The organism is Micromonospora sp. NPDC004336 (genome assembly GCF_053602615.1).
Map to the genome: position 1 here is coordinate 1 of NZ_JBSGDY010000003.1, position 109,177 is coordinate 109,177.

The window sequence follows — 109,177 nt, forward strand, 5'->3', positions numbered from 1 at the left end:
CCCGCGCCGCCACCGGGGCCGCCACGCCCGCCGCCGGGACCGCCGGGGCGGCCGGTGGTGGGCCGCTGGCTCGGCATGGAGGCCGGGCTGGGCCGGGGCGGCATGGAGGCCGGGCTCGGCCGCGGCGGCATGCCCGCCGGGCTGGGCCGGGGACCGCCGGCACCGGCGGCCGGCGGCCGCTGCTGCTGGCCGCCCTGGATGCCGAACGGGTTGTTGCCGGCGCCGCGCGCCGGCGGACGACCGCCCGGCCGGGCGCCCGGACCCGGCTGCGGAGCGCCGGGACGACCCGCGGCCGGGGAACCCGGACGGGGCGGCACGGCGTTCGGGCCGGGACGCGGACCCGGACGGGGACCGCCCTCGGTCGGGGGCTCCCGCCGGACGTTCTCCCGCTGCTGCTGGCGGGCGGCCTGCGCGGCCTTGACCGCGGCCTCCTGCTCAGCCTTGAGCGCGGCGGCGCGCGCCTCGGCGGCCGCCACCTCGATGTCGTGCGCGCTCGCCGGCTTGGCGACCGGGGTCGCCTGCGGCGGGCCGGGGACCGGGCCCTTGGGCTTCGGTCCGGGGGTCGGCGCGGCCGGCCGCCGGGGCGGCATCGGCTTGGCCGAGACCCGGGGGGCACCCGGGGTCGGGGACGGCGTCGGGGTCGGTGCCGGGCTCGGAGCGGCCGCCGGCGGGGCGGTCGGTGCCGAGGAACCACCGGCGGACGCGACGAATGCGCCACGCAGCCGTCGGGCGACGGGCGCCTCGACGGTGCTGGACGCGGACTTCACGAACTCGCCCATCTCCTTGAGCTTGGCGAGAACGGTCTTGCTTTCGACCCCGAGCTCTTTTGCAAGCTCGTGTACGCGGGCCTTACCTGCCACTGCACTCCTCACTCCGAGGTCGTGCGGGCAGCACCCGCAGCGACCTCACTCGTGCACTTGAAGCCTGGTCATTTCAGGGACTTCATCGTGTGCTCATGTCGGTCGTCCTACCTTGCTAGCGACCCTCGCCCGATCGGGCTGACCGGACGTAGTGGTTGGCGCATCGACGTGCTCCGCCAGCTCACCGTGGTCGAGGACCCCGGTGATGCGCAGCGCCCGCCCGAAGGCGCGCCGCCGCACCGCTTGCGCGAAGCAGGCCGGATCCGGGTGCATGTTCGCTCCCCGACCCGGCAGCCTGCGGGCCGGATCGGGCCGAAGGCTGTGACCAGCCTCGTCGCCGACCGCGACGATCCGCAGCAATTCGCTGGCCGGCGCACGACGCCGGCAACCCACACAGGTGCGCTCCGGCAGCGCGCGTCGTACCACTGGAGGAAGTCTACCCCTAGGCGCCCGAGATCGCGCCGCCCGGTTCCGGGACGTGATCAGCTGCGCCCCGGCCGGCCGCGCCAGCCTGCTCCGCGTCGGACCGGATGTCGATCCGCCAACCGGTCAACCGGGCCGCGAGTCGGGCATTCTGCCCCTCTCTGCCGATCGCGAGGGAGAGCTGGAAGTCCGGAACCGTCACCCGGGCCGTCCGGGTGGCCAGGTCGACCACCTCTACCCGCAGCGCCTTGGCCGGCGACAGGGCGTTGCCGACGAAGGTGGCCGGGTCGTCCGACCAGTCGATGATGTCGATCTTTTCGCCGTGCAGCTCGCTCATCACGGCCCGGACCCGCTGGCCCATCGGGCCGATGCAGGCCCCCTTGGCGTTCACGCCCTGGGTGGTGGAACGGACCGCGATCTTCGTACGGTGACCCGCCTCACGCGCGATGGCGCCGATCTCGACCGTGCCGTCGGCGATCTCCGGCACCTCGAGCGCGAAGAGCTTCTTGACCAGCGCCGGGTGGGAGCGGGACAGGGTGATCTGCGGGCCGCGCATGCCCTTGGCGACGTGCACCACCACGCAGCGGATCCGCTCGCCGTGGGCGTACCGCTCGCCGGGCACCTGCTCGGACTGCGGCAGGACGCCCTCCAGCTTGCCCAGGTCGACGCTGACGATGCCCTTCTCGCTGCGCGCCTCGTGCGCCTGCACCACGCCGGTGACCAGGTCGCCGTCGCGGCCCACGTACTCGCCGAAGTGCACCTCGTCGGTGGCCTCGCGCAGCCGCTGGAGGATCACCTGCTTGGCCGTCATGGCGGCGATCCGGCCGAAGTCGTGCGGGGTGTCGTCCCACTCCCGCACCACCGTGCCGTCGTCGTCCAACTCCTGCGCGTAGACCAGGGCCGCGCCCGACCTACGGTCGATCTCCACCCGGGCGTGCGGCTCCGCCCCCTCGGTGTGCCGGTAGGCGGTCAGCAGCGCGGTCTCGATCGCCGCGAGGATCGTGTCGAACGGGATCTCCCGCTCGCGCTCGAGTGCGCGCAGCGCCGCGAGGTCGATGTTCACCTCTCCTCGTCCTCCACATCATCTTCGTCGTCGAAGTCGTCGGTGTCGTCCATGTCGTCGGGTTCGTCCGTCTCCTCGATCTCGTCGAGGCGGTGGAACTCGACCTGCACCCGGCCGGGGCCGAGCTGTGCGTAGGGCCACGTGGCGGGGCCGGCGTCGGTCTCCAGCACCACGCGCTCGTCGTCGGCCTCGACCACCCGGCCGGTGACCTGCCGGTCGCCCGCGGGCTGCTCGGCGCGCTGCCCGGGCAGGGCGCCGGCGCCGCGGGCGGTCACCTTGACCAGCCGTCCGACGTTGCGCCGCCAGTGCCGCGGCAGGGTCAGCGGCCGGTCCACGCCGGGCGAGCTGACCTCGAGCTGGTATTCCCCGGCGACGATGTCGCCGCCGGCCTCCTCGGCCGTGTCGAGGGCGGCGGAGACGGCCCGGGAGACGTCGGCGACGGCGTCCAGGTTGATCCCGCCGTCGGCGTCCACGATCACCCGCACCACGTGCCGGCGGCCGGCGCGCGAGACGGAGAGGTCCTCCAGGTCGTAGCCGGCGTCGGCGACCACCGGCTCGATGACCTCACGCAGCCGGGCCCGCCGGGCGGCGAGGTCGCCGCGGGGGCCGCCGGCGCGTTCCCCGCCCCGGGGGGCCTCGGCGCGCCGCGGTCTGCCCGCCGGACCCGTCGACCTCGTGGCACGGCCACGCTGCGTCATCTCCGCACCCTTCTCGTGATCGACGGCGCCCCGGTCGGTCGCCATGCCGGCACGCCACCGGAGCTGACGCGCCGGTGGCTGCGCAGAGCGTAACGCGCCTGCCGGGCGCGGGACCGGGCGGCGCACCGACGCCGGTGACCCACGTACGGCCGGTGATGGTGTTGACTTGTCCGGTGGCGACGGGCAGAACGACGCAACGCGGCGGAGCAACCGGGCATTCCCGGCGAACAGTGCTGCGCGCCGGGTCCCTCCTGGCGCTCGGCGGGGCGGTCGCGCCGCTGACCGCCTGTGATCTTCTCGACCGCGACGACGATCCCGACCCCGGTCCCGACCCGCTCACGCCGCTGCTCGACGAGGCGCTCGGGCTCGCCGCCGGGCACCGCGACGCGGCCGCCGCGCACCCCGCGCTGGCCGGGATCCTCACCCCGATCGCCGAGGCGCACGACGCGCACGCGGCCGAGCTGGCCCGGGTGATCGGCGTGCCGCTGCCCTCGGCGTCCGCCGCGGCCACCCCGGCCCCGGCGGGTGACCCGGCGGCGGCCCGGGCCGCGCTGCGCGAGCGGGAGAACGCCGGCCGGAAGAACGCGACCAGCGCCTGCGCGGCGGCGCCGGCGGAGCGGGCCGCGCTGCTCGCCTCGATCGTCGCCGCGCGGGCCACCCACGTGGAGGCACTGAGGTGACCACTCCCACACCGTCCGGCCCGGCCGGCCCCCTCGGCGCGGCGCTCACCGCCGAGTACGCGGCGATCTGGGCCTACGGCCCCATCGGGGTGCGCCTCACCGGCGCGGCCCGCAAGGCCGCCCGGGAGGCGGAGGCCGCGCACCGGCGCCGCCGCGACGACCTGGTGCTGCGGCTGAGCACGAGCGGCGGCGTCGTCCCGGCCGACCGGGCGGGCTACGCGCTGCCGTTCCCGGTGACCGACCGGGCCAGCGCGCTGCGGCTGGCCGTCGAGGTGGAGGAGCGTACGGCCGCCTTCTGGCGCGCGGCGGTGCCGGCCAGCACCGGCGCCGACCGGGACCGGGCCCTGGCCGCCCTGGTCGACTACGCCCTGCGGGCGACCCGCTGGCGGCGGACGGCCGGGATCACCCCGTCGACCGTGCCGTTCCCCGGCCGGCCCGCCTGACGGCCGCCGCCCACCGTCACGCTCCGGTTGCGGGTCGCATACCAGGTATGCATACTCCGTTCCCATGTCCATCCGTCACGGGCTGCTCGCCCTGCTCGAGCGCGGTCAGATGTACGGCTACCAGCTCCGCGCCGCGTTCGAGGAGTCGACCGGCTCGACCTGGCCACTGAACATCGGGCAGGTCTACACCACCCTGTCCCGGCTGGAGCGGGACGGGTTGGTCCGCTCGCTTCCCGAGAGCGAGGCCGGGCAGCGCCCGTACGAGATCACCGACGCCGGGCGGGCGGACCTGACGCTGTGGTTCGCCACCCCGGTCAGCCGCACCGACCGGCCCCGCGACGAGCTGGCGATCAAGCTGGCGCTCGCGTTGACCACCCCCGGCGTCGACGTGCGGTCGGTGGTCCAGACCCAGCGCAGCGCGACCATGCGCACGCTGCAGGAGTTGACCCGGTTGAAGTACGCCAGCGACCGCCCGGAGGAGCTGCCGTGGCGGCTGGTGCTGGACGCCATGGTCTTCCAGGCCGAGGCCGAGGTGCGTTGGCTGGACCACTGCGAGACCAGCCTCGTGGGCTACCGTCCGGCCGATCCGGGTCGGCTGCCGGCGAGCCCCGCTGAGGCGGTGGACCGGGCGGACGAGGAGGCGCGACGGTGAACGCGGGGAGCCGGCCGGCGGACGAGGACCGGACCACGGCCGTGCTCGACGTGCGCGACGTGCACCGCACCCACGGCTCCGGGCCGGCGGCGGTGCACGCGTTGCGCGGGGTGAGCCTCGCCGTCCGGCCGGGGGAGCTCGTCGCGGTGATGGGACCCTCGGGCTCCGGGAAGTCCACCCTGCTCGCCCTCGCCGGCGGGCTCGACGGCCCGACGGCCGGTGAGGTGTACGTCGAGGGCGAACAGCTCGGCGCCCTGGACCGGCGCCGCCTCGCCCAGGTGCGGCGCCGCCGGATCGGCTACATCTTCCAGGACCTCAACCTGCTCGGCAGCCTCACCGCCGTGGAGAACGTCGCCCTGCCGCTGGAGCTGGACGGGACCGGTGTCCGGCGCGCCCGCCGGCTGGCGCTGGACGCGTTGGCCGAGGTGGGCCTGCCCGAGCTGGGCGACCGGTTCCCCGACCAGCTCTCCGGCGGCCAGCAGCAGCGGGTGGCCATCGCCCGCGCCCTGGTAGGCGAACGCCGGCTGGTGCTCGCCGACGAGCCGACCGGCGCACTGGACTCGCAGACCGGCGAGGCCGTGCTGCACCTGCTGCGCCGGCGGGTGGACGCGGGGGCCGCCGCCGTCCTGGTCACCCACGAGGCGCGGCACGCCGCCTGGGCCGACCGGGTGGTCTTCCTGCGCGACGGGGTGCTGGTCGACTCCACCGCCCCGCTGGGCAGCGTGGAGCAGTTGTTGAGCGGCAGCGGTCGGTGACGGCGGGCCGGGGCGGCCGGCTCGCGGGCGTCGTCGGTTCCTGGTGGGCGGCGCTGCGGATCGCCCGGCGCGAGGCCCGCCGGGCGCGGGGGCGTACGGCGCTGGTGCTCGCGATGATCACACTGCCGGTGCTGGTGCTGACCTTCACCGCGGTGAGCTGGGACATGGCCGAGCTGACCCGGGCCGAGCGGAACGACCGCCAGCTCGGCGTGGCGGACGCGGAGCTGCTCTGGGTGGCGCGGGGCCAGGTCTTCCAGGACGCCTGGGGCGAGGGCTGGGGCTCCCCGGACGGCAGCCTGGTCCCGGCCGGGCCGGTCACCGCCGCGCAGGTGACCGCCCTGCTGCCGGCCGGGAGCCGGGCCGTCCCGCTGCGCCGGTGGGTGTCGTTCGACGCCCGCGTCGGCGGCCGGGTCGTCGACGACGTCACCGGACGCGAGGTGGACCTCGCCGACCCGCTCGGCCGGGGGCTGGTGCGGTTCCACTCGGGTCGGGCGCCGGCCGGGCCGGACGAGATCGCGGCGAGCCCGGCCGCTCTGCGCCGCCTCGACGTCCGTCCCGGCGGCACCCTCACCTCCGCCGACGGCGCGCGCTCGTGGCGGGTGGTCGGGGTGGCCGAGTACCCCGACGACCTGGGGCCGGTGGTGACGCTGTATCCGGCGGCCGGGGACCCGGCGACCGGGGCGGAGTCGAGCTGGCTGGTCGACCTGCCCGACGGCGTCGACGAGGACCTGTTCCGCCGGCTCAACCGGCAGGGCGTCGTGGTGCGGGCCCGCACCCCGGCCCCGCCGTCGGGCGCCGGCTCGCTCCCCTCCCCCGCCGGCACCGGCATGGACGTCGAGGGGATGAGCGTCTCGGTGCTCGTCGGTGGGCTGGGGCTGCTGGAGGTGGTGCTGCTCGTCGGGCCGGCCTTCGCGGTCGGCGTACGCCGGCGGCGCCGGGATCTCGCGCTGGTCGCGGTGGCGGGCGGGGACGACGCCCACCTGCGCCGCATCGTGCTGGCCGACGGCGTGGTGCTGGGCGCCCTCGGGGCCGCCGCCGGGGTGACGCTGGGCGTCGCCGCCGCGTTCGCCGGCCGTCCGCTGGTCGAGCAGCACCTCTACGGCGCGCGCTTCGGCGGGTACCGATGCTGGCCGGAGGCCCTCGTGGCGATCGGGGCCGTCGCGGTGCTGACCGGGGTGCTGGCCGCGCTGGTCCCGGCCTGGACGGCCGCCCGGCAGGACGTGGTGGCGGGGCTGGCCGGCCGCCGCGTCCCGCCCACGCACCGCCGGCGCTGGCCGGTGGCGGGGCTGGCCCTGACCGTGGGCGGCGCGGCGCTCGCCGCGTTCGGCGCCGCCCGGACGGCGCCGACGGTGATCCTCGCCGGCCTGGTCCTCGGCGAGCTGGGACTGGTCCTCGCCACCCCGACGCTGGTCGGCCTGCTGGCCCGGCTCGGCCGGTCGCTGCCGCTGGCCCCGCGGATCGCCCTGCGCGACGCCAGCCGCAACCGGTCCTCCACCGCCCCGGCGATCTCGGCCGTCATGGCCGCGGTCGCCGGCAGCGTCGCCGTCGGGGTGTACCTGGCCAGCGACCAGGCCCGGTCGGACGCCATGTACGCGCCGAGCCTCCCGCCCGGCACCGTGCTGGTGACCGTGCCGGAGGACGCCGCCGACCCGGCTGCGGACCGGCGGGGCGGCCGGCCGAGCCTGGAGCAGGTCGCCGGGGCGGCCCGCGACCACCTGGGGGCCCGCGCCGTCGTGCCGGTGGCCGAGGCGAGGTGCGGCGTCGACACCGGCCCCTGTGCGGTCTCGCCGGTGCTGCCGCCCGAGCGGGCCTGCCCCTGGCCGTCGGGGGACGGCCTCAGCGGGGACGAGCAGCGGCGGGCCCGCGCCGACGCCCGCTGTCGCGGCGGCCCCGACGACCTCTTCGGCATGTTCTTCCAGGCCGTGGTGGACGACGGCACCGTGCTGCCGGCCCTCACCGGCGCCGCTCCCGCCGACGTGGCCGCCGCCACCGCCGCGCTGCGGGCCGGCGGGGTGGTGGTGACCGACCCGCGCTACGTGGTGGACGGCCGGGTCGACGTCATGGTCGCCCGTGCCGGGCCGGAGGGGCCCGTGCCGTCCCCGCCCACCACCGTCGACGGGTACGCGTTCCACACCGGCCTGGGCACCCAGCGGCTGCTGGTGTCCCCGCAGGCGGCCGACCGGCTCGGGCTGACCGCCCACCCGGTCGGTTGGGCGGTGGCGGCCGACGGGGCGCCCGACGACGACCGGCAGGAGCGGTTCCGCGCCGCCCTGCGGCCGTTCGGGGTGCGGTTGGAGTTCGAGTCGGGCGGGTCGGGCGACGGCGAGCGACCGGCGCTGCTCCTGCTGGCCGCCGCGGCCGGGGTGATCACCCTGGGGGCCGCCGGCACGGCCACCGGGCTGGCGGCGGCCGAGGGGCGCGGCGACCTGTCCACCCTGGCCGCGGTCGGCGGCGCGCCGGGCCTGCGCCGGCTGCTGTCGCTCTGCCAGGCGGGGGTGATCGCCGTGTCGGGCTCGGTGCTCGGCATCGGCGCCGGCCTCGGCTCGGCCGCGATCATCCTGACCGCGCTGAACCGCCGGTACGCCGGCATGTGGCCGGTCCAGGACCCGTACCCGGTGCTGGTCCCCTGGACCACCCTCGGCGTCCTGCTGGTGGTGCCGCTGGTCGCGATGCTCGGCGCGGGGCTGTTCACCCGGTCCCGGCTGCCGGTCGAACGACGTCTCGACTGACCGGCCCGCGACGGGCACACTGGTCTGCGTGCCCGTCCTGGGAGCCCTCACCCGCCGCGTCGGCCACCACCGCTGGTTCGGCGCCGCCGCCCGCCTGCTCGTCCCCGCCGACCGGGTGGTCGGGCGGCTCACCCGTGGCCGGGTGGTCGCGCTGGGCCTCGTCCCGTCGCTGGTCGTCACCACCACCGGCCGCCGCTCCGGCAAGCCGCGCAGCAACCCCCTGCTCTACGTGCCCGACGGCGGGGCGTACGTGGTGGTGGGCACCAACTTCGGCCAGACCCACCAGCCGGGCTGGGCGCTGAACCTGGTCGCCGACCCGACGGCCGAGGTGGCCGTGAAGGGCCGCCGCCTCCCGGTGCGCGCCGAGGTCGCCACCGGCGCCGAACGGGAGCGGCTGTGGCGGCTCCTGGTCGAGCAGTGGCCCGCCTACGAGGCGTACGTGCGGCGGGCCGGCGGCCGGGAGATCCTCGTCTTCCGGCTGGTCCCCACCGGGCGCGGCGGGCCGGGCGGGCCGGCGGGGCGCGGCTAGGGTGGTGCGGTGACCGGCGCCGACGGTGACACCGGCGGTCCGGTCTCGACGGGCGGCCCGGTGGCGAGGGCGTGAGGTGGTCGGCGTGGACGTGGACGACGGTGCCGCCGACGGCGGCGTACGCCCGGACGATCCACGGTGGGCGGTGGCCGCGCGGGTCGCCGAGGCCGCCCGCCGACGCTTCCCGGCCGACGTGCTCGCCGTGGCGGTGCACGGCCCGCTGGCGCACGGCGACGACGACGGCGGCGGGGACGGCGAGGTCGGCCTGCTGGTGGTGACCTACCGTCCCGGCGGCGGGCCGCCGCCGGCCACGCGGCGCGTCGGCGGCGTGCTGGTCGACCTGACCGTGTCCGGCGCGGACGACTACCTGCGCCAGGCCCGGGTGATCTCGCCGCTCTGGCCGCTGACGGCCGACCGTTACGTCAGCACCCGGGCGCTGCACGACCCGACCGGCTGGCTGCGCACCCTGCGCGACGCGCATCTGGGCCGGCTGGCCCGGGCCCGGCCCGCCGAGTTCAGCACGGCCGCCCGGCAGGCGTGGTACAGGGGCAGCGCGGCGCACGCGCGGGCCGCCCGCCTGGCCGAGTGGTACGAGACCGACCAGGCCCTGCTGATGCTCGGCGAGGCGCGGCTGGCGGCGGCCACCGTGCACGGGCTGCTGAGCCGCACCTACTTCCGGGACCCGGGGGACGCCGTGCGGCGCACCGGCCTGGCCGGAGCCGACATGACCGAGGTGGGCGCGGTGCTGGCCCGCCAGGCGGAGGAGTTGGCGGCGCGGGGCCGCCCGGTCGACGGCACGGTCGACGACCTCCTCGACGGCTGAACCCACGCCCCTTTCTCGGCACGGCGGTCGGCGACCGTCCTGCGGGCGGGGCGCCGGCTTGCCCGACGCATACCGAGTATGCATACTCCGTATCCATGTCCGTTTCCCATCGCCGTCCGGGACGGCCCGGCCGAGGCCCGGCGGATCCCCGCCCGTTCCCCGCGGCCTCCCACGACACCGCCCCCGTCCGCCGCGCCTCCGCCGACGCAGCCGCGGGGGCCACCCCGTGAACGTCCTGGAGATCCGCGAGGCGCGCCGGGTGCACGGCGTCGGCGACACCTCGGTCGCCGCGTTGCGCGGCGTCAGCCTCTCCGTACGCCCCGGCGAGATGGTCGCCGTCATGGGCTCGTCCGGTTCCGGCAAGTCCACCCTGCTCAACCTGGCCGGCGGCCTGGACCGGCCGACCGACGGCGAGGTGTGGGTGGAGGGCGACCGCCTCGACACGCTGGACCGTCAGCGACTCGCCGCGCTGCGCCGCCGGGCCGTGGGCTACGTGTTCCAGCACTTCAACCTGCTGCCTAGTCTCACCGCCGTGGAGAACGTCGCGCTGCCGCTGGAGCTGGACGGCACGGGCGTGCGCCGGGCGCGCCGCCAGGCGGTGGCCGCGATGGAGGAGGTCGGCGTGGCCGACCTCGGCCAACGGTTCCCCGACGAGATCTCCGGCGGGCAGCAGCAGCGGGTGGCGATCGCCCGCGCGCTGGTCGGGCACCGGCGGCTGGTGCTCGCCGACGAGCCGACGGGGGCGCTCGACTCGCAGACCGGCGAGGCGGTGCTCCGGGTGCTGCGGTCCCGGGTGGACGCGGGGGCCGCCGCGGTGCTGGTCACCCACGAGGCGCGGCACGCCGCCTGGGCCGACCGGGTGGTGTTCCTCCACGACGGAGCGGTGGTCGACACCTCCGGCCCGCTCGGCCGGCCCGAACAGCTGCTGGGGGAGATCCCGTGAGCCGATGGTCCCGCCTGTTCGCCTCCTGGCGGACGGCTCTCCGCCTCGCCCGCCGGGAGACGCGGCGGGCCAGGGGACGCAGCGCCCTGGTCGTGGCGATGATCATGCTGCCGGTGACGGCGCTCAGTTTCGCCGCCGTCGCCTACGACATGTTCCGGCTCACCCCGGCCGAGCGGGTGGAACGCGCGCTCGGTCAGGCGGACCTCAAGCTCACCTGGATGTTCCGCGATCCCCCCGGGCAGTCCGAGCTGACCGCCGTCCTGCCGCCGGGCAGCCGGGCCCTTCCCGTCGGGCGGGGACCGACGGCGTGGAAGACCGTCAACGGCGTCGGTGAGATCGAGACCCACTGGCTGGACCTGACCGACCCGCTCACCGACGGCATGGTCGCGCTGCGCCGGGGCCGGGTGCCGAGCGGCGGGACCGAGCTGGCCGCCAGCGAGGCGGCCCTGCGCCGCCTGGGCGCCGGCGTCGGTGGGACGGTGACCGCCGCCGACGGGTCCCGGCGGTACACCGTCGTGGGCGTCGTGGAGCTCCCCGACGACCTGCGGGAGGCCGTCGTGCTGCCGTCGGCGGCGCTGCCGCACCCGGCGACCACCTGGCTGGTCGACACCCCGGGCCCGGTGACCCTGGCCCAGGTGGAACAGCTCCAGTCGGGCCCGACGCCGTTCCAGGCGACGTCGCGCGCGCTCACCCTGGATCCCCCGCCGTCCATGCGGGAGCCGACCCGGGTCAACGCCGACACGATCAGCGCCGGCACCCTCGTCGCCGGGCTGGGCGCGCTGGAGGTCGTCCTGCTGGCCGGGCCGGCGTTCGCGATCGGCGCCCGGCGCCGGTCGCGCGAGCTGGGCCTGGTCGCGGCCACCGGCGGCAACCCCGCACACCTGCGTCGGATCGTCCTCGCCGACGGCGTGGTGCTGGGGCTGGCCGGCGCCGCGGCCGGCGTCGCGCTCGGCGTGACCCTGGCCGTCCTCGGACGCCCGCTGGTGGAGGAGCACCTGGCCCACGCGCGGGCGGGCGGATACCGCTTCCATCCCCTGGCCCTGCTGGCCGTCGCCGGGCTGGCCGTGCTGACGGCGACGGCCGCGGCCCTGGTCCCGGCGCACACCGCCGCGCGACGCAGCGTCGTCGCGGCGCTCACCGGGCGGCGGGGCGCGACCCGCTCCCGTCGCCGCTGGGTGGTCGCCGGGGTGGGGGTGACCCTCGCCGGGACCGGGCTCGCCGCGTACGCGGTCCCACGGGTGTCGACCGACCTGATCCTCGCCGGGCTGTTGCTGATCCAGCTCGGCCTGGTGCTCTGCACGCCCAGCGTGGTCGGTCAGGTCGCCCGGGTCGGTCGCCACCTGCCGCCCGCCCTCCGGATCGCGCTGCGCGACACCAGCCGCAACCGGGCCGCCGCCGCACCCGCGATCTCCGCCGTGATGGCCGCCGTCGCCGGCGCCGTCTGCCTCGGCGTGTACGTCGCCAGCAACGACGCCCGGCAGGCCGCCTCGATCGTGCCGGCGCTGCCCGAGGGCACGGTGTCGGTCACCCACGACGGCGGCTCGACCACCCCCGTGCCGCTGCGGCGGATCACGGACCTCGCCACCACGCTCCTCGCGACCGGCACGGTCGCCGAGGTGCGCGGGCTGACCTGCCCGGCGGGGACCAGGTCGCGGGACTCCTGCGGGGTGACGGTGGAACGGCCGGAACGACAGACGTGCCCCTACCTCGGCGGCGCCTCCCCCGACGACCAGCGCCGCGCACGGAGCGACCCGCGCTGCGACATGCGCCTGCCCAGGGTCTCCGGCCGGCACTTCGGCATCCTGGTCGACGACGGGACGGCGCTCCCGCTGCTCACCGGGGCCCACGGCGAGGACCTGGCGAAGGCGACCGCCGCGCTACGGGCCGGCGGCGTGGTCGTCACCGACCCGCTGGACGTGGCGGACGGCACCGTCACGCTGCAGCCGCTGCTGCCGCTCGGGCCGGAGGGCAAGGGGAAGGGACGGGAGACCACGCGGAAGGTCCTCCCGGCGTACGTCCTGACCACCGGGCTGGACGTGCCACGGACGATCCTGTCGCCGGCCGCGGCGGCCCGCGTCGGGCTCGGCGTACGGCAGTGGGGGTTCGTGGTGAGCCCCGGGAAGGTCCCGGACGTCGCCCGGGCGGACGCCTTCGCCGCCGCCGTCCAGGAGGTCTCGCCGCGGCTGCGCGTCGAGGTGCAACGCCCCCCGCAGGACGGGTCGAACCCGCTGCTGCTCGTCATGGCCGTCGCGGCCGGGCTGGTCACCCTCGGGGCCGCCGGGATCGCGACCGGTCTCACGGCCGCCGACAGCCGACCGGACCTGTCGACCCTGGCCGCCGTCGGCGCGAGCCCACGCATCCGGCGGGTGCTGTCGCTGAGCCAGTCCGGTGTGATCGCCGGCCTGGGCTCCCTGCTCGGCCTCCTCGCCGGCCTCGGGTCGGTCGTCGCCGTCCTCGCCGCCGTCAACCGGGGCTACGCCCGGTCCTGGCCCGTGCAGGACCCCTACCCGATCGTCGTCCCGTGGTCGGTCCTCGGCGTGCTGATCGTGGTGCCGCTGGTCGCCATGCTCGGCGCCGGGCTGCTGGTCAGGTCACGCCTGCCGGTCGAACGCCGCGCCGGCTGACCGCGCCGGCCCGGTCCGGGCGGGGTCGAAGCCGGTACGGGCGGCGGCCCCGACCGGACCGCCGACGACGGCGCGCACGCCACCTCGTGGGCGACGGTGGCTCAGCCGATCCCGCCCTGCACGCCGATGAGGGTGCCGATCAGATAGGTGGCACCGGCCGCCAACGCGCCGAGCAGGAGCTGCCGCAGGCCGCCGGTCCACCAGGGCCGGGCGGTGAACCGGGCGACCACCGCGCCGGCCGCGAAGAGCCCGAGGCCGCCGACGGCCAGCGCGAGCCAGAGGCTCGTCGCGCCGAACAGGTAGGTCAGCAGCGGCACCAGCGCCCCGACCGAGAAGAACAGGAACGACGAGATCGCGGCCGCCCACGGGCTGGGCTGGTCGTCGGGATCGACGCCCAGCTCCTCCCGGACGTGCACCCGCAGCGCCTCCTCCGGGTTGCGCCGCACGGCCTCGGCGACCTGCATGGCGAGGTCGTGCGGCAGGCCCCGGGCGACCCACGCCTGGGCCAGCTCGCGCGCCTCGGCCTCGGGGTGCCGCTCCAACTCGCGGCGCTCCTTTGCCACCTCCGCCGCGACCTGCTCGTTGGCCGAGCGGACGCTCGTGTACTCCCCCAGCCCCATCGAGATGGCCCCGGCCACCAGGCCGGCGGTGCCGGTGAGCACGATGCTGCGGGGCGACACCCCGCCGCCGCCGACGCCCGCGATCAGGGCGATGTTGGTGACCAGGCCGTCCATCGCGCCGAAGACGGCGGGCCGCAGCCAGCCGCCGGAGACGTCCGCGTGGTGTGCCTCGCGCAGCGCGGCCGGGGTGTCGGTCACGGCAGGGTGAGGATCTCGTGGCCGTCCTCGGTCACCACGATCGTGTGCTCGAACTGGGCCGTCCACCGGCGGTCCTTGGTGACCACCGTCCAGCCGTCGTCCCACATGTCGTACTGGTGGGTGCCGAGGGTGATCATCGGCTCGATCGTGAACGTCATCCCCGGCTCCATCACGTCGGTCGGGCGCGGGCTGTCGTAGTGCGGCACGTAGAGCCCGCTGTGGAAGGACTCGCCGATGCCGTGCCCGGTGAAGTCGCGCACCACGCCGTAGCCGAAGCGCTTCGCGTACGACTCGATGACCCGGCCGACGACGTTGATCTGGCGGCCCGGGGCGACCGCGCGGATGCCGCGCATCATCGCCTCGTGGGTCCGCTCGACCAGCAGCCGGGCCTCCTCGCCGACCTCACCGACGCAGAAGGTGGCGTCCGTGTCGCCGTGCACCCCGTTGATGTACGCGGTGACGTCGACGTTGATGATGTCGCCGTCCTGGAGCACCGTGGAGTCGGGGATGCCGTGGCAGATCACCTCGTTGAGGCTGGTGCAGCATGACTTGGGGAAGCCCTTGTAGCCCAGCGTCGACGGGTAGGCGCCGTGGTCGCAGAGGAACTCGTGCACGACCCGGTCGATCTCGTCGGTGGTCACGCCCGGCTTGCAGTGCTCACCGGCGAGCTGGGTGGCCTGCGCGGCGAGCCGACCGGCGATCCGCATCTTCTCGATGGTCTCCGGGGTCTGCACGTGCGAGCCGCGCCACTCCTGCGGACGCTTCTTGCCCACGTACTCCGGGCGGACGATGTGGGCGGGCACGGCCCGCAGCGGGGAGAGCGTGCCTGGGGTCAGCGGCGCACGGACGGTCATGCTTCCAAGCCTATCGCCGCGGGGGCGGGTGACCCCCGCCACCGCCCGCCCGTCCCGGTTGTTGCCGCACCGCGACCGCTGTGCCATTGTGGCTGCGTGGATCAAGGGGACGCCGCGCCTCCCGTCTTCTCCGCCAGCGCGGAGGTCGACGGTGGTCACGTCCGTGTCGTGGTGACCGGCGAGGTCGACATGGCGACCGCCGACACGATGATCCAGACGGTGCTGCGGGAGCCGGCCGAGCGCGTGACGCTCGACCTGCGCGCGGTCACCTTCTTCGACTCGGCGGCCATCCACGCCGTGGTCCGCCTGGCCCAGCAGTTCCCGGCCGCGCTCGCCGTGCTGCCGTCGCGGCAGGTCCGCCGGGTGCTGGACATCTCCGGCCTGGGCGACCAGGCCTGGCTCCACCCGGCCTGACCGGCCGCCGTCGGGCGCGCGCTCAGCCCTCCAGCCGCCGGCGCAGCGTCACCTCCGTCCCCTCGGCGGTACGCGTGACAGACAGTTCTCCCAACGCCTCGATCAGGGACAGCCCGCGCCCACGGAAGCCCGACCCGGTCGGCTCGCGCCACCGGCCGCTGTCGCGCACCGTCGCCACCACCGTGCGGTCCTCGATCGTCACCTCGACACCGATCGTCGGCTCCGCCGGGTCGACGGGGTGTTCGATGGCGTTGGCCGCCGCCTCGGAGATCGCGACGGTCAGGTCGAACAGGTCGGTCTCGTTGACCGAGTGCGCGACGAGGAAGCCCTCCAGGCGCTTGCGCAGCACGCTGAGCCGCGTCGGGTCGGCGGGCAGCCGCAGCGCGAACCGGTTCAGCTCCGCCGCCTCCAAAGCGAGCACCGCGACGTCGTCGCGCAGCGGCCGCCCGGCGACCCCCGCCACGACGGCGTCGACGAGGTCGGCCACGTGCTGGCCGGGCGTCGCCGCGTCGCGCCGGAGCCGGGTCAGCGCGGCGTCGATGCCGAGCTGACGGTCCTCGATCAGGCCGTCGGTGTAGAGCAGCAGCCGGCTGCCCGGGGCCAACTCCCCCTCCACCGTCCGGTAGGACGTCTCGGGGATGGCCCCGACGGGCGGCCCGAGCGCCCGGTCGTGCAGGAACACCACGTCGTCTCCCCGGATCAGTAGGGGCGAGGGATGACCGGCGCTCGCGTAGCGCAGCCGGCCGGTGCGGGGGCTGAACCAGAGGCAGACCACGGTGGCGAAGGAGCGGCCCTCCGTCGTGCCGACCAGCCGGTTGAGGCGGGTCAGCGACTCGCCGGGGTCGAAGCCCTCCAGCACGTACGCCCGCAGCGCGTTGCGGAGCTGCCCCATCGCCGCCGCCGCGCGGACGCCCTTGCCCACCACGTCGCCGATGGCGAGCACCAGCTCGTCGTCGCCCAGCGCGATGACGTCGTACCAGTCGCCGCCGACCTCCACGTCGGCGCTGCCGGGCAGGTAGCGGCCGGCGACCACGGCGCCCGGCAGCTGCGGCAGCGACCTGGGCAGCAGGCTGTGCTGGAGCGTCGTGGCGATGCGGTGCTCGGCCTCGTAGAGCTGCGCGTTCTCCAGCCGCACCCCGACCAGCCGGGCGAGCTGCGTGAGCGCGGCCTCGTCGGTCTCGCCGCCGTCGCCGTCGGGACGCCAGACGCGCAGCTCGCCGAGCTGCTCGCCGGCGGTGCCGGTCAGCGGCAGCACGAAGGACGGCTCGATGGAGGCGAGCCCGCCGCCGTCGGCCTCGAAGCGCATCCCGGTCGCCGAGACCACCACCCGGGCGGCCTCGGCCAGGCCCAGCGCGTGCCGCGCGGCGACCTGGAGCACGTCCGCCGTGGAGCGGGCGGTGTTGACCGCCACCGCGGCGTCGGCCAGCCCCCGCAGCCCCCGGATGATCTGGCCACGGAGCTGACCCAGCTCGACGTTGGCGCGGACCCGGGCGATCAGCTCCTGCCCGGAGAAGGGCTTCGTGAGGTAGTCGTCGGCGCCGACCGAGAGCCCGGCGACCGCCTCGGCCGAGCCGGCGCGGGCGGAGAGCAGCACGACCGGCACGTGCCGGGTACGCGGGTCCGCCCGCAGCGCGGCCACCAGCCCGAAGCCGTCCAGCCGGGGCATCATCACGTCGGTCAGCACCAGGTCGAACGAGCCGTCGACGGCCCGCCGCAGCGCCTCCACGCCGTCGGTGACCGCGACCACCTCCCACGACGGGGCGAGCAGCCGGGTGACGTGCTCGCGCAGGTCGGCGTTGTCGTCGGCGACCAGGATCCGGCCGGCGGCGCCGGAGCCGGCGACCCGCGTCGCGCCCTCGCCGACGGCGTCGGCCCAGAGCGCGGTCTCCGCGACGTAGAGGTCGGCCTGCGCCGGCTCGACCCGCACCGGCGGCCCGGCGTCGGCGACGCGTTCGGCCGGCAGGTGCCCGGCGCCGAACGGGACGGTCGCCGTGAAGGTGCTGCCCTCGTCGACGCGGCTGCTGGCGGCCACCTCGCCGCCGTGCATCTCGACCAGCTCGCGGACCAGCGCCAGCCCGATCCCGGTGCCCTCGTGGGTGCGCGAGCGCACCCCGGGGACCCGGTGGAAGCGCTCGAAGACCTGCGGCAGCTCCTCGGGCACGATGCCGACGCCGGTGTCGGAGACCTCCAGGCGGGCGGTGCCGTCGACCGCGCGGACGCGCACCCGGATCTCGCCGTCGAAGGTGAACTTCACCGCGTTGGAGACCAGGTTGAGGACGATCTTCTCCCACATGTCCCGGTCGACGAAGACCGGCGCCGGCAGCGGCGGACAGTCGACCACCAGGCGCAGCCCGGCCCGCTCGGTCGTCGAGCGGAACGTGCTGGCCAGGCGGGCGGTGTAGTCGGCCAGGTCGGTGGGCTGGTAGCGGGCGGCCAGCCGGCCGGACTCCAGCCGGGAGAAGTCGAGCACCGTGTTGACCAGCTTGAGCAGCCGCAGCGCGTTGCGGTGCATGGCGGTGAGCCGGTCGGTGTACGCCGCGGGCAGCGCCGGATCGGCGAGCAGGTCCTCCAGCGGGCCGAGCACCAGGGTCAGCGGGGTGCGGAACTCGTGGCTGATGTTGGCGAAGAAGCTGGTCTTGGCCCGGTCGAGGGCCGCCAGCTCGGCGGCCCGGGCACGCTCCTGCTCGTACGCCCGCTGCGTGCCGACGGCCCGGGAGATCTGCGCGGCGACCAGGTCGAAGAAGTCGCGGTACTCGTCGGTGGGCGACAGCCGGCGGGCGACGCCGGCGACCAGCGTCCCGACGGTCTCGTTGGCGGCGGTGACCGGCAGCACCAGCGCGCGCTCGGCCGCGTCGGCCGGGACGTGGCCGAGCAGGTCGGCCACGGCGACGGTGGTGGCGCCGCCGGCGACGACCTCGGCGAGGCGCTCCGGGGAGGGCGCGCCGGCGGCGTCGACGCCGGCGCATCCGGCCAGGGCGGGGGCGCCGTCCTCGCCGGGCAGGTAGACCAGGGCGAACGGCACGTCGGACCGGTGGCGGTCGAGCACCGCGGCGGCGGCCCGGCCGAGCTCCGCGGTGCTGCCCACATCGGTCAGTTCGCTGCCCAGCTCGGCCAGCAGCCGCAGCCGGCGCTCCCCGAGCACCCGGCCGGTGGTCTCGTTGACGATGCAGTAGATGCCGTCGACGGTGCCGTCGGCACCCAGGATCGGGTCGTACGAGACGTCGAAGTACGTCTCCTCCAGGAAGCCGTGCCGGTCGAGCGGGAAGGGGTGGTTCTCGGCGCGGTAGGACCGGCCGTCGCGCCGGACGCCCTCCAGCAGCGGACCCAGCACGTCCCACGTCTCCACCCAGTGCTCGCGGGCCGGCCGGCCCAACGCGTCCGGGTGCTTGCCGCCGATGGTCGGCCGGTAGGCGTCGTTGTAGAAGGCGAGCTCGTCCTCGCCCCAGAACATGACGATCTGGGCGCTGGAGGCGAGCATCATGCCGACCGCCGCGCAGAGCGCCGAGGGCCAGCGGTCCGGGCTGCCCAGCGAGGTGGCGCCCCAGTCGAACGCGCGCATCCGCTCGCCCATCTCACCGCCGGCGGCGAAGGCCGCGGCGAGCAGCGGGGGAAGCTCCACGTCCCGGACGCCATGGGACGGGCATCCCTCGTCCGCGCCCCCCTGGGCCGAGCCCATGCAGCCTCCCGCTCCGGCCATCCCCCACACCGACCCGATGATCCATCCGGCCGTGCCCCGCTCTGTACCCCGACGGACCAGCAACGTAACGCATTCCGCGCGTGCCGCGCTGGTTACGTCCGCCGCATCCGACCGTCGGCCGCCCGACAGCACCGTCGCCGGCGGACGGACCCGACCGGGACTGCCGCCCGAAACCCCGGGCGACAGCGCGTTCGGTCCCATTGACGGGACTACCCAGGGCCCGCCAGGGCCATCCGTCACATCCTCTGTGATATCGGCTACACCACCCCTCCACAGCGGAGGGGACGGCCTCACAACGGGGTGACGTACGCGCCCGTGATGCCGCCGTCGACCACGAACTGCGCCGCCGTCATGAAGGAGGCGTCGTCGCTGGCGAGGAAGGCCACCGCCGCCGCGATCTCCTCCGGCCGGCCGAACCGCCCCATCGGCACGTGCACCAGCCGGCGCTGCGCCCGCTCCGGGTCGGCGGCGAAGAGCTCCAGCAGCAGCGGGGTGGCGACCGGGCCGGGGCAGAGCGCGTTGACCCGGATGCCCTCCCGGGCGAACTGCACGCCCAGCTCCCGGGTCATCGCCAGCACCCCGCCCTTGCTCGCCGTGTACGCGATCTGCGAGGTGGCCGCCCCCATCAGGGCCACGAACGAGGCCGTGTTGATGATCGAGCCCCGGCCCTGCCGGCGCATGTGCGGGATGACGTACCTGCAGCAGAGGTAGACGCTCGTCGTGTTGACCCGCAGCACCCGCTCCCACGCGTCCAGCCCCGTGGCCAGGATGGAGTCGTCCTCCGGCGGGGAGATGCCGGCGTTGTTGAACGCCACGTCGATGCGCCCGTGCCGCTCGGCCACCCCGTCGAAGAGGTCCCGCACGGCCGCCTCGTCGGCGACGTCGGCCGCGACGAACTCGCCGCCGACCTCCTCGGCGGCCCGGCCGCCGGCCTCCGGGTCGATGTCCACGCAGACCACCCGCGCCCCCTCGGCGGCGAACCGCCGCACGGTGGCCAGCCCGATCCCGCTGCCCGCCCCGGTGACCACGGCCACCCGGTCCTGAAGACGACCCCGCACGCGCCTCACTCCTCCGTTGCGATGAACACGTTCTTGACGTCGGTGAACGAGTGCAGCGCGTCCGGGCCCAGCTCGCGGCCCAGCCCGGAGCGCTTCATCCCGCCGAAGGGCGTCCAGTAGCGCACGGACGAGTGCGAGTTGACGCTCAGGTTGCCGGACTCCACCGCGCGCGCCACCCGGACGGCACGCCCCACGTCCCGGGTCCAGACGGAGCCGGAGAGGCCGTACTCGGTGTCGTTGGCGAGCCGCACCGCGTCGGCCTCGTCGTCGAACGGGAGCACCGAGACGACCGGGCCGAAGATCTCCTCCCGCCAGTGCCGGTCCGCCGGGGAGTCGGCGAGCAGCACCGTCGGGGCGTGCCAGAAGCCGGGGCCGTCGGGGCGCGAGCCGGTGAAGGCGACCCGCGCCCCGTCGACGTACCCGGCCACCCGGTCCCGCCGGTCGGCGGAGATGAGCGGGCCCATCTCGGCGGTCTCCCGGGCCGGGTCCTCCACCCGGAGCGCGCGCACCGCCGGCTCGAGCAGCTCCAGGAAGCGGTCGTACGCCGGCCGCTGCACCAGGATCCGGGACCGCGCGCAGCAGTCCTGCCCCGCGTTGTCGAAGACGGCGTACGGCGCGGTGGCCGCCGCCCGCTCCAGGTCGGCGTCGGCGAAGACCAGGTTGGCGCTCTTGCCGCCCAGCTCCAGCGTCAGCCGCTTCACCTGGGCGGCGCACCCGGCCATGATCCGGGTGCCGACCTCGGTGGAGCCGGTGAAGCAGACCTTGCGGACGGCGGGATGGGTGACGAACCGCTCCCCCACCACCGAGCCGGCGCCCGGCAACACGGTGAACACGCCGTCGGGCAGCCCCGCCTCGCGGGCCAGCTCGGCCAGGCGCAGCGCGGTCAGCGGGGTCAGCTCGGCCGGCTTGAGCACCACGGTGTTGCCGGCCGCGAGCGCCGGGGCGAACCCCCACGCGGCGATCGGCATCGGGAAGTTCCACGGCACGATCACCCCGACCACGCCGAGCGGCTCGTGGAACGTCACGTCGAGCCCGCCCGGCACCGGGATCTGGTGCCCCGTCAGCCGCTCCGGGGCGCCCGCGTAGTAGTCGAGGACGTCCCGGACGTTGCCCGCCTCCCACCGCGCGTTGCCGACGGTGTGCCCGGAGTTGCGCACCTCCAGCCCGGCCAGCTCCGCCAGGTGGGCGTCCACCGCCGCGGCGAACCGGCGCAGCAGCCGCGCCCGGTCCCCCGGCGCCACCCGCCGCCACCCCTCGTACGCGACGGCGGCCCGGCCGATCGCCGCGTCCGCCTCCTCGACCGTGGTCGCCGCCACGGTCGCCACCCGCTCCCCGGTGGCCGGGTTCAGCACGTCCGTCACGACCCCGCCCCTTCCCTCGTCACGCCCGGCTCCTCCCCCGCCACGGTCCGCGCCCTCCTCGTCGCGCCCCCGCGCCCCTCCTCGTCACGACCCCGCCCCGGCCCGCCCGCGTCCTCCGTCGGCGCGGCTGCGCCGCCGTCCGGTCAGAGGCGCTCGAAGCCGCGGAACAGCTCCCAGTCCGTCACGGCCGCGTCGAAGGCGGCCAGCTCGACCCGCGCCTGGTTGGCGTAGTGCGCCACCACCTCGTCGCCGAACGCCTCCCCGGCCAGCGCCGAGGACTCCCACAGGCCGAGGGCGTCGCGCAGCGTGCCCGGGACCCGCTCGGCCCGCGGGTCGTCGTACGCGTTGCCGGCGCACTCCTCGCCCAGCTCCAGCCCGTGTTCGATGCCGTGCACCGCCCCGGCGACCAGCGCCGCGATGGCCAGGTACGGGTTCACGTCCGCCCCCGGGACCCGGTTCTCCACCCGCATGCCCTGCCCGTGCCCGACCAGGCGCAGGGCGCAGGTGCGGTTGTCGGTGCCCCAGCGCAGCGCGGTCGGGGCGAACGAGCCGGGCTGGTAGCGCTTGTAGGAGTTGACGTTCGGGGCGAACATCAGGCTGAACTCGCGCATCGTCGCCAGCAGCCCGGCCAGCACCCGCTGCCCCGTCACCGACAGGTGTGCCGGCCCGTCGCCGAGCATCGCCGACCGGCCGTCGGCGTCGCGCAGCGAGAAGTGGATGTGGCAGGAGTTGCCCTCCCGCGTGTTCGGCTTGGCCATGAAGGTGATCGACATGCCCTCCTGGGCCGCGATCTCCTTCGCCCCGTTCTTGTAGATCACGTGGTGGTCGGCGCACGCCACCGCCTCGTCGTAGCGGAAGGCGATCTCGTGCTGGCCCAGGTTGCACTCGCCCTTCGCGCTCTCCGGGGTCAGCCCCGCCCCGGCCATCTCCCGGCGGATGCGGCGCAGCAGCGGCTCCACCCGGGCGGTGCCGAGCAGGGAGTAGTCCACGTTGTACTGGTTGGCCGGGGTCAGGTCCCGGTAGCCGCGCCGCCAGGCGTCCTCGTAGGAGTCGCGGAACAGCACGAACTCCAGCTCGGTGCCGGCGTACGCGGTCAGCCCGTGCGCCGCGAGCCGGTCGAGCTGACGGCGCAGGATCTGCCGGGGTGAGGCCACCACCGGCGAACCGTCCGGCCAGGCCAGGTCGGCCAGGAGCAGCGCGCTGCCCGGCTGCCAGGGCACCCGGCGCAGCGTGTCGAAGTCCGGCGTCATGACGAGGTCGCCGTAGCCGCGTTCCCAGCTCGACATCGCGTAGCCGTCGACGGTGTTCATGTCGACGTCGACGGCGAGCAGGTAGTCGCACCCCTCGCTGCCGTGCGCGACGACCTGGTCGAGGAAGTAGGGCGCGTGGAACCGCTTGCCCTGCAACCGGCCCTGCATGTCCACCAGGGCGAGCACCACGGTGTCGATCTCGCCCTCGGCGACGGCGACCCGCAGTCGTTCCAACGTGAGCGGAGCTTTCCTCATCGGCGGGCCTCCATCACCAAGGTCTACTGGCTAACCTGACCACCGTCAATGCCCCGCGCCGACCTCCGACAACCGCACGGAACCCGCCACGCGCGGAAGCCGCCGGGCACGGGCGGGCGGGCAGCCGCCGAGCACGGCCGCACGGGCAGCCGCCGGGCACGGCCGGGCGGGCAGCCGCCGGGCACGGCCGGGCGGGCAGCCGCCGGGCGCAGCCGGGCGGGCAGCCGCCGGGCGCGGCCGCACGGCGCTGTCGAGCTGCCGCAGCGGTGGGACCGGCGCGTCCGGAGGGCGTCGGGGGCCCGGTGCGGGGCAAATTGCGTTGCCGCGGGGGGCGGCTGCGCCGCATGCTTGAGCCCGTGACCAGGCCCGATCGCGACGGGCCACCGCCGGGCGCTCGGACCGCCACGGCACCGCGGCGGCGCGGGGCACGTCACCTCTCTCTCACCCGTACGGCGCTGCGCCGTATCCGACGCCCGCCCCGCGCCGCCGCCCCACCACCGCGTCAGGCCGCCAGGAGGCCGACCACCCAGAGCGCCGCGACGAGCAGACCGGCGAGGAACTCGACGAGCATCGACAGGCCGGCCGCCGCCACCGCCTGCTTCGTCGCCGGCCAGGCCAGCCGGGAGTCGCCCAGCCGCAGCCGCTCCGCCGCCCACACCCCGCCGACGAAGCCGAGCACCAGCCCGACCACGGGGACGACGAAGAAGCCGACCAGCCCCAGCAGCCCGCCGGCGAGCAGCGACGAGGCGGGCACCCCGGTGCGTCTGAGGTTGCGGCCCGGCCAGGCGTACTTCACGACGGTGCCGCCGGCCGCGACCACGGTGGCGGCGGCGAGCACCGCCCACCGCCCGGCCCCCGCGCCGCCGAACAACGCCCAGACCAGCACCCCGCCCCAGCACAGCGGCAGCGCCGGCAGGCCGGGCACCACCACGCCGGCCAGGCCGGCGAGGATGGCCAGCCCGGCGAGCACGGCGACCGCCGCCTCGGTGTCCGTCAGGCTCATGCCGCCGCCCCCCGCCCGCGCAACCGGTCGGTGATCTCCGCCGCCGGGGCCGGCGGGCCGAAGAACCGCCCCTGCCCGGTGTCGCAGCGCAACGCCCGCAGCCGCTCCGCTTGCACCCCGGTCTCCACCGCCTCCGCCGTGACCCACAACTCCAGCGCGTGCGCCAGCCGGACCAGCGCGTCCACGATCCGCTCGTCCCGATGGTCGGCGGTCTCCTCGGGGCCGTCGCCCCGGATCCCCTCCACGAAGGGCCCGGCCAACTTCAGGCAGTGGATCGGCAGCCGGCGCAGGTAGGCCAGGTTGGAGTAGCCGGTGCCGAAGTCGTCGATCGCCAGCCGTACGCCCAGCGCGGCCAGGCGGTGCAGCGACCGCAGCGGCTCCCCGGCGGTGCCCATCACCGCGCTCTCGGTCAGCTCCAGTTGCAGCAGGTCCGCCGGGAGCCCGGTGGCGGCCAGCACGTCCGCGACGGTCGCCACGATCCCGGGGTCGTCGGCCTGCCGGGCGGCCAGGTTGACGCTGACCACCAGCCGCGCCTCGGGGAACTCCCGCCGCCACGCCTCCGCGTCCCGGCAGGCCTGCCGCAGCACCCACTCGCCGAGCCGCACGATCAGGCCGGTCTCCTCGGCCAGCCCGATGAACCGGTCCGGCCCGATCAGCCCCAGCTCCGGGTGCTGCCAGCGGACCAGGGCCTCCACGGCCAGCATCGAGCCCTCCAGCAGGGACACGATCGGCTGGTAGTGCAGCACGAACTCGCCCCGGTCGAGGGCCGCCGGCAGCCCGGCGGCCAGCGCGGAACGGGCGATGTCCCGGGCGCCGCGCTCCGGGTCGTAGACCGCCCACCTGCCGCGGCCCTCCGCCTTGGCCCAGTAGAGCGTGGTGTCGGCGGCCTTCATCAGCTCCGACGCGGTCGTCCCGCCGACGGGGCACTCGACGATGCCGATGCTCGCCGACACCGCGAGCTGGTGCTCGCCGATGCGGACCGGGGCGGAGACCGCGGCCAGCGCCGCCTCGGCGACGGCCACCGCGTCGTCGATGCCGGTGCCGTCGTCGACCAGGATGACGAACTCGTCCCCGCCCATCCGCGCGACCAGGTGCCCGCGCCCGGCGACGCACTCGGCGAGCCGCCGGGCGATCACCACGAGGAGCCGGTCGCCGAGGTCGTGGCCGAGGCTGTCGTTGACCGCCTTGAAGCCGTCGAGGTCGAGGAAGCAGACCCCGACCCGGTGCGCCGCGCCGGCGAGGTCGAAGACCCGGCTCAGCGTCTCGAAGAACAGCGTCCGGTTGGGCAGGCCGGTGAGCGGGTCGTGCAGCGCCTGGAAGCGGAGCCGCTGCTGGAGTTCGTACCGCTCGGTGATGTCCTCGATCATCGCGACGGTGAACCGGGGCCGGCCGTCGTCGTGCCGGATCAGCGAGACCGACAGGTCGGTCCAGACCACGCTGCCGTCCTTGCGGTAGTAGCGCTTCTCGACCCGGGCGCTGTCGTGCTTGCCCTCGATCAGCTCCTGGTAGAGCTCCCACATCCCGGCCGCGTCGTCCGGGTGGAACAGCGACGCCACGTTGATCTGCCGCAGCTCCGCGATGGAGTAGCCGAGCATGTCGGCGAACGCCTGGTTGGCGTCGATGATCTGGCCGTCGACGCCGGCGATGCCGATGCCCGTGGCCGCGCCGACGAAGACCGCCCGGAACCGGGCCTCGCTGTCGCGCAGCGCCTGCTCGACCTCGTCCCGCGCCTGCCAGGCGGAGCGGGCGATCCGCTCCTGCTGCGCGAAGGTGCGGTCGCGCAGGGCGCGGGCGAACCCGGCGGCCAGTGCGCCCTGCAACGCCGCCACGCGCCGCGCCGCGTCGTCGTCGTGTGCCCGGGCGGGCAGCACCTCGGCGAGGAAGCGCTCGCCGAGGGCGTGCACCGACCAGTCGAGCACCCGCGGCTCGGTGAGGTGTTCCTCGACCAGCGCGCGCCCGACCTCCTCGCCGGGCAGGGCCGAGAAGGGCTCGGCGAGCGCGGCCTGAGCCAGCCGGACGGTGTGCAGGTGCAGCAGCCGCTCGGTTTCGGCCGCGCTGAGCGGCACGAAGCCGAGCCGGCGCACCGTCCGGGACCAGTCGGCCGCGTACCGCGACGCCCCCGACCGGCTGAGGTCGTCGCCGCCGGGCTCCGGGACGGCGGCCATGAACTCAGCCGGTGGGCCGGTCGTGCCGGGCGACGCCGCCGAAGGCGCCGAAGCGCTCCGGGTGGTCGTCCACGTCGGACGGCGAATCCGGGCGCCACAGCGGCATGTGCACCACGCCCGGCTCCAGGAGCGTCCAGTCGCCGAAGAAGCTGGTGATCTCGGCCCGGGAGCGCAGCGTGATCTCGGTGTCGGTGCGCGCCGAGAGGCGCTGCGCGTCGAGCATCTCCTGCGGCTGGTCCTCGAAGGTGGAGTGCGAGATGACCAGGTGGCTGCCCGGGGCGGCGGCCGCCCGCAGGGTGGCGAGGACGTCGCCGGGGCGGTCGGCCTCCGGAACGAAGTGCACCACCCCGGCGAGCAGGATGCCCAGCGGCCGGCTGAAGTCGAGCAGCCCCAGGTCGCGGGCCTCGGCCAGGATCCGCTCCGGCTCCCGCAGGTCGGCGTGGATCACCCCGGTCAGCTCGTTGCCGGCGAGCAGCTCGCGGCTGTGCGCCACCGCCACCGGGTCGATGTCGACGTAGACCACCCGGGCCTTCGGGTTGGCCGTCTGGGCGACCTCGTGCACGTTGCCCACGGTCGGGATGCCGGAGCCGATGTCGAGGAACTGGTCGATGCCGGCGTCGAGCAGCACCCGGACGGCCCGGCGCAGGAACTCGCGGCCGGCGCGCATGGTGGCCGCCAGGTTGGGGGTCATGCCGGCGATCTGCTCGGCGAGCTGCCGGTCGATCTCGAAGTTGTGCGCCCCGCCGAGGAAGTAGTCGTAGACCCGGGCCGCGCTCGGCCGGGAGAGGTCGATCTCGGCGGGAAGTCCGTCCGGCATCTGCACTTGCTGCACCCCATGTCGTCGCCGCGGTGCGGGAGGGAACCGGCGCCGGGGCACGTGCGGAGCACGCGGACGAGGCGACCGGCCGACCCGCGGATCGTGTGGTGCTCACCACTCTAGGCCGCCCGCTGGCGACTCCGGGAGATCCCGAGACCCACTTCGTCGGCACTTCCGGCGTGCGTCACGGAGCGGACACCCAGCGCGAAACCGGGCGTCCGCGAGACCCGCTCCCCCGCCGTCGCACCGGGGGCGACGGGCGACCCCGACGCCGAGGGGCGGACCGAGGCGCGCCGGCGGGTGCGCGGGCCGGCCCCGGCCGGCGTGCCTCGGCCGGCGGGCGGATCAGCCGGCGGACTCCAGCAGCAGCGAGATGCCCTGCCCGACGCCGACGCACATGGTGGCCAGCGCTCGCCGGCCGCCGCGCCGGCGCAGCTCCAGCGCGGCGGTCAGCGCCAGCCGGGCACCGCTCGCGCCGAGCGGGTGGCCGAGCGCGATCGCCCCGCCGTTCGGGTTCACGTGCTCGGCGTCGACGGGCAGGCCCAGCTCGCGCAGCACCGCGACGGACTGCGCCGCGAACGCCTCGTTCAGCTCGATCACGTCGACGGTGTCGAGGCCGACCCCGAGCCGGTCGAGCAGCTTCCGGGTGGCCGGCACCGGCCCGACGCCCATCACCCGGGGCGGCACGCCCGCCGCGGCGGCGCCCGCGACCCGGGCCAGCGGGGTGAGGCCGTAGCGCGCCACCGCCGCCTCCGAGGCGACCAGCAGCGCCACCGCGCCGTCGTTGACGCCCGAGGAGTTGCCGGCGGTCACCGTGCCGCCCTCCCGGAACGGGGTGGGCAGCGCGGCGAGCTTCTCCAGCGAGGTCTCCCGGGGGTGCTCGTCGACCTCGACGAGCTTCGTCTCGCGCCGCCCCGCCGGCACGGTCACCGGCACGATCTCCTCGGCGAACCGGCCGTCGGCCTGCGCCTTCGCGGCCCGCTGCTGCGACCGGTACGCGAACTCGTCCTGCTCGGCGCGGGCGACGCCGTACTCGGCGGCGACGTTCTCCGCGGTCTCCGGCATGGAGTCGATGCCCCACTGCTTCTTCATCAGCGGGTTGACCAGCCGCCAGCCGATGGTGGTGTCGTAGACCTCGGCGGCGCGGGAGAACGCGCTCGTCGCCTTGGGCATCACGAACGGCGCGCGGCTCATGCTCTCCACCCCGCCGGCCACGACGAGGTCGGCCTCGCCGGCCACGACGGACCGGGCGGCCGTGGCCAGGGCGTCCAGGCCCGAGCCGCAGAGCCGGTTGACCGTGCTGCCGGGCACCTCCTCGGGCAGCCCGCCGAGCAGCGCCGCCATCCGGGCCACGTTGCGGTTGTCCTCGCCGGCCTGGTTGGCGCAGCCCAGGACGACGTCGTCCACCCGCGCCCAGTCCACGGACGGGTGCCGGGCGACCAGTTCGCGGATCACGTGCGCGGCCAGGTCGTCGGGGCGTACGCCGGCGAGGGCGCCGCCGTAGCGGCCGATCGGGGTGCGGACACCGGCCACCAGGTATGCCACGGTCATCAGCGCGATCCTTCGGGGGGTGGGAAGGGGCGGGGCGGGCGGATCCGGGTGCCGGGGACGCCCGGCCGCCAGGATATCCGCGCGCGCAGCGGATAGGTTGACGGCATGGCCCGGGCCCAGTTCAGCGCAGAGACCAGTGGCGGTGGCGCGTTCGTCCGCCAGCCCAACCGGTTCACCGACCGGGTCACGCCGGACTCCGACTCCCCGCCCGGCGGCGGGCCGGACGCGCGGGGCCGCTGGCCGCTGGAGCCGGGCCGCTACCGGCTGATCTGGTGCCGGGCGTGCCCGTGGGCGCACCGGGCGCGGATCGTGCGGAACCTGCTCGGCCTCCAGGACGCGATCTCGCTCGGCACCGTCGACCCGATCCGCGACGAGCGGGGCTGGCGGTTCGGCCTCGACCCGGACGGGTTCGACCCGGTGCTCGGCATCGGCTTCCTCTCCGAGGCGTACCTGGCCACCGATCCCGACTACACCGGGCGGGTCACCGTGCCGGCCCTGGTCGACACGCGCACCGGACGGGTGGTCACCAACGACTACCCGCAGCTCACCCTCGACCTCTCCACCGAGTGGCGCAGCCTGCACGCGCCGGGCGCGCCGGACCTCTACCCCGTCGAACTCCGCCCGGAGATGGACGCGCTGATGGCGGAGATCCACCGGGACGTCAACAACGGCGTCTACCGGTGCGGCTTCGCCACCTCCCAGGCCGCGTACGAGGAGGCGTTCACGGCGCTCTTCGCCCGGCTCGACGCGCTGTCGCAGCGGCTGGCGGGCCGGCGCTACCTGATGGGCGACGCGATCACCGAGGCCGACGTGCGGCTGTTCACCACCCTGGTCCGCTTCGACGTGGCCTACCACGGGCACTTCAAGTGCAACCGGCACAAGCTGACCGAGCTGCCGGTGCTCTGGGCGTACGCGCGGGACCTGTTCCAGACGCCCGGCTTCGGCGAGACGGTCGACTTCGACCACATCAAGCGGCACTACTACGGCACCCACGCGGCGATCAACCCGACGGGCATCGTCCCGCTCGGCCCCGACACCTCCGGCTGGACCACGCCGCACGGGCGTGGCTGAGCGGCGCCGGGCCGGCCCGACCGCCGCCCCGGGCGGGCCGCCGCCGCGCCCGCCCCGCCCGACCGGCACGCCGCTGCGGGCCGCCGCCGCGTCGGCGGCCGCCGGCTGCGCCGCCGCCGGCACGGTCGCGGTGACCGTCGCCGTGGTCGCCGGTCCCGGGCCGGGCCTGACCGGGTACGTCAGCGAGGCGGGCGTCACCGACAGCCCCTACGCCCCGGCGTACCGGATCGGGGTCTTCGCCCTCGCCGCGGCGCTGCTGCTGCTCGCGGCGGCGCTGCCCGCCCGGTTGCGGGTCGCGGCCGGGCTGCTCGCCGCCGGCAGCGTCTGCACGCTGGTCTCCGGCGCCGTGGCGTGCAGCGAGGGCTGTCCGTTGCCGCCGTACGAGCGGGCCACGGCGGCCGACCTGGTGCACGGCGGGGCGAGCATCGTCGCGGTGGCCGCCGTCGTCCTCGCGATGCTCGCGATCGCCTTCCTCCCGGGGGCCGGCCGGGCGCTGCGCCGGCTGGCCGCCGGGGCGGCCGCGGCGGCCCTGCCGCTGGCCGGTGCGGTGGGGCTGGCGATGCTCGCGGTCGGCCGGGGCGCCCTGGTCGGGGTGCTGGAGCGGCTGCTGCTCCTGGTGGCCGTCCTCTGGGCGGCCGCCACCGCCACCACCGTCGCCCTCCGGCGCGCGGGTGCGAGCAACGACACCCGGTGACGCCTCCCGGAGCGGAAGAGTCCGCCCCCTCCCACCTCTGTAAGGAGCGTCACCGGAATCGATCCTTCCGTCGGATCGACCGGGGCGCTAACCTCGGCGGGCGATGACCAACGTCTGGCACCTCACCGTGCGCCTGTATGTCGACCTCCGACTGCAGGCCAGCGGCATCTGTCCGGCGCAGCCGCTCTCCTGACGCTGCCCCGTTCGACCTCCAGACCCTGGGACATCTCATGGCTTCCGCCCTACGCAAGATCCCCTTCTCCGTGCAGATCCTGCTCGGCCTCGTCCTCGGCGTGGCGCTGGGCTTCCTCGCCCGCGCCAACGACCTGAGCTGGCTCACCAGCACCCTCGACACCGTCGGCGGCCTCTTCGTCCAGCTGCTCAAGCTGGCCGTGCCGCCGCTGGTCTTCACCGCCATCGTGGTCAGCGTCGTCAGCCTGCGCGGGGTGGCGAACGCCGCCCGGCTCGCGCTGAAGACGCTGCTCTGGTTCGGCGTCACCGCGCTGATCGCGGTGAGCGTCGGCATCGGGCTCGGTCTGCTCACCGACCCCGGCCGCGGCGTGACCCTGGACACCGCCGGCGCCGCCGCCCCGAAGCGGACCGGCTCCTGGACCGACTTCCTCACCGGCATCGTGCCGACCAACCCGGTCGGGGCGTTCGTCGAGGGCAACGTGCTCCAGATCGTCTTCCTGGCCGTCGTCGTCGGCGCCGCCGCGCTGCTGGTCGGCGAGGCCGCGGAGCCGTTCGTGGCGCTCAACCGGGCGCTGCTGGAGATCGTCCAGAAGGCGCTCTGGTGGGTCATCCGGCTCGCCCCGATCGGCACCCTCGGCCTGATCGGCAACGCCGTCGCCTCGTACGGCTGGGACCTGGTGGCGCCGCTCGCGAAGTTCACCACGGCCGTCTACGTCGGCTGCGCGATCGTGCTGTTCGTGGTCTACCCGCTGCTGCTGGTCGCGGCCGGGCGGCTCAACCCGCTGCGCTTCTTCGCCGGCGCCTGGCCCGCGATCGAGCTGGCCTTCGTCTCCCGCTCCTCGGTGGGCACGATGCCGGTGACGCAGCGCTCGGTCGAGCGGCTCGGCGTCCCCCGCGAGTACGCCTCGTTCGCGGTGCCGTTCGGCGCCACCACGAAGATGGACGGCTGCGCCGCGATCTACCCGGCGCTCGCGGCGATCTTCGTCGCGCAGGTCTTCGGGGTGGACCTCGGCGTGACCGACTACCTGCTGATCGCCTTCGTCTCGGTGGTCGGCTCGGCGGCCACCGCCGGCCTGACCGGCGCGATCGTGATGCTCACCCTGACCCTGAGCACGCTGGGCCTGCCGCTGGCCGGCGCCGGCCTGCTGCTGGCGATCGACCCGATCCTCGACATGATCCGCACCGCCACCAACGTGGCCGGCCAGGCGCTGGTGCCCACCATCGTCGCGGCCCGCGAGGGCACGCTGGACCGGACCGCGTACGACTCGGCCGGCCGGCGCTCGCCGCTCGCCCCGGCCGACGCCGACGCCACGTCCCGCCGGCCGGAGGACCTGAGCCCCGTCCCGGCCTGATGGATCGGGGAGGGCCCCTCCCGCGAGGGGTCCTCCCCGGCACCCGGAGGATGACGACATGAGTGTCCTGTTCACGCCGCTGAGCCTGCGCGCGGCCACCCTGCCCAACCGGATCGCCCTGGCGCCGATGTGCCAGTACAGCGCCGGCCCGGACGGCCTGCCGACCGACTGGCACCTGGTGCACCTGGGCGCCCGGGCCGCCGGCGGCGTCGGCCTGGTGATGACCGAGGCCACCGCCGTGCTGCCCGAGGGGCGGATCAGCCCGCAGGACACCGGGCTCTGGTCCGGCGCCCACGTCGACGCCTGGCGGCCCGTGACCGCGTTCGTCGCGGCGCACGGCGCCGTGCCGGCGGTGCAGCTCGCGCACGCCGGGTTCAAGGCGTCGACGTACCGGCCGTGGGCGCCGCAGCGCGGCGGGGTGCCCGACGCGGAGGGCGGGTGGACGCCGGTCGGCCCCGGCTCGGCGCCGTTCGTGCCCGACTACCGGGTGCCCACCGCGCTGGACGAGGCCGGCATCGCCGGCGTGGTCGAGGCGTTCGCGGTGGCGGCCGAGCGGGCCGTCGACGCCGGATTCGCCGCCGTGGAGATCCACGCCGCGCACGGCTACCTGCTGCACGAGTTCCTCTCGCCGCTGACCAACCACCGGCGGGACGGGTGGGGCGGGGACCGGTCCCACCGGATGCGGCTGACCCTGGCGGTGGCCCGCGCGGTCCGGGCGGCGGTCGGCGAGGACGTGCCCGTGCTGGCCCGGATCTCGGCGACCGACTGGGAGCCCGGCGGCTGGACGGTCGAGGACAGCGTGGTGCTCGCCGGCGAGCTGGCCGGGGCCGGTGTCGACCTGGTCGACTGCTCCTCGGGCGGCGCTTCGCCGACCGCGTCGGTCCCCGTCGGCCCGGGCTACCAGGTGCCGCTGTCCGCCCGGGTACGCCGGGACGCGGGCGTGGCCACCGGCGCGGTCGGCCTGATCGTCGAGCCGGAGCAGGCGGAGGAGATCGTGGCGTCCGGCGACGCCGACCTGGTCCTGCTCGGGCGGGAGCTGCTGCGCGACCCGTACTGGCCGCACCGCGCCGCCGCCAAGCTCGGCGCGACCGCCTCCTGGCCCGCCCAGTACCTGCGCGCCGTCTGACCCGCCAGCCCCGTGGCGGTGGTCCCGGGGTCGGCGGGTGTCGTGCCACCGCCGACCCCGGGACCACCGCCGGAGCCGGGGGTCAGCCGGCGAGGTGGGACCAGTGGGATTCGAGGTCGCGCCAGGGACCCTGGGCGGCGACCGTGCCGGCGAGCAGGACCACGACGTGGTCGGCCCGGACCAGGGCCGCCCGCTTCGAGGTCGAGCCCACCACGGTCACCCCGTGCTCGCGCAGCGCCTGCCAGAGCGCCAGCTCCGTGGTGACGTCCAGCGCCGAGGACACGTCGTCGGCGACCAGCAGTTCGGTACGCGGCGCGAGCGCCCGGGCCAGCGCGAGGCGCTGCAACTGCCCGCCGCTGAGCCGGGTGCCCTTGTGCCCGATCAGCAGCCCCAGCCCGCCCCCGGCCGCCGCCAGGTCGTGGTCGAGCTGGGCGGTCGACACGGCGGCGGCGGCGTCCACCTGGTGGCCGAGGGTGATGTTGTCGGCCACCGTGCCGGAGAGCACCCGGGGCAGCTGGCCGACGTAGCCCACCTGGTTGGGGCGCAGGAACAGCTCCGGCTCGGTGACCGGCTCGCCGTTCCAGGTCAGCAGGCCGGTGTGCGGCGCGATGCCGGCCAGCGCCCGCAGCAGCGACGACTTGCCCGCGCCGACCGGCCCGACGACCAGCACGAGCTGGCCGCGTTCCACCGTCAGGTCGACGTCGCGGACGGCCACCGTCCCGTCGGAGTGGCGGACGCCGAAGCGGGTCAGCTCCAGTCGGCGCAGCGGCCGTCGGGGCGGTACCTCGGGCGCCGGAGCGGTGCCCGCGCCCAGGTCGACGTCCGGCACCGCCGCCGACCACGCCTTCACCCCGGTCATCGCCACGGTCCGCCGCGTCCACACCCGCGCGGAGGGGATCTGCGAGATCAGCGAGGCCGTCGTCCAGGCGAACCAGCGGGCCGCGGCCAGGGTGGCGACCACCACGAGCGTGGCGCCGGCCGACAGCTCGCCCGCCAGGTACAGCGCCCACGCGCCGATCGGCAGCAGGCCGCTGACCATCGACGGCGTCGACCGCGACCACACCTGCACCGCGATCTCCCGGCGCTGCCGGTCGCTGCGGACCACGTCGAGGTCGGCCAGGTGGGCCAGCACCGGGCGGGTGGCCCCGGCGAGTTTCACCGTACGGGCGGCCGACAGCGTGGAGACCAGCGCGGTGGCGAACGCGGCGCGGGCCGCGACGGTGGCCCGGGCGGAGCGTTCCAGCCGGGGCCCGAACAGCGTCGCGACCAGCCCGGACACCAGCATCGTCCCGGCGAAGAACAGCCCCGGCACCACGCTGCCGGTCACGGCCGTCATCGCGGCCAGCAGCACGAGGGAGATGCCCTGGTCGCTGGCGTTGTCGGCGAGCTGCACCACCCGCTCGGTGTCGCCGCCCTGGGCCACCACCTCGGCCGGGGTGTGCCCGCTGACCCGGCGCGGCCCGGTCTGCCCGTGCACCAGCCGCAGGCTGATCCGCAGCATCTGCCGGACCCACCACTGGGGGAAGCGGTAGCCGGTGAACCAGTGCACCGGCACGGTGACCAGCAGGGCGGCGACGATCCCCGTCGCCGGCAGCCAGGGCTCGCCGACGCCGTCGACCACGTCGGCCCAGAGCCAGGGCAGCACCGGGCCGTCCAGACTCAGGATCACGAGCACCACGAAGAGCGACAGCGAGGCCAGCCCGTACCGGGGGTCGTTGACGCACAGCCGCAGGACCTCGCGCAGCTCCCGCAGGCCCCGCAGCCCGCGGGGCGGCGCCGACGCCGCGGACGCCCCGCCGTCGCGCGCCGCCGACGCCCCGTCGCCGCCCCGCGCCCCGCCGCCGTCCCGTCCGGTCGACGCCCCGTCGCCGTCGCGTCCGGCCACTGCCTCGTCGCCGTCCCGCCCGGCCACTGCCACGTCGCCGTCGCGTCCGGCCGGCGGCTCGGCCCCACCCGGGCCGGCCGGCGGCTCGACCGCGTCGGGGCCGGTGGGCGGCCACGGCTCGGACGGGCCGGTCAGCAGGTCCACGCCGCCGGACCGGGTCACCGACCCGGCGTGCGCGTACGCGGTGGCGTGGCTGGTGGCGAGCAGGTCGGCGAAGCGTTCCGACTCCCGCAGCGGGCCGGCCTCGACCACCGCCCCGTCGGCCATCACCACGACCTCGTCGCAGCGGCGCACGGACGAGAGGCGGTGCGCGATGACGATCCCGATCCGGTCGCGCAGCAGCCGCTCGGTGGCCTGCTGCACCCGCGCCTCGGTGACCGGGTCGAGGCGGGCGGTGGCCTCGTCGAGGATCACCACGTGCGGGTCCCGCACCAGGATCCGGGCGAAGGCGACCAGTTGCTCCTGCCCGGCCGAGAGCACGTGCCCGCCCTCCCCGAGCCGGGTCTCCAGGCCGTCGGGCAGCTCGGCGATCCAGCCCGCCAGGCCCAGCTCGTGCAGCGCCCGGGCGGCGGCCCCGCGCAGCTCCGGCTCGAACAGCGCGACGTTCTCGACGAGGGTGCCGGCGAGGATCTCGGTGCGCTGGGGCACCACGGCGATCCACCGACGCAACTGCTCGACGTCGAGGTCCCGCAGGTCGCGGTCGGCCAGGAAGACGGTCCCGGGCGGCACGTCGACGGCTCGGGTGAGCACCTTGGCCAGGGTGGACTTGCCGGAGCCGGTCCGGCCGACCAGCGCGTACGAGCGGCCCCGGGTGAAGGTCAGGTCGACGTCGCGCAGCGCGGGGCCGCGCCCGCCGTCCGACTCCTCGCCCGGGTAGCGGAAGGTGAGGCCACGGATGCGCAGGTCGCCCTCCGTCGGGGCGGCCCCGCCCACGGGCTCCTGCGGGGAACTCGCCAGCAGCTGCACCCGGCCCCACGCGCCGAGGGCGTACTGGAGCTCGGGAACCATCCGGCTGACGTGCTCGACGGTCATCCCGAAACCGATCACGAGCAGCCAGACCGCGGTGAGCCGGGCCCCGTCGATCCGGCCGGCCGTCAGCGCCCACGCGCCGCCGAGCACCACGGCGGCGATCCCGGTGACGCTGGCGCCCGCCGCGACGGTGGTGACCCGGGCGGACATCCGCCACACGCGCACGCCCCGGTCGAGCACCTCGGCCGCCCGCCGGGCGTAGAGGCGCAGCACGTACGGCCGGGCCAGGCTGGTGCGCACGTCGTCCTGGCCGTGGACGGCCTCCTCCATGACGGCGGCGAGGTCGGACCACGCCTCCTCCTCCGCCATCCGGGCCGGGCCGATGCGGGCGGTGGGCTTGCGCAGGCCGACCGCGAGCAGCACGGCGAGCAGCAGCATCCCGACGCCGGCCGGCCACCAGACCGCGAGGGCGACCAGCGTCGAGAGCAGGCCGGCGGTCAGCCCCTGGGTGATCCGTACGCCCTGGTTGCGCACGGCGGCGGCGACCTGGTAGACGTCGCCGTCGATGCGGTCGAGCAGCTCGCCGACCGGCGTGGTCTCCAGGGTCGGCAGGTCCTGCCCGAGCGCCACCCGACACAGCCGGCGGCGCACGTCGGCGGACCAGTCGGCGGTGAGCCCGGCCATCGTCAGGCTGACCACGAGGTCGCTGAGCACGGCGACGACCAGCGCCGCCGCGAGCAGCGCGAAGAACCCGGCGGCGCGGTGCACCAGGACGGGACCGGCCAGCGCGGCGGCGGCGGCCTGACCGGCGGCGCCGAACACGATCAGGCAGGTCACGACCGCCATGCGGCGGGGCGAGGTGGCCCACAGGTCCCGGAGCAGACGCATCAGGATCCTTTCCGGACGGCGGTGGTGGGGCGTCCAGCCTGCTCGGTCGGGGTGTCCGTTTCAACGCATTTACGGCCCGCCCGCCGCCCCGGCGGGTCGGCCGGGCGGCACCGGGCGGGGTGGCCGGGCGGCACCGCGCGGGGTGGCCGGGCGGCACCGCGCGGGGTGGCCGGGCGGCACCGCGCGGGGTGGCCGGGTCAGGTCCGGGCGACCCGCCGGACGATGCCGAGCAGCGCCTCCTCGACGTCCTCGATCGACCGGTCCGGCTGGAACACCAGCCAGTCCACGGCCACCACGAGCCCGACGCCGAACAGGGCCGACGAGGCGGTCCGCACGTCGAGGTCCGCAGGCAGGTCACCGGCGGCCGCCCCGGCCCGGACCGTCTCGGCGACGACCTCGATCGCCTCACCGCGCAGCAGCCGCAGCGTCTGCTGCCACTCCCGGTTCGTCCGCCACATCTCCGAGAGCAGGAGCTGGGCGAAGGCCCGGTACCGCCGGATGTACTCCAGCTCGGCGCGCACCAGCGCCGCCAGCGCCTCGCGGGGCGGCAGCCCGGCCACGGCGGCCCGGAACTCGGCGGTGAGCAGGCCGATCCCGTGCCGGAGCAGCTCCTCGAAGAGCACCGTCTTCGACTCGAAGTTGTAGTAGACGGTCCCCTTGGCCACCCCGGCGCGGGCCGCGATGTCGTCCACGGTGGTGGCGGAGAAGCCCTGTTCGGCGATGAGCTCCACGGCCGCCTCGAAGAGGCGCTGGCGGGTGTCCTCCCGCCGCCGCGACCGTCCGTCCGTCACTGGCCCTCCCCGTCCGCGCTACCGACCCGCCAGCATCCTCACATGGACAGTTCGGGGTGCAGCGTGGCCGGGGTGAGCCGGCGCGCCCGACGGGCGGCGAGGACGGTGAGCGCGAGCGCCGCCGCCCCGAAGCCGGCGAGCACCAGCGCCCCGGTCACCACCGGGCCGGCCGCCCCGCCGTTGACGGTGTGCCGCAGGGCCGTGACCACGTAGGTCATCGGCAGCCAGGGGTGGATCGCCTGGAAGAACCCGGGCGAGGTCTGCACCGGGTAGGTGCCGCCGGACGAGGTGAGCTGGAGCATCAGCAGGGCCAGCGCGGCGAGCCGGCCGGCCGGGCCGAGCAGGGCGCCGAGCCACTGCACGATCGCGGTGAAGGCGAGCGAGGCCAGCGCGAGCAGGCCGAGGGTGGCGGCCGGGCGCGCCGGTCCCAGGTCGAGCGCCAGGGTCACCACCGTGAAGAGCACCCCGGCCTGGGCCAGGCCGATCGCCGCGGCGGGCAGCCAGCCCGCCAGCGCCACCCGCCAGGCGGGTGCGCCGGACATCACGTGCCGCCGGTTGACGGGCCGCAGCAGCATGTACGTGATCATCGCGCCGACCCAGAGGGCCAGCCCGAGGAAGTACGGGGCGAAGCCCACCCCGTACGCGCCGGCGGGGTTGCGGGCGGTGCGGTCCAGCGAGACCGGGTCGCCGAGGACGGCGGCGCGCGCCTCCGCGTCGGCGTACCCGGGGATCCGGTCCTTCCCCTCGGCGAGGCCGCCGGCCAACTCGCCGGCCCCGCCACCCAGCCTGGTCAGGCCGGCCGCTAGGTCGCCCGCGCCGCCCTCCAGGCGGGTCAGGCCGGCGGCGAGCTGTTCCCCGCCGGTGCTGAGCCGGTGCAGCCCGCCGTCGAGTTCCCGGGCGCCGGTGGCCAGCCGGAACAGCCCGCCCCGCAGCTCGTCGGCGCCGGTGGTCGCCGTGCCGAGGCCGTCGCGCAGCTTCGCGCTGCCCTGGGCGAGGGTGCCCAGGCCGGTGGCCAGCTCGTCGACCTTCGCCTTCGCGGCGGCGACGTCGTCGGCCAGGTGGGGCGCGGCGGCGGCGATCTCGCGGGCGGTGGCGGCGACGCGGATCATCCGGTTGCGCAGGGTGCTCAGGTCGGCCCCGTCCAGCGTGCCGGCCACCGCGCGGGCCGCCTCGACCGCCGCCTTGGCGGCCGTACGCGCGGCCACCACGCTGGGGTCGTCGGCGAGCTCGGGGTGCGCGGCGACCAGCGCGTCGAGGCGGTCGCGGACCTGCTCGGCCTGGGTGCGGGCCTCCTGTGCCCGCCGGGGCAGCGCGTCGAGCCCGTCGGCGAGCGACTGTGCCCCCTCGGCGATCGCCGTGGCGGATTCCTCGATCCGCTTCGCGTTGTCCCGCAGCACCGGCTCGATCCGGCCGGCCGCGCCGTTGACCCGGTCGGCGACGGCGCGGGTCTGGGTGGCCGCGCGGGCGGTGCCGTCGGCGAGCTGCACCGCCCCGGTACGCAGCTCGCCAAGCCCGGCGGCGAGCTGGTCGGCGCCCTTCGCGCTCTTGTCCAGCCCGGCCGAGAGGCCGCCCGCCCCGGTCGCGGAGGCGTCCAGCCCGTCGGCGAGCCGGCCGGCGCCGTCCTGCGACGTGCCCAGTCCGTCGGCGAGCCGGCCCGCGCCGGCCTCGGAGGTGTCGAGCCCGTCGGCGATCTTCGCGGCCCCGTCGGCGGCCCGGCCGGTCTCGGCCCTGGCGTCGGTGAAGCCGACGAGCATCTTCTCGAAGTAGTTCCCGGCGGCGCTCTGCGCGGCGGCGGCCCGGATCTCGCTGAACGCCGTGCGGGCCAGCAGGCCCGAGAGGTAGTTGGTGGCGTCGTCGTTGACCACCCGCAGCTCGCCCCGCCGGGCCGGCCGGTCGGGGTCCGGGCTGGCGGCCAGGGCGGCGGAGAAGTCCTCCGGGATGGCGAAGACGAGGTGGTAGCGGCCGCTGCGCAGGCCGGCGGCGGCGTCCCGGGCGTCGGTGACGTGCCAGCCGAAGACCCGCCGCTCGAGCAGTTCGTCGGTGAGGTCGCGGCCGGCGTGCACCTCGGTGCCGTCGCCGGCGGTCGCGGGCCGGTCGGCGTTGACGAGCGCCACCGGGATCCGGTCCATCCTGGCGTACGGGTCCCAGAAGGCGTAGAGGTAGAGCGCCCCGTAGAGCAGCGGGATGACGGTGAGCACGGCCAGCGCGGCGCGGGGCAGCCGGCCCCGGGTCAGCCGCCGCAACTCGAACCTGGCGAGCCGAAAGACGCTCATCGGGTTGCCACCTCGGCGGTCTCGGTCGGATCGGTCGCGTCACCCGGGCCGCTCCCTCTCCCCTCGGCTTCAGCGATCTTGCACTTTCGGCCCTCGGATCGCACCGTTTGACCGCTATGCCCGGGCAACAAGTGCAAGATCGCGGGAGGAGCGGCGGGAGGAGCGGCGGGGGCGGGGGCGGGGGTGGGGGCGGGGGTGGGGGTGGGGGGCGGCGGGGCGGGGAGGTCCGCCTCGAGCGCGCGGGCGCTGGCGACCACCGCGTAGCCCTGGTCGGCCAGGCGGGCGAGGGTCGCCCAGAGCCGGGCGCGTTCCGGGGCGTCGGAGCCGGCGTCCACGTCGTCGGCGACGATCAGCCGGGGCCCGGCCAGGGTGGCCAGGAGGAGGCCGAGCACCTGCCGTTGCAGCGGCGTGAGGTCGCGGCCCCGGGTGTCCGGGTCGAACGGCGGATCCCCGGTGAGCCCGGCCCCGGCCAGCGCGGCGGCGAGGGCGTCCCGCCGGTACTCCCGACGGGCCCGCAGGGCCGTGAGCGGCACCAGTTGCCGCCGGCGGCGGGGCACCGGCCCGAGCAGCAGGAGGCGTTCCCGGACGTGCTCGGCGACGGTCAGCGCGGGATCGGGCTCGTGCACCCCGGCCACCTGGCCCAGCGCGGCGGGGCCGTGCCGCGTCAGCCGTCCCTCGGTGGTCGGGAAGCGGCCCGCCAGGGCGAGCAGCAGCGAGGTGCGCCCGCTGCCCGGCGGCCCGGTCACCGCGTGCAGCTCGCCCGCCGCCACCGTCAGGTCGACGTCCCGGAAGACCCAGCCCCGGCGGGTACGCAGCCCCAGCCCGCGCGCGTCGACGACCATCATCCGCCCCGGCCCACCTTCTTTGAACTGACTGGTCAGTGCAAAAACATGCTCAGCCTAGCCCCGGTCGTCCGGTTCGTCACGCGGGGTCGGGGTGATCCGGGCCATGCCCGGCGCCTCAGAAGAGCACGGTGGCGAGCGGCTCAGAAGAGCACGGTGGCGAGCGTGCCGACCGGCCGGAAGCCGCAGCGCTCGTAGACCCGGCGGGCCGGGGCGTTGAAGTCGTTGACATAGAGGCTCACGGTCGGGGCGACCCGCAGCAGCGCGTCGCGCACCACGGCCGCCATCGCCGCCGTCGCGATGCCCCGGCCCCGCCACTCGGGCGCCACCCAGACCCCCTGCACCTGGGCGGTCCGGCGGGTCACGACGGCCAGCTCGGCCTTGAACACCACCTGGCCGTCGACGAACCGCGCGTACGCCCGGCCGGCCCGGACCAGGTCGGTGACCCGCCGCCGGTAGCCACGGCCGCCGTCGTCGGCGAGCGGCGAGACGCCCACCTCCTCGGTGTACATCGCCACCGCCGCCGGGAAGAGCCGGTCGATCTCGCTGCCGCGCGCCCGCCGCACCTGCGGGTCCGCCGGCACCGCCGGCAGCGCGTCGGTGGCCAGCAGCGGCTGGTTCGGGCGTACGTCCCGGGCCGGCCCCCAGACGTCGCAGAGCCGGTCCCAGAGGCCGAGCACGGCATCGGCCCGGCCCACGATCGACGAGCAGAGCCGCTCCTCGCCGGCGAGCAGGTCGGCGTACGCGGCGACGGCCGGCTCGGTGGCCAGCACCGGGGTGAGGTTGCCGCCGATCCAGCAGACGGACTCCAGGTTGCGGCGCGTGCCGTAGCCCAGCACCCGCCCCTCGGCGCGCCACCAGGCCAGGCCGCGCGCCGCGACCCGCTCGGCGACCTGCGCGCCAGCGAAGGGGTCGAGGTCGAGCAGCCGCTCGACAGCGCGGCGCTCCGACTCTCCGAGTTGCCGTACCGGCAGCGTCAGCACGGTTACCAGCCTGCCAGATCCGCCCCCCGCCCCGCCGGGCGAGTGACGAGAGGGGCTACGCCACCGCGACCGGCTCGGGCGCGACCGCCCCGGACCGGTTGCGGGCGGCCCAGGCGACGACTCCGGGCACCAGGGCGCCGAGCGACAGGAACAGGACGCCGAGCAGCAGCCACCCCGGCACGCCCCAGCCGACGGCCAGCGTGGTGACCACGACCGGCGCCACCATCTTGCCCAGCTCGTAGCCCATGCTGTACGCGCCCTGGTACTGCCCGTGGGCGTTCTCCGGCGCCAGCCCGAAGGAGATCCCCCAGCCGGCGGCGGAGTGCCACAGCTCCCCGACCACGTGCGTGAGCGCGCCGCCGACCAGCAGCGCGACGGCGACGCCCGTGGAGCGCCCGCCGCTGGCGGCGAAGAGGACGCAGGCCGCGGCGATGGCGAGCCCGGCGCGCCGGGCCGCCCGGGCCGCGCCGGCGAGGCTCTCGGTGCCGCGCGCGGCGCGGACCTGGAAGAGCACCACCACCAGCGTGTTGACCAGCATCAGCCCGGAGAGCACCCAGGCCGGCGCCCGAGTGTGCCCGACGATCCAGAGCGGCAGGGCGATGTTGAGCAGCCCGAAGTGCATCGACATGAGCCCGTCGAGCACGGTGAACGCCAGGAACGGCCGGTCCCGCAGCGCGATCAGCCGGGGGCCGTGCGCGGGGGCGGGCGTGGGCGGAAGGTACGGCAGCCGGGTGAAGACGGCGGCGGCGAGCAGGTAGGTCACGGCGGTGGTGAGGACCAGCGCCACGTACGCCGCCCGGGTGTCGGCGGCCAGCGCGAAGCCGGCGAGCACGGCGCCCACCGAGATCCCGACGTTCGTGGTGGCGCGCAGGTAGGCGCGGGTGCGGACGCGCTGGTCGGCCGGGACGGAGCCGGCGATGAGCGCGCCCTTGGCGCCCCGGTCGGCGGCGTCGGCGACCGCGGTGGCCGCGCCGACGGCGAGGAACGCGGGAAGGGATCCGACGGCCAGCAGCGCGGTGGTCAGCACGCTGTTCGCGACCAGCGCGACGAGCTGGGTGGCCCGGGGGCCCAGCCGGTCGGCCAGGTATCCGGCGGGGGCGCTGGCCAGCAGGCCGACCAGGGCCGAGACGGTCAGCCCGAGCGCGACGTCGGTGACGCTCAGGCCGGCCGAGCGGGTGAGGAAGAGCGCGCTGGCCACCATCCACAGGCCGCGCCCGACGGTGCGGACGAGGGTGCCGAGGGTGAGGATCCGGGCCGGACCCGGTTCGGGAAGGAGTCGCACCCCAAGACCTTAACAAGACGTACGTACGGTTTGCATCTGCGTTCCCACCATCCGGCCCCGCGCAAGACGAAGGGGTGGCCGCTCCCGGTGGAGCGGCCACCCCTTCGGTGGCCCAACCCGCCCGCCGGCGGGACGGACGGATCAGTGCACGGTTACGGTCGCCCCCGGGAGCAGGCCGCGCAGCTCCTCGGGCAACTCGGCGCCCATCTCGTCGGCGATGCGCAGCGCCTCCTCGATGAGGGTCTCCACGATCTGCGCCTCGGGCACGGTCTTGACCACCTTGCCCTTGACGAAGATCTGACCCTTGCCGTTGCCGGAGGCCACGCCCAGGTCGGCCTCGCGGGCCTCGCCCGGACCGTTCACGACGCAGCCCATCACGGCGACCCGCAGCGGCACCGGCAGCCCCTCCAGGCCGGCGGTGACCTCCTCGGCGAGCTTGTAGACGTCGACCTGCGCCCGCCCGCAGGACGGGCAGGAGACGATCTCCAGGCCCCGCTCGCGCAGCCCGAGCGACTCCAGGATCTGGTTGCCGACCTTGATCTCCTCCACCGGCGGCGCCGACAGCGAGACCCGGATGGTGTCGCCGATCCCCTCGGCCAGCAGCGCGCCGAAGGCGACCGCCGACTTGATGGTGCCCTGGAAGGCCGGGCCGGCCTCGGTGACGCCCAGGTGCAGCGGGTAGTCGCACCTCTCGGCGAGCTGGCGGTAGGCCCGGATCATCACCACCGGGTCGTTGTGCTTGACCGAGATCTTGATGTCGCGGAAGCCGTGCTCCTCGAACAGCGAGCACTCCCACAGCGCCGACTCGACGAGCGCCTCGGCGGTGGCCTTGCCGTACTTGGCGAGCAGGCGCTTGTCCAGCGAGCCCGCGTTCACGCCGATCCGGATCGGCACGCCCGCGTCGCCGGCCGCCTTGGCGATCTCCTTGACCTTGTCGTCGAACTGGCGGATGTTGCCCGGGTTGACCCGGACCGCCGCGCAGCCGGCGTCGATCGCCGCGAAGACGTACTTCGGCTGGAAGTGGATGTCGGCGATGACCGGGATCTGCGACTTCTTCGCGATCGCCGGCAGCGCCTCGACGTCGTCCTGGCTCGGCACCGCGACGCGGACGATCTGGCAGCCGGACGCGGTCAGCTCGGCGATCTGCTGGAGGGTGGCGTTGACGTCGGCGGTGAGGGTGGTGGTCATCGACTGCACCGAGACCGGCGCGCCGCCGCCGACCGGCACCGAACCGACCATGATCTGGCGGCTGGCCCGGCGCGGGGCGAGCGGCGGGGGCGGTACGGCGGGGATACCGAGACTGACAGCGGTCACTTCAGGCACTCACCTTGAGAAGAGCGTGATCGGGTTGACGACGTCCGCGGTGATGGTCAGCAGCGTGAACGCGCCGCCGATCAGGATCACCGCGTACGTGAAGGGCATGAGCTTCAGGTAGTCGACGCGGCCGGGGTCGGCGCGGCCGATCCGGGCGTAGAGCCAGGAGCGGGCCCGCTCGAACCAGGCGATGGCGATGTGGCCGCCGTCCAGCGGCAGCAGCGGCAGCAGGTTGAACACGCCGATGAAGAAGTTCAGCGAGACGAAGAGCATGAAGAACAGCAGCCACGCGTTGTTCTCCACCGCCTCGCCACCGAGCCGGCTCGCGCCGACCACGCTGATCGGGGTGTCCATGTCCCGTTCGCCGCCGGTGATCGCCGTCCACAGGGCCGGGACCTTCTGCGGGATGCGCTTCATCGCCTCGAAGGTGTTGACCGCCATGTCGCCGGTGAAGTCGGCGGTCGCGCCGAACGCGCCGACCGGCCCGTACGTCACCCGGGTCGGGGTGCTGGGGACGAGCCCGACGCCGAGCGCCGCGACCGCGCCGACCTGACCCTTCGGGTCGTCCAGCGGCGGGCGCTGGGTCTGCGCGAGCACCGCGCTGGTGCTGCCCGGCTGGCCGTCGCGCTCGTACGCGATCTGCGCCGTGTCGCCCGGCTTGAGGCCGCGCAGGGTGGTGAGCAGCTGGCCGTAGTCCGCGATCGGCGCGCCGTTGATCGCGGTGATCCGGTCGCCGTCGCGCAGCTGCGCCTGGGCGGCGGGGCTGGCCGGGTCGGTGGTGGTGCACTCGCGGAGCGTGTTCTCCGGGACCACGCACTTCGACAGCTGGATGACCGCCGGCTCCTTGCGGATCTCCGCCTCGGTGCTGGGGAAGTCCGGGTTGGGCAGGCCGGCGGTGACCGCGATGATCCAGAGAGCGATCAGGGCGAGGGCGAAGTGGGTGACGGAGCCCGCGGACATCACGATCGTCCGCTTCCACACCGGGTAGCGCCACATCGCGCGCGGCTCGTCGGCCGGGTCGACGTCGTCGTCCTGCGGCGTCATGCCGACGATCTTGCAGAAGCCGCCGAGCGGGATGCCCTTGACGCCGTACTCGGTCTCGCCCCGCCTGAACGACCAGAGCGTGGGACCGAAGCCGACGAAGTAGCGGGTGACCTTCATGCCGAAGGCCTTGGCGGTGAGCATGTGCCCCGCCTCGTGCAGGCTCACCGAGATGAGGATCGCAAGGGCGAAGAGCACCACCCCGAGCAGGTACGCCATCAAGCTCCTTCCACCGAACCCGCGATGATGATCTCCTGCGCGTGCGCGCGCGCCCACGACTCCGCCGCGAGCACGTCCTCGACGGTACCTGGTTCGTCGAAGTCGGGAGCGTCCTCCAACACCCGCCGGAGGGTGTCGACGATGCCGAGGAAGGGCAGCCGGCCGGCCACGAACGCGGCCACGCACTCCTCGTTCGCCGCGTTGTAGATCGCCGGCCGGCAGCGCCCGGCCTCGCCGGCGGCCTTGGCCAGCGCCACCGCCGGGAACGCCTCGTCGTCCAGCGGCGCGAACTCCCAGGTGTGGGCCGTCGTCCAGTCGACGGCGGCGGCGGCTACGGGCACCCGGTCGGGCCAGCCGAGGCCCAGCGCGATCGGCAGCCGCATGTCGGGCGGGCTGGCCTGGGCGAGGGTGGAGCCGTCGGTGAACTCGACCATCGAGTGGATCACCGACTGCGGGTGCACCATCACGGCGATGTCGGCGTACGGCACGTCGAACAGCTCGTGCGCCTCGATCACCTCCAGCGCCTTGTTGACCATCGTGGCGGAGTTGATCGTGACGACCGGCCCCATGTTCCAGGTCGGGTGCGCCAGCGCCTGCTCGGGCGTGACCGTGGTCAGCTCGTCGCGCCGCCGGCCCCGGAACGGGCCGCCGCTGGCGGTGACGACCAGCCGCCGCACCTCGCCCCGGGCCCCGCCGCGCAGGCACTGGGCCAGCGCCGAGTGCTCCGAGTCGACGGGGACGATCTGCTCCGGCCGCGTCACGGCGGCCTTCACCAGCGGGCCGCCGGCCACGAGCGACTCCTTGTTGGCGAGCGCGAGCGTACGCCCGGCGCGCAGCGCGGCCAGGGTCGGCGCGAGCCCGAGCGAGCCGACCACGCCGTTGAGCACGACGTCGCAGGGCCACTGCGCCAGCTCGGTCATCGCGTCCGGGCCGGCCACGATCTTGGGGAGCTTGAAGTCGCCGGTGGCCCAGCCGCGCCGGCTCGCCTCGGCGTAGAACGCGAGCTGGAGGTCCTGCGCGGCGCTGGCCCGGGCCACCCCGACCGCGTCGACGCCGAGTTCGAGCGCCTGGGCGGCGAGCAGCTCGACGTTGCCGCCGCCGGCCCCGAGCGCGACCACCCGGAACCGGTCCGGGTTGCGCCGCACGATGTCGATGGCCTGTGTCCCGATCGAACCGGTGGAGCCGAGCAGGACGAGTTCCCGGGGCGAAGTCACCCGGACATTCTTCCCCAGCGCCGCACGGCGCCCGCCGGGAGCCTCAGCCCTCCGCGTCGGCCTGCTCCCCCGGCACGTCCGCGCCCTCCTCCGGCGCCGCCTCGTCGAGAAGGTCGGCCGGGTCGACGGCGAACGGGAAGGGCTCCGTCATGGCGAAGGTGCTTCCGGCCGCCGCGGCCGCCACCGGCCGGTAGTCTCCCTCGGCGAGCTCGAACAACGCGATGGTGGGCACCCGGTTGCGCAGGTCGACCCGGAGGAAGAACGGGACACCGGCGGCGGCGTACTCGCGCGGCCGATCGATCACGTCCTTGCGCCGGTTGCCCGGGGACACGATCTCGCCCAGCAGGACGGCCTGCCCGATGTCGACGGCCGACCGCCCCCCGCCGGAGGACCGGAGGACGGCGACGTCGGGAATGAAGAGGTCCTTGCCCGAGATCACGTTGATCTCGGGATAGGCCCACAGGCCCGCCCTGCGGGCGGCCCGGTGCAGGAGATAGGGCAGCTCACGTTCCACCGACTGGTGGTCTATTCCGGCGTGTGGGGTCACGATCACGCTTCCGCTCAGGACCTCAACCTTGGGGCCGTTGGTCTCCGGCAACAGGTCGAGGGCGAGCTGAGCGGTCCACGGCTCGTCGTGCCACCGCAGCACGTCGAACGACGGCTCCGTGGGCCGCTGCGCGGGCTCGGCCTCCTGCGGCGCCGGCTCGGGCGCGAAAGCTGCCTGGGCCATCCGGGCTCACCCCCTCAGCGGACAGTCTGCTCAGGTCAGCCTAGCCGCCGCAGCCCCGGCCGGCCGGGATCGCACACGCGGTGCGACGCCGTCAGGACGAAGGTCTCCACCGACGCGCCGCCGTACCAGTCGGTGCGGCGGCCCACGTGGGTCATGCCGAGCCGGCGGGCCACCGCCATCGACGCCTCGTTGCCGGGCGCCACGACGGCGTGGACCTCCCGGGTGCCGGCGGCGAGTTCCCGCGCGACCACGGCCCGGGCCGCCTCGGTGGCGTACCCGTGGCCCCACGAGTCGGGGTGCAGGTGCCAGCCCACCTCGATGTCCTCGGTCAACACGCCCTCCTCGCGCCCCGGCAGCGGCTTCAGCAGGACGGTGCCGGCCACCACGCCCGTCCCGCGGACCTCGATCGCCCAGGTGCCGTACCGGCCGCCGTGCCCCGCGTGCCGCTCCCGCCACGTCCGGAGCCGGTCGGCGGCCTGCGCCGGGTCGGTCAGGGGCAGCCCCGGCGCGTTCAGCCACCGGGTGATCTCGGGCCGGGAGTAGATGTCGAAGATCCGGGCCAGGTCGGCCGGGTCGGCGGTCCACTCCCGCAGCACCAGGCGCTCCGTGGTCAGAACGGTCATGACGCCGATCCTATGGAAAGCTTCCCAGCGATGTTGATCTATGTAACTCTCTTACGATCATCGATCCTTGTTGGTTGAATACCTCCACCCGCCCGCCCTCGCCCCTCGGAGGCAACTCGTGAAACTCGCCACCGCCGCGCGCGCCCTGGTCGCCGGGCTGACCGCTGCGGCCATGGTGCTGCTCGGCCCGGCCGGGCCCGCGTCCGCCGCCACCACCACCGTCGACAACGCGACCGCCGGCCGCTTCACCGCCAGCGCCAACTGGGGCACGTCGTCCTGGGCCGGCCAGCGGTACGGCGCCGACTACCGCTTCGCGACGCCCTACACCGGGGGCAGCGACGCCGCCTGGTTCAGCGCGTCGGTCGCCGCCACCGGCGCGCACCTCGTCGAGGTGTGGTACCCGGCGGACGCCGGCTACAACAGCGCCACCCCGTTCATCGTGGCGACCGCCGCCGGCAACCAGACGGTCGTCGTGGACCAGCGCGCCAACGGCGGCCGCTGGGTCGCCCTCGGCACCTTCACGCTGGCGGCGGGCGACCGCCCCGTCGTCGGGGTCAGCCGCTGGACCACCGCTGCGGGCTACGTCGTCGCGGACGCCGTCCGGATCACCTCCACCACGGCCGGCAACCCCGGCTTCGCCCTGCCGCTGCCCCAGAGCGCGCTGCCGCGCGGCGAGTACGACGACCCGCACCACGACTATCCCGCCATCGACCTCCCGGTCGGCACCGGCACCAGGGCGTACGCCGTGCGGGCGGGCACGGTGACGATCATCAACGACAGCTCCTGCGGCCAGGGCGTCAACCTCACCGGCACCGACGGGGCCGTCTACACCTACTGCCACTTCTCGGCGTGGTCGGTCGCCAACGGCGCGTCGGTGGCGCCCGGGCAGCAGCTCGGCCTCACCGGCAACACCGGCAACTCCACCGGGCCGCACCTGCACTTCGGCATCCGTACCGGCAGCACCCGGCGCTGCCCGCAGAACTTCCTGCTGGCGCTCTACGACGGGGTCACCCCGCCGGCGGCGACGAGCCTGCCCACCACCGGCTGCTACTACGCCACCCTGCGCGGCGGCGAGACCGCACCGCTGGGCTGACCGCACCCGCCTCGGAGCCGCCGGACGCGCCCCCGTCCGGCGGCTCCGCCGTACGGGCACGGCGCATCCCCCGGGGCGGGTCGGGCGTCGAGCCGGTCACGGTCGGCGATGTGGTGCGTGACGCCGGGCCGTACGGGGAAAGAAGCCGCGATGGGCAGCGGATGGCAACGGGCGAAGCGGATCACCGGCGCGGCGTTCCGTCCGCTGCGCGGCCGGGACCTGTCGCTGCACGCCGCCGCCATCACCTTCTACGGGGCGATCGCCGTGGTGCCGGTGGCCCTGCTGGCCATCTGGCTCACCTCGCTGCTGGCGGGGGCCGACCGGGTACGCCGGCTCACGTCGCACGCCGTGCGGACGCTGCCGGACGAGATCGGCGCGCCGCACGCGGTGGCCGCGCTGGTCGAGGCCGGGGTGGGGTTGACCCCCGTGCTGGCGTTGGCGTCGCTGCTGCCGGCGTCGCTCTACGGCGAGGGGCTGCGCCGCGCCTTCGTCTCCGTGGCGGCCCCGCGCCGCGACGAGTCGCTGGTGGGGTGGCGCGGCCGGCTGCTGCTGCTCCCGCTGCTCGCCCCGGCCCCGGCCCTGCTGCTGTCGATCCTGCTCGCGCTGCCGACGACGACGGGGCTGGTACGCCAGGGCGGGTGGAGCGGCGCGCTGGGCGTGGTGCTGTCGTTCCTGGCGGTGTGGCTGGTGCTCACCCCGGTGCTGCTGTGGGTGTTCCGGGTGGTCGGCCCGGCGTCGCCGGACTGGCTCTCCGCGCTGGGCGTCGGGTCGTTCACGGCGGCGAACCTCTCCGGCTTCCTGCACGGCTTCGTGCTCTTCGCCTCGCTCCCCATCGACCTGGGCGTGCCGTTCGGCGGCTTCGACGAGATCGGCGCGGGGGTGGCGGTGCTGCTCTGGCTCTACCTCTTCCACGTGATCGTGCTCGCCGGTTACTCCGCCACCCTCGCCCTCTCCCGCTGGCGCACGGCCCGCGCCGCCGCGCGGGAGCCCGGCCGACCGTGAGGTCGGCGGCGGGGAGGGCGCTCCCCGACCGCCGCCAACCTGACGATCGACGCCGCCGGCCCGGCCCGGACCGCGCAGGACCTGGGACCGGGCGGGCCCTGGGACCGGGCGGGCCCCGGGACCGGGCGGGCCCGGGACCGGGCAGGACCGGGCAGGACCGGGCGGTCAGGGCCGGAAGGGGCCGCTGATCTCGTAGGTGACGCCGGCGAGGCCGGCGCGGTCGCCGGTGGTGCCGCGCTGGGAGGAGAAGTAGAGGCGGGAGCCGTCGGGCGAGAAGGCGGGGCCGGTGAGCTCCGATTCCGGGTGCCCGTGCAGGCGCAGGAACGGGGCGACCACGCCGGCGGGGGTGATGACGTTGATCTCCATGTTGCCGCCGTCCTCGGCCACGTAGAGGTCGCCGCCGGCGGTGCCGGTGATGTTGTCCACGCCGGTCAGCGGCGCCGCGCCGGCCGGCACCAGCGAGTCGTCGTACGCGAGGTCGAGGCGCTGGCGCGCCGCGTCGTACGCCCAGACCCGGTTGTCGCCCTTGGTGGTGAACCAGCAGGTGCCGTCGGCGTACCAGCAGCCCTCGCCGCCGTCGAAGTGCTTCGCCGCGCCGACCTGCCAGCGGGTCGGCACGGGGAAGCCGTCCCGGTCGGGGACGTCCCGCCACGTCACCGGGCCGGTCACCTGGTCGGCCGGGGCGCAGAGCACCTGCAACCGGCCGGTGCGCAGGTCGCCCCAGGTGTCCGGGACGAAGCGGTAGAAGCAGCCGTCGTCCTCGTCCTCGGTCAGGTAGACCACCTCGCGCTCCGGGTCGCAGGCCGCCGCCTCGTGCGTGAACCGGCCCATCCGGGTGCGCTCCTCGGCCGCCCCGCTGCCGTCCGGCCAGGTCTCGAAGACCCGCCCGAGCGGCACCTCCTCGCAGGAGAGCCAGGTGCCCCAGCCGGTGGCGCCGCCCGCGCAGTTGACGTTGGTGCCGCCGAGGATCCGGTAGGCCGCCGCGATCGAGCCGTCGGCGTGGAAGCGCACCGCCGAGGCGCCGCCGACCAGCGGCACCTCGGAGTTGGAGACGTAGATCCAGCCGGTGCCGGCCGGGAAGCACGCGCCGCCGTCGGGGGCGGGGTGCCAGAGGTAGGAGGTGCCGGCGACCCGCTGGCCGGAGCGGGCGACGACCCGGCTGGCGAAGCCGGCGGGCAGCTGGATGCCGTTGGCGTCGGCGGCGAGCAGCTCCCCGTACGGCCCGGGGCCGGGCTGGGCGGGGGCGGCCGACGCGGCGCCGGCCCAGAGGCTGCCGGAGAAGGCGACGGCGCCACCGGCGACGGTGGCACGCAGGACGGTACGACGGTCCATCGGAGACCTCCCGGAAGATGGTCGATGCCCCGTCGACGGTAGGGCCGACAGGGCATCGATGGAAGTCTCTATCTAGTGAACGTGGGGTGACGCCCGGCGGGCTCGGGCTCGGCGGCCTCCCGGATGCCGTACCGGCGGTGGAACCGGCCGAGCGGGCCGGGGGCCCACCAGTTCCACCGGCCCAGCAGCCGCATGGTGGCCGGCACCAGCAGCGCCCGGACCAGCGTGGCGTCGACCACGATCGCCACGATCATGCCGATGCCGATGAGCTTGACGTACGCCATCCCGCCCGTGGCGAAGCCGGCCACCACGACGATCAGCAGCAGCGCCGCGGCGGTGATGATGCGGCCGGTGTGCTGGAGCCCGGCGGCCACCGAGGCGGTGTTGTCCCCCGTCCGGTCCCACTCCTCGCGCACCCGGGAGAGCAGGAACACCTCGTAGTCGGTCGCTAGCCCGAAGAGCACCGCGAGCATGAGGATCGGGTTGCTGGGCTCGATGAACCCGGTCGGGGTGAAGCCGAGCAGGTCGGCCAGGTGGCCGTCCTGGAAGATCCAGACCACCACGCCGAACGAGGCGCCGATCGACACCAGGTTCATGAGCACGGCCTTGACCGGCAGCACCACGGAGCCGAAGGCGAGGAAGAGCAACACCAGGGTCGCGGCGGCCATCAGCAGGGCCATCCAGGGCAGCCGGCCGCCGAGGCTGTCCAGCAGGTCCCGGTCGGCGCCGGGGCGGCCCCCGACGAGCACCTCCGCGCCGCCCGGCGCGGGCAGGTCGCGCAGCGCCCGGACCACGTCCTGCGCCACGTCGCCGGTCGGCTCGCCCGGGTAGGTCACCGACAGCAGCGTCGACGCGCCCCGGCTGGCCGCCACCGTCACGCCGGTCACGCCGGGCACGGCGGCCACCCGGTCGGCGAACGGCCGCACCTGCTCCGGGGAGGCCCCGGACACCAGCACGTCGATCGGCGCGACCGTGCCGCCGGGAAACTCCGCGGCGATCCGCTCGGAGACGACCCGGGGCGCGGCGTCCCCGGGCAGCACCCGCTCGTCGAAGCCGCCGAAGGTGATCCGCAGGAACGGCGCCGCGAGCAGCAGGAGCAGCAGGGTCACCCCGACCAGGTAGCGCACCGGACGGCGCATCACGCTGCGCGCGATCCGGGCCCAGGCGCCGCCCGCCTCCCGCGCCGCCGGCCGCCCGCCCCGCGCCCCACGCCGCCACGGCAGCGGTACGCGCAGCGCGTTGATCCGGTGGCCGAGCACCGCCAGCAGGGCCGGCAGCACGGTCAGCGCGGCCAGCATGGCGACCAGGACGGCGGCCATCCCGCCGAGCCCCATCGACCGCAGGAACGCCTGCGGGAAGATGAGCAGGCTGGCCATGGCGAGCGCGATGGTGAGCCCGGAGACCAGCACCGTACGCCCCGCGGTGGCCATGGTGCGGCGGACGGCGGCGGGCGTGTCGTGGCCGGCGGCCAGCTCCTCGCGGAACCGGCTGACCACGAAGAGGGCGTAGTCGACCGCCATGCCCAGGCCGATCAGGGTGATGACGTTGATGGCGAAGATCGACACGTCGGTGACCAGGTTGACCAGCCGGACGGCGACGAACGCGCCGAGGATGGCCAGCCCGCCGATCAGCAGCGGCGTGGACGCGGCCACCAGCCCGCCGAAGATCAGCACGAGCAGCACCAGCAGCACCGGCATGGAGAGCAGCTCCGCCCGGGTGATGTCCTCGGTGGTCTGGCGGTTCGCCTCGTGCAGGAACGCCACCGTGCCGCCGACCTCGGTCCGCACGCCGGGCGTCGCGAGGGCCGGCCGCAGGTCGTCGTACGCGGCGGTCTTGCCGTCCTCGTCGCCGGCCCGGAGCTGGACCAGCGCGTACGTGGCCCGGCGGTCGGTCGACAGCAGCGCGGGCACCGGCGTGTCGTACCAGGTGGTGACGCTGGTGACCTCGGGGCGGGCGCGCAGCCCGGCGACGGTGGCCGCGACCGGGTCGCGGAAGGCGGGCTGCTCGACGGTGGCCCCGTCGCTGCTCCAGAGCACGATCAGGTCGGCGCCCTGCGGCCCCAGCTCGGCGGTGATCCGCTCGGCGGCGCGGCTCGACTCGCTCGCGGGGTCGTCGTAGCCGCCCCCGGTGAGCTGCCCGAAGACCCCGGCCCCCCAGGTCGAGCCGACCGCGACCACCACCAGGGCGGCGGCCAGCACCGCCCAGCGCAGTCGCACCACCGCTTGTCCCCACCAGGCGAACATTCGCCTCCCCCTCCGCCGACGGCTAAGCTGTAACCATCGCTCATTCGAGTGAACGCCGTTAACTATGGCAACGGCGTTTGCTTCGGTCAAGGGGGTTGGCCGCATGACCGCACCGTCCCGACGCGAACGCCTGCGCTCGGCGACCGTCACCGAGATCAAGGACGGGGCACGACGGCTGCTGGTGACCGGCGGGATCGAGGCGATCTCGCTGCGGGCCATCGCCCGGGACATGGGCATGACGGCACCCGCCATCTACCGCTACTTCCCCAGCCTGGAAGCGCTGGTCGCGGCCCTCGCCGGCGACCTCTACGACGAGCTGCGGGCGCGGCTGGAGGCGGCCCGGGACGACGCCGGAGCGGAGCCGGTCGACCGGCTGCTGGCCATGAGCCGCGCGTTCCGCGCCTGGTCGGTGACCCATCCCGCCGAGTTCGGGCTGATCTTCGGCGCCCGCGCCCCCGGGCTGGACGCCTTCGTCGACGACTGCGCCGACCCCGACCACCCAGGCGCCCGGTTCGGGGCGGTCTTCGTGCAGCCGATCATCGACCTCTGGCACCGGTCCCCCTTCCCCACCCCGCCCCCCGAGCTGCTCCGGGAGCGCCTGGGCGGGCGCCTGGAGCCGCTGCGGCTGAGCCACGGCGACGTGCCCATCGAGGTCGCGTACGCCTTCCTCTCCGGCTGGACCCGGCTCTACGGGCTGGTCGCCATGGAGGTCTTCGGCCAGCTCTCCTGGGCCGTCACCGAGGCCGAGCCGCTGTTCGAGCTGGAGCTGGCGACGTTCGCCGCCGCCCTGCGCGGCGAACAGCCCGGCGCGGCGTCCGCCCGGCCAGGACGGCGAACCGGCGCGGCGCCCAGCTAGCCACCGGCGGCGAAGCGGCCCGGCCCGGCGTCCGGCGGCGAAGCGGCCCAGCCCGGCGTCCGGCGGCGGCGCAGCGCCCAGCAAGCCACCGGAGGCGGAGCGGCCCGGCCAGCCACCGGCGGCGGAGCGGCCCGGCCCGGTGTCCGGCGGCGGCGCAGCGCCCAGCAAGCCACCGGAGGCGGGACGGCCCGGCGGGGCGTCCCGCCCGGCCTGCCGCGAAGGGGCTGACCGACGGCGTCGCCGGCGCTAGGCTCCCCCGGCATGGGTGACGAGCTGCCGACCCGGGCCGACGTGGTGATCGTCGGGTCCGGGCACAACGGTCTGGTGTCCGCGATCCTGCTCGCCCGCGCCGGGCTCGACGTGCTGGTGCTGGAGGCCGCCGAGGTGATCGGCGGCGCCACCCGCACCGAGCACCCCTTCCCGAAGGTGCCCGGGCTGCGCCACTCCACCGGCTCCTACCTGCTCGGGCTGATGCCGCCGGAGCTGCTCGCCACGCTCGACGTGCGCATCCCGGTGCTGCGCCGCGACCCGCACTACTTCCTGCCCACCCCCGGCCCGGAGGGCTCGCCGTACCTGCTGTTCGGCAGCGACACCGCCGCCACCCGGGCGCAGCTCGCGGAGTTCTTCTCCCCCGCCGACGTGGCCGCCGACGACGCCCTCCAGGCCGAGCTGGCCGCGCTGCGCGCCGACCTCGCGCCGGCCTGGCTGGCCGAGCCGCTGCCGGTCGAGGAGACCGCCGAACGGTACGTCCGGCCGGCACTTCGGCAGGTCCTCGTCGACCTGGTCCGCGGCTCGGTCGCCGACCACCTCGCCCGCTTCGACTTCCGCTCGGAGCTGCTGGTCAGCATGTACGCGGTCACCGACGGCCTCTCCGGGCTCAACGCCGGGCCCGACGACCCGGGCACCGGCCACAACTTCCTCGTCCACAACATGTGCCGGCTCCCCGGCTCGGACGGCACCTGGATGATCGCCGAGGGCGGGATGGGCACGGTGGCGCGCACCTTCGCCGAGGCGGCCCGGGCCGCGGGCGCGACGATCCGCACCGGCACGCCGGTACACGCGATCACTTTGGCCGGCGGCGCGGCCAGCGGCGTGGTCCTCGCCGACGGGCGGGAGGTGGCCGCCCGGGTGGTCCTCGGCGCGTGCGACCCGTACCGCCTGATGGACCTGCTGCCCGACGGCGCGCTCCCGGCGCCGCTGGCCGAGCGGATGGCGGCGGTCCGCCGGCCCGGCACCACCCTCAAGCTCAACCTGGCGCTGACCGGGCTGCCCCGCTTCGCCTGCCTGCCGGCCGACGCGCCGAGCCCGTTCGGCTCGACCATCCACCTGCTGCCCGGCTCGGAATCCCTGATCGGCTCCGGCGGCGAGTCGCCGATGGCGGCGCTGCGCGCGATGTGGGCCGACGTCCGGGCGGGGCGGCTGCCCGAGGAGCCGACCATCGAGTGGTACCTGCACACCACCGTCGACCCGTCACTCTCCGACGGTCGGGGCCACCACTCCTCGGCGCTCTTCGTCCAGTCGGTCCCCTACGAGCCGGCCGGCACCACGTGGGACGCGGTGCTGCCCGGCTACGTCGAGCGGCTGGTCGCGATCTGCGAGCGGTACGCCCCGGGCACCGGCGACCTGATCGCCGACGCCGTGGCACTGCCGCCGCCCGGCATCGAGGCGCACTTCGGCATCACCGGCGGGCACATCCACCACGTCGACAACACCGTCTCGTTCACCGACCGGATGCCGTACGCGACCGGCATCGACGGCGTCTACGCCGGCAGCGCCGGCTGCCACCCCGCCGGCAGTGTCATCGGCGCCGCCGGCCACAACGCCGCCCGCCGCATCCTCACCGACCTCACCCCCTGACCCCCTTCACGCCCCTTCACGCCCTTCACGCCCCTCGCGCCCCTCGCGCCCCTCGCGCCCCTCGCGCCCCTCGCGCCCCTCGCGCCCGCGATCTTGCACTTTCGGCCCTTCTTTTGCGGCTTGTGCCGCTTTTGCGAGGGCAGAATGTGCAAGATCGCGAGGATGGGGACGGGGCGGGGAGGGGAGTGAAGCGGGCGGGGCGGGGTTAGCTGGCGGCGTCGCCGGCGGGGGCGGGGGTGTCGGCGTCGACGCGGTGGGCGCGGATCTTGTGGCCGACGCTGGTGAGGCAGCGGCCGCTCGCGAGGTCGAACCGCCAGCCGTGCAGCTGGCAGGTGAGCTGGTCGCCGTCGACGATGCCGAAGCGGGTCAGGTCGGCCTTCAGGTGCGGGCAGCGCCGCTGCACCACCCAGTCGCCCAGGGTGATGTCCTCGGCGTCGCTGGTCCGCTCGTGCTCGTCGTACCAGCCCTCCGCGTACTGGAGCCGCTCGGTGGAGAGGCACTTGAAGAAGGCGTAGACGAACTCGTTGTACTGGCCGATCCGGGCGGCGGAGAAGCGGCAGGAGAGGAAGAGGGAGTTGACCCAGTCCACCTCGCCGATGTGCAGCAGGTGCTCGATCAGCGCCCGCTCGGTGCGGAACCGGTAGCGCACCTTCTCGTCGGCGTACGGTCGGACCTGCTTGCCCGGGAAGTCCACCACGATGGATTCGACGGTCTCGCCGCCCGAGCTGTCGGTGCCCACCAGGTCGAAGCGGACCGGGCCGCCGACCCCCTTGGCCAGGTAGATCGACTCCTCCAGCAGCGGCTCGATCCGGCGCTGCATCTCCTTGAGCACGTCGACCTCGGGGTGCCGCCAGGACGCCTTCTCCGCCTCGATGACGGGCCGCTTGCGCTCCCGCATCTCCTCCAGGTGCGCGACCTTGTTCGCGAAGAACTCCTCGACCGGCACCGGGTGGGTGGTCTCGCACGTCTCGGTGGTGATCTCGGCGACGCTGCCCGGGAGCAGCACGACACCGTTGGTGCCGCCGACCTTCGCGTACTCCGACAGGAAGACCGACTGGTCGGGGAAGATGTTGCCCTCGTCGCCGTGGATGTCGTTGAACTGCCACAGCTCGTCGTCGAGGAAGCAGGGCGGGCCGGCGATGGGGAAGACGTGGTCGGCCTTGAGGTCGTCGATGTAGCGCCAGGTGCGGTCGAACTGCCGGTCCCGCTTCTGCTTGCCGAACGCCGTCTTCGCCGCCTGCGGCAGCTCGTAGACCATCGGGTACCAGATCGCGCCGGAGAACTGGAGCATGTGCGCGTGCACGTGGCCCAGCTCGGCGAAGAGGCTCAGGTCGGTGGGGCGGGCGTCGTTCTGGTTGAGCAGCCGGACCCCGTCGTACTCCACCCACAGCGACGAGTCGCCGATCGGGCCGTCGGTCGGGCTGGTCAGCGCCTGGATCATGACCTTCAGGCCACCGTCCAGCTCGACGACCTGCTCGTTCGGCGCCTTCAGGAACTTCGTGAAGCCCAGCTCCCGCAGCTCGTCCTCCATCTCCGAGGTGGGGAACGCGGGCAGCAGCACGGTCGCGGACTTCGACACGAAGCGCTTCAGGTGCGCGGCGTCGAAGTGGTCCCGGTGCAGGTGGGAGACGTAGAGGTAGTCGACGTCGCCGAGGGTCTCCCAGTCGAGCAGGGAGTTGTCAGGGAACGGGAACCACGACGCGAAATAGGCCGGGTTGACCCACGGGTCGCACAGGATGCTGCCCGCGGCCGTGTCGATCCGCATGCTGGCGTGTCCCGTACCGGTCACTCGCACCGCAGTTCCCCCTCGAAGACAAACAAAAGGTGTACGTCCGAAACGCTACCGGAGGGAGTCTGGCGACCGCCCCGCGACGCCGGTAGTGCCGCCCGGCCCGGCGTGCCCGGGACCTTGGACCCGCGCCCCTCGCCTCGTACGCCCTGCCGGCGCCCGCCCGGCCGTCGGCGCGGGATCGTGCGTTCCGCCTCGTCCGGCCGGACCCACCGCCGGGCCTGGCACGGGGCGTGCCAGACTAACCGGAGATCCGATCGCGAGGGAAGGACCGACAGTGGCAGGAAGCGAGCCGGTAACGTCGCCAGACCAGCACAAGCCGGGGCACCGTAAGTCCGGGCGGATCGGCGCGGTGGTCACCGCGCTGGCGCTGCTGGCGATGCTCTGCGGCAACCACGAGGGCAGGGTCGAGGACATCTGGCTGGTCGGCCTGGCCGTGCTGCTGCTGGTCATCGTCATCGGCGACGTCGTGCTGCGGCGCAACGGCCTGCGGTCCTGACCGCACCCCGTCGGCCGGCGTCGCGCGCGCCGGAGGTGACACGCGCAAGGGCCCGCCCCCGACCGGGGAGCGGGCCCTCGTCGTACGCGGATCAGCGGCCGAACAGGATGTCCTGCACGTCCTTGAGCGCGGCGTCGACCTCGGCCTCGAAGTAGCCGCCCGGCACCAGCGGGAAGCGCAGCGAGTCGAGTTCCTTGGGGTTCACCGGCATCGGGTTGCGCCCCTGCATGCCCCCGAGAAGGCTGTCGAAGAGCCGGTCGACCTGGTCGGGGTCGTAGCCGCTGCCGAACCGGCGCACCTGGAAGCTGCGCCGGATCTGGTCGACGCGGTAGAGGTCGCTGCCGGGCGGGCCGGCCATGGGCGGGCCGGCCGTGGGCGGCGGGCCACCCACCGGCGGGCCACCCACCGGCGGACCAGCCATCGGCGGGCCACCTACCGGCGGACCGGCCATCGGCGGCGGACCGGCCATCGGCGGCGGACCGCCGAAGCCCTGCTGCGGCGGCGGACCGGCCGGGCCCCGACCGCGCATGTCGCGCAGCTCCCGCTCGGACATCCGGATCTCGGCCGTCATGTCGGCACGGCCGCGCCGGCCCGCCTCGAAGCCGTCGAAGCGCGGCTCGTCGCCGTACCCGCCGGGGCCGTCGCCGTAGCCGCCCCGAGGGTCGCCGTAGCCGCCCGGCCCGCCGGGACCGTCGCCGTAACCACCCGGCCCACCAGGGCCGTCACCGTAACCACCCGGGCGACCGGGACCGTCGCCGTAACCACCCGGCCCACCAGGACCGTCACCGTAACCACCGGGACCACCCGGGCCGTCACCGTAACCACCCGGGCGACCCGGGCCGTCGCCGTAGCCGCCCGGCCGGCCGGGACCGTCGCCGTAACCACCAGGCCCACCAGGGCCGTCACCGTAGCCACCGGGACCACCCGGACCGTCACCGTAAGCGCCGGGGCCGGCGGGCAGGCCACGCGGCGGCGGGCCGCCATGGCCCATCGGGGCGCCCGGACCGCCGGGGCCGCCCGGGCCGCGCGGTGGCTCGTAGCCGCCGCGGGGTCCGTCGTAGCCACCGGCGAAGGCGCCGGTCGGCTCCTCGTAGCGGCCGTAACGGTCGGCGGGCGGGGGGCCGGCCTGCGCGGGCATCGGCCGGGGCGGCATCGGCTGCGGCACGGGAGACATGCCGCGGTCGTCGCGCGCCGGCGGACCCATCCGGTCCGGCGGGCCGAGCCGGTCGCCCATCCGGGGGTCGCCGTCGCGACCGCCGACGCCACCGCGCTCCTCCAACTCGGCCAGCTGCCGCTCGACCCGGTCGAGGTGCAGGTCGACCTGCCACTCGTCGTAGCCGTTGAAGCGGACCCGGAAGACGACGTCGTGGACCTCCTGGGAGGCGACGGGGGCACCCACCGGACGGCCGTCGAGCGTAGCCTCGACCCGGTCCAGGAAGGCGTCGACCTCGTCGACCTTGTATCCCCGGCGGAGCGCCTTACGCCGGAAACGCTGACCCTGACTCGCCACTATGTCTCCTGGTCTCGTTCGCCACGCCCGGTCACGCGGTCTCCCCGGCCCGGTCGGTGTCCCTGTTGTCGACGGCGGCGGCGAGCTGCCCACACGCTCCGTCGATCTCGCGACCCCGGGTGTCCCGCACCGTCGTCGACACCCCGGCCTCGCGCAACCGCCGGACGAACTCCCGCTCCACCGGCTTCGGGCTGGCGTCCCAGCGGCTGCCCGGAGTCGGATTGAGCGGGATGAGGTTCACGTGGGCCAGCTTCCCGGCCAGCAGCCGCCCGAGCAGGTCGGCTCGCCACGGCTGGTCGTTCACGTCCTTGATCATCGCGTACTCGATCGACACGCGCCGCCCCGTCCGTGCCGCGTAGTCCCACGCCGCGTCCAGCACCTCGGACACCTTCCAGCGCTGGTTGACGGGCACCAGTTCGTCGCGCAGCTCATCATCGGGCGCGTGCAGCGACAACGCAAGGGTCACCGAGAGGTCTTCGCTGGCCAGTCGGCGGATGGCCGGCACCAGGCCGACCGTGGAGACGGTGATGTGACGCTGCGACAACCCGAGCCCCTCGGGCGCCGGGGCGACGAGCCGGCGGATCGCGGCGATCACCCGGGAGTAGTTGGCCAGCGGCTCGCCCATGCCCATGAAGACCACGTGCGACAGGCGCGGCGGCGACCCCGCCACCGCGCCGGAGGCGGCCACGCCGGCCAGGTAGACCGCCTGGTCGACGATCTCGGCGGTGGACAGGTTGCGGGTCAGGCCGGCCTGGCCGGTGGCGCAGAACGGGCAGGCCATGCCGCAGCCGGCCTGGCTGGAGATACAGACGGTGACCCGGTCCGGATAGCCCATCAGCACGCTCTCCACCAGCGAGCCGTCGTGCAGCCGCCAGAGCGCCTTGCGGGTCGCGCCGTCGTCGCAGGCCAGCTCACGGACCGGGGTGAGCAGCCGCGGCAGGAGCCGGTCGGCGAGCCTTTCGCGGGTGGCGGCCGGCAGGTCGGTCATCTGTGCCGGATCGCGCACCAGGCGACCGAAGTAGTGGGTGGAGACCTGCTTGGCGCGGAACGCCGGCTCCCCCAGCTCGGTGACCAGCGCGCGGCGGCCGGCGAGGTCGAGATCGGCGAGGTGACGGGGAGGCATCGCGGGCCGCCGCCCGGGGGCGTCGGGGTCTGCGGGGATCAGGGGCAGGCTCGTCATGGCGAGTCCAGTCTGTCACGCCGGACGGCCGACGCACCTGTCCGGAGGTGCCGAATCGCCCCCCACCGCCCGGGCGGGCCCACCGGCGTCGGGTGATTCACGCCTCACTCCAGCACCGGCACGAAGACCGCCAGCAGCAGGTACGCGGTCGGCAGCGCGAAGAGGATCGAGTCGAGCCGGTCCATGAGGCCGCCGTGCCCCGGGAGCAGGTTGCTCATGTCCTTGACGCCGAGATCCCGCTTGATCATCGATTCGGCGAGGTCGCCGAGGACCGCCGCGCAGGAGACCGCCACCCCGAAGAGCGCGCCCCACCACGGGGCCACGTCGAAGAGCAGCCAGAGCAGCAGGGCGCTGCCCAGGGCCGCGGCGACGACCGAGCCGGCGAAGCCCTCCCAGGACTTCTTCGGGCTCACCGAGGGGGCCATCGGGTGCTTGCCGAAGGAGACGCCGGCGGCGTACCCGCCGGTGTCGGAGAGCACCACCGCGACCAGGGTCACCAGCACCCGCAGGTGGCCGTCCTCCGGCACCGCCGCCAGCAGCGCGGCGAAGCCGCCGAGGAACGGCACGTACACGGCGATCAGGGTGGCGGCGGTCAGGTCGCGCTGGAAGCCGCGCGGGCCGTCGCCGAGCCGCCAGACCATCGTGCCCAGCACGGTGACCAGCAGGCCGAGGCTGAGCGCGTCGGGGCCGGCGAACCAGGCCAGCCCGACGGTGAGCACCCCGCCGGCGATCAGCGGCACCAGCGGCGGGTGGGCGCCGCTGCGGCGTACCGCGCGGGCCATCTCCCAGCTGCCGACGGCCACGGCGCCGGCCACCAGCAGCAGGAACGCGGGCCGGAAGAAGAAGAGCGGGACCACGACCAGGGCACCGAGGGTCACCCCGACGGCGACGGCGGCGGGCAGGTTGCGCCCGGCCCGGCTCGGCGCGGGCTGCTGGGTCGGGGGCCGGTCGGCGCTGGCCCGGCGTCGGCCGCGCTGCCGCCGGCCCGGGGGGCGCGCGGGCTCGGGCTCCGGCTCGACGTCCCGCACCGGTTCCAGCTGGGTCGTCGGGTGGTCGGAGGGGTCCGGGTGGTGACCGTTCGTCCCGGCCGGGCGGTCGTACGGGACGCGGTCCGCCCCGGTCGGCTCCGGACGGGCGTCGACCTGCGGGCGGGGGCGGACGTGCGGCTCGGCGTACACGTCAGGCCCGCCGCCGGGCCGGCGGTGCCACGAGCCGGGCTCGATCTCCGGCTCCGGCCAGGGCAGGGCGGGGGCGGGGGCGGGGGCGTCGGGGCGGTCCCAGCCGCGGGGCTCGGCGCTGCCGTAGGGGTCGAGGTGGGACATCACGCACCGATGGGGCCCGGCACGAGGTCCACCACATGACGCACAACCACAACCATTCCCCTACCCGCGCGACTGTTCCGTCCGGTTGGCCCGCCCGACGGCCGGCCCGATCCCCACCGTTCACCGCAGGGTGGCCGGGAATCGTGCCGAGCCTACTGCACCCACCGCTCCCCCACGTCGGACCGTGGTCGCCGAGGCCGTGCCCGTCGGGTGGTGGGCAGGCGGGCCGCCGGGTGAGCGGGCAGGCACCACGTGGGTGGATGAGCGGACCGCCGGGTGAGCGATTGGGCGGGCCGCCAGGTAGGCGGATGACCAGACCGCCGGGTGAGCGGGCAGGCGGGCCGCCAGGTGGGCGGGCGAGCGGGCCGCCGGGCCGCCTGCCCGCTCGCAGCGAGGAGCCGGAGCCCACGGCGTGCGCGGGCCGGAGCGTCGCCGGGTGCCGGACACGAACGACGGTGGCACCGGACCCCCGCCCGGGTGCGGGCGGCGGTGCCGGTGCCACGTGTCGTCGTCGCCGGTCGCCCGGCGTACGGCGTCAGACCTCGAGGAGCTCGTTCTCCTTGTGCTTGACCAGCTCGTCGACGGCGGCGACGAAGCGCTGGGTCAGGTCGTCGAGCTCCTTCTCCGCGCGCCGGCCGTCGTCCTCGCCGACCTCGCCGTCCTTGACGAGGCGGTCCAGCTCCTCCTTGCCCTTGCGGCGGATGTTGCGGATGGCGACCTTCGCCTCCTCACCCTTGTGCCGGGCGACCTTGATCATGTCGCGGCGGCGCTCCTCGGTCATCTGCGGGAGCAGGATGCGCAGCTGGTTGCCCTCGTTGTTCGGGTTCGCGCCGAGGTCGGAGTCGCGGATCGCCTTCTCCATGGCGTTGATCTGCGAGTTGTCGTACGGCTTGATGATCACCATGCGCGGCTCGGGCACGCCGATGGACGCCATCTGCGGCAGCGGGGTGGGGCTGCCGTAGTAGTCGATGATGATCTTGGAGAACATGGCGGCGTTGGCGCGACCGGTGCGGATCGCGCCGAACTCCTCCTTGGCGTGCTCGATGGCACGCTCCATCTTCTCCTCGGCCTCGAGGAGGGTGTCGTCGATCACCGGTCTCCTCGCCTCCTTCTGTGCTCGTCGTGGGCTTGTCGTGTCGGAGGAACCGCTGAGGGCGGATCAGTTCGACCGCTCAGGCGGTGATCAGGGTGCCGATCTTGTCGCCACCCACGGCCCGGATGATGGTGTCGTCGCCCTGCGCGCCGAAGACCAGCATCGGCAGGCCGTTCTCCATGCACAGGCTGAACGCGGCGGCGTCCGCGACCCGCAGGTTGCGGCGCAGCACCTCGGAGAAGGTGATCGAGTCGAACTTGCTGGCGGACGGGTCGACCCGCGGGTCGGCGGTGTAGACGCCGTCCACGCCGTTCTTGCTCATCAGCACCACGTCGGCGCGGATCTCCAGGGCGCGCTGGGCGGCCACCGTGTCGGTGGAGAAGTACGGCATGCCGGCGCCCGCGCCGAAGATCACCACGCGGCCCTTCTCGAGGTGCCGGATGGCGCGCAGCGGGATGTAGGGCTCGGCGACCTGGGCCATCGTGATCGCGCTCTGCACGCGCGTCTCGATGCCCTCCTTCTCCAGGAAGTCCTGCAGCGCGAGGCAGTTCATCACGGTGCCGAGCATGCCCATGTAGTCGGCCCGGGCCCGGTCCATGCCGCGCTTCTGCAGCTCGGCGCCGCGGAAGAAGTTGCCGCCGCCGACCACCACCGAGACCTGCACCCCACGGCGTACGACGGTGGCGATCTGCCGGGCGATGGCCTGCACGACGTCGGGGTCGACGCCGATGGCGCCCCCGCCGAACACCTCGCCGGAGAGCTTCAGCACCACCCGTCGGGCCCGGCCGGGGGGCGGCGCCGTCGGATCGTCCGCCGCCAGACTCCGGTCACTCACAACCTGCGTCATCCGCCCCGCCCTTCCCCATGCGCACGTCCCGTACGCCGCGTACCGCGAAACTGCCGTAGCCGACCCTATGTGACAAGGAGGCCGCGGTGCCTGTCACGTACACCGGCGGCCTCCTCGTCGACGTTCCCTGCCCGCGGGCGCCCAGCGCGCCCCGGGACGGCTCAGGCCTGGCCGACCTCGAACCGCACGAAGCGGGTGACCTCGATGCCGGCCTCGGCCAGCAGCTGCTTCACCGTCTTCTTGTTGTCGGCGACCGACGCCTGCTCGACGAGGACGTAGTCCTTGAAGAAGGCGTTCACCCGGCCCTCGACGATCTTCGGCAGCGCCGCCTCGGGCTTGTTCTCCTCGCGGGCGGTCTGCTCGGCGATGCGCCGCTCGGACTCGACGACGTCGGCCGGCACCTCGTCACGGGTGAGGTACTTCGGCCGCATCGCGGCGATCTGCATCGCGACGGCGCGCGCGTCGGCGTCGCCGGCCTCGTCGGTCTTGCCGGAGTACTGCACCAGCACGCCGACCGCCGGGGGCAGGTCCTGGCTCTTGCGGTGCAGGTAGACGGCGGTGGTGCCGTCGAGCTTGGCGAACCGGTTGAGGACCAGCTTCTCGCCGATCTTGGCGGACTGCTCCTGGACCAGGTCGGCGACCGTCTTGCCGTCGATCTCGGTGGCGAGCAGCTCCTCGGCGGTGCTGACGCCGCTGCGCTCGCCGTGCTCGACCAGCCGCTGGGCGAGCTCGATGAAGGCGTCGGTCTTGGCGACGAAGTCGGTCTCGCAGTTGAACTCGAGCAGCGCCTGGCCCGAGTGGGCGATCAGACCGTTGGCGGCCGTGCGGCCGGCCCGCTTGCCGACGTCCTTGGCGCCCTTGACGCGCAGGATCTCGACGGCCTTGTCGAAGTCGCCCTCGGCCTCGGTCAGCGCCTTCTTGCAGTCCATCATGCCGGCGCCGGTGAGGTCGCGGAGCTTCTTGACGTCCGCGGCGGTGAAGTTGGACATGGCTCTCTCTTCGGTGTTGAGACTGCGGGTGGGTTGGTCCTGGTGTCGGTTACCCGGATCCGGGCGCGACGTGCCCGGCGTACCTGCCGCTCCCCGCCGTCCGCCGAAACGGACGGCGGGGAAGCGGCGGCGCGGTCACTCCGCGGCGGCGGTCGCCGGCTGCTCGGCCGGCTGCTCGGCCGGCTGTCCCTGCTCGTCGGCCTTCTTCGGCTCCTCGAGCAGCTCGCGCTCCCACTCGGCCAGCGGCTCGTCCGAGGCCACACCCGGCTCGGGCTTCTCGTCGGTGCCCCGACGACGGCCGGAGCGGGCGATCAGGCCGTCGGCGACGGCGGCGGCCACGACCTTGGTCAGCAGCTCCGCCGAGCGGATCGCGTCGTCGTTGCCCGGGATCGGGAAGTCGACCTCGTCCGGGTCGCAGTTGGTGTCGAGCACCGCGATCACCGGGATGCCCAGCTTGCGGGCCTCGTCGACGGCGATGTGCTCCTTCTTGGTGTCGACCACCCAGATCGCGGCCGGGAGCTTCTGCATGTCCCGCAGGCCACCGAGGGTGCGGGTCAGCTTGACCTTCTCGCGGGAGAGCTGCAGGGTCTCCTTCTTGGTGTACCCGGCGGCCGTGCCGCTGAGGTCACCCAGGGCCTCCAGCTCCTTCATCCGCTGCAGCCGCTTGTAGACCGTCTGGAAGTTGGTCAGCATGCCACCGAGCCAGCGGTGGTTGACGTACGGCTGGCCGACCCGGGTCGCCTGCTCGGCGATGGCCTCCTGGGCCTGCTTCTTGGTGCCGACGAAGAGGATGCTGCCACCCTCGGCGACGGTCCCGCGCACGAACTCGTAGGCCTTCTCGATGTAGTCGAGGGTCTGGCGCAGGTCGATGATGTAGATACCGTTGCGCTCGGTGAAGATGAAGCGCTTCATCTTCGGGTTCCAGCGCCGGGTCTGGTGCCCGAAGTGGACACCGCTCTCCAGCAGCTGACGCATGGTCACGACGGCCATGGTGAATTACTCCTTGCGGTCCCTGGTTGTCCCGCCCGGCCGGCGGCCGGGCGTCCTGGCGCCCGGTCGCCGGCCATGAAGGGCCCGATGAGGATCGGGACCAGGGAGGCCGTCGCCCCACGACGACTCGTGGAGAGGGCGCGCGAGGTCGACCGCACGAGGCGGTCGCCAGTCGACCAGTGTACGCCCCCTCACCGCCGCCGACGCCGCGGGTGGCGGGAACGGGTCGGAACGCCCATTTCCGGCACCCGCTGGCCGGCACCCCGCTGGCCGGCACCCCGCTGGCCGGCACCCGCTGGCCGGCGGCCAACCGGCGCTGCCAGCCGGCCGCCGTCAGCCGACCGCGAGGGCTGCGGCGACGAAGAGCACCAGGCCCACGGTCAGGTAGGCCGTCGGCGGGCGCAGCCAGCCCCGGCTCCCGTCCGCCAGCGACAACCCGCCGGTGCGCAGCCCGTAGAGGCCGATGGCGAAGATCGGCAGCCCGCAGACCAGGAAGGTGCCCGCCACGACGTTGGCGGCCGACAGCGGGTCGCCGGTCACGCCGCTGAACAGCACCCGCAGCGCGGGCACCTCGAACACCACGACCAGCGCGGCGAGCAGCACGGCCAGCGCCGGCCGGCGCGTCCGGTAGACCCCGTCGCCCGCCGGCGGGCCCGCCAGCGGAGCCACCACCGGCGGGAAGGCCGGCGCCTCCCCCGGCAGGAGGTCGCCGCGAGGTGCGACCGGCGGCATCGGCCCGGTCGGCATCTCCAGCGGGTTCGGCGCCTCTGCCGCGCGGCGCGGCTCGACGACCGGCATCTGCAGCGGCTGCGCGGCCTCCGCGGCCCGCTGGGGTTCGACGATCGGGTAGCCGGCCAGCGGCGCCGGGCGGGTCGGCTCGACGGGGCCAGCCCCGCCCAGCGCGTCGGCGGCCGACGTCGAGACCGCGTCCCGGGACTCCCGCGCCTCCCGCGCCGCGCGTCGCCCCGGCCGGTCGGCGGGCAGCTCCCCCGACGCCTCCGGGTCCGCCTCCGGGCGGCGCAGGCGACTTGCCCGGTATCCCTCGGTCTCCGACCGGTCGTCCCCGAGCGGCGGCACCGCGCCGAACCGCCCCGAGTCGCTCTCCCCGCCGCCGAACCGCCCGGACGCCGGCTCCGCCGCGGCGAAGCGGCCGGAGTCCGGCTCGGTGACGGCGAACCGACCCGAGTCCGGCTCCACCGCCGCGAACCGACCCGAGTCCGGCTCGGTCACGGCGAACCGACCCGAGTCCGGCTCCACCGCCGCGAACCGACCCGAGTCCGGCTCGGTCACGGCGAACCGACCCGAGTCCTCCGGGCCGCCGAAACGTCCCCGGTCGGCGTCGAGCGCGCCGAAGCGCCCCGAGTCGGGCTCCGACGTCGCGCCGAAGCGACCGGACTCACCGCGCCGGGCGCCGGCGGGGTCGCCGTAGCGGTCGTCCTCCGCGGCGCGCCGCTGGTCGGGGGCGCTCACGTCGTCGTCCCGGTACCGGGTCTCGGCCGCACCTCGCCAGTCCCGCTCCCCGTAGCCACGGTCGCGGTCAGCCGGATACCAACCCGACTCCTGATCTTCGGCAAAGCTCCGTCGTCCGTCCACGTCCGGCACCGTATGCGACGATCTCCACGGACGCCATTCGCCCCTCGGACACCCGGCCCGACCGAGCGGCCGGGGCTCCACGGCGGGTCCGCCGGGGGCGGCGGGCAGGCGACGTCCGCGCCGGTTCGCATAGCACAACGCGGGCAAGATCGTCCGCTCGTCCACAGTCCGTCCGTCGTCCACAGGCGCGACGACGCGGGGCGGCGATGCGCGGCTCGCCCGGTGCAGGGTGCCGGGCATGACGAAGCGGAACCAGGCGGTCGGCGCGTACGGCGAGCGGTGCGCCGTCCGGCACCTGATCGGGGCGGGCCTGCGTCCCGTGGCCCGGAACTGGCGCTGCCCGGCCGGAGAGATCGACATCATCGCCTGGGACGGGCCGGTGCTCGCCTTCTGCGAGGTGAAGACCCGAAGCACGGACGGATTCGGCACACCGGCCGAGGCGGTCGTCCCGGCCAAGGCCCGCCGGCTGCGCGGGCTCGCCGCCCGGTGGCTGGCCGACACCGGCACCACCGCCGACGAGGTGCGCTTCGACGTCGTCTCGGTGCGCCTCACCGGCGCCGGGCCCGCCCACGTCGAGCACCTCAAGGGCGTGTTCTGAGGTGGGCGCGCGGAACGAGCCGACCTTCGGGCGCGACGGGCGGCGGCCGTACGCCTGGGTCGAGCGAGGGCCGACCGGCGGTGGACGGGCCGTCGGAGCCGGCGAGGCGGGGTCTTCCGCCGCCGACGCCGAACGCGGAGCCGGCGCGGCCGGGGTCGTCGGCACCGACCGTCGGCGGGTGGCGGCGTGAGCTACGCGAAGGTGCTCTGCGTGGGCCTGGTCGGCGTGACCGGGCACCTGGTGGAGGTCGAGGCCGACCTGGCTGCCGGGCTGCCGGCCGTGGTCATCTCGGGGCTGCCGGACACCGCGCTGCACGAGGCCCGGGACCGGGTCCGCGCGGCGGTGGTCAACTCGGGCCAACGGTGGCCCAACCGGCGGATCACGCTCAACCTGCTGCCGGCGGACCTCCCGAAGTTCGGTTCGGCGTTCGACCTGGCGATCGCGGCGGCCCTGCTGGGCGGCTCGGGCGAGCTGCCGCTGCTGCCGCTGGACCGCGTGGTGGTCCTGGGCGAGCTGGGCCTCGACGGCACGGTCCGGCCGGTGCGCGGCGTGCTGCCGATGGTCGCGGCGGCCGCCCGGGCCGGCGTCGAGCGGGTGATCGTCCCGGCCGGCAACGCCGCCGAGGCGGCGGTCGTCCCGGGGGTCCGGGTCCGGGCGGTCGACACGCTGCACCGGCTGGTCAGCTTCGTCCGGGAGGGCACGCCCCTGATCGAGCCGGAGGCGAGCTGCGCGGCGCCGGCCGGCGGCGGGCCGGACCTGGCGGAGGTCGCCGGGCAGGGGCTGGGCCGGCGGGCGCTGGAGGTGGCCGCGGCGGGCGGACACCACCTGGCGCTGCTCGGGCCGCCGGGCGCCGGCAAGACCATGCTCGCCGAACGCCTTCCGTCGATCCTGCCCGAGCTCGACGACGAGGCCGCGCTGGAGGTGACCGCCCTGCACTCGATCGCCGGGCTGCTCCCGCCGGGCGGCCGGCTGCTGCGCCGCCCGCCCTTCCAGGCCCCGCACCACACGGCGACGGTGCCGTCGCTGGTCGGCGGCGGCTCGGGGCTGGCCCGTCCCGGCGCGATCTCGCTCGCCCACCGGGGGGTGCTCTTCCTCGACGAGGCGCCCGAGTTCAGCCGGGGCGCCCTGGAGGCGCTGCGCCAGCCGCTGGAGCACGGCCGGGTCCGGCTGGCCCGCAGCCGTGGGGGCGCCGAATACCCCGCCCGCACCCAACTGGTGCTGGCGGCGAACCCGTGCCCGTGCGCCAAGCCGGCCGGGGACGCCTACTGCGAGTGCCCGCCGCAGGCCCGCCGGCGCTACCTGAGCCGGCTCTCCGGCCCGTTGCTGGACCGGATCGACGTGCAGGTGACGCTGCCGCCCGTCCGGGCCGCCGAGTTGCTGGAGGCGACCGTCGACAGCGAGTCGTCGGCCACCGTCGCCCGCCGGGTGGCGGCCGCCCGGGAGGCCGCCGCCGCGCGCTGGGGCGTCCTCGGCCGCCGGCTCAACGCCGAGATACCCGGTCCGTACCTGCGTCGACCGCCCTGGCGACTGCCGGGGCCCGACACGGCGGAGCTGCGGGCCCGGCTGGACTCCGGGTCGCTCTCCGCCCGGGGATTCGACCGCGTCGTCCGCCTGGCCTGGACGATCGCGGACCTCGACGGCCGGGACCGGCCCGGCCGGGACGACGTCGGGGAGGCCATTCAACTCAGAACGGGGGACGGCACATGAGCACGGAGGAGACCCTGGCCAGGGTCGCGCTGACCTGGCTCGCCGAGCCGGGCACCCGGTCGGTGTACCGGCTGGTCGACCGCCTCGGTCCGGTGCGGACACTCGACCTGCTGCTCGACGGCGGCGCGCCGGACAAGACGTTGCGGGCCACGGTCGCGGCGCGTACCGCCGCCGGCGACGCACGGGCGGTCGCAACCGAGGCGCTGGCCCGCGCCGACCGGCTCGGCGCCCGCGTCGTCGTGCCGGGCGACGACGAGTGGCCCGTCCGGGTCGAGCAGTTGCGGGATCTGCGACTGCCCGACGCGCACCGCCGGGTGGACATCGAGACCGCGCCGCCGCTCTGCTTCTGGGTGCGCGGCTCGTGGCCGCTCGCCGAGGCGTTCGACCGCTCGGTCGCGGTCGTCGGTGCCCGGGCCGCCAGCGGCTACGGCACGCACGTCGCCACCGAGCTCGGCTACGGCCTCGCCGACCGGGACTGGACCGTCGTCTCCGGCGGCGCGTACGGCATCGACGCGGCGGCCCACCGGGGCGCGCTGAACGCGGGCGGCGTCACCGTCGCCGTGCTCGCCTGTGGCGTGGACCGCCCCTACCCGATGGGCAACGCGGCGCTGTTCGACCGGATCGCCGACACCGGGCTGCTGGTCAGCGAATGGATGCCGGGGGCTGATCCGCTGCGGCCCCGGTTCCTCATCCGCAACCGGGTGATCGCGGCGGGGACCCTCGGCACCGTGCTGGTGGAGGCGGCGGCGCGCAGCGGCGCGACCCAGACCACGCACCGGGCGCTCGCCCTGCGCAAGCCCGCCATGGTGGTGCCGGGTCCGGTCACGTCCGCGATGTCGGTGGGCGCGCACGAGGTGCTGCGCGAGTACCCGAGGTCCCGGCTCGTCACCGGGGTCGCACAGGTGCTGGAGGAGGTCGGGCCGATCGGCGAGCTGGCACCGGTTCCGCGCGGCCCACAGCGGCCCGTCGACCTGCTCGACGACGACGCCAGGTCGATCGTCGAGGTGCTGCCGCGCCGGGGCGCGATGGGGGTGGACCTCCTCGCGGCCCGGGCCGGCGTCGCCGTCCGCACCGTCCTGCGGAAGCTGTCCATGCTGGAGGAGCTGGCCCTGGTGGTGCGCCGCGAGGACGGCTACGCTCTCGCGCCGCCACCGGCCGACGCCGGCCAGGCCGGTCAACGCCGGCGTGCCGATGACGGCCAGGCCGGTCAGGACCGGCGTGCCGATGGCGGCCAAACCCGGCCGGCGACCGGCCCCGATGAAACGGCCCGGTGAGGCGATGAGCGGATCGGGAAGCGCGTCGGGTCGTGGGGCGACACGTGCGGATCCCCAACGGGCAGGCCCCGGCGCACCGGAGCGGGAAGCGGCCCTGTGAGGTGGCCCCGGGAAGCTGCCCGGTGGAGCGGATCGGCAAGCGGGCACGGGAAGCGGGCCCGGAAATCGCCCGGCAAGCGGACCCGGGAAGCCGCCCGGTGGAGCGAACCTGGGGAACGCCCCTGTGAACCGCATCGCGCAGCGGGTCGACGCCGGCATGCACCGCCCGGTCAGTCCCCCTCGAAACGGATCTCCATCCCGCGGTCCTGCCGGCAGTGCCGCGCCAGCAGGTCCAGCCGGCGCACGTGCGTCGTCTCGGGTGGCGTCCGGGCCACCTCGGCGAGGCTCCGCAGCTCGGCGAGGAGCTGCGGGGCCCGGTCGGCGGGAATCACCAGCTCGCCGACCGGGTCCACCCGGTCCAGCAACGGGGTGCGTCCGCCGCCGCGTACCCGCTGGACGAGGCCCAGCAGCACGTCGTCGGGATCGGGCAGCACCTCGGCCGGCACCAGGCGACGCCGGCCGGAGCCCGTCGCGACCACCCGGTAGAGGACGACGTCGACCCCCATGTCCGGTCCCCCTTCGTCGAGCCCGGCCAGTCGAGTGGCGCCCGCGACCCGGGCTCACACCCGTTGGTACGACAAGTCTGCGCGCACCGGCCGCGGTAATCCATCACCCGGCCGGGGGCGGCGAGACCATGTCCCGGCGTCCGGCCCGGGCGGGCCGTCGAACGTAGGCTGGCGCTGTGCCAGCCGAGCATCCGCCACCGCCGGGCCCCACGGGAAGCGCGTCCGGACGAGCGCGTCACGCGTCGTCCCGTCGCCCGGTCTCGGGGAGGTCGTCGTGAGCCGGGAGTCGACCGGCAGACGTGCGATGCACGAGGCGCTCCCGGCGGCGATGCGCGAGGCGGTGGACGACTTCGCCGGGCACCTGGCCGGGGTGCGCAACCGGTCGGCGCACACCGTCCGGGCGTACGTCGGCGACGTGGTGGCGCTGCTGGACCACGCGCGCCGGATGGGTTGCGCCGAGCTGGCGGAGCTGGATCTCACCGTGCTGCGCAGTTGGCTGGCGAAGCAGCGGACGACGGGGGCCGCGCGGACGTCGCTCGCCCGCCGGGCGGCCTCGGCACGGGCGTTCAGCGCCTGGGCGCACCGCTGCGGGCTGCTCCCCACCGACGTGGCGGCCGCGCTGGCCAGTCCTCGCGCGCACCGGGACCTGCCCAGCGTGCTCCGAGCCGACCAGGCGGCCGCGCTGGTCGAGGCCCCGGGTCGCTCCACCCGGGCCGCGCCGACGGCCCCGCCCGCCGGGCACGGCGCGTCACTCGACGACGGGGCGGACGCCCTCGACCCGGCGGCCACCGGCACGGCAGAAGGTCACGCGACCGTCGGCACGACGATGGGTCACGCGACCGCCGACACGACGGATGTTCACGCGACCACCGACACGGCGGACGGTGACGCGACAGCCGGCACGGCGGACGGCACGACCGGCTCCGGTACGGCGGACGGCACCGCCGAGGCCGTGCTGCTGCGCGATCGGGCGCTGCTGGAGCTGCTCTACGGCACGGGGGTACGGATCAGTGAGGCGTGCGGCCTGGACGTCGCCGACATCGACCACGGGCGACGGGTCGTGCGGGTGTTCGGCAAGGGCGGCCGGGAGCGCGCGGTCCCGTACGGGGTGCCGGCGCAGCGGGCGCTCGACGAGTGGCTGCGCCACGGCCGGCCGAGGCTGGCCGGACCGCAGTCCCGGGACGCGCTGCTGCTCGGCGCCCGCGGCGGGCGGCTCAACCCGACGACGGCCAGGCGGATCGTGAGCGGCTACGCCGAAGCCGCCGGCCTGCCCCCGGTCAGCCCGCACGGGCTGCGGCACTCGGCGGCCACCCATCTGCTCGAGGGCGGCGCCGACCTGCGCGCGGTGCAGGAACTGCTGGGGCACTCGTCCCTCGCGAGCACGCAGATCTACACGCACGTGTCGGTGGAGCGGCTCCGCGCCGCCTACCGACAGGCCCACCCCCGCGCCTGACCGGCGCGCCGCGCCGACCGGGCCGCCACCGGTCAGACACCCAGGGCCAGTGCGGCGCCGAATCCGCCGGCTGCCACGAGCGGCCAGACGCTCAGGGGGCGGCGCAGCGCTCAAGGGCGCCATGACGCTCAGGGGCGGCGCAGCGCTCGGGGGCGCCATGACGCTCAGGGGCGACGCGGCGACGAGCCCGGGCCGTCCGGCGCGGAGCCACGGAGCACGACGTGCGGCGGCCGGCCCAGGTCCAGGCACATCCGGACGTCGTCGTAGCGTTCGTCGCCCACCTCGATGACGTTCGGCAGCCGCCCTCACTCGCGGAAGCCGAGCCGCTCGTAGAGTGCGATCGCCCCGTGGTTGTTGCCGCGGACGCCCAGCGCGAGGGTCTCGATGCCGGCACGGTGGGCGTCGTCGACCAGGGCGCCGGTGACGAGCCGGCCGATCCCCCTGCCACGGGCGGACGGATGCGCGGTGATCTTCTCCAGGTCGGCGTAGTGGGCGAAGATCGGCTTCGGGCCGCGCCGCCAGATCCCGGTGCCCACGACCCGGGAGTCCAGCACGGCGAGCGCCAGCGCGGCGTCGCCGGCCTCGACCAGGCTGAGCACGGAGTCCAGCCAGGCGTCGGTCTCGGCGCGACCGGGTGGGACCGCGTACCCGATCGCGCCGCCGCGCTCGGCCACCGCGTGCAGCACCCGGTGCACGTCGGCGCGGAGCTGCCGATCGGCGACGGTCGGCCAGCGCAGCGCGACGGGGGCGTCCATGACAGGCGATCCTGCACGATCGAGGGGCGTCGACCGCACGGGCACCGCCGGAACGCCGGCCGGAGATCCACCGGCCGCTACGATCGTCGGGTGAGCGTCCCGCAGCCGCCCGAGCCGATCGCGGCAGCCCGCCTGCTCTTCTCGCTCGACCCCACCGTGAGCCACCTCAACCACGGCTCGTTCGGCGCGGTGCCGATCGCGGTACAGCGGGCGCAGCAGCGGCTGCGTGACGAGATGGAAGCCAACCCGCTGCGCTTCTTCACGCGGGGTCTGGTCGACCGGATCACCCACGCCCGCCGCCACCTGGCCGGCTTCCTGGGCGCCGACCCGGACGGCACCGCCCTGGTGCCGAACGCCACCACCGGCGTGGCCGTGGTGCTCCAGTCGCTCGGTCTGCGCCCGGGCGACGAGGTGCTCACCACCGACCACGGCTACGGCGCGGTCGCCCTCTCCGTCGCCCGCGAGTGCCGCCGTACGGGGGCGGTCACCCGGGCGCTGCACGTGCCGCTGGCCGCCACCGACGAGGAGATCGTCGAGGTCGTCCGCGCGGGTCTGCGTCCCGGCCGGACCCGGCTGCTCGTGGTGGACCAGCTCACCTCGGCCACCGCCCGGCTCCTCCCGGTCGCCGCCGTCGTCGGGGTGGCCCGGGAGCACGGGATTCCGGTCCTGGTCGACGCCGCCCATGCCCCGGGCATGCTGGCGACCCCGGTCGGGAGCATCGGCGCCGACTTCTGGGTGGGCAACCTGCACAAGTGGGCGTACGCGCCGCGCGGCAGCGCCGTGCTGGTGGTCGCGCCGTCGTGGCGGGAACGCGTCGAGCCGCTGGTCGTCTCGTGGGAACAGGAGTCGGGGTTCCCCAGCCGGGTCGAGTGGGCGGCGACGCAGGACTACACCGGCTGGCTGGCCGCGCCGGTGGGCCTGTTCACCCTGCGCAGCCTCGGCGTCGACCGGGTACGCGGGCACAACGCCGCACTGGCGGCGTACGGCCAGCGGGTGGTGGGGGACGCCCTCGGGGTGGCCCCCAGCGACCTGCTGGACCCCGGCGGACCCGGGGTGGCCATGCGGATCGTCCCGTTGCCGGCGGGCCTGGCCACCACCCTCGACGCGGCGCGGGCGCTGCGCGAACGCATCGCCGAGCGGCTCGCCACGGAGGTGGCGGTCATGGCCTGGAACGGCCAGGGCTGGCTGCGGCTGTGCGCGCAGGTCTACAACACCGCGGACGAGTACGAGCGGCTGTCGGTGCGGCTCCCCCCGCTGCTCGCCCAGCGCTGAGCGCGTCGCCGCCCACCGGCACCGCCCGCTGACCGACACCAGCCCGCGCCGACGCCGGCCCCGGCCGACCCGAGGCGGACCCCGCCCCGGCCGACGCAGGACCGGAGCCCCACCCGACGCAGGACCGGAGCCCCGCGCGATGCAGGGTCGGGTCGCCGCGCGACGCAGGACCGGAGCCAGCGCGACGCAGGACTGGAGCGCCGCGCGACGCAGGACCGGAGCGCCGCGCGACGCAGGACCGGGGCCCGAGCCCGGCCGACGCCGCGACCGCTGCCGAGACCGGACAAGGACGGCCCGGCCGGGCAACAGAGCTCCGGGCCAGACAGCGCCCCCCGGGCCAGACAGCGAGACCGGGCCGAACGTTGATGCCGGGCCGGCTTCGCCGCCGTCGAGCGGCAGTAGCCGCACCGCACCGAGGCCGAGCAGGGTCAGTGGGTCGAGGTAGTCGACGCCACGGCGCAGTCCCCAGTGCAGGCAGGCCGGCGCGGGACAGCCGGCATGGCCGGCGAGCAGCGCGCCCAGCGGCGCGCCGGCGGCGAGGTCGGCGCCCGGCCGGACCGCCGGCGCCACGGGCTCGTAGGTGGTCCGCAGTCCCCCGGCGTGCCCGACGGTGACGACCGGTCGGCCGGCGACCATGCCGGCGAAGAGGACCGTGCCGGCGCCTGCGGTCCGGACGACCGCACCCGGCGCGGCGGCCAGGTCGACGCCCCGGTGACCGGGCAGCCACGGGCGCGGCGGCGGATCGAACCGGCGCACCGGCCGGGGCACGCCGTCGAGCGGCCACCGGAACCGCGCCACCCCGCGCGCCGGATCCTGCAACGGGCGGGGCCCGGACGCCGAAACGCCGGCACCGCCGACGGCGGCCACGGACCCGGCACGCGCAAGCACAGACCCGACGCGCACGGGCACGGACGCGGACTCCAAACGCACGGGCACGGACTCCAAACGCACGGGCGCGGACTCCACGCGCACGGGCCCGACGCGCACGGGCACGGGCACGGACCCCACGTGCTCGGGCGCGGACCCGACGGGCTCGGGCACGGACGTCGCCGCCCGGACCGGTGTCGGCACCGGCGGCGGGGCGACGGGCGCGGCGGCCGGTCCGAGGGACAGCAGCGCGGCGCAGAGCACGGCGGAGGCGGTACGGGTCGGTGGTCGCATGGGCGCAGCCTGCGCGGCGGCCGCCGTGGCCCGCCACCCCGGCACCCGCGCCTGTGGACAACGGGGCGCCCTGTGGACGGTCCTCCGACACCGAATTTGATCTGCTATGCGCCTCGACCAACGCGCCCACGGCCGACCGGCACGGCCCCGAGCGGTCCGCCGGCCGGCCGGTCAACGCCTAGGCTGGGTCGGGTGACACGGGACTGGCACGCCTGGCACGAGGACTACGAGGATCCGGGATCGGCGCTCTCCCGCCGGCTCGCCGAGGTGCGGTCGCGGATCCGGGCGGCGCTCGACGTGGCCCCGCCCGGTCGGCTGCGGGCGGTCAGCGTCTGCGCCGGGCAGGGGCGCGACCTGATCCCCGTGCTGGCGGTCCACCCCCGGCGCGACGACGTGACGGCCCGGCTGGTGGAGTTGGATCCCCGCAACGCGGAGGTGGCCCGGTCGGCCGCCCGCGCGGCGGGCCTGTCCTCCGTGGAGGTGGTGGTCGGGGACGCGGCGCGCACGGACGCGTACGCCGATCTCGTCCCGGCCGACCTCGTGCTGGTCTGCGGGGTGTTCGGCAACGTCAGCGAGGCGGACGTCCGGGCCACGGTGCGGCACTGCGCGGCACTCTGCGCGACCGGCGGCACGGTGTTCTGGACCCGGCACCGGCGGAGTCCCGACCTGGTGCCGACCATCTGTGACTGGTTCGCCGAGGAGGGCTTCACGCCGCTGGCGGTGAGCAGCCCGGCCGACGGCGTGGGCGTGGGCGTGCACCGGTTCGACGGCCGACCGCGACCCCTGCCGGCCGGGGTGACGATGTTCGAGTTCGTCGGCTGAGCTTCACCGACAAGGCGCAGAGCAAGGTCGAGCAGCAGACCGGGCCCGCCGGAAGGGACCAGAACGGGCTCCGGGAGCGGCCGGGACGGGCGCCGGGAGCGGCCGGGACGGGCTCCGGGAGCGGCCGGGACGGGCTCCGGGAGCGGCCGGGACGGGCTCCGGGAGCGGCCGGGACGGGCTCCGGGAGCGGACCGAAACAGACGCCGGGAGCGGCCGGCGGGCCGGCGGAGGCCCTAGGCTGGGGCGGGCACGGCGGAGCAGCCGCCGGCAGGCCCGGGGAGGCCACTATGACCACTGTGGACGACGTGAGCCGGCCGTCCCGGTTGGCGGAGCCGGGCGAGGGGATCACCGTCGAGGAGCTGCGGCTGGCCGCCCGCAACCACGGCATCCCGCTGGAGGCGCTGCGCTACGACGTCACCCCGGCCGGCCTGCACTACCTGCTCATCCACTACGACATCCCGGACCTCGACCCGGCGACCCACGCGGTGACCGTCGGCGGCGCGGTGGACCGGCCGCTGGCCCTGGACCTCGCCGCGCTGCGCGCCCGCCCACGGGTGACCCGGCGGGTGACGCTGGAGTGCGCCGGGAACGGGCGGGCCCTGCTGCAGCCCAGGCCGGTGAGCCAGCCGTGGCTGGTGGAGGCGGTGGGCAACGCCGAGTGGACCGGCACCCCGCTGGCTCCGCTGCTGCGCGAGGCGGGGATCGCCGCCGACGCCGTGGACGTGGTCTTCACCGGCGCCGACCACGGCGTGGAACGCGGCGTCGAGCAGGACTACCAGCGGGCGCTGCCGGTTGCCGACGCGCTGCGCGAGGAGGTGCTGCTGGCGTACGAGATGAACGGCGCTCCGCTGCTGCCGCAGCACGGCGCCCCGCTGCGGCTGATCGTGCCGGGCTGGTACGGCATGGCGCACGTCAAGTGGCTGCGCGCGATCGACGTACGCACCGACGCGTTCGACGGCTACCAGAACGCGGTCGCCTACCGGCTGCGGCGGGACGCCGACGACCCGGGCGTGCCGGTGACCCGGATCGAGCCACGGGCGCTGGTCAGGCCGCCGGGCTTCCCCGACTTCATGTCCCGCACCCGGGTGCTGCGCCCGGGGCCCTGCACGCTGGACGGCCGTGCCTGGTCGGGCCACGCCCCGGTCGTCTCGGTCGAGGTGACCACCGACGGCGGGGCCACCTGGGCACCGGCCACACTGGACGATGAGGTCGGCGGCGAGTTCGCCTGGCGCGGGTGGCGCCACGAGTGGACGGCTGAGCCGGGGCGGCACGTGCTCGGCGCCCGCGCCACCGACGCGTCGGGCCGGACCCAGCCGGTCGAGCAGCCGTGGAACCGGGGCGGCTTCGCCAACAACCTCGTCCAGCGGGTCGAGGTCGTGGTGCTGCCGGGATGACGCCGACCGCCGGGGAGGCGGGGGGACGAGGACCGCGCGGCGGTGGGGGCGCCGACAGGGCCACCGGCCCGGTGGTCACGCCACCGGGCGGAACCTGGGCGTCGGGTCAGCCGCCGAAGCCGGAGTCGGCGGGGAGGGAGATGTCGGGCTTCTCCAGCTCCTCGACGTTGACGTCCTTGAAGGTCATCACCCGGACGTTCTTGACGAAGCGGGCGGGACGATACATGTCCCACACCCAGGCGTCGTGCATCTCGACCTCGAAGTAGACCTCGCCGTCGGAGTTGCGCACGTGCAGGTCCACCTGGTTGGCCAGATAGAACCGGCGCTCGGTCTCCACCACGTAGGAGAACTGGCGGACAATGTCGCGGTACTCCCGGTAGAGCTGCAGCTCCATCTCGGTCTCGTACTTCTCGAGATCTTCCGCGCTCATCGCACTCCGCCTTCCATGACCACATCTTCCCCCACCGACGCCGGAGGCCGAGGCTGCTCGCCCAACGCCACGCCGACGGTACCCCCTGGCGCGCAAGAGCGCCCCATCGGCTCGTCCAGGCTTGCGCCCACCGGTCGGCGGGCCCGGGGCGGGGCGCCGTCCCGGCCGGACACCGCCGCCACGTTTACGTACGAGAACCGGTGCTCCCGGCACGGCCCGCGCTCGCGCAGCGCCGCGCTGTGCTCCGGCGTGATGTAACCCTTGTGCTCGGCGAAACCGTAGCCGGGGAACGTCCCGTCCAGCTCGACCATGATCCGGTCCCGGGTGACCTTGGCGAGCACGCTCGCCGCCGCCACGCAGGCGGCCACCCGGTCGCCCTTCCACACCGCCAGCCCCGGCACGTCGAGGCCGTCGACGCCGAAGCCGTCGGTCAACACGTAGTCGGGGCGGGTGGCCAGGGACGCCAGGGCGCGGCGCATCGCGGCCAGGTTGCACACGTGCAGGCCCCGCTCGTCGACCTCCTCGGCGGGGATGACCACCACCGAGTACGCCAGGGCGCGGGCGACGACCTCGTCGTGCACCCGCTCCCGGCTGGCGGGGGTGAGCAGCTTCGAGTCGGCCAGGCCGTCGATCTCGCCCCGGCGCCCCTCGGGCAGGATCGCGGCTGCGGCGACCAGCGGCCCGGCGCACGCACCGCGGCCCGCCTCGTCGGCGCCGGCGACGTGCCGGAAGCCGCGCCGCTGCAACGCGCGCTCCAGCGCGTAGAGCCCGCCCTCGCGGCGCACCACCGTGCGCGGCGGCGTCAGCACGGCACACCTCCGTCGGTCGTCGGCGCCCCGGCCAGCGCCCTGGTCAGCACGGCCGGCAGATCCGGCGGATAGTAGCGCTCGTCGGTGGCGGCCAGCTCGTCCAGCGGCCACCAGCGGTGGGCGGCGACGCTGGCCCGCTCGACCTCGCTGAAGCCGGCGGTGTCCACCTCGTGCCCGCTCACCCGCACCAGGAAGAACTCCTGCTCCTGCCGGTACCAGACGCCGTCGAACGGATACTCGGTCACGTCGCGGTGCACCGGCGCGCCGAACGCCGGGACCGGCAGCCGCAGCCCGGTCTCCTCGGCCAACTCCCGCGCCGCGCACTCGGCGTACGTCTCGCCCGGGTCCAGCCCTCCGCCCGGGGTGAACCACCAGCGACCGTGCTCGGGACGGGCCGGGTCGAAGCCGCTGAACAGCAGCACCCGACCCGCCGCGTCGACGAGCAGGACGCGCGCCGCGCGCCGGGGGGTGTAGTCGGTCACCGCACCAGCCTGCCAGACGCCGCCGACAACGCCCACGCCCGGCGGCCCCTACGGCTCGGGGATCCCCTCGAACTCCTTGGGCACGCTCAGCCAGGTGGCCCGGTTGACCGGCCAGAACACCGTGAACGCCCGCCCGACCACCTCTTCCTCGGGGATGGTGGCGGCGTTGATGTCCTGCCCGGACTGCTGCCAGTGCTCGAGCGAGTCGCCCGACGCCTCCCGGTGGTCGCCCATCACCCAGAGCCGCCCCTTCGGGACGGTGATGTCGAACTCCTCGGCCGTCTTGTCGCCCGGGAAGATGTACGGCTCGTCCAGCGGCTTGCCGTTGATCACCAGCCGCTCCTGCGGGTCGCAGCAGACCACGTGGTCGCCGCCGACGCCGATGACCCGCTTGATGAAGTCTTCTCCGTCGGGGTTGCTGCTCCACTCCAGGGGCGCCTTGAAGACGATGACCTCGCCCCGGTGCGGCGACCGGAAGTCGTAGACCAGCTTGTTGACCAGCACCCGATCGTCGATCTGGAGAGTGTTCTCCATGGACGGGGAGGGGATGAAGAAGGTCTGCAGCACGAAGGCTCGCACCAGCACCGCGACCAGGATCGCCACGCCCAGGAGGATGGGCAGCTCCTTCCAGAAGGAACTGCGCGGCTTGTCGGTCTGCTCGTCAATCACGGAAGGAGCCTACGTTGCCGGGCCGGACGCCACCGTCCGGAACGCGCGAGAACGCCGAGCGCGGCCGCGACCGGCAGGAGGAGCAGCACGCCGCCGCCCGGTGTGGCACGGACGGGAGGCGGGGCCCCGGTGGAGGCGGCCGGCGGATCGGCGACGTCGTCGAAGGTGGCCGGCACCGACAGCGCGCTCCACCGCGACGACGGCCAGACCACCGTGAAGGCGCGGCCCACCACGTTGTCGATCGGCACCGCCCCCTGGCAGCGCGCGTCCTGCGAGACCAGCCGGTGGTCGCCCATCACGAAGATCTGGCCGGGCGGGACGATGACCTCGTCGAAGCGCCGGGACCGGCACTCGTCGGGGTTGGGCGGGACGTCGAGCGGCGAGTCCCGGATCACGTACGACGACTCGTCGAGCGGCGTGCCGTTGACCAGCACCCGTCCCTGGGCGTCGCAGCACCGCACCCGGTCGCCCGGCAGCGCGATGACCCGCTTGATGAAGTCCTTCTCGCCGGGGCGGCTGACCCCGACCAGGTCGCCGACCGTCCGGCTGAGCTTGCCCACGAAGCCGGGCTCCGGTTCGGCGTCGACCTGCGGGGCCCACCGGTCGGTGCCGCGGAAGACGACCACCTCGCCCCGCACCGGGTCACGTACGTCGTAGACGACCTTGTTGACCAGGACCCGGTCGCCGACGAGGAGGGTGTCCTCCATCGAGCCGGAGGGGATGAAGAACGCCTGGAGCAGGAAGGTGCGGATCAGCACCGCGAGGCAGAACGCGACGACCAGCAGCAGCGGCAGCTCCTGCCAGAGCGGCATCTGCCGGCGGGGCCGCCGCGCGCGTCGGCGCCACGGGTCGACGGCGCCGTCCTCGTCCAGCGTCTGCACCACGCACTCTCCGGTCAGCAGATGAGACAACTACCGCCCGGGAGCCTCGTCGAGGCCCCCCGGGCGGTAGTGGACGTCTCCCGGCCCCCGAGGGGGCGGGACGCCGGCCGGCTGCGCCCGTACGACCAGGGTAGTGCGGTCCGGCCGGTACGACACACGCGCAGCTCAGGCGGCGTGGCGAGCGAGAGGTCAGCTCGGCTGCTTCTCGCGCTTCTCCTTGATCTTGGCCTTCTTGCCCCGCAGCTCGCGCAGGTAGTAGAGCTTGGCGCGACGGACGTCACCGCGGGTCACGACCTCGATCCGGTCGATGGCCGGGCTGTTGATCGGGTAGGTGCGCTCGACACCGACACCGAAGCTGATCTTGCGGACCGAGAAGGTCTCGCGCAGACCGTCACCCTGGCGGCGGATGACGACGCCCTGGAAGATCTGGACACGGGACCGGTTGCCCTCGACGACCCGGGCGTGCACCTTGACGGTGTCACCGGCACGGAAGTCGGGGAGGTCGGTCCGCTTCGACTGGGCGTCAAGGGCGTCCAGGATGTTCATCGCTGCGTCCTCGTGAGGCTCACGGCGCACCGTCAGTCGGTGCGCGGGTGGGTGATTCTGATCCCCGGGTGGTGGTCGGCGACCGACCCCGGTCGAGGATCCTCGCAGCCGGCCGCGGCGCGGCCGGTTGCGGCAACCCCCCTACTTTGCCACATCTCCCGGCGGCACCTGAAATCCGGCCCGCTCCAGCGCCGCGACGTCCCGTTTGTCCAGGCGCTGCGGGTCGAGCGCGGCGAGCAGGTCCGGGCGGCGCAGGGCGGTGCGGGTCAGCGCCTCGTCGCGCCGCCAGCGCGCGATCCGGCCGTGGTCGCCGGAGCGGAGCACCTCCGGCACGTCCAGCCCCCGCCAGCTGGCCGGCTTGGTGTACATGGGGGCCTCCAGCAGCCCGTGGGCGTGCGACTCCTCGTCCAGGGAGCCGGCGTTGCCGAGCACCCCCGGCAGCAGCCGGGTGACCGCCTCCAGGATCACCAGGACGGCGACCTCGCCGCCGAAGAGGACGTAGTCGCCGAGGGAGACCTCGGTCACCGGCATCCTGGTGGCGGCGTGGTCGAGCACCCGCTGGTCGATGCCCTCGTAGCGGCCGCAGGCGAAGAGCAGGTGCGGCTCGGCGGCCAGCTCGTGCGCCATCGCCTGGGTGAAGGGGGCGCCGGTCGGGGCCGGCACCACCAGCCGGGGCGGGGTCGCCTCCGCCGGCGCGAGGGCGTCGAGCGCCTCACCCCACGGCTCGGGCCGCATCACCATGCCGGGCCCGCCGCCGTAGGGCGTGTCGTCGACCGTGCGGTGCACGTCGTGGGTCCAGATCCGCAGATCGTGTACGGCCAGCCGCAGGGTGCCGTTCGACCGTGCCTTGCCGATCAACGACAGGTCCAGCGGGGCGAGGTACTCCGGGAAGATCGACACGATGTCGACGCGCATGCGGGGGTGCTCCAGCGGCTCTACAGGTCGAGCAGACCGGCCGGCGGGTCGACGACGACGCGACCGCCGGCGAGGTCAACCTCGGGGACGATCGCCTTGACGAACGGGATGAGTGCGGTACGGCCCTCGGGACGGCTCAGCACCAGCAGGTCGGAGGCGGGGGCGTGGTCGATCCGGGCCACCTCGCCCAGCCGCTCGCCGGTCGGGGTGACCACGGCCAGCCCGACGAGCTGGTGGTCGTGGAACTCCTCCGGGTCCTCCGGCGGCGCGACGTCGGCGCTGTCGACCGCGAGCAGCGTGCCGCGCAGCGCCTCGGCCACGTCCCGGTCCAGGACGCCCTCGAACGCGACCAGCAGTCGCCCCTGGTGCCAGCGGGCCGCCTCCACGGTCAGCTCGGCGGGCACCCGGAAGGGCACGCCGGGCGCCGCACCCGACACGCCATTACCGGACCCGCCCGGGGGCACCGCCCCCGGCGTGGTGCGCGGCACGCCATTGCCGGACCCGGCCGGGGGCACCGCCCCCGGCACGGTGCGCAGCACGCCACTGCTGGGCACAGCCGGGGGCACCGCCCCCGGCACGGTGCGCAGCACGCCACTGCTGGGCACAGCCGGGGGCACCGCCCCCGGCACGGTGCGCAGCACCATGCCGGGGGCGAAGCGCGCCTCGGGCTCGTCGGTCCGCACCTCCACGGTGACCTCACCGCGGATGCCGTGCGGCTTGCCGATCCTGCCGACGATGAGCTGCATCAGTACGAGTCGACGATGTCGACGCGCACGCCGCGCCCGCCGATGGAGCCGATCACCTGGCGCAGCGCCTTGGCGGTCCGGCCGGACCGCCCGATCACCGTGCCGAGGTCCTCCGGGTGCACGCGGACTTCCAGCCGCTTGCCCCGACGGTTGTCGACCAGCCGGACGCGCACGTCATCGGGGTGGTCGACGATGCCCTTGACCAGGTGCTCCAGCGCCGGACGCAGTGCCATGTCAGGCCTGCTCGCCGGAGTCCGCACCGGCCTGCTCCTCGGTCTTCGGCGCCTCCTCGGCGGCCGGAGCCTCGGTCTTGGCGGCCTTCTTGGCCGGCTTGGCCGGGGTTTCGGCCAGCCCGGCGGCGGCCTTCGCCTCGGCCTCGTAGGCCGCGGTGCGGTCGAGCCGCTCCGGGGCGACCTTCAGCGGCGGCGGGGCCGGCAGGCCCTTGAACTTCTGCCAGTCACCGGTCAGCTCCAGCAGCCGCTGCACCGCCTCGCTCGGCTGGGCGCCGACGGACAGCCAGTACTGGACCCGGTCCGACTTGACCTCGATCACCGAAGGGTCTTCCTTCGGCTGGTAGATCCCGACGAACTCGATCGCCCGGCCGTCGCGCTTGGTGCGCGAGTCGGCGATGACGATGCGGTACTGCGGGTTGCGGATCTTGCCCATCCGCAGGAGCCGGATCTTTACGGCCACAGTTGTTTCGCTCCTGTTGCGATCTCACCAGCCCGACGAGGGCGGTGCACGGGTGAGCGCCGACCGGCACAGTGGGGTTGGGCCGGAGACTGCTCGGTGGACTGGCGACGTGCCCGGGTTAGAGGGCGCCGGACACACGCCGGATACCAGCCAGCCATTCTGCCAGATCCGGCCCGGATCTCTCACACCGGACCGCCCGGGGTCACCCACCCGTCGCCGGAAGTGACCGGAAACACACCCGTCGGGTCAGCGCACCGGGGGCCGGTCCCAACCCGGCGGAAGCTCGTCGGGGACGGTCCACCCCGCCGGCGGGACGAAGTCGCACCAGGTGCCGTCGAAGGGGAACTCCCCCGCCTCGGCCAGCGCGATCACCCGCTTGCCCTCGGCCCGGACCGCGTCGGGGTCGGGGACCCAGTAGTGCTCGGGCAGGGCGAGCCGCTCGGCGAACTCGTCCTCGTCCTTCCACTCCCAGCCGCGGTCGGGCCGGACGACCACGTCGAGGTCCTGGTCGATGATGTCGACCCCGGCGAGCCGGCCGTCGTCCCAGCGCACGCCGGGCTCCTCCAGGTTGACGTACCAGGTGGCGAAGCGGTCGTGCGCGTCGCGGAACCACCAGACCGAGTGGGCCGCCCCGGTAGGCAGGAACTTCAGCACCGACGGGCCGTGCCACCGGCCCGGGGCGAGACGGTAGGACGAGCGGACCCACTCGGCGAACGGGACCGACCGCATGCCCGCCCCGGCGTCGGTGACCTCGGCGGCGACCGGCGAGTCGCGGGCCACCCAGAGCAGCAGCCCCCGGTCGTCGTCGCTGACCACGCGGGCGGTGCGGACCCAGCCGATCCGGCCCCGGCGCACGTTGCGGTGGACGATCAACCGCCCCGGTTCGAACCTCACGCCCCGACCCTACCGCCGCCCGCCCCGTGGCCCGCCCGGCCGCGCGGGAGGGGTGCCCTTCGGAAGTCGGCGGGGGCACCCTCCCCGCACACCGCGCTCAGTAGGCGCGGGCCAGGACGGCGACGAGGTCCGGCTCGTCCTCGGAGTCGGGCACCGAGCCGTCGGCGCGCAGCAGGCAGCGCACGGTGACGCCCTGGCCGTTGGCCTCCGCCTCGCCCTGGGCGCCGACCGCCGACCACGGCACCATGGCCCAGCCGGTGGCCGCCGCCTCGATCGCCTCGGCCAGCGTCGACACCTCGACGGTGCGGGAGCGGCGGTGGGCCAGGGCCTGGTCGTGCAGCGCGCGCTGGTCGGCGTCGAGGGCGGCCAGCACGGCGGCGACCACGTCGGTGACCGGCGTCGGGGACTTCGAGCCGTCCGTACGCCGGACCACCACCGCGTTGCCGGCGGCCAGGTCGCGGGGGCCGACCTCGACGCGTACCGGATAGCCGCGCAGCTCGGCGTCGACGGCCCGGCGGCCGAACGCGGTGTCGGTTCGGTCGTCGAGCGCGACCCGGACGCCGGCGTCGCGCAGCGCGTCGCGCAGCTTGGCCGCCGCCTCGCTCACGCCCTCGCCGTCCTTGACGATCATCACGTACGCCTGCACCGGCGCCAGCTTCGGCGGCACCCGCAGGCCGTTGTCGTCGCCGTGGGCCATGATCAGGCCGCCGAGCATCCGGGTCGAGGTGCCCCAGGACGTCGTCCAGGCGTGCTCCCGGCCGCCCTCGGCGGAGGAGTAGCTGATGTCGAACGCCTTGGCGAAGTTCTGCCCCAGCTCGTGACTGGTGCCGAGCTGGAGGGCCTTGCCGTCGCCCATCATGCCTTCGCAGGTGTAGGTGGCGGTGGCGCCGGCGAAGCGCTCGCGGGCCGTCTTCAGGCCGACGACCACCGGGATGCCCAGCACGTTGACCATCAGGTCCTCGTACGCCTCGTGCAGGATCCGCCGGGCGTAGGCCCGCGCGTCCTCGCGGGTCGCGTGCGCGGTGTGCCCCTCCTGCCAGAGGAACTCGCTGGTGCGCAGGAAGACCCGGGGGCGCAGCTCCCAGCGGACCACGTTGGCCCACTGGTTGAGCAGCAGCGGCAGGTCCCGGTAGGAGTCGATCCACTTGGCCATGAACTCGCCGATGACGGTCTCGCTGGTGGGACGCACCACCACCGGCTCGGCGAGCTGCTTGCCGCCGCCGTGGGTGACCACCGCGAGCTCCGGCGAGAAGCCCTCGACGTGCTCCGCCTCGCGCTTGAGGTAGCTCTCGGGGATGAAGAGCGGGAAGTACGCGTTCTCCGCGCCCGCCGCCTTGATCCGGGCGTCCATCTCGGCCTGCATCCGCTCCCAGATGGCGTAGCCGGCCGGTCGGATGACCATGGTCCCCCGGACCGGGCCGTTGTCGGCCAGCTTCGCCTTGGCGATCAGGTCCTGGTACCAGCGGGGAAAGTCCTCCGCACGGGGAGTGAGCACGCGTGCCATGACCGCACATCCTATGCGCCGGTCGACGGGGCGACGCCATCGGGCGCGGCGTCACCGGCATTCGCCGTGACGGCCGGGGCGACGGGCCGTAGGATTCGACCACCATGGGTGAGGTGAGGGACGGCATCCGTTCGCGGGAGGCGATCGTCGAGGCCGCCCGGGCCCTGACCATCGCGACCGGCTGGGACGGCGTCCGGATGGGCGCCGTCGCGCGCGCGGCCGGGGTGAGCCGGCAGACGGTCTACAACGAGTTCGGCACCAAGGCGGGGCTGGCCGAGGCGCTCGCCCGGCGGGAGATCGACCGCTTCGTCGGCGACGTGCGTTCGCTCCTGCGCGCACACGACGACGACGTCCGGGCCGCCGCGCACGCGACCATCTCGCACACCCTGCGGCAGGCGGCCGGCGACCCGCTGATCAAGGCGGTCCTGACCAGCACCCGGGGCGGCTCGGACGAGCTGCTGCCCTATCTGACCACCCGCCAGGAGCTGGTGCTGACGGAGGCCACGGACGCCCTGCTGGAGTGGGCCGACCGGGTGCTGCCGGGCGCCGACCGGGCCGCCGTCGCCTTCGCCACGGACTCCGTCGTCCGGTTGGTGATCAGCCACATCGTCCTGCCCGGCGCCCCGGTCGAGCAGACCGCCACGGCCCTGGCCGACCTGGCCGTCCACCTCCTCGTGCACGCGGTCACCCGGGGCGCGGGCACCGACTGACGCCGCCGGCGGGTCGCGCAGCGGCCGCCACGCGGGGCGCCGGCCCGGCGGTCGCCGCACCGTCACCGGTCCGGCCACCCCGGGAGCGGCCGCCTCGCGGGCCCGCCCGGCCGGTCAGCGGACGACGCGGCCGCGCAGCACGATCCGGGCGGGGTTGCGCACGGCGCGCAGGTCGGCGCGCGGGTCCTCGGCGTAGACGACCAGGTCGGCCAGGCCGCCCTCGACCAGGCCGGGGAAGCCGAGCCACTCGCGGGCCCGCCAGGAGGCCGCGGCGAGCACGTCGACCGTGGACATCCCCGCCTGCTCGTGCAGCAGCAGCATCTCCTCCGCCGCGAGGCCGTGGTCGATGCCGCCGCCCGCGTCCGTGCCCACGTAGATCGGCACCCCCGCCTCGTGCGCGGCCCGCACCACCGCCGGGAAGCGGTCGCGCAGGGCGAGCATGTGGTCGGCGTAGCCGGGGAACTTGGCGCGCGCCTGGTCGGCGATCCCGCCGAAGGTCCGGATGTTGATCATCGTGGGGACCAGGGCGGTGCCCCGCCGGGCCATCTCGTCGATCAGGTCGAGGCTCAGCCCGGTGCCGTGCTCGACCGAGTCCACCCCGGCCCGCACCATGATCTCGACGGCCGACTCGGAGAACGTGTGCACGGCGGCCCGTACGCCGGCGGCGTGCGCGGCCTCGACGGCGGCGGTCATCGTGTCGGCGTCCCAGGCCGGGGCGAGGTCGCCGACACCCCGGTCGATCCAGTCGCCGACCAGCTTGACCCAGCCGTTGCCGGCGCGCGCCTGCGCGGCGACGGTCGCCGCCACCTCCGCCGCGCCGACCTCCACGCCGATGTCGCGCAGGTAGCGCTTGGGCGGCGCGATGTGCCGGCCGGCGCGGGCCAGCCGCGGCAGGTCCTCGGCGTCGTCCAGTTCGGGGTACGGGTACGGCGACCCGGCGTCGCGGATCGCGAGGACGCCGGCGTCCCGGTCGGTGCGGGCCAGCTCGCGGGCCTGGTCGAGCGAGGTGATCGGGGCGCCGCCCCGGGCGATGCCGATGTGGCAGTGCGCGTCGATCAGGCCGGGCAGCACGAAGCCGCCGTCGGCGATGGTCTGCGCGCCCGGGACCGGGGTGAAGGTCACCCGGTCCCCGACCAGCCACAGGTCACGGACCTCGTCGTCGGGCAGCACCACGCCGCGTACGTGCCAGGCCATGCGTCCTCCGTCTGCGCGAAAGGGGGGTCCGCCCGCCATTCTCCCCGCCTCGCGCGGGCCGGTGGCGCTCAGCCCTCGTCGCGCGCCAGCAGCCCGGCCCGCCGCGCCGTCAGCGCAGGCAGGTCGACGGAGACCTTCCACGGCCGCTCGGTGACGAAGAGGTCCTCGGTGTGGGTCACCGCCTCGTACTCGCCGGTGGGGCCGAGCGCGTACTCCGTGAGGGTCATCCGCTCGTGCAGCGGGTCGACCACCCAGTACGTCCGCACCCCGGCGTGCGCGTAGACCTTCGCCTTGTCGTAGAGGTCGCGGAACGTCGAGGTCGGCGAGAGGACCTCGACGGCCAGCAGGGCGTCCTCGACGGGGACGGGCGAGCGGTCGGCGTGCTCGCGGCGGATGGCGACCACGTCGGGGCGCGGCTCGTTGCGGCGGTCGATGCGCATCGACAGGTCGATGCTGACCAGGTAGTCGGCGGGGCAGTTGACCCGTAACGCGAGCAGCAGCTCGACGCAGAGGTCCTGGTGCACGGCGGTGGGGGACGGCACGATCAACCTTCCGTTGACCAACTCGTACGGAAGGTCCTTCGGCAGGTCACCGAGGTCGTCGACCGTCCACTCCGACCGCTCGGGCAGGATGGGTGCCACGGTCATGACTCCTCCTTCCAGGGGCGACATCACCCTATGCGGGGATCACGTCACCCGCCGCCACCGACACGCCTCAGCGGGGCCGGCCGTCGCCGCCCTTGCCGAGCTTGTTGAAGTCGATCTTCGGCAGCTTGAAGCCCGGCGGGAGGCCCTGGCCGGCGGCCAGGTCGTTCGGGTCCATGCCCGGCGGGAGCTGCGGCATCCCGCCCGGGAAGCCGCCCGGCATGCCGGCGCCCGCCCCGGCGCGCGGCCGGTTGCCGCCCTTGGTGCCCTTGCGCTTGTTCTTCGGCGACTTGGTGGCCTTGCGCCGGCCGCCGCCGGGCAGGCCCATCATGCCGCCCATCTGCTTCATCATCTTCTGCGCCTCGGCGAAGCGGTTGAGCAGCTGGTTGACGTCCATCACCGTGACGCCGGAGCCGTTGGCGATGCGAGCCCGGCGGGAGCCGTTGATGATCTTCGGGTTGGTCCGCTCGGCGGGGGTCATCGACCGGATGATCGCGGTGACCCGGTCGAAGTGCTTGTCGTCGACCTCGGCGAGCTGGTCCTTCATCTGCCCCATGCCGGGCATCATGGCCAGCACGTTGGCGATCGGGCCCATCCGGCGGACCGCGATGAGCTGGTCGAGGAAGTCCTCCAGGGTGAACTGCTCGCCGCCCATCAGCTTGGCGGTCATCTTCTCCTTCTGATCGGCGTCGAAGGCCTGCTCGGCCTGCTCGATCAGAGTGAGGACGTCGCCCATGCCGAGGATCCGGCTGGCCATCCGGTCGGGGTGGAAGACGTCGAAGTCCTCCAGCTTCTCGCCGGTGGAGGCGAACAGGATCGGCTGCCCGGTGACCTCCCGGACCGACAGCGCCGCGCCACCGCGGGCGTCGCCGTCGAGCTTGGAGAGGACGACGCCGGTGATGCCGACGCCGTCGCGGAACGCCTCGGCGGTGCGTACGGCGTCCTGACCGACCATCGCGTCGATGACGAAGATGACCTCGTCGGGGTCGACGGCGTCGCGGATGTCGGCGGCCTGCTGCATCATCTCGGCGTCGATGCCGAGCCGGCCGGCGGTGTCGACGATGACGATGTCCCGGGCCGCCCGCCTGGCGTGCTCGATCGAGGCGCGGGCCACCTGCACCGGGTCGCCGGTGCCGTTGCCGGGCTCCGGGGCGTACACCTCGACGCCGGCCCGCCCGCCGAGCACCTGGAGCTGCCCGACGGCGTTGGGGCGCTGGAGGTCGGCGGCGACCAGCAGCGGCTGGTGGCCCTGGGCCTTGAGCCAGCGGGCCAGCTTGCCGGCGAGGGTGGTCTTGCCGGAACCCTGGAGGCCGGCCAGCATGATCACGGTCGGCGGCTGCTTGGCGAACTGGAGCCGCCGCCCCTCGCCGCCGAGGACGTTGATCAGCTCCTCGTTGACGATCTTGATGATCTGCTGGGCGGGGTTGAGCGCCTGGGAGACCTCGGCGCCGCGCGCCCGCTCCTTGACGTTCGCGATGAAGCCCTTCACCACCGGCAGCGCGACGTCCGCCTCCAGCAGCGCGAGGCGGATCTCGCGCGCGGTGGCGTCGATGTCGGCGTCGGTGAGCCGACCCTTGCCGCGGAGCTTGGTGAAGATCCCGGACAGGCGGTCACTCAAGGTGTCAAACACGCGAACATCCCGTTTGTCAGTGTTCCGGCGGGCAGATCGGCGACCGGGCGAGGTGTCCGGCCACCGCTAGGGTATCCGGCCGCCCGCACGGCCGCTCCGGGCCGGGCGCAGCCGGCGCCTCCCGCTCACACGGCGGCCAGCAGCGCGGCCTCCAGCCGGGCGCGGGCGGCGTCGTCCGGCCAGCCGCCGACGAGGTAGAACGCGTCCACCACGTCCCCGCCCAGGGTGGAGATGCGCGCCGCCCGCACCTGGGCGCCGGCCTCGTCGAGGGCGCGGGCGACCCGGTAGAGCAGCCCGGCCGCGTCGGCGGCGCGCAACTCCAGCAGCACGGCGGCGGTGGCGGCGTCCCGGTGCCAGACCACCCGCGGCGCGGCCCCCTCCGCCCGCGCCGCGAGCGCCCGGCCGCGCAGCCGCTGGGTGACCGAGACGTCGCCGTTCACCGCGCGGCGCAGGTCGGCACCGAGCGCGACCGGGTCGGGCGGCAGCCCGTGGCGGGGCTGCACCCGGCACTCGACCAGGGCCCGACCGTCGACCGTGGCGGCGTCGGCGGAGATCACCTCCAGCCGGTGCAGGGCCAGGCAGCCGGCCACCGTCGCGAGCAGGCCGCGCCGGTCCGCCGCGGCCACCGCCACCCGGTCCCCCGTCACGCGTACGACCGGCAGGGGCCCCGCCAGCAGCGCCGGGTCCGGGGCGGGCGGGGCGGGCGGCGCGCCGGTGTCCAGCGCGGTGCGCACCCGGGCGACCAGCTCGGCGACCAGCCGGCCCTTCCACCGCGACCAGGCCGCCGGCCCGGTGGCGGCGGCGTCCGCCCGGACCAGGGCGTGCAGCAGGTCGAGGGTGGTGGTGTCGCCGACCCGCTCGGCCACCCCGGCGATGGTGACCGGGTCGGCGAGGTCGCGCCGGGTGGCCACGTCGGGCAGCAGCAGGTGCAGCCGGACCAGCGTGCCGATCAGCGCCGCCTCCGGGGCGGGCAGGCCGATCCGGGCGGCCACGGCCTCGGCCAGCGGCGCCCCGGCCGTGCTGTGGTCGGCGGGCGCCTGCCCGCCGTCGCCCCCGGCCGGCAGCCCCTTGCCGATGTCGTGCAGCAGGGCGCCGAGCAGCAGCAGGTCGGGGCGGTCGACCTCCCTGGTGTGCCGGGCGGCCTCGGCGGCGGTCTGTACGAGGTGCCGGTCGAGGGTGAACCGGTGCACCGGGTTGTGCTGCGGCAGGCTGCGCAGCCGGGTCCACTCGGGCAGCCAGCGCTCGACCAGCCCGTACCGGTCGCAGGTCTCCCAGGCCGGCACCAGGCCGGGACCGGCGCCGAGCAGGGTGACCAGCGCGCTCCTGGCCTCGGCCGGCCACGGCGCCGGCAGCGGCGGGCAGTACGCGGCGAGCCACTCGCAGGTGGCGCGGGCGATCGGCAGTCGGCTGGTGGCCGCGGCGGCGGCGACCCGCAGCGACAGGCTCGGGTCGGGCCGCGCGCCGATCACGGCGCGGGCGAGGACCAGCTCGCCGTCGTGCGCCACGACGTCCCGGGCGACCGGCCGGCGCAGCGGTCGCCCGTCGGCTCCCCGGCGGCGGCCGGAGCGGAGCCGGTCGACGGCGCGGAAGGCGTCGTCGAGGGCGTGGCTGACGGTGCGGGCGTCCCCGGCGATCCGGCGCAGCAGCGCGTCCCCGTGCAGCCCGAGCAGCGCGGCGACGCCGTCGCGTTCCTGGGCGACCAGCCGGTCGACCCGGCGGCCGACCTGGATGTGCAGCGCGTCCCTGGTGTCCAGCAGCCGCCGGTGCGCGGCGTGAACGGCGGGGCGCAGGGCGTCGGTGACGCCGGCGGTGGCGACGGCCCGCAGCAGGCCGACGTCGCGCAGCCCGCCGGCGGCCTCCTTCAGGTCGCCTTCGAGCAGGAAGGCCAGCTCGCCGTGGGCCTCCCAGCGGGCGACGGTGAGCTCCCGCAGCCCGGCGAGCCGCCGCACGGCGGTCCGCCGCCACTGGTCGAGGGCGGCCCGGGCGAGGGTGTCGGCGAGCGCGGCGTCCCCGGCCACCAGCCGCGCGTCGAGCAGCCCGAGGGCGACCTTCACGTCGTCGCGGGCGACCGCCAGCGCCTCGTCGACGGTCCGCACGGAGTGGTCCAGCCGCAGCCCGGCGTCCCAGATCGGATACCAGAGGGAGGCGGCCAGGTCGTCCACGCCGGCCGCCCCGGCGTGCAGCAGCACCAGGTCGAGGTCGCCGTACGGCGCGCACTGCCGCCGTCCCAGCCCGCCGACGGCGACCAGCGCCACCCCCGGCCGGTCCGGCAGCAGCCCGCGCAGCCACCGGTCGTGGGCGTCGGCGCGGGCGGCCCGGGCGGCCTCCCCGACGCCCCCGCCGCCCGGGAGGCCCGCGTCGCCGTTCCCGGCGTGTCCCGACGCGGCCCTCCCGGTCAGCGAGGTCATCTCGGTCGTGGCCCGGTCAGAGCGCGTCGAGGCCGCGTTCGCCGGTACGGACCCGGACGACCTCGTCGACGGTGGTCACCCAGACCTTGCCGTCGCCGATCTTGCCCGTCCGGGCGGCCACCACGACGGCGTCGACGATCTTCTCCACATCGATCTCGTCGGTGAGCACCTCCACCCGGATCTTGGGCAGGAACTCGACCGTGTACTCGGCACCCCGGTAGACCTCGGTGTGCCCCTTCTGCCGGCCGTAGCCCTGGACCTCGCTGACGGTCAGGCCGGCCACGCCGAGGGCGTGCAGGGCCTCCTTCACCGCGTCCAGCTGGTACGGCTTGATGACCGCGGTCACCAGCTTCATGTCCAACCCCTCCCTCACCGGAACGTTAACCGGCGACCTTCTCGTCGACCGGCCCGGCGGCCGGCTCGTCAGCACTCCCGTCAGCCTTTTCGTCAGCCTTCTCGTCGGCAGGCGCGGCGGGGGGCGCGGCGGGCGCGGCCGGTTCCGCCGGCTGCCTGCCCCCGCCCAGCCCGGCCAGGGCGAAGGCGCTGCCGCCGCCGCTGCCCGCGGCCGGGGACAGGTCGTAGCCGCTCTCGGCGTGCTCGGCGATGTCGATGCCGCCGACCTCGTCCTCGCCCCGGACCCGGAAGCCGATCGTCTTCTCGATCGCGAAGGCGAGCAGCCAGGCCACCGCGAAGGACCAGGCGGTGACGATCAGGCCGGCCAGGGCCTGCCGGCCGAGCTGCGTCGCCCCACCACCGTAGAACAGGCCGTCGGAGGCGCCGACCACGTCGGTGATCGCGCCGTTGACCGAGTTGGTGGCGAACAGGCCCAGCCAGAGCGACCCGATCCAGCCGCCGACGAAGTGCACGCCGACCACGTCGAGCGAGTCGTCGTAGCCGAGCCGGTACTTCAAGCTGATCGCCAGCGCGCAGACCGCCCCGGCGACGAGACCGAGCAGCACCGCCGCCCAGGGGGCGATGAAGCCGCAGGCCGGGGTGATGGCGACCAGGCCGGCGACGGCGCCGGACGAGGCGCCGACCAGGGTCGGCTTCCGGTCCTTGATCCATTCGACGGCGATCCAGCCGAGCACGGCGGCGGCCGTGGCGAGCTGGGTGTTGACGAAGGCCAGACCGGCGACCGAGTCGACGGTGAGCTCGGAGCCGGCGTTGAAGCCGAACCAGCCGAACCAGAGCAGCCCGGCGCCGAGCGCGACGAGCGGGATGTTGTGCGGCTTCATGCCCTCCCGGGGCCAGCCGAGCCGCCTGCCGAGCACCAGGGCCAGGGCCAGGGCCGCCGCGCCGGCGTTGATGTGCACGGCGGTGCCGCCGGCGAAGTCGAGCGCGTGGATGTCGCCGCCGATGATGCCGCCGCCCCACACCCAGTGCGCGACCGGGAAGTAGACCAGCGTCGCCCAGCCGAACGCGAACAGCAGCCAGCCGGCGAACCTGGCCCGGTCGGAGATCGCGCCGCTGATCAGCGCGACGGTGATCACGGCGAACATCATCTGGAAGGCCATGAACACGTAGAGCGGGACGCCGATGCCGCTCGGGTTCTCGGCCGTCGCGCCCCACAGGTCGGTCTCGGCGAGGAAGGTGCTGGTGCCGAGGTAGGCGCCCGGGTCGCCCCAGAAGCCGTTGACATCGCTGCCGAACGCGATGCTGAATCCGTAGAACCACCACAAAACGGAGATGAGCCCGATCGCGGAGAAGCTCATCATCATCATGTTCAGTACACCCTTGGCCCGGTTGAGGCCGCCGTAGAACAGCGCCAGTCCGGGCGTCATGAGCAGCACGAGCGCCGTCGACACCAGCAACCACACGGTGTTGCCGGAATCGATCGTGGGTGCCTCAGGCACGCTGGCCTCCTAAAGGTGAAGTTCCCTCCTTCCCGGCTTCCGGGGCAGCGTCGCCCGTACGCCGGATGCGCGGAAGCCTGCTCGCTCCCTGTTTCCCCCAGCGTCACCCGTCGATTTCCGGCCGGTGACGGCTTGTTTCGGACGTGTGAAGAGAACCTCACCGCGGCGCGCGGTGGCACCGACCGCTCAGCGCAGCGCGTACTCCAGCGCGTTGCGCTCGTAGTCGAGCAGCCGCAGGTCCCGCATCGGCCGGCGCAGGTGCCCCTTGTGCACGATCCGGACGAACGCCGGCTCACCGGCGGCGGCCATCCGGCGGATGCCCTCGACGTGGTCGACGATCCGCTTGCGGATGGTGCGGATCAGCCGGTGCCGGTCGCGCGGGATCAGCCCGTACGCGTCGGCGAAGAGGCGCAGCCGGCGCGGCCGGTCCGGGTGCTTCCAGCCGAGCGTGATCGAGTCCCGGTCGGAGAAGATCGGCACCCAGGTCCAGGCCGCGTACGCCACGTCGTAGATCCGCGCGCCGGGCGAGGCGAGGTCGAAGTCGATCAGACCGAGGGTGCCGTCGGGCCGCCAGATCACGTTGTGCGGGGCGGCGTCGTGGTGGCAGATCACCTCGGTGTCCGGCGGCGGCGGGCCGAACGAGCGCCAGACCGCCCCGGGCGGCGGCACGAAGCCGTACTGGGCGTCGTGGAACATCCGCAGCATGGTGGCCACGGTCACCAGCGCCTCGTCGGTGACCCAGTGCGGGGCCAGCGGGTATTCCCCGCACTCCCCCTCCAGGTACGACAGGACCTCACGGTTGCGCTCGTCCATGCCGAGCGCGCGGGGGGCGCCGGTGAAGCCCACGTATTCCAGGTGGCGCAGCAGGGCGTGGACCGAGGGCGTCCACGGCCCGGCGTTGCGCCGGACCGTGTCGCCGACCCGGACCACGGTGCTGACGTTCCCGCCGTGCAGCGGGATCTCCTGCGAAGTCACGTACGGTCTCCCGAGGCGCTGCGACGGGTGGCTGGGGTCGCGCCACCCGGCGTAGGCGCGATCGTCGGTCGTCACTGCGAGGTTACGCGTCCCGGGCGAGCGGCTCGGTACCGAGCAGCGCGTCGACGAACTGCGCGGGGTCGAACGGCGCCAGGTCGTCCTTGCCCTCGCCCAGCCCCACCAGCTTGACCGGGATGCCCAGCTTGCGCTGCACGGCGATCACGATGCCGCCCTTGGCGGTGCCGTCGAGCTTGGTGAGCACCACGCCGGTCACGTTGACGACCTCGGTGAAGACGCGGGCCTGCTCCAGCCCGTTCTGCCCGGTCGTGGCGTCGAGGACCAGCAGCGTCTCGTCGATCGGGCCGTGCTTCTCCACCACCCGCTTGACCTTGCCCAGCTCGTCCATCAGGCCGATCTTGTTCTGCAGGCGGCCGGCGGTGTCGATCAGCACGGTGTCCACGCCCGTGTCGATGCCGCGCTTGACGGCGTCGAACGCCACGCTGGCCGGGTCGGCCGCCTCCGGGCCCCGGACGGTCTCCGCGCCGACCCGCCCACCCCAGGTCTCCAGCTGGTCCGCGGCGGCGGCCCGGAAGGTGTCGGCGGCGCCGAGCAGCACGCTGCGGCCGTCGGCGACGAGCACCCGGGCGATCTTGCCGCAGGTGGTGGTCTTGCCCGCGCCGTTGACGCCGACCACCAGCAGCACCGCCGGCACGCCGTCCCTGCCGGCGGTGCGCAGCGACCGGTCCAGCGTCGGGTCGAGCGCGTTGACCAGCTCGGCGGCGAGCAGCGCGCGCAGCTCGGACGCCGACCGGGTGCCGAGGACGCGGGTCCGCTCGCGCAGCCGGTCGACGATGTCCCGGGTGGCGTCGATGCCGACGTCGGCGGTGATCAGGCTGTCCTCGATCTCCTCCCAGGCGTCCTCGTCGAGGTGGTCGCGGCTGAGCAGGCCGAGCAGGCCCTTGCCGAACACGTTCTGCGAGCGGGAGAGCCGGGACCGCAGCCGGACCAGCCGCCCGGCGGTCGGCTCGGGGACCTCCAGCACCGGGGCCGGGGCCTCCACGACCGGCGGTTCCACCAGGATCCCGGTGGAGAGTTCGGCCTCCGGCGCCTCCACCGGCGGGCCGGCCAGGTCCTCCTCGGCCCGGGTCTCGACCTCCGTCTCGGGCAGCGGCGGCTCCGGGCGCCGGCGCAGCCGCGGCACGACCAGCCCGATGCCGCCAAGGATCAGCACGCCGAGCAGGGCGAGTGCGATGAGGAGGTATTCGGTCATGCCGGAATCCTTCCAGATGCCGGCGAAGCTGTCCCAGCCACCGCTCCCGGCGGCCCCGCCGCGAACCGGCGTAGGCTCGGTCACAGCCAGCAGTGGTGCGACCGCCGGCCGGGTAGTAAAGATGAAGTCCGCTCACCTGGAGGTCCACCATGCCCGCGGCACACCTGCTCATCGGCCCGTTGCTGCGGCGGGTGGTCGGGACGCGGGCCACCGTCTGGGTCGAGACCAGCGCGCCCGCCGTGGTCACCGTCCGCACCGCCAGCGGCGCCTCCGGCACCGCGCCCACCTTCTCCGCGTACGACCACCACTACGCGCTCGTCGTGGTGGAGGGGCTCGCCCCGGACAGCGCGACCACCTACGAGGTGCTGATCGACGACGAGGTCGCCTGGCCGGTCACGAAGAGCGGCTTCCCGCCCAGCGTGATCCGCACCCGGCCGGCCGACGACCTCGACCAGCCCGTCCGGCTCGTCTTCGGCTCCTGCCGGGAGACCACCCAGCACGCCACGACCCGGCGGCTGCCCCCGGACGCGCTCGACGCGTACGCCCGGCGGCTGATGGCCGCCCCCGACCCGGCCGACCTGCCCGACCTGCTGGTGCTCCTCGGCGACCAGGTCTACGCCGACGTGACCTCCCCCACAGTGCGGCGGCTGCTGAAGCGGCGCCGGCGGCGGCCGAAGGGCGCGCCCGCCGACCAGGTGGTCAGCTTCGACGAGTACACGAAGCTCTACCTGGAGTCCTGGCGCGATCCGGAGATCCGGTGGCTGTTCTCCACCGTGCCGAGCGTGATGATCTTCGACGACCACGAGGTCATCGACGACTGGAACACCTCGGCCTCCTGGCGGGCCGACATGCGCGAGCAGCCCTGGTGGGCGGAGCGGATCACCAGCGGCCTGGCGTCCTACTGGGTCTACCAGCACCTGGGCAACCTCTCCCCCGACGAGATCGCCGCCGACCCGGTCTTCGCCAAGGTCAGCGCCGCCGAGGACGCCACCGGCGTGCTGCGCGAGTTCGGCCAGCGGGTCGACACCGAGGCCGACCTCGCCCACGACACCGAGCGGTGGCGGGCGGTGCAGTACCAGTGGAGCTACGCGCTGGACCTGGGCCGGACCCGGCTGGTGATGCTGGACAACCGGTGCAGCCGGGTGCTGGAGCCCGGCCAGCGGGCCATGCTGCCCCCGGGCGAGTGGTCGTGGTTCCTCGACCAGGCCCACGGCGTCTACGACCACCTCGTGGTCGGCTCCTCGCTGCCGTGGCTGCTGCCGCCGGGCATCCACCACGTGGAGGCGTGGAACGAGAAGCTCGCCGACTCCCGCCGGCGCTGGGTCGGGCGGCTGTCCGAGAAGCTGCGCCGGGGCCTCGACCTGGAACACTGGGCCGCCTTCCGCCGCTCGTTCGACGCCCTGGGCGCGCTGTTCGCCCGGATCGGCAGCGGCACCCCGGGCCAGCCCGGCGAGCGGGTCGGGGCCGGGCCCGCGTACGCGCCGCCGGCCTCGATCAGCGTGCTCTCCGGTGACGTGCACCACTCGTACGTGGCGCGGGCCCGGTTCGACGACCGGAGCGTCGTCACCCCCGTGCACCAGCTCACCTGCTCGCCCATCCACAACCAGGTGCCCGCCGGGCTGCGCCCGCTGATGCGGCTGGGCTGGTCGCCCGGGCCCGCCGGGGCGACCCGGGCGCTCGCCCGCTCGGCCGGGGTCCGCCGGCCCTCGCTGCGGTGGAAGCGGCTGGCCGGCCCGTACTTCGGCAACGCGGTCGCCACGCTGGTGCACACCGGGCGGGCCGCCGAGGTGACCATCGAGGGCACCACGAGCGACGGCCACCTGCGGCGGGTGATGCGGCAGCGGCTGACCCCCGGTGGCTGACCCCGCCGCAGCCCGCCGCGACCACGAGGACCGCCACCACCGGCTTCCCGGCTCCGACCTGGACGGATTCACCTATTCCCAGTCGTCGATGCCGAATCGGATTCCAGCCCATCACCGGCTACAACACCACCACCCCCGCCGCCGGCAAGGACGTCGCCATCACCGGCATGCCCGACGGCTCCGCCCACGTCCTCATGATCGGCATCGACGACGGCGTCTACCACAAGATCCGCCACCCCAACGGCACCTGGGACCCGCTCCGGCCGCTGCCCGGGATGGGCACCCCCACCACGGCCGCCGGCAGCAACGTCAGCATCGCCGGCATGCCGGACGGCTCCGCCCAGGTGACCATCGCCGGAAGAGGTTGACGGGGCCCCTCGACCCGAGGGCCGACGCCGCGCCCGGGCCGCTCCACCTGCCCACCAGGAGCGACCGCGGGAGATCACCGTCGAGCAGTCGGAGTACGGCCGCACCGGCCGTACTCCGACGCGCCCGTCCTCCGTCGCTCCGCCCGGCTCACGCAGGCGCTGGTCGTCCCGCCGCCTGCGACAAATGCGGTCGCGACCGTCAGGGGTTTCCGCCAGGATGGCCCGCATGACCTGGCGAGCACCGGAGATCACCCGGAACCGAGAGCCCTACGTCGGCGACGAACGCACCATGCTGGAGGGCTGGCTGGACTACCAGCGGCAGACCCTGCTGCTCAAGTGCGCCGGGCTGACCGCCGAGCAGTTGAAGACGCCCAGCGTCGAGCCCTCCGGGCTGACCCTGCTCGGCCTGGTCCGGCACCTCGCCGAGGTGGAGGCCTGGTGGTTCCGGGAGAACCTCGCCGGCGAGCAGGTCGACTACCCCTACTTCACGCCCGACAACCCCGACGCCGACCTCGACGCCAGCTCCGCCGACGCCGAGGCGGACTTCGCCACCTTCCACCGCGAGGTGGAGCTGGCCCGGAAGGCCGCGGCGGGCCGCTCGCTCGACGAGACCTTCACCGAGGTCGGCCCGAAGCGCCGGACGTTCAACCTGCGCTGGATCTACGTGCACATGATCGAGGAGTACGCCCGGCACAACGGGCACGCCGACCTGATCCGCGAACGCATCGACGGCGTCACCGGGGACTGATCCCCCTCGGGCGCCCGCGCCCGACCGCCCCGCCCGGCGTGTGTTCGCCGGGCGGGGGTCGACAGCCGGCTCGGCCCCCGCCGTTCACGGTGGCGGGTGTTGGCCGGGCGAGGGGCGACAGCCGGCTCGATCCCCCGCCGTTCGCGGTGACCGAGGCGCCGGGCCTCCGCCGGTCGGGCGACGCCGGACCGCGCCTCGGAGGAACCGGACCGTCGGCGGAGCCGACGCGCCGGAGGAAGCCGTGCCCGGCTCAGTACGCCAGCGCCGCCCGCAGGTAGCGCAGGTCGGCCGGGCCGCTCCAGCGCAGCGCCGAGAGCCCGGCCGCGCGGGCGCCCCGGACGGCCCAGTCCTCGTCGTCGACGAAGAGGACCCGCCCCGGCGAGGTCTCCAGCGCCTCGCAGGCGGCCTGGAAGTATTCCTTCGCCGGCTTGTGCACCCCGATCTTGGACGAGTTGACCACCACGTCGAACTCGCCGACGAGGCCGAGCGCCGCCAGGTCGGCGTCGAGCAGGTCGGTGGCGTTCGTGCCGAGCCCGACCCGGATGCCGCCCGCCCGCGCGTCGCGGACCACGTCGAGCACCTCCCGGTCCACCTCGCCCCGGTAGCGCTGCCACTGCTCCACCGCCGCCCGGGCCCGCTCGCGGCCGCCCACCGACTCGGTGAGCGCGTCGGCGACGCTGGCCACCCAGTCGGCGTGGCTGACCTCGCCGGTCAGCACGGGCCGGAGCCGCCCCCACTGCATGGCGATCTCGGTGAGCACGCCCTCGGAGAGGCCGTACTCCCGCTCCACGCCGGCGGCGACGGCCGGGTCCCAGCGCCGCAGGACGCCGTCGAAGTCCACCAGGAGCGCCGTGGCGCGTTCCCGACCCACTACTCGTTCTCCTCGCCGCGGCCACGCCGCTCGTCGTCGGTGTCGGCCCGGTTGAGCCGTTGGCTGATCACCTGGGTCACCCCGTTGCGCATCGTCACGCCGTACAGGGCGTCGGCGACCTCCATCGTCCGCTTCTGGTGCGTGATGACGATGAGCTGGCTCTTCTCCCGCAACTGGGCCAGCAGCGTGATCAGCCGGCCCAGGTTGACGTCGTCGAGCGCCGCCTCCACCTCGTCCATGATGTAGAACGGGCTGGGCCGGGCGCGGAAGATCGCCACCAGCATCGCGACGGCGGTCAGCGACCGCTCGCCGCCGGAGAGCAGCGACAGCCGCTTGATCTTCTTGCCCGGCGGGCGGGCCTCCACCTCGACGCCCGTGGTGAGCAGGTCGTCGGGGTCGGTGAGCACCAGCCGCCCCTCGCCGCCGGGGAAGAGGACGGTGAAGACCTGCTGGAACTCCCGGGCCGTGTCCTCGAACGCGCTGGCGAAGACCTCCAGGATCCGGTCGTCGACGTCCTTGACCACGGTGAGCAGGTCGCGGCGGGTGGCCTTGAGGTCCTCCAGCTGCTCGGAGAGGAACTTGTAGCGCTCCTCCAGCGCGGCGAACTCCTCCAGGGCCAGCGGGTTGACCTTGCCGAGCAGGGTGAGTTCCCGTTCCGCCTTGGCGGCCCGCTTCTCCTGCACGGGCCGCTCGTAACGCACCGGCTCGGGCACCGGCAGGCCGTCGCGTTCGGCCGCCGCCACGTCGGCCTGGGTGGGCGGCACGGGCTGGGTCGGGCCGTACTCGGCGACCAGGGTCTCCACGTCCAGCCCGAAATCCTCCGCCGCCTTGGCCTCCAGCTGCTCGATGCGCAGCCGCTGCTCGGCGCGGGCCACCTCGTCCCGGTGCACCTGGCTGGTCAGCCGCTCCAGCTCGGCGGCGAGCCGCTTGGCGGCGCCGCGTACCTCCTGTAGCTCGGCCTCGCGGGAGGCCCGTTCGCGCGCCACGGCGTCGCGGTGCTCCTCGGCCGCCGCGATGGAGGTCGCCAGCCGGGTGAGGGCCTCCCGGGCGCCGCCCGCCACGGCGCGGGCGATCCCCGCGCCCCGGGTGCGCGCCGCCCGCCGCGCCGCCGCGCGTTCCCGCGCGGCCCGCTCGGCGGTGGCCTGCCGGCGCAGCGAGTCGGCGCGGCCGGCGATCGAGGAGACCCGCTCCTCGGCGGTACGCACCGCGAGCCGGACCTCCATCTCGTTCTGCCGCGCCTGCGGCACCATCGCGGCGAGCTGGTCGCGCTCCTCGGTGGAGGGTTCCGCGTCGACCGGGGTCTCCTCGGCCAGCCGCAGCCGCTCCTCCAGCTCGGCGAGGGTGAGCAGGTCCCGCTCCCGGGCCGCCTCCGCGCGGGCCCGGGACTCGCCGAGCCGGTCGGTCTCCGCCTTCGCGGAGCGGGCCGCCGCGCCCAGCTCGGCCAGCCGGCGGGCGGCGGCGTTGCGGTGGCTCTCCGCCTCCCGCTTGGCGGCGGCGGCGTGCTGCACGGCCTCCTTGGCGGCGGCCACCTCGGCGCGGGCGTCGACGAGCTGTTCGCGCAGCTCCGCGCCGGTCTGCTCGGCGGCGAGCCGGTTCGACCGGGCCTCCTCGACCGCCGCCTGCACCTCGATGAAGCTCGGCGCCTTGGCCGACCCGCCGGCCGCCGCGTACGCCCCGACCACGTCCCCGTCGGGGGTGACCGCGCGCAGCTCCGGATTGCCGGCGACCACCTCGGCCGCCGCCGCGAGGTCGTCGACAAGCGCCACGTCGCGCAGCGCCCGGTGCACCGCCGGGCGGATCTGCGGGGAGCACTCCACCAGGTCGGGCGCCCAGCGGGCGCCGTCGGGCAGCTTCGGCCGCAGCGCGTCGACCGGGGCGTCCATCCCCGGCCCGGCGGGGCTGCCGACCAGCAGGCCGGCCCGGCCGGCGTCGGAGATCTTCAGCAGCCGCATCGCCTCGACCGCCTCGTCGACGCCGCTGACCGCGACCGCGTCGGCGAGCCCGCCGAGGGCGGCGGCGAGCGCGGCCTCCTGCCCGGGGGCGACGGTGAGCAGCCCGGCCAGGCTGCCCAGCAGGCCCGGCACCTCGTCGGCGCGGGCCAGCAGCGCGCCCGCGCCGTCCTTGCGGCGCAGGCCGAGGGCGAGCGCCTCCTCCCGGGCCTTCCAGGTGGCGGCGTCCTTCTCCGCCGCGCGCTCCGCGTCGGTGAGCGACCGCACGGTGGCCTGCGCCCGCTCCTGGGCGGCGACCGCCTCGGCGTGCCGGGCGTCGAGGTCGGCGTTGTCCCGGTCCGCCTCGGTGGACTGCTCGGCCACCGCGTCCAGCTCGGCCTGCGCCTGCTCGGCCCGGGCCAGCGCGTCGGCGTGCGCGGCGGCGAGCCGCTCGATCTCCTCGCCCGCGCTGGTGGTCCGAGCCCGGGCGGAGTTGACCTGGCCGGTCAGCCGGGCCAGCCCCTCCCGGCGGTCGGCGATCGCCTTGGCGGCGGCGACCAGCTCGCGCTCGGCCGCGGCGAGCTGCCGCTCCAGCTCCTGGCGGTGCTCGACGGCCTCGGCGAGCCGGATCTGGTCGTCGGTGAGCGCGGCGCGCAGCTCCTCCTCCTGCTCGCGGACCCGCTCGGCCTCGGCCTCCAGCTGGTCGGGATCGCGGCCGGGCCGCTCGTCGTCGGGCGTGGCGCTGAGGTGCCGCAGCCGTTCGCGGGCAAGCTGCTCGATGGAGCGGAACCGCTCGGAGAGGGCGGAGAGCTTGTACCAGGTGTCCTGCGCGGCGGCCAGCAGCGGCGCGTCCTCGGCGAGGGCCGCCTCCAACTCGGCCAGCCGCGCCTGCACCTCGGTGTGCTCGGCCTCGACCTGCTCGCGCCGTTCGCGCACCGCCGTCTCGTCGGCGATCTCCCGGTCGAGGGTGGCGCGCAGGGTGGCCAGGTCGTCGGCGAGCAGCCGCAGCCGGGCGTCGCGCAGGTTGGCCTGGATCGCGGCGGCGCGCCGGGCCACCTCGGCCTGCCGGCCCAGCGGCTTGAGCTGGCGGCGCAGCTCGGCGGTCAGGTCGGTCAGCCGGTTGAGATTGGTCTGCATCGCGTCGAGCTTCCGCAGCGCCTTCTCCTTGCGCTTGCGGTGCTTGAGGACGCCGGCCGCCTCCTCGATGAACGAGCGCCGGTCCTCCGGCTTGGCGTGCAGCATGCCGTCGAGCCGCCCCTGGCCGACGATGATGTGCATCTCCCGGCCGATGCCGGAATCCGACAGCAGCTCCTGGATGTCGAGCAGCCGGCAGGAGTCGCCGTTGATCTCGTACTCGCTCTCGCCGGAGCGGAACATCCGGCGGGTGATCGACACCTCGGTGTACTCGATCGGCAGCGCGCCGTCGGTGTTGTCGATCGTGAGGGTCACCTCGGCCCGGCCCAGCGGCGCCCGGCCGGCGGTGCCGGCGAAGATGACGTCCTCCATCTTGCCGCCGCGCAGCGCCTTGGCGCCCTGCTCGCCGAGCACCCAGGCGATGGCGTCGACGACGTTGGACTTGCCGGAGCCGTTGGGGCCGACCACGCAGGTGATCCCCGGCTCCAGCTTCAGCGTCGTCGCGGAGGCGAAGGACTTGAAGCCCCTCACCGTCAGGCTCTTGAGATGCACCTTCTCGATCCTCGTCCGGTGGCCGCCGTACCGTCGCCGGCTGCGCGGACCTGGGTGAACCCGCAGACTAACCCGGGACCGGCGGCGGCCCGGCACGCGACCCGCCTGACGGGCCCCGGGCCGGACCGTCCGACGGGGGCCGCGGCTGCCCGTCGGACAGGGGCCGCGGCTGCCCTGTTCACAGTTCCCCGACCGGGCGGCGCAAGATCGCGAATTGGGGCCGGCGAAAAGGGTGCGGACAGAGCTGCGCGCCGGCACGGAAGTGTCGGCGCGCTTTTTGCGTGTTGCGATTCAGTTTTCGGAACCCGAGGCTCAGGTCAGCGCGGGCTCGGCCAGACGGAGCAGGTCGTCCGCCTCCGCCGCAGCCGCCGCGAGCCGATCGTTGTCGGCACGCAGCCTGGTGATCTCGAACTCCAGAGCCCGAACCGTGGCACGCAGTCGGGTGACCTCGTCGAGCAGACGCCGATCGGGCGCTGCGCCTACGTGGCCGTACAGGGCCTTAGCCATGATGACTCCTTGATATGCGCTGCCGGAAAGGCCGGCCAACGCGCGCCCAATATGTACGCGGCTGTCATTTCCAGACGATTCTGGGCATGACCGGGCGCGACTGGCGACACCTATATATTGAGCCGATACCCCCTCCGTCGTCAAGTTCTCGCAGGCCGTAGATCATTTCCACGTCGACCTGTCCACTTGTCGGGGGGCTGCCACAAGGCGCGGACACGCTCTGTCCGGACACCCTGACTCTACGCCCCGTATCCCCGGAAGTCCCTACCCTGCCGCCCGACTTCCCCTTAACTCTTCCTTAGCCACGTTGCCGCTGTTCGTGGCCGACACGTAGCGTCACCCCGGCCCGCAACCGACCCCGTGGAGGCACAGGCGTGTACCGCTGGACCGACCCGAACGACCCGGACGGCGCCCCCGGACGCCCCGAGCAGCCGCTGCGCGAGGAGCCGGCCTGGCTGACCGACCGTCCGGAGCCGAGGTCGGCCTACCTGTTCGGTGACGACCCGGACCGCCCCGCCGACGAGTGGCACCGCGACCAGCCGACCCCGCGCTGGCAGGCCGAGCCGACCGCCACCTGGCGCGCCGAGCCAGCGGAGCCGGCCGGGCCCCGGCAGGGCGTACCCGCGGAGCCGGCCCGGCCCCGGCAGGACGGGAACGCCCGACCGGCCGAGCCCTGGCAGGGCGAGCGCTGGCACGACGAAACGGACGAGCGCTGGCACGGCGAGGCGGGCGAGCGCTGGCACGCCGACACCGACCGCCGGCCGGGCGGGCCGTACGCCTCCCCGGTCGTCGACCGGACGCCCGCCGGCCGGCCGACCGACGCCCCGACCGCTGCCCTCGGCCTCGGGGCGCGCGGCGACTCCCCGACCGCCGCCTTCGACCTCGCGGCGCACGGCGACTCCCCGGCCGCGACGGCGCCCGCCGAGGGCCGGCACCGCATTCCCCGCCGCCTCTCCCGCCCGGCGCTGATCGGCGGCGCCGCCGCGGCGGCCACCCTGGTGGTGAGCCTCGGCGTCGGCGCGGTGGCGCTCGGCGGCGACGGCCCGGAGACCGACCCGGCCGCCGCGGACGACACGGTCGCCGCCGCCCCGGCCCTGCCGGGCACCGGGGGCACGCCCGGCGACGCGCTGGCCGCGCCCACCCCGAGCGCCGCGCCGACCAGCGCGAAGCCCACCCCGTCGCCCACCAGGACGACCAGTCCCACCCCGGCGCCGTCGCGTTCCACGGCGGCCTCGCGGCGCAGCGTCGAGCGCAGCAGCGCGCCGGCCACGAAGGCGCCCGTCAGCAGCGGCGTCAGCGCCCAGGCCCGCGAGGTGGTGAACCTGGTCAACGCCGAGCGGGCCAAGGCCGGCTGCGGCGCGCTGAGCGTCGACAGCAAGCTGATGACCGCCGCCCAGCGGCACAGCCAGGACCAGGCCGACCACCGGAACATGTCGCACACCGGCAGCGACGGCAGCGACGCCGGCGACCGGCTGGACCGCGTCGGCTACGCCTGGCGCACCTACGGCGAGAACGTGGCCTGGAACCAGAAGACGCCGGCGGCGGTGATGGACGCCTGGATGAACAGCCCCGGGCACCGGGCCAACATCCTCAACTGCGCCTTCACCGAGATCGGCGTCGGCGTCGCGAGCAGCAACGGGCCCTACTGGACGCAGGTCTTCGCCGCGCCGCGCTGAACGCGAGTCGTGGCCGGGTCCGCGCTCGTTTGACCGGGTGAGGTACGCCACGCCGGCGTACCCGCCCGGGCGGCGCGGGGCCGCCCGCGACCTGCGGAGCTGCCGATGCGGATCGGGCCGCGTACGCGCGCCGTCGGGTGGGGCCCGCGCGCCGTCCTGGCCCGCTGCGCCGTGCTCGCCCTGCTGACCACCGTCGGTGCCTGCCGGGTGGCGCTCGCCCCGCCCGGCGCGCCGACCACCTGGCCGGTGGAATCGGCCGGGCGCTGGCAGTGGCAGTGGCAGCTGAGCGGGGCGCTGGACCCGACCGTCGACGCCGACGTCTTCCTGCTCGACCCGGTCGCCACCACCGCAGCCGAGACCGCCGAGCTGCGTTCCCGGGACCGCCGGCTGGTCTGCCTCGTGCACGTGGGATCGGTCGCGCCCACCGACCCGGACGCGAGCCGCTTCCCGACCGCCGTACGCGGTGCCCCGGCGCCCCGCCCGCAGAGCCGGTGGCTCGACGTGCGGCAGTGGGACGCGCTGCGGCCGGTACTGGCGGACCGGTTCCGACTCTGCCGGGGCAAGGGCTTCGGCGCGGTCGCGCTGGCCGACGCCGACGGGTACGCCCGACGCTCCGGTTTCCCGCTCGGCTTCGACGACCAGTTGCTGTTCAACCGCCGGCTGGCCGAGCTGGCCCGGTCCCTGGACCTCTCCCCCGGCCTGGTCGACGCCGTGCCGCAGGTGGCCGCCCTGGCGCCGGACTTCGACTTCGCCGTCAACGAGGAGTGCGTCCGGCTGGGCCTGTGCGCCAAGCTGCTGCCGTTCGTCGAGGCGGGCAAGCCGGTGTTCCACGTCGAGTACACCGGCTCGACCACGGACTTCTGCGTCACCACGGTGGGCTACGGCTTCTCCTCGATCCGCAAGGAGCGGCGGTTGGACGCCTGGCGGCTCCCCTGCCCGACGCTCTGACCGCCCCGGCCGGATGCCACCGGGCGACGGGCGGGCGACGGGCGGGCGACGGGCGACGGGCGACGGGGGGCGCGGGCCGGGCCAGCCGGGCGGGCCGTAACCGGGCGGGCCGTAGCCGGGCGGACCGTAGCCGGCGGGCG

92 protein-coding genes and 2 pseudogenes are annotated in these 109,177 nt (G+C 75.1%); 32 read left to right on the plus strand and 62 right to left on the minus strand.

Features of this window, described 5'->3' with window-relative positions; translation table 11 throughout:
* The 4 genes from ACWENR_RS01180 to rimP all read right to left on the minus strand — a co-directional run.
* Positions 1-860 (minus strand): translation initiation factor IF-2 N-terminal domain-containing protein (locus ACWENR_RS01180; RefSeq protein ID WP_452275061.1); only part of this gene is annotated, 860 nt, incomplete at its 3' end.
* Positions 861-953: 93 nt separating this feature from the next.
* The gene (locus ACWENR_RS01185) at positions 954-1,286 is read right to left on the minus strand and encodes a YlxR family protein (protein ID WP_350680569.1); all 333 of its coding nucleotides are present in this window, start codon (positions 1,284-1,286) and stop codon (positions 954-956) included.
* 16 nt (positions 1,287-1,302) lie between these two features.
* Positions 1,303-2,346: a transcription termination factor NusA gene (gene nusA, locus ACWENR_RS01190; protein WP_452275062.1), complete on the minus strand. Its 1,044-nt coding sequence runs from the start codon at positions 2,344-2,346 to the stop codon at positions 1,303-1,305.
* Positions 2,343-3,044, minus strand: a complete 702-nt coding sequence (rimP, locus tag ACWENR_RS01195; protein ID WP_452275063.1) for a ribosome maturation factor RimP — start codon at positions 3,042-3,044, stop codon at positions 2,343-2,345. The genes nusA and rimP overlap by 4 nt, the downstream gene beginning before the upstream one ends.
* Before the next feature lie 230 nt (positions 3,045-3,274).
* Here rimP and ACWENR_RS01200 point away from each other — a divergent pair, with 230 nt between their 5' ends.
* The 9 genes from ACWENR_RS01200 (at position 3,275) to ACWENR_RS01240 (ending at position 13,222) form a co-directional block, all read left to right on the plus strand.
* Positions 3,275-3,724 (plus strand): hypothetical protein, encoded by a 450-nt coding sequence (locus ACWENR_RS01200; protein ID WP_452275064.1) that lies wholly within the window; start codon positions 3,275-3,277, stop codon positions 3,722-3,724.
* A complete protein-coding gene (locus ACWENR_RS01205; protein ID WP_452275065.1) occupies positions 3,721-4,167 on the plus strand; it encodes a ferritin-like domain-containing protein in 447 nt (148 codons plus the stop codon). The genes ACWENR_RS01200 and ACWENR_RS01205 overlap by 4 nt, the downstream gene beginning before the upstream one ends.
* 64 nt (positions 4,168-4,231) lie before the next feature.
* A complete protein-coding gene (locus ACWENR_RS01210; protein ID WP_452275066.1) occupies positions 4,232-4,819 on the plus strand; it encodes a PadR family transcriptional regulator in 588 nt (195 codons plus the stop codon).
* Positions 4,816-5,574 carry an ABC transporter ATP-binding protein gene (locus ACWENR_RS01215; protein ID WP_452275067.1) on the plus strand — a complete coding sequence of 253 codons (759 nt, stop codon included), beginning with the start codon at positions 4,816-4,818 and terminating at the stop codon, positions 5,572-5,574. Before ACWENR_RS01210 ends, ACWENR_RS01215 begins: the two co-directional genes overlap by 4 nt.
* A complete protein-coding gene (locus ACWENR_RS01220; protein ID WP_452275068.1) occupies positions 5,571-8,303 on the plus strand; it encodes an FtsX-like permease family protein in 2,733 nt (910 codons plus the stop codon). Before ACWENR_RS01215 ends, ACWENR_RS01220 begins: the two co-directional genes overlap by 4 nt.
* Positions 8,304-8,331: 28 nt before the next feature.
* Positions 8,332-8,832 carry a nitroreductase/quinone reductase family protein gene (locus ACWENR_RS01225; protein ID WP_452275069.1) on the plus strand — a complete coding sequence of 167 codons (501 nt, stop codon included), beginning with the start codon at positions 8,332-8,334 and terminating at the stop codon, positions 8,830-8,832.
* Positions 8,833-8,917: 85 nt separating this feature from the next.
* Positions 8,918-9,655 (plus strand): nucleotidyltransferase domain-containing protein, encoded by a 738-nt coding sequence (locus ACWENR_RS01230; protein WP_452275070.1) that lies wholly within the window; start codon positions 8,918-8,920, stop codon positions 9,653-9,655.
* Positions 9,656-9,881: 226 nt separating this feature from the next.
* Positions 9,882-10,598, plus strand: coding sequence for an ABC transporter ATP-binding protein (locus ACWENR_RS01235; RefSeq protein ID WP_452275071.1), 717 nt, complete (start codon positions 9,882-9,884; stop codon positions 10,596-10,598).
* A complete protein-coding gene (locus tag ACWENR_RS01240) occupies positions 10,595-13,222 on the plus strand; it encodes an FtsX-like permease family protein (protein ID WP_452275072.1) in 2,628 nt (875 codons plus the stop codon). Before ACWENR_RS01235 ends, ACWENR_RS01240 begins: the two co-directional genes overlap by 4 nt.
* Positions 13,223-13,323: 101 nt before the next feature.
* Here ACWENR_RS01240 and ACWENR_RS01245 read toward each other — a convergent pair whose 3' ends face one another.
* Together ACWENR_RS01245 and map are read right to left on the minus strand one after the other, a co-directional pair.
* Positions 13,324-14,040 (minus strand): VIT1/CCC1 transporter family protein, encoded by a 717-nt coding sequence (locus ACWENR_RS01245; protein ID WP_452275073.1) that lies wholly within the window; start codon positions 14,038-14,040, stop codon positions 13,324-13,326.
* Positions 14,037-14,894 carry a type I methionyl aminopeptidase gene (map, locus tag ACWENR_RS01250; RefSeq protein WP_452275074.1) on the minus strand — a complete coding sequence of 286 codons (858 nt, stop codon included), beginning with the start codon at positions 14,892-14,894 and terminating at the stop codon, positions 14,037-14,039. The genes ACWENR_RS01245 and map overlap by 4 nt, the downstream gene beginning before the upstream one ends.
* A gap of 96 nt (positions 14,895-14,990) precedes the next feature.
* On the opposite strand from map, the gene ACWENR_RS01255 reads away from it, so the two are divergent.
* Positions 14,991-15,308 carry an STAS domain-containing protein gene (locus ACWENR_RS01255; RefSeq protein ID WP_452275075.1) on the plus strand — a complete coding sequence of 106 codons (318 nt, stop codon included), beginning with the start codon at positions 14,991-14,993 and terminating at the stop codon, positions 15,306-15,308.
* A gap of 22 nt (positions 15,309-15,330) precedes the next feature.
* Here ACWENR_RS01255 and ACWENR_RS01260 read toward each other — a convergent pair whose 3' ends face one another.
* From ACWENR_RS01260 to pcaF, 8 genes are all read right to left on the minus strand, one after another.
* On the minus strand, positions 15,331-18,984 hold the full coding sequence (locus tag ACWENR_RS01260; RefSeq protein WP_452275076.1) for a SpoIIE family protein phosphatase: 3,654 nt from the start codon (positions 18,982-18,984) through the stop codon (positions 15,331-15,333).
* Positions 18,985-19,295: 311 nt separating this feature from the next.
* Positions 19,296-20,063 (minus strand): 3-oxoacyl-ACP reductase, encoded by a 768-nt coding sequence (locus ACWENR_RS01265; RefSeq protein ID WP_452275077.1) that lies wholly within the window; start codon positions 20,061-20,063, stop codon positions 19,296-19,298.
* 5 nt (positions 20,064-20,068) lie between these two features.
* Positions 20,069-21,424: an aldehyde dehydrogenase family protein gene (locus tag ACWENR_RS01270; protein WP_452275078.1), complete on the minus strand. Its 1,356-nt coding sequence runs from the start codon at positions 21,422-21,424 to the stop codon at positions 20,069-20,071.
* 143 nt (positions 21,425-21,567) lie between these two features.
* Complete coding sequence (locus ACWENR_RS01275) at positions 21,568-22,929, minus strand: glutamine synthetase family protein (protein WP_452275079.1); 1,362 nt, start codon at positions 22,927-22,929, stop codon at positions 21,568-21,570.
* A 502-nt stretch (positions 22,930-23,431) separates the two neighbouring features.
* On the minus strand, positions 23,432-23,932 hold the full coding sequence (locus ACWENR_RS01280; protein WP_452275080.1) for a DUF456 domain-containing protein: 501 nt from the start codon (positions 23,930-23,932) through the stop codon (positions 23,432-23,434).
* Positions 23,929-26,097, minus strand: a complete 2,169-nt coding sequence (locus tag ACWENR_RS01285; RefSeq protein WP_452275081.1) for a putative bifunctional diguanylate cyclase/phosphodiesterase — start codon at positions 26,095-26,097, stop codon at positions 23,929-23,931. Before ACWENR_RS01285 ends, ACWENR_RS01280 begins: the two co-directional genes overlap by 4 nt.
* 4 nt (positions 26,098-26,101) lie before the next feature.
* Complete coding sequence (locus ACWENR_RS01290) at positions 26,102-26,920, minus strand: SAM-dependent methyltransferase (protein WP_452275082.1); 819 nt, start codon at positions 26,918-26,920, stop codon at positions 26,102-26,104.
* A 339-nt stretch (positions 26,921-27,259) separates the two neighbouring features.
* Positions 27,260-28,465, minus strand: a complete 1,206-nt coding sequence (gene pcaF, locus ACWENR_RS01295) for a 3-oxoadipyl-CoA thiolase (RefSeq protein ID WP_452275083.1) — start codon at positions 28,463-28,465, stop codon at positions 27,260-27,262.
* Between the two features lie 105 nt (positions 28,466-28,570).
* On the opposite strand from pcaF, the gene ACWENR_RS01300 reads away from it, so the two are divergent.
* From ACWENR_RS01300 to ACWENR_RS01315, 4 genes are all read left to right on the plus strand, one after another.
* Complete coding sequence (locus ACWENR_RS01300; protein WP_452275084.1) at positions 28,571-29,536, plus strand: glutathione S-transferase family protein; 966 nt, start codon at positions 28,571-28,573, stop codon at positions 29,534-29,536.
* Complete coding sequence (locus tag ACWENR_RS01305; RefSeq protein ID WP_452275085.1) at positions 29,529-30,230, plus strand: DUF998 domain-containing protein; 702 nt, start codon at positions 29,529-29,531, stop codon at positions 30,228-30,230. Before ACWENR_RS01300 ends, ACWENR_RS01305 begins: the two co-directional genes overlap by 8 nt.
* A gap of 230 nt (positions 30,231-30,460) precedes the next feature.
* A complete protein-coding gene (locus ACWENR_RS01310; protein ID WP_452275086.1) occupies positions 30,461-31,774 on the plus strand; it encodes a dicarboxylate/amino acid:cation symporter in 1,314 nt (437 codons plus the stop codon).
* A 58-nt stretch (positions 31,775-31,832) separates the two neighbouring features.
* Complete coding sequence (locus tag ACWENR_RS01315) at positions 31,833-32,900, plus strand: NADH:flavin oxidoreductase/NADH oxidase (RefSeq protein WP_452275087.1); 1,068 nt, start codon at positions 31,833-31,835, stop codon at positions 32,898-32,900.
* An 82-nt stretch (positions 32,901-32,982) separates the two neighbouring features.
* On the opposite strand, the gene ACWENR_RS01320 is transcribed toward ACWENR_RS01315, so the two are convergent.
* The 11 genes from ACWENR_RS01320 to ACWENR_RS01370 form a co-directional block, all read right to left on the minus strand.
* Entirely contained in the window at positions 32,983-36,642 is a 3,660-nt protein-coding gene (locus ACWENR_RS01320) for an ATP-binding cassette domain-containing protein (RefSeq protein ID WP_452275088.1), read from the minus strand.
* A gap of 197 nt (positions 36,643-36,839) precedes the next feature.
* Entirely contained in the window at positions 36,840-37,433 is a 594-nt protein-coding gene (locus tag ACWENR_RS01325; RefSeq protein WP_452275089.1) for a TetR/AcrR family transcriptional regulator, read from the minus strand.
* Between the two features lie 38 nt (positions 37,434-37,471).
* On the minus strand, positions 37,472-39,706 hold the full coding sequence (locus ACWENR_RS01330) for a YhgE/Pip family protein (protein ID WP_452275090.1): 2,235 nt from the start codon (positions 39,704-39,706) through the stop codon (positions 37,472-37,474).
* Positions 39,703-40,551 carry an ATP-binding cassette domain-containing protein gene (locus ACWENR_RS01335; RefSeq protein WP_452275091.1) on the minus strand — a complete coding sequence of 283 codons (849 nt, stop codon included), beginning with the start codon at positions 40,549-40,551 and terminating at the stop codon, positions 39,703-39,705. Before ACWENR_RS01335 ends, ACWENR_RS01330 begins: the two co-directional genes overlap by 4 nt.
* A gap of 140 nt (positions 40,552-40,691) precedes the next feature.
* Complete coding sequence (locus ACWENR_RS01340; protein WP_452275092.1) at positions 40,692-41,531, minus strand: GNAT family N-acetyltransferase; 840 nt, start codon at positions 41,529-41,531, stop codon at positions 40,692-40,694.
* Between the two features lie 55 nt (positions 41,532-41,586).
* Complete coding sequence (locus ACWENR_RS01345; RefSeq protein ID WP_452275093.1) at positions 41,587-42,813, minus strand: MFS transporter; 1,227 nt, start codon at positions 42,811-42,813, stop codon at positions 41,587-41,589.
* Positions 42,814-42,954: 141 nt separating this feature from the next.
* Positions 42,955-44,127, minus strand: coding sequence for a flavodoxin-dependent (E)-4-hydroxy-3-methylbut-2-enyl-diphosphate synthase (gene ispG, locus ACWENR_RS01350; protein ID WP_452275094.1), 1,173 nt, complete (start codon positions 44,125-44,127; stop codon positions 42,955-42,957).
* A gap of 9 nt (positions 44,128-44,136) precedes the next feature.
* Complete coding sequence (locus ACWENR_RS01355; RefSeq protein ID WP_452275095.1) at positions 44,137-45,387, minus strand: M50 family metallopeptidase; 1,251 nt, start codon at positions 45,385-45,387, stop codon at positions 44,137-44,139.
* Positions 45,387-46,601 carry a 1-deoxy-D-xylulose-5-phosphate reductoisomerase gene (dxr, locus tag ACWENR_RS01360; RefSeq protein WP_452275096.1) on the minus strand — a complete coding sequence of 405 codons (1,215 nt, stop codon included), beginning with the start codon at positions 46,599-46,601 and terminating at the stop codon, positions 45,387-45,389. The genes ACWENR_RS01355 and dxr overlap by 1 nt, the downstream gene beginning before the upstream one ends.
* A 43-nt stretch (positions 46,602-46,644) precedes the next feature.
* Positions 46,645-47,331 (minus strand): Uma2 family endonuclease, encoded by a 687-nt coding sequence (locus ACWENR_RS01365; RefSeq protein ID WP_452275097.1) that lies wholly within the window; start codon positions 47,329-47,331, stop codon positions 46,645-46,647.
* A 35-nt stretch (positions 47,332-47,366) separates the two neighbouring features.
* Positions 47,367-47,954, minus strand: a complete 588-nt coding sequence (locus tag ACWENR_RS01370; protein WP_452275098.1) for a GNAT family N-acetyltransferase — start codon at positions 47,952-47,954, stop codon at positions 47,367-47,369.
* A 118-nt stretch (positions 47,955-48,072) separates the two neighbouring features.
* On the opposite strand from ACWENR_RS01370, the gene ACWENR_RS01375 reads away from it, so the two are divergent.
* Both ACWENR_RS01375 and ACWENR_RS01380 read left to right on the plus strand, forming a co-directional pair.
* A complete protein-coding gene (locus tag ACWENR_RS01375) occupies positions 48,073-49,047 on the plus strand; it encodes a golvesin C-terminal-like domain-containing protein (RefSeq protein ID WP_452275099.1) in 975 nt (324 codons plus the stop codon).
* 150 nt (positions 49,048-49,197) lie between these two features.
* Positions 49,198-50,049: a YhjD/YihY/BrkB family envelope integrity protein gene (locus ACWENR_RS01380; RefSeq protein WP_452275100.1), complete on the plus strand. Its 852-nt coding sequence runs from the start codon at positions 49,198-49,200 to the stop codon at positions 50,047-50,049.
* Between the two features lie 165 nt (positions 50,050-50,214).
* On the opposite strand, the gene ACWENR_RS01385 is transcribed toward ACWENR_RS01380, so the two are convergent.
* Complete coding sequence (locus ACWENR_RS01385) at positions 50,215-51,381, minus strand: alkaline phosphatase PhoX (RefSeq protein ID WP_452275101.1); 1,167 nt, start codon at positions 51,379-51,381, stop codon at positions 50,215-50,217.
* A 68-nt stretch (positions 51,382-51,449) separates the two neighbouring features.
* Complete coding sequence (locus tag ACWENR_RS01390) at positions 51,450-53,600, minus strand: MMPL family transporter (protein ID WP_452275102.1); 2,151 nt, start codon at positions 53,598-53,600, stop codon at positions 51,450-51,452.
* Between the two features lie 127 nt (positions 53,601-53,727).
* Here ACWENR_RS01390 and ACWENR_RS01395 point away from each other — a divergent pair, with 127 nt between their 5' ends.
* Entirely contained in the window at positions 53,728-54,480 is a 753-nt protein-coding gene (locus tag ACWENR_RS01395; RefSeq protein ID WP_452275103.1) for a TetR/AcrR family transcriptional regulator, read from the plus strand.
* A 261-nt stretch (positions 54,481-54,741) separates the two neighbouring features.
* Positions 54,742-56,337, plus strand: coding sequence for a phytoene desaturase family protein (locus tag ACWENR_RS01400; protein ID WP_452275104.1), 1,596 nt, complete (start codon positions 54,742-54,744; stop codon positions 56,335-56,337).
* 205 nt (positions 56,338-56,542) lie between these two features.
* Here the strand turns inward: ACWENR_RS01400 and ACWENR_RS01405 are convergent, their stop codons facing one another.
* Entirely contained in the window at positions 56,543-58,132 is a 1,590-nt protein-coding gene (locus tag ACWENR_RS01405) for a Rieske 2Fe-2S domain-containing protein (protein WP_452275105.1), read from the minus strand.
* Positions 58,133-58,403: 271 nt separating this feature from the next.
* On the opposite strand from ACWENR_RS01405, the gene ACWENR_RS01410 reads away from it, so the two are divergent.
* Positions 58,404-58,625 (plus strand): DUF2631 domain-containing protein, encoded by a 222-nt coding sequence (locus ACWENR_RS01410; RefSeq protein ID WP_452275106.1) that lies wholly within the window; start codon positions 58,404-58,406, stop codon positions 58,623-58,625.
* A 91-nt stretch (positions 58,626-58,716) separates the two neighbouring features.
* Here ACWENR_RS01410 and ACWENR_RS01415 read toward each other — a convergent pair whose 3' ends face one another.
* The 8 genes from ACWENR_RS01415 to ACWENR_RS01450 form a co-directional block, all read right to left on the minus strand.
* A complete protein-coding gene (locus tag ACWENR_RS01415) occupies positions 58,717-60,135 on the minus strand; it encodes a DivIVA domain-containing protein (RefSeq protein ID WP_452275107.1) in 1,419 nt (472 codons plus the stop codon).
* Positions 60,136-60,166: 31 nt separating this feature from the next.
* Positions 60,167-61,315, minus strand: a complete 1,149-nt coding sequence (gene rlmN, locus ACWENR_RS01420; RefSeq protein ID WP_452275108.1) for a 23S rRNA (adenine(2503)-C(2))-methyltransferase RlmN — start codon at positions 61,313-61,315, stop codon at positions 60,167-60,169.
* A 104-nt stretch (positions 61,316-61,419) separates the two neighbouring features.
* The gene (locus ACWENR_RS01425) at positions 61,420-62,637 is read right to left on the minus strand and encodes a phosphatidate cytidylyltransferase (protein WP_452275145.1); all 1,218 of its coding nucleotides are present in this window, start codon (positions 62,635-62,637) and stop codon (positions 61,420-61,422) included.
* Between the two features lie 535 nt (positions 62,638-63,172).
* Positions 63,173-63,730 carry a ribosome recycling factor gene (gene frr / locus ACWENR_RS01430; RefSeq protein WP_452275109.1) on the minus strand — a complete coding sequence of 186 codons (558 nt, stop codon included), beginning with the start codon at positions 63,728-63,730 and terminating at the stop codon, positions 63,173-63,175.
* 79 nt (positions 63,731-63,809) lie between these two features.
* On the minus strand, positions 63,810-64,577 hold the full coding sequence (pyrH, locus tag ACWENR_RS01435; protein ID WP_452275110.1) for a UMP kinase: 768 nt from the start codon (positions 64,575-64,577) through the stop codon (positions 63,810-63,812).
* 161 nt (positions 64,578-64,738) lie between these two features.
* Positions 64,739-65,566 (minus strand): translation elongation factor Ts, encoded by an 828-nt coding sequence (tsf, locus tag ACWENR_RS01440; RefSeq protein ID WP_452275111.1) that lies wholly within the window; start codon positions 65,564-65,566, stop codon positions 64,739-64,741.
* 135 nt (positions 65,567-65,701) lie between these two features.
* Positions 65,702-66,556, minus strand: a complete 855-nt coding sequence (gene rpsB, locus ACWENR_RS01445; RefSeq protein ID WP_452275112.1) for a 30S ribosomal protein S2 — start codon at positions 66,554-66,556, stop codon at positions 65,702-65,704.
* A 333-nt stretch (positions 66,557-66,889) separates the two neighbouring features.
* Positions 66,890-68,149, minus strand: a complete 1,260-nt coding sequence (locus ACWENR_RS01450; protein ID WP_452275113.1) for a hypothetical protein — start codon at positions 68,147-68,149, stop codon at positions 66,890-66,892.
* Between the two features lie 238 nt (positions 68,150-68,387).
* On the opposite strand from ACWENR_RS01450, the gene ACWENR_RS01455 reads away from it, so the two are divergent.
* The 3 genes from ACWENR_RS01455 to ACWENR_RS01465 all read left to right on the plus strand — a co-directional run bounded on the left by ACWENR_RS01455 (position 68,388) and on the right by ACWENR_RS01465 (position 71,728).
* Entirely contained in the window at positions 68,388-68,747 is a 360-nt protein-coding gene (locus ACWENR_RS01455) for a YraN family protein (protein WP_452275114.1), read from the plus strand.
* 186 nt (positions 68,748-68,933) lie between these two features.
* Positions 68,934-70,454 (plus strand): YifB family Mg chelatase-like AAA ATPase, encoded by a 1,521-nt coding sequence (locus tag ACWENR_RS01460; RefSeq protein ID WP_452275115.1) that lies wholly within the window; start codon positions 68,934-68,936, stop codon positions 70,452-70,454.
* Positions 70,451-71,728: a DNA-processing protein DprA gene (locus tag ACWENR_RS01465; protein ID WP_452275116.1), complete on the plus strand. Its 1,278-nt coding sequence runs from the start codon at positions 70,451-70,453 to the stop codon at positions 71,726-71,728. Before ACWENR_RS01460 ends, ACWENR_RS01465 begins: the two co-directional genes overlap by 4 nt.
* Positions 71,729-71,997: 269 nt before the next feature.
* Here the strand turns inward: ACWENR_RS01465 and ACWENR_RS01470 are convergent, their stop codons facing one another.
* Positions 71,998-72,333 (minus strand): hypothetical protein, encoded by a 336-nt coding sequence (locus ACWENR_RS01470; RefSeq protein ID WP_452275117.1) that lies wholly within the window; start codon positions 72,331-72,333, stop codon positions 71,998-72,000.
* 328 nt (positions 72,334-72,661) lie between these two features.
* Between ACWENR_RS01470 and ACWENR_RS01475 the strand changes: the two genes are divergently transcribed.
* Positions 72,662-73,786, plus strand: coding sequence for a tyrosine recombinase XerC (locus tag ACWENR_RS01475; protein WP_452275146.1), 1,125 nt, complete (start codon positions 72,662-72,664; stop codon positions 73,784-73,786).
* A gap of 305 nt (positions 73,787-74,091) precedes the next feature.
* Here ACWENR_RS01475 and ACWENR_RS01480 read toward each other — a convergent pair whose 3' ends face one another.
* Entirely contained in the window at positions 74,092-74,541 is a 450-nt protein-coding gene (locus tag ACWENR_RS01480) for an N-acetyltransferase family protein (protein ID WP_452275147.1), read from the minus strand.
* Positions 74,542-74,631: 90 nt separating this feature from the next.
* Here ACWENR_RS01480 and ACWENR_RS01485 point away from each other — a divergent pair, with 90 nt between their 5' ends.
* The gene (locus tag ACWENR_RS01485) at positions 74,632-75,813 is read left to right on the plus strand and encodes an aminotransferase class V-fold PLP-dependent enzyme (protein ID WP_452275118.1); all 1,182 of its coding nucleotides are present in this window, start codon (positions 74,632-74,634) and stop codon (positions 75,811-75,813) included.
* 381 nt (positions 75,814-76,194) lie between these two features.
* Here ACWENR_RS01485 and ACWENR_RS01490 read toward each other — a convergent pair.
* Positions 76,195-76,785: pseudogene (locus tag ACWENR_RS01490) on the minus strand (murein hydrolase activator EnvC family protein); the annotation flags it as partial.
* A gap of 381 nt (positions 76,786-77,166) precedes the next feature.
* Here ACWENR_RS01490 and ACWENR_RS01495 point away from each other — a divergent pair.
* Both ACWENR_RS01495 and ACWENR_RS01500 read left to right on the plus strand, forming a co-directional pair.
* Complete coding sequence (locus ACWENR_RS01495) at positions 77,167-77,796, plus strand: methyltransferase domain-containing protein (RefSeq protein WP_452275119.1); 630 nt, start codon at positions 77,167-77,169, stop codon at positions 77,794-77,796.
* Between the two features lie 287 nt (positions 77,797-78,083).
* The gene (locus ACWENR_RS01500) at positions 78,084-79,190 is read left to right on the plus strand and encodes a sulfite oxidase (RefSeq protein WP_452275120.1); all 1,107 of its coding nucleotides are present in this window, start codon (positions 78,084-78,086) and stop codon (positions 79,188-79,190) included.
* A gap of 106 nt (positions 79,191-79,296) precedes the next feature.
* Here the strand turns inward: ACWENR_RS01500 and ACWENR_RS01505 are convergent, their stop codons facing one another.
* The 12 genes and pseudogenes from ACWENR_RS01505 to proS all read right to left on the minus strand — a co-directional run bounded on the left by ACWENR_RS01505 (position 79,297) and on the right by proS (position 87,759).
* Positions 79,297-79,620 carry a DUF2469 domain-containing protein gene (locus ACWENR_RS01505; protein ID WP_007075222.1) on the minus strand — a complete coding sequence of 108 codons (324 nt, stop codon included), beginning with the start codon at positions 79,618-79,620 and terminating at the stop codon, positions 79,297-79,299.
* Positions 79,617-80,429 carry a ribonuclease HII gene (locus ACWENR_RS01510; protein WP_452275121.1) on the minus strand — a complete coding sequence of 271 codons (813 nt, stop codon included), beginning with the start codon at positions 80,427-80,429 and terminating at the stop codon, positions 79,617-79,619. Before ACWENR_RS01510 ends, ACWENR_RS01505 begins: the two co-directional genes overlap by 4 nt.
* Positions 80,423-80,911, minus strand: a complete 489-nt coding sequence (locus ACWENR_RS01515) for an NUDIX hydrolase (RefSeq protein WP_452275122.1) — start codon at positions 80,909-80,911, stop codon at positions 80,423-80,425. Before ACWENR_RS01515 ends, ACWENR_RS01510 begins: the two co-directional genes overlap by 7 nt.
* Positions 80,912-80,959: 48 nt before the next feature.
* On the minus strand, positions 80,960-81,580 hold the full coding sequence (lepB, locus tag ACWENR_RS01520; protein ID WP_452275123.1) for a signal peptidase I: 621 nt from the start codon (positions 81,578-81,580) through the stop codon (positions 80,960-80,962).
* A gap of 9 nt (positions 81,581-81,589) precedes the next feature.
* A pseudogene (lepB, locus tag ACWENR_RS01525) lies at positions 81,590-82,464 on the minus strand (signal peptidase I).
* Positions 82,465-82,650: 186 nt separating this feature from the next.
* Positions 82,651-83,007, minus strand: a complete 357-nt coding sequence (gene rplS, locus ACWENR_RS01530; RefSeq protein ID WP_089001547.1) for a 50S ribosomal protein L19 — start codon at positions 83,005-83,007, stop codon at positions 82,651-82,653.
* A gap of 141 nt (positions 83,008-83,148) precedes the next feature.
* Complete coding sequence (gene trmD, locus ACWENR_RS01535) at positions 83,149-83,922, minus strand: tRNA (guanosine(37)-N1)-methyltransferase TrmD (protein ID WP_452275124.1); 774 nt, start codon at positions 83,920-83,922, stop codon at positions 83,149-83,151.
* Between the two features lie 20 nt (positions 83,923-83,942).
* Entirely contained in the window at positions 83,943-84,668 is a 726-nt protein-coding gene (gene rimM, locus ACWENR_RS01540) for a ribosome maturation factor RimM (RefSeq protein WP_452275125.1), read from the minus strand.
* Entirely contained in the window at positions 84,668-84,928 is a 261-nt protein-coding gene (locus ACWENR_RS01545) for an RNA-binding protein (protein ID WP_176737275.1), read from the minus strand. Before ACWENR_RS01545 ends, rimM begins: the two co-directional genes overlap by 1 nt.
* Positions 84,903-85,361, minus strand: a complete 459-nt coding sequence (gene rpsP, locus ACWENR_RS01550) for a 30S ribosomal protein S16 (RefSeq protein WP_452275126.1) — start codon at positions 85,359-85,361, stop codon at positions 84,903-84,905. The genes ACWENR_RS01545 and rpsP overlap by 26 nt, the downstream gene beginning before the upstream one ends.
* Positions 85,362-85,607: 246 nt before the next feature.
* Positions 85,608-86,255 carry a DUF402 domain-containing protein gene (locus ACWENR_RS01555; RefSeq protein WP_452275127.1) on the minus strand — a complete coding sequence of 216 codons (648 nt, stop codon included), beginning with the start codon at positions 86,253-86,255 and terminating at the stop codon, positions 85,608-85,610.
* Positions 86,256-86,352: 97 nt separating this feature from the next.
* Entirely contained in the window at positions 86,353-87,759 is a 1,407-nt protein-coding gene (gene proS, locus ACWENR_RS01560) for a proline--tRNA ligase (RefSeq protein WP_452275128.1), read from the minus strand.
* A gap of 104 nt (positions 87,760-87,863) precedes the next feature.
* Between proS and ACWENR_RS01565 the strand changes: the two genes are divergently transcribed.
* Positions 87,864-88,469: a TetR family transcriptional regulator gene (locus ACWENR_RS01565; RefSeq protein WP_452275129.1), complete on the plus strand. Its 606-nt coding sequence runs from the start codon at positions 87,864-87,866 to the stop codon at positions 88,467-88,469.
* A gap of 114 nt (positions 88,470-88,583) precedes the next feature.
* Here ACWENR_RS01565 and ACWENR_RS01570 read toward each other — a convergent pair whose 3' ends face one another.
* The 8 genes from ACWENR_RS01570 to ftsY form a co-directional block, all read right to left on the minus strand.
* Positions 88,584-89,663 carry an amidohydrolase family protein gene (locus ACWENR_RS01570; RefSeq protein ID WP_452275130.1) on the minus strand — a complete coding sequence of 360 codons (1,080 nt, stop codon included), beginning with the start codon at positions 89,661-89,663 and terminating at the stop codon, positions 88,584-88,586.
* Positions 89,664-89,731: 68 nt separating this feature from the next.
* Positions 89,732-90,310, minus strand: a complete 579-nt coding sequence (locus tag ACWENR_RS01575; protein WP_452275131.1) for a Uma2 family endonuclease — start codon at positions 90,308-90,310, stop codon at positions 89,732-89,734.
* A 67-nt stretch (positions 90,311-90,377) separates the two neighbouring features.
* Positions 90,378-91,937, minus strand: coding sequence for a signal recognition particle protein (gene ffh, locus ACWENR_RS01580; protein ID WP_452275132.1), 1,560 nt, complete (start codon positions 91,935-91,937; stop codon positions 90,378-90,380).
* Between the two features lie 125 nt (positions 91,938-92,062).
* On the minus strand, positions 92,063-94,345 hold the full coding sequence (locus tag ACWENR_RS01585) for a [protein-PII] uridylyltransferase (RefSeq protein WP_452275133.1): 2,283 nt from the start codon (positions 94,343-94,345) through the stop codon (positions 92,063-92,065).
* Between the two features lie 16 nt (positions 94,346-94,361).
* Complete coding sequence (locus ACWENR_RS01590) at positions 94,362-94,700, minus strand: P-II family nitrogen regulator (protein ID WP_452275134.1); 339 nt, start codon at positions 94,698-94,700, stop codon at positions 94,362-94,364.
* Between the two features lie 25 nt (positions 94,701-94,725).
* Positions 94,726-96,198, minus strand: a complete 1,473-nt coding sequence (locus ACWENR_RS01595) for an ammonium transporter (RefSeq protein ID WP_452275135.1) — start codon at positions 96,196-96,198, stop codon at positions 94,726-94,728.
* A 186-nt stretch (positions 96,199-96,384) separates the two neighbouring features.
* Positions 96,385-97,248, minus strand: coding sequence for an aminoglycoside phosphotransferase family protein (locus ACWENR_RS01600; protein ID WP_350680417.1), 864 nt, complete (start codon positions 97,246-97,248; stop codon positions 96,385-96,387).
* Between the two features lie 7 nt (positions 97,249-97,255).
* Entirely contained in the window at positions 97,256-98,443 is a 1,188-nt protein-coding gene (gene ftsY / locus ACWENR_RS01605; protein ID WP_452275136.1) for a signal recognition particle-docking protein FtsY, read from the minus strand.
* Between the two features lie 149 nt (positions 98,444-98,592).
* Here ftsY and ACWENR_RS01610 point away from each other — a divergent pair, with 149 nt between their 5' ends.
* The 3 genes from ACWENR_RS01610 to ACWENR_RS01620 all read left to right on the plus strand — a co-directional run bounded on the left by ACWENR_RS01610 (position 98,593) and on the right by ACWENR_RS01620 (position 101,421).
* Entirely contained in the window at positions 98,593-100,305 is a 1,713-nt protein-coding gene (locus ACWENR_RS01610) for an alkaline phosphatase D family protein (RefSeq protein WP_452275137.1), read from the plus strand.
* A 167-nt stretch (positions 100,306-100,472) separates the two neighbouring features.
* On the plus strand, positions 100,473-100,673 hold the full coding sequence (locus ACWENR_RS01615) for a hypothetical protein (protein ID WP_452275138.1): 201 nt from the start codon (positions 100,473-100,475) through the stop codon (positions 100,671-100,673).
* A 226-nt stretch (positions 100,674-100,899) separates the two neighbouring features.
* Positions 100,900-101,421: a DinB family protein gene (locus ACWENR_RS01620; RefSeq protein WP_452275139.1), complete on the plus strand. Its 522-nt coding sequence runs from the start codon at positions 100,900-100,902 to the stop codon at positions 101,419-101,421.
* A 250-nt stretch (positions 101,422-101,671) separates the two neighbouring features.
* On the opposite strand, the gene ACWENR_RS01625 is transcribed toward ACWENR_RS01620, so the two are convergent.
* The 3 genes from ACWENR_RS01625 to ACWENR_RS01635 form a co-directional block, all read right to left on the minus strand.
* Complete coding sequence (locus ACWENR_RS01625) at positions 101,672-102,292, minus strand: HAD-IA family hydrolase (protein WP_452275140.1); 621 nt, start codon at positions 102,290-102,292, stop codon at positions 101,672-101,674.
* A complete protein-coding gene (smc, locus tag ACWENR_RS01630; protein WP_452275141.1) occupies positions 102,292-105,906 on the minus strand; it encodes a chromosome segregation protein SMC in 3,615 nt (1,204 codons plus the stop codon). Before smc ends, ACWENR_RS01625 begins: the two co-directional genes overlap by 1 nt.
* 312 nt (positions 105,907-106,218) lie before the next feature.
* A complete protein-coding gene (locus ACWENR_RS01635) occupies positions 106,219-106,413 on the minus strand; it encodes a hypothetical protein (protein WP_452275142.1) in 195 nt (64 codons plus the stop codon).
* Between the two features lie 374 nt (positions 106,414-106,787).
* Between ACWENR_RS01635 and ACWENR_RS01640 the strand changes: the two genes are divergently transcribed.
* A complete protein-coding gene (locus ACWENR_RS01640) occupies positions 106,788-108,089 on the plus strand; it encodes a CAP domain-containing protein (RefSeq protein WP_452275143.1) in 1,302 nt (433 codons plus the stop codon).
* Positions 108,090-108,194: 105 nt separating this feature from the next.
* Complete coding sequence (locus ACWENR_RS01645) at positions 108,195-109,037, plus strand: endo alpha-1,4 polygalactosaminidase (RefSeq protein WP_452275144.1); 843 nt, start codon at positions 108,195-108,197, stop codon at positions 109,035-109,037.
* Positions 109,038-109,177 lie beyond the last annotated feature (140 nt).

What these genes read in the sequence shown, in the direction of transcription:
- ACWENR_RS01310 (WP_452275086.1), top strand. Translation starts at nt 30,461, where the DNA reads ATGGCTTCCGCCCTACGCAAGATCCCCTTCTCCGTGCAGATCCTGCTC.
- rimP (WP_452275063.1), bottom strand. Translation starts at nt 3,044, where the DNA reads ATGACGCAGCGTGGCCGTGCCACGAGGTCGACGGGTCCGGCGGGCAGA.
- ACWENR_RS01615 (WP_452275138.1), top strand. Translation starts at nt 100,473, where the DNA reads ATGCCCGACGGCTCCGCCCACGTCCTCATGATCGGCATCGACGACGGC.
- ACWENR_RS01400 (WP_452275104.1), top strand. Translation starts at nt 54,742, where the DNA reads ATGGGTGACGAGCTGCCGACCCGGGCCGACGTGGTGATCGTCGGGTCC.
- ACWENR_RS01300 (WP_452275084.1), top strand. Translation starts at nt 28,571, where the DNA reads ATGGCCCGGGCCCAGTTCAGCGCAGAGACCAGTGGCGGTGGCGCGTTC.
- ACWENR_RS01455 (WP_452275114.1), top strand. Translation starts at nt 68,388, where the DNA reads ATGACGAAGCGGAACCAGGCGGTCGGCGCGTACGGCGAGCGGTGCGCC.
- rpsB (WP_452275112.1), bottom strand. Translation starts at nt 66,556, where the DNA reads ATGGCCGTCGTGACCATGCGTCAGCTGCTGGAGAGCGGTGTCCACTTC.
- ACWENR_RS01355 (WP_452275095.1), bottom strand. Translation starts at nt 45,387, where the DNA reads ATGGCGTACCTGCTCGGGGTGGTGCTCTTCGCCCTTGCGATCCTCATC.
- tsf (WP_452275111.1), bottom strand. Translation starts at nt 65,566, where the DNA reads ATGTCCAACTTCACCGCCGCGGACGTCAAGAAGCTCCGCGACCTCACC.
- rlmN (WP_452275108.1), bottom strand. Translation starts at nt 61,315, where the DNA reads ATGACGAGCCTGCCCCTGATCCCCGCAGACCCCGACGCCCCCGGGCGG.
- ACWENR_RS01475 (WP_452275146.1), top strand. Translation starts at nt 72,662, where the DNA reads ATGCGCGAGGCGGTGGACGACTTCGCCGGGCACCTGGCCGGGGTGCGC.
- ACWENR_RS01570 (WP_452275130.1), bottom strand. Translation starts at nt 89,663, where the DNA reads ATGGCCTGGCACGTACGCGGCGTGGTGCTGCCCGACGACGAGGTCCGT.
- ACWENR_RS01645 (WP_452275144.1), top strand. Translation starts at nt 108,195, where the DNA reads ATGCGGATCGGGCCGCGTACGCGCGCCGTCGGGTGGGGCCCGCGCGCC.
- ACWENR_RS01385 (WP_452275101.1), bottom strand. Translation starts at nt 51,381, where the DNA reads ATGGACCGTCGTACCGTCCTGCGTGCCACCGTCGCCGGTGGCGCCGTC.
- map (WP_452275074.1), bottom strand. Translation starts at nt 14,894, where the DNA reads ATGACCGTCCGTGCGCCGCTGACCCCAGGCACGCTCTCCCCGCTGCGG.
- ACWENR_RS01470 (WP_452275117.1), bottom strand. Translation starts at nt 72,333, where the DNA reads ATGGGGGTCGACGTCGTCCTCTACCGGGTGGTCGCGACGGGCTCCGGC.
- ACWENR_RS01260 (WP_452275076.1), bottom strand. Translation starts at nt 18,984, where the DNA reads ATGGGCTCGGCCCAGGGGGGCGCGGACGAGGGATGCCCGTCCCATGGC.
- rplS (WP_089001547.1), bottom strand. Translation starts at nt 83,007, where the DNA reads ATGAACATCCTGGACGCCCTTGACGCCCAGTCGAAGCGGACCGACCTC.
- ACWENR_RS01425 (WP_452275145.1), bottom strand. Translation starts at nt 62,637, where the DNA reads ATGTCCCACCTCGACCCCTACGGCAGCGCCGAGCCCCGCGGCTGGGAC.
- ACWENR_RS01565 (WP_452275129.1), top strand. Translation starts at nt 87,864, where the DNA reads ATGGGTGAGGTGAGGGACGGCATCCGTTCGCGGGAGGCGATCGTCGAG.
- ACWENR_RS01335 (WP_452275091.1), bottom strand. Translation starts at nt 40,551, where the DNA reads ATGATGGTCGTCGACGCGCGCGGGCTGGGGCTGCGTACCCGCCGGGGC.
- ACWENR_RS01315 (WP_452275087.1), top strand. Translation starts at nt 31,833, where the DNA reads ATGAGTGTCCTGTTCACGCCGCTGAGCCTGCGCGCGGCCACCCTGCCC.
- ACWENR_RS01330 (WP_452275090.1), bottom strand. Translation starts at nt 39,706, where the DNA reads ATGAGCGTCTTTCGGCTCGCCAGGTTCGAGTTGCGGCGGCTGACCCGG.
- ACWENR_RS01575 (WP_452275131.1), bottom strand. Translation starts at nt 90,310, where the DNA reads ATGACCGTGGCACCCATCCTGCCCGAGCGGTCGGAGTGGACGGTCGAC.
- ACWENR_RS01210 (WP_452275066.1), top strand. Translation starts at nt 4,232, where the DNA reads ATGTCCATCCGTCACGGGCTGCTCGCCCTGCTCGAGCGCGGTCAGATG.
- ACWENR_RS01275 (WP_452275079.1), bottom strand. Translation starts at nt 22,929, where the DNA reads ATGAGGAAAGCTCCGCTCACGTTGGAACGACTGCGGGTCGCCGTCGCC.
- proS (WP_452275128.1), bottom strand. Translation starts at nt 87,759, where the DNA reads ATGGCACGCGTGCTCACTCCCCGTGCGGAGGACTTTCCCCGCTGGTAC.
- ACWENR_RS01585 (WP_452275133.1), bottom strand. Translation starts at nt 94,345, where the DNA reads ATGACCTCGCTGACCGGGAGGGCCGCGTCGGGACACGCCGGGAACGGC.
- ACWENR_RS01610 (WP_452275137.1), top strand. Translation starts at nt 98,593, where the DNA reads ATGCCCGCGGCACACCTGCTCATCGGCCCGTTGCTGCGGCGGGTGGTC.
- ACWENR_RS01620 (WP_452275139.1), top strand. Translation starts at nt 100,900, where the DNA reads ATGACCTGGCGAGCACCGGAGATCACCCGGAACCGAGAGCCCTACGTC.
- ACWENR_RS01285 (WP_452275081.1), bottom strand. Translation starts at nt 26,097, where the DNA reads ATGGCCGCCGTCCCGGAGCCCGGCGGCGACGACCTCAGCCGGTCGGGG.
- ftsY (WP_452275136.1), bottom strand. Translation starts at nt 98,443, where the DNA reads ATGACCGAATACCTCCTCATCGCACTCGCCCTGCTCGGCGTGCTGATC.
- ACWENR_RS01365 (WP_452275097.1), bottom strand. Translation starts at nt 47,331, where the DNA reads ATGGCCCAGGCAGCTTTCGCGCCCGAGCCGGCGCCGCAGGAGGCCGAG.
- ACWENR_RS01500 (WP_452275120.1), top strand. Translation starts at nt 78,084, where the DNA reads ATGACCACTGTGGACGACGTGAGCCGGCCGTCCCGGTTGGCGGAGCCG.
- ACWENR_RS01280 (WP_452275080.1), bottom strand. Translation starts at nt 23,932, where the DNA reads ATGAGCCTGACGGACACCGAGGCGGCGGTCGCCGTGCTCGCCGGGCTG.
- ACWENR_RS01395 (WP_452275103.1), top strand. Translation starts at nt 53,728, where the DNA reads ATGACCGCACCGTCCCGACGCGAACGCCTGCGCTCGGCGACCGTCACC.
- pcaF (WP_452275083.1), bottom strand. Translation starts at nt 28,465, where the DNA reads ATGACCGTGGCATACCTGGTGGCCGGTGTCCGCACCCCGATCGGCCGC.
- pyrH (WP_452275110.1), bottom strand. Translation starts at nt 64,577, where the DNA reads ATGACGCAGGTTGTGAGTGACCGGAGTCTGGCGGCGGACGATCCGACG.
- ACWENR_RS01635 (WP_452275142.1), bottom strand. Translation starts at nt 106,413, where the DNA reads ATGGCTAAGGCCCTGTACGGCCACGTAGGCGCAGCGCCCGATCGGCGT.
- ACWENR_RS01465 (WP_452275116.1), top strand. Translation starts at nt 70,451, where the DNA reads ATGAGCACGGAGGAGACCCTGGCCAGGGTCGCGCTGACCTGGCTCGCC.
- ACWENR_RS01380 (WP_452275100.1), top strand. Translation starts at nt 49,198, where the DNA reads ATGGGCAGCGGATGGCAACGGGCGAAGCGGATCACCGGCGCGGCGTTC.
- ACWENR_RS01505 (WP_007075222.1), bottom strand. Translation starts at nt 79,620, where the DNA reads ATGAGCGCGGAAGATCTCGAGAAGTACGAGACCGAGATGGAGCTGCAG.
- rimM (WP_452275125.1), bottom strand. Translation starts at nt 84,668, where the DNA reads ATGCAGCTCATCGTCGGCAGGATCGGCAAGCCGCACGGCATCCGCGGT.
- trmD (WP_452275124.1), bottom strand. Translation starts at nt 83,922, where the DNA reads ATGCGCGTCGACATCGTGTCGATCTTCCCGGAGTACCTCGCCCCGCTG.
- ACWENR_RS01590 (WP_452275134.1), bottom strand. Translation starts at nt 94,700, where the DNA reads ATGAAGCTGGTGACCGCGGTCATCAAGCCGTACCAGCTGGACGCGGTG.
- ACWENR_RS01320 (WP_452275088.1), bottom strand. Translation starts at nt 36,642, where the DNA reads ATGCGTCTGCTCCGGGACCTGTGGGCCACCTCGCCCCGCCGCATGGCG.
- ACWENR_RS01480 (WP_452275147.1), bottom strand. Translation starts at nt 74,541, where the DNA reads ATGGACGCCCCCGTCGCGCTGCGCTGGCCGACCGTCGCCGATCGGCAG.
- ACWENR_RS01370 (WP_452275098.1), bottom strand. Translation starts at nt 47,954, where the DNA reads ATGACCGTTCTGACCACGGAGCGCCTGGTGCTGCGGGAGTGGACCGCC.